The sequence below is a fragment of the Streptomyces sp. NPDC007189 genome (assembly GCF_040703635.1).
Classification (GTDB): domain Bacteria; phylum Actinomycetota; class Actinomycetes; order Streptomycetales; family Streptomycetaceae; genus Streptomyces.
The window spans coordinates 1-111,446 of the sequence record NZ_JBEYEY010000006.1 but is presented as its reverse complement, the minus strand read 5'-3'; the positions used below and the strand labels follow the sequence as shown (position 1 = coordinate 111,446).

Here is a 111,446-nt window from a genome sequence, read left to right as displayed (position 1 = left end):
GAGTTCCCGGTCTCGACGCTGAGCGAGACCTTCCAGAAGCCGACCCCGATGCTCTACCGCAACCTGCTCGCGATGGAGACCGAGGAACTGCTGCGGTCCTACCCGATCGACGGGGCCGTGCTGATGGGCGGCTGCGACAAGTCCACGCCCGCCCTGCTGATGGGCGCGGCCAGCGCCGATCTGCCCGCCGTCTTCGTGCCCGCCGGACCCATGCTGCCCGGGCACTGGCGCGGCGAGGTGCTCGGCTCCGGCACGGACATGTGGAAGTACTGGGACGACAAGCGGGCTGGCCTCATCGGCGACTGCGAGATGACCGAGCTGGAGAGCGGGCTCGCGCGCTCCCCGGGGCACTGCATGACCATGGGTACGGCGTCCACGCTGACCGCCGCCGCCGAGGCCCTCGGGGTGACCGTGCCGGGCGCGTCCAGCATCCCCGCCGTGGACTCCGGGCACGACCGGATGGCCGCCAAGGCCGGGATGACGGCCGTGGAGCTGGTGCGACGCGACCGCAGGCTGTCGCACATCCTCACCCGCGACGCCTTCGAGGACGCGGTCACCACCGTCCTCGGGCTCGGCGGCTCCACCAACGCCGTGATCCATCTGATCGCCATGGCCGGCCGCGCCGGGGTGCGGCTCACCCTGGACGACTTCGACCGCATCGCCCGGACCGTGCCCGTCCTCGCCAACGTCCGCCCCGGCGGCCGGAAGTACCTGATGGAGGACTTCCACTTCGCGGGCGGCCTGCCCGGCTTCCTGTCCCGGATCACCGACCTGCTCCACCTGGACCGGCCGACGGTGTCGCACGACACCCTGCGCCAGCAGCTGGACGGCGCCCAGGTGCACGACGACGACGTCATCCGCCCGCGTGACAACCCGGTCGCGAGCGAGGGCGGGGTCGCGGTGCTGCGCGGCAACCTCTGCCCGGACGGCGCGGTCATCAAGCACATCGCCGCCGAGCCGCACCTGCTCAAGCACACCGGCCCGGCGGTCGTCTTCGACGACTACAAGACCATGCAGCGCACCATCAACGACCCCGCGCTCGGCATCACCGCCGACAGCGTGCTGGTCCTGCGCAACGCCGGCCCCAAGGGCGGCCCCGGCATGCCCGAGTACGGCATGCTCCCCCTCCCCGACCACCTGCTCAAGCAGGGCGTGCGGGACATGGTCCGGATCTCCGACGCCCGGATGAGCGGCACGAGTTACGGCACCTGCGTGCTGCACGTGGCCCCGGAGTCGTACATCGGCGGCCCGCTGGCGCTCGTGCGCACCGGGGACCTCATCACGCTCGACGTCGAGGCCCGCAGCCTCCATCTCCACGTGGACGACGCGGAGCTGCAGCGCCGGCGCGCCGCGTGGACCCCGCCGCCCGCCCGGTACGAGCGCGGCTACGGCGTCCTCTACAACGGCCAGATCACCCAGGCCGACACCGGCTGCGACTTCGAGTTCCTGGCCCGGCCGGGCCACGTGCCGGACCCGTACGCCGGCTGACCCACGCATCGAGAGAGGGCAAGCGCTTCGCCCATGTGCACATAGCAAGCGCTTCCTGTACCCGCTGTATCTGTCCCACTGCGAACGGAGAACAGTCATGGCCCAAGCCGCAGCCGTGGCGAAACCGCCCGCGCCACCCCGGCGGCGCCGTGGCTCCGCGACCCCGCGCAGGCTGCCGTACCTGCTGATCGCCCCCGCGGCCCTGCTGATGCTGGGCTTCATCGCCTACCCGGTGCTCAGCGTCTTCTACTACAGCCTGCAGAACTACAACCCGACCAAGCCGTGGCGGAACGGCTTCGCGGGCCTGGACAACTTCACGCAGATCTTCGCCCACGACCCCCAGTTCCGGGACACGCTGACCTTCAGCGCCAAGTGGGTCGTGGCCGAGGTCGGGCTGCAGCTGCTGTTCGGCCTGGCGCTGGCGCTCATCGTCAACCAGACCTTCCTCGGGCGGGCGGTGGGCCGCGCGCTGGTCTTCTCGCCCTGGGCCGTCTCCGGCGTGCTGACCTCCGCGATCTGGGTGCTGCTCTACAACTCCCAGACGGGCGTCACCCGTTACCTCGCCGATGCGGGGATCGGGTCGTACGGCACCAGCTGGCTGTCGGACACCTCCACCGTCTTCCCGGCGGCCGTCGTCGCCGACCTGTGGCGGGGTGTGCCCTTCTTCGCGATCCTCATCCTCGCCGACCTGCAGTCCGTCTCCAAGGACCTGTACGAGGCCGCCGAGGTCGACGGGGCGAGCAGGCTCAAGCAGTTCTGGCACATCACCCTGCCCCATCTGAAGGACGCCATCGTGCTCTCCACGCTGCTGCGCGCGGTGTGGGAGTTCAACAACGTCGACCTGCTCTACACGCTCACCGGCGGCGGTCCGGCGGGGGAGACGACGACCCTGCCCCTCTACATCGCCAACACCAGCGTCGACGCCCACAACTTCGGCTACGCCTCCGCCCTGACGACGGTGGCGTTCGTGATCCTGCTCTTCTGCTCGCTCGTCTATCTGCGGCTGAGCAAGTTCGGAGGTGAGACCCGGTGATCACCGAGATCGCCCCCGCACCCGAGCGCGTGGCGGCCGCGCCCGCCCGGACCCGCGGACGGCGCCGCGCCTGGGACGAGGTGCCCCGCTGGCAGATCTATGTCCCCTTGTCGATCTATCTCCTCTTCACCCTGATCCCCTTCTACTGGATCCTGCTCTTCGCCCTGCGCCCGGCCGGCTCGACCTCGCTGGTGCCCTGGCCGATGACCTTCGAGCACTTCCAGAAGGTGTGGACCGACCGGGACTTCGGCACCTACTTCACCAACAGCGTCTACGTCGGCCTCGCCACCCTGGTGCTGACCACGGTCGTCGCCCTGGCCGGCGGCTACGCGCTCGCCCGCTTCGACTTCCGCCTCAAGCGCGGCTTCATGCTGGCGCTGCTGTGCTCCCAGTTCGTGCCGGGCGCGCTGCTGCTGGTCCCGCTGTTCCAGATCTTCGCCAGGCTGTCGATGATCAACTCGCTGGGCAGCGTGATCGTCGCCGAGACCGTCTTCCAGCTCCCGCTGTCGATGATCCTGATCAGCGGGTTCATCCGGAACGTGCCGTACTCCCTGGAGGAGGCCGCCTGGGTGGACGGCTGCAACCGGATGACCGCCTTCCGGATCGTCGTCCTGCCGCTGCTGCGGCCGGGGTTGATCGCCGTCGGCTCCTTCGCCTTCGTGCACGCCTGGAACCACTTCCTGTTCGCCCTGATGTTCCTCTCCGACCAGAGCAAGCAGACGATCCCCGTCGGCCTCAACACCCTGATGAGCGCGGACAGCGTGGACCTGGGCGCGCTGGCGGCCGGCGGGATCATCGCGGCCGTGCCCGTGGTGATCGTGTTCGCCTTCATCCAGAAGTGGCTGATCACCGGATTCAGCGCAGGGGCGGTGAAGGGATGAGCCTGCCCCTCGTCCTCGCCGGCGCGCGCGGCCACGGCCGCTGGCACCTGGAGAACATCCGCCGGCTGCAGCAGCGGGGCCTGGTGCGGCTCGCCGGGATCTGCGAGCTGACCCCGCTGGCCGCCCACGAGATCCCGGACGGCCTCGGCACGCCCGAGCAGTCCGCCGACTTCGGCGCGCTGCTGGAGGCCACCGGCGCCCGGATCGCCGTGATCTGCACCCCGATCCCCACCCACACCGACCTCGCGCTCCAGGCCGCGCGCCGGGGTGTGCACCTGCTGCTGGAGAAGCCGCCCGCGCCGTCGTACGCGGAGTTCCGGCGCATGGCCGAGGGGGTCGCCGAGGCCGGGGTGGTCTGCCAGATCGGGTTCCAGTCGCTGGGCTCGCACGCCGTGCCCGCGATCCGGCGGCTGCTGGCCGAGGGCGCGATCGGCGAGGTCATCGGGGTCGGCGGGGCCGGCGCCTGGGCCAGGGACGAGGCCTACTTCCGGCGGGCACCCTGGGCCGGACGGCGGCGCCTGGGCGGCGTCGACGTGGTCGACGGCGTCCTCACCAACCCGCTCGCGCACGCCGTCGCCACCGGCCTCGCCCTGCTCGGCACCACCCGCGCCGAGGACGTCACCGGCATCGAGACCGAGCTGCTGCGCGCCCACGACATCGAGTCCGACGACACCTCATGCGTCCGCGTGCGCACCCCGCGCGGCCCGGTCACGGTCGCCGCGACCCTGTGCGCCGAGGAGCCGGGGGAGCCGTATGTGCTGGTGCACGGCGGCAGCGGGCGGATCACCTTCTGGTACAAGCAGGACCGGGTGCTGCTGCAGCGTGCCGGGCGCGGCCCTCAGGAGACCGAGTACGGCCGCACCGACCTGCTGGAGAACCTGGTCCGGCACCTGCACGGCGACGCGGAGCTGCTGGTCCCGCCGGAAAGCACCGGTGCCTTCATGCGGGTCGTCGAGGCCGTCCGCACCGCCCCCGACCCGGCCCCGCTCCCCGAGCACGCCTGGCGCGAGCTGCCCGCCGAGGGCCGCCGGGTCGTGCCCGGCGTCGACGGCCTGGTCGCGGCCGCCGCCGACACCCTCGCCCTCTACTCCGAGCTGGGCGCCTCCTGGGCGCTGCCGAGCGAGGTGAGCACCCGATGACCTCCCCCGACACCGTGGTCCTGCGGGTCGCGGGCCGCCCGGTCGCCCGGTACGCCGTCCGGCCCGAGCTGCCCGCCCGGCTCTCCCCGCGCCCCCATCTGCACCCCGTCACCACCCTGGCCGGCACGGCGGTCACCGAGCTGAGCCCCGCCGACCACGCACACCACCTCGGCGTCGGTGTCGCCGTTCCCGACGTCGAGGGGCACAACTTCTGGGGCGGGCGCACGTTCGTGCGCGGCCGTGGCCCGACGGAGCTGGACAACCACGGCACCCAGCGGCACACCGCCTTCCAACTGCGGGACTCCGACGGCTTCGTGGAGGAGCTGCGCTGGATCGCCGCCGGCACCGAGCTGCTGCGCGAACGCCGTACCGTCGCCGCCACCGAACTCACCGACCGGGCCTGGGCGCTGGACTTCACCTTCTCCCTGACCAACGTCACCCGGGATGTGCTGTCGATCGGCAGCCCCGCCACCAACGGACGGCCCGGCGCGGCCTACGGCGGCTTCTTCTGGCGGGCCCGCAAGGAGGACCGGGCGCCGGACGTCTTCACCGCCGAGAGCGAGGGCGAGGCCAAGGTGCACGGCGTGTGCGCCGACTGGCTGGCGCTCGCCGGGTGGGGGTCCCCCCGCTCGAGCGGAGCCGAGAGTGGGGGAGGCTGGACGCTGGTCTTCGCCGGGGCCACCGAGGAGACCCGCCGCGACCCGTGGTTCGTGCGCGCCGCCGAGTACCCCGGTGTCGGCTCGTCGCTGGCGCACACCGAGCGGCCGGCCGTCGCACCCGGCGGCACCGTCGTACGGCGGATCGTCACCGTCGTCGCCGACGGCCGGCTGGACCGGGACGAGGCGGCCGCGCTGGCCCGGAAGGCGGTCACCCGATGACCACCTACGAGAACCCGGTGCTGAACGCCGACTGGTCCGACCCGGACGTGGTCCGCGTCGGCGACGACTTCTACCTCACCGCCTCCAGCTTCGGCCGCGCCCCCGGCCTGCCCCTGCTGCACTCACGGGACCTGGTGAACTGGACGCTGGTGGGCCACGCCCTCGAACGCCTCGAACCCGAGGAGGAGTTCGCCGCTCCCCGGCACGACGGCGGGGTCTGGGCGCCGTCGATCCGGCACCACGACGACCGCTTCTGGATCTTCTGGGGCGACCCCGACCAGGGGATCTTCCAGGTCAACGCACCCGAGATCAGGGGGCCTTGGACCCGGCCGCACCTGCTGAAGGCGGGCAAGGGGCTGATCGACCCCTGTCCGCTGTGGGACGACGAGACCGGTGACGCCTACCTCGTGCACGCCTGGGCGAAGTCCCGCTCCGGCGTCAAGAACCGGTTCACCGGCCACCGGATGCACCCCGGCGGCACCTCCCTCCTCGACGAGGGCAAGGTGATCGTCGACGGCGACCGCATCCCCGGCTGGTTCACCCTGGAGGGCCCCAAGCTCTACCGGCACGACGGCTGGTTCTGGATCCTCGCGCCCGCCGGGGGAGTGGAGACCGGCTGGCAGGGCGCCTTCCGCTCCCGCGGGTTCTTCGGGCCGTACGAGGAGCGGATCGTCCTGGAGCAGAAGGACACCGACGTCAACGGGCCGCACCAGGGCGGCTGGGTGCGCACGCCGGCCGGCGAGGACTGGTTCCTGCACTTCCAGCAGCGCGGCGCGTACGGCCGGGTCGTCCACCTCCAGCCGATGCGCTGGGCGGACGACCGCTGGCCGGTCCTCGGGGACGAGGGCGCCCCCGTGGCCGTACACCGGCGCCCCGCCCTGCCCGCGCAGCCGCCCGCCGCGCCCGCCACCGACGACGACTTCCCCGGCGGGCGGTACGGCCGCCAGTGGCAGTGGACCGCCAACCCGGGCGCCGGCTGGGCCACCCAGCACTCCGGCGACGGGCTGCGGCTGACCTGCGTCCGCTCGGCCGACACCGCGGACCTGCGGAAACTCGCGAGCGTCCTCACCCAGCGGCTGCCCGGCACACCGTCAGAGGCCGAGGTCGACCTGTGCCTGGACAGCACCGAACCGGGGGCGCGGGCCGGGCTCGCGGTGCTCGGGGACGCGTTCTGCTGGATCGGGCTCGAGCGGGCCGCCGACGGGACGGTCCGGCTCGTGCACCGTTTCGCGGAGGCGGCCGCCGACCGTGAGCGGGACGCCGGTGCGCCCCGCCTCGCGCCCGAGGGGCGGGCCCGGCTGCGGATCGAGGCCGGCGCGGGGGCGCGCTGCCGGTTCTCGTACGACACCGGGGACGGTCCGCACCCGTCGGGGCCGGTGTTCGCGGCCACCCCGTGGCGCTGGGTGGGCGCCCTGCTCGGCCTGTTCGCCGTCGCACCCGAGGGACCGGGGCACGCGGGGGCGGCCACGTTCACCCGGTTCCGGATCACGCCTCTGCAGTCCCTGCGCAGTCCTTCCGAGAAGAAGAGAGCCGACGTATGAAGAGCAGCAGCATCCACAGAAGCCGGCGGGCCGCCACGGCCCTCGCCCTGGGTTCCGTCCTCGCGCTGACCGCCACCGCCTGCGGCGACGACGGCAGCGGCAGCGCGGGCGCCAAGGGCGGCGAGGGCTCCGGCAAGGGCACGATCACCTTCTGGGACAACAACGGCGGCGTCCGCACGGACATCTGGAAGCAGATCATCGCCGACTTCGAGAAGAAGTACCCGGACATCAAGGTGAACTACGTCGGCATCCCGGCGGCCAGTGCCCAGTCCAAGTACGACACCGCGATCCAGGGCGGCGGCCTGCCCGACGTCGGCGGCGTGGGCACCGCGATGCTCGCCGAGGTCGCCGCCCAGGGCGCGCTGGAGCCGCTGGACTCCCGGCTGCACAAGAGCCCCCTCGACGGCAAGCTGAGCGAGAGCCTGATCGACGTCAGCAAGGCGGCCGGCGGCGGGGACACCCTCTACCAGGTGCCGACCTCCGCCAACAACGGCACGCTGTGGTACCGCACGGACCTGTTCAAGAAGGCGGGCCTTGAGGCGCCGACGACCTGGTCGAAGTTCTACACGGCCGCCGACAAGCTGACGAACAGGTCCAAGAACGAGTTCGGGTTCACCATCCGCGGCGGTGAGGGATCGATCGCCCCGGCCCTGGACGCGGTGTACGGGCAGACCGGCATCACCTCCTTCTGGAACGGCGACAAGACCACCGTCAACGATCCGAAGAACGTGGCCGCGCTGGCGAAGTACGTCGCGCTCTACAAGAAGGACACCCCGTCCGCCGACGTCAACAACGACTTCACCAAGATGGTCGCGCAGTGGGACAGCGGCACGATCGGCATGCTGAGCCACAACCTCGGTTCCTACCAGGACCATCTGAAAGCGCTCGGCAAGGACACGTTCCGGGGCATTCCCAACCCCACGCTGGACGACGGCACCCGGGTGCAGGTGTCCAACCCGGTGGACGGGCTGAGCCTGTTCAAGCCGAGCAAGAACAAGGCGGCCGCCTGGAAGTTCATCGAGTTCGCCCTCTCCCACGAGGAGAACTCCAAGTTCAACCAGTCCGCAGGGCAGGTGCCGGCGAACACGGACGCGGCGAAGGACGCGTGGATCCAGGCTGCCGAGCCCACGAAGCTGGCCGCGGAGGCGTTGAACGGGGGCACCACCAAGATTGTTCAGTTGCCGTACTACCTGCCGGACTGGAACACCATTTCCAAGGCCGACAATGAGCCGAACTTCCAGAAGGTGCTGCTCGGGAAGATGAGCGCGAAGGACTTTCTCGACACGCTGGCCGATCAGTTGAACAAGGCTCAGGCGGACTGGAAGAAGAACCACAAATAGCTCGGGCGGCTTTCGGGGGCTACGGTCCGTGGCCCCCTCGTCGGAAAGGCACCCCCGTGTCCCTCACGCGTAGACAAGTCGGCCTTGCCGCGATCGCTTCCGTTCCTCTCGCATTTTCCGTCGGCGGTGTCGCTCAGGCCGCCCGGCGCCCCCGTACCCTCTATATCGCCGGTGATTCGACGGCCGCGCAGAAATATGCCGGCGAAGCTCCGGAGACGGGGTGGGGAATGGCGTTGCCCTTCTTTCTGCACAAGGGATGGGAGGTCGACAACCGGGCGGTGAACGGGCGGAGTTCGAAGAGCTTCGTCGACGAGGGGCGGCTGGACGCCGTCCTCTCCGTGATCCGGCCCGGCGATCTCCTGCTCGTGCAGTTCGCGCACAACGACGAGAAGGCCGACGATCCCACCCGGTACACCGAGCCGTGGACGACGTACCAGCAGTATCTGCGGCTCTACATCGACGGCGCCCGCTCCCGTGGCGCCCGGCCCGTCCTCGCCACCCCCGTGGAGCGCCGCAGGTTCGACGCCGACGGCGACGCCGTGTCCACCCACGGCGACTACCCGGCGGCCATGCGCGCGCTGGCGAGGGAGGAAGGCGTCGCCCTGCTCGACATCGAGGCGCTGTCGCTGGCGCTGTGGCAGCGGCTCGGCGTGGAGGAGACGAAGGTCTACTTCAACTGGACCGCCACCGAGCAGGACAACACGCACTTCAACCCGCCCGGCGCCATCGCCGTGGCCCGGCTCGTGGCGCAGGAGTCGCTGCGCACACGGGTGCTGGCCCGGCCCGACGTCGTACGGCTGCACGAGGACATCCCGGCGTCCTGGATCACCTGGCCGCCGGCCCCGCCATCCTGACCTCTCGGCAAGAGGAGACCCGCACAGTGCGTACACAGAAATGTCATGGACGCGTCATAGCAGCGCTCGTCGGCTGCACGGCCCTGGTCCTCTCCGTCACGGGGACCGCCGCCGCGCAGCCCGCGCACCGGACGGCCACCGACCGGCAGGTGCTGCCCGCGAAGGACGGCTGGGCGGCGTACGGCAGCGGCACGACCGGAGGCGCCGCCGCCGATGCCGCACACGTCTACACCGTCAGCACCTGGGACCAGTTCAAGGCCGCCCTCGCGGACGGCGGGAGCGCGCCCAGGATCATCAGGGTCAAGGGCACCATCGACGCCGACGGGCCCGGCTGCGACTCCTTCGCCGTGCCCGGCTACGACTTCGCCGCCTACCTGAAGACCTACGACCCGGCCGTGTGGGGCCGCGACAAGAACCTCGACGGCGAACCCGACGACAGCCCCGAGGGCCTGCGCCGTGCCTCCGAGGCCCGGCAGGACGCCTCCATCAAGGCCTACGTGCCCGCGAACACCACCATCGTCGGCATCGGCGAGGACGCCGGCTTCAAGGGCGCCAGCCTCCAGATCAAGGGCGTCGACAACGTCATCGTCCGCAACCTGAGTTTCGAGAGCCCCCTCGACTGCTTCCCGCAGTGGGACCCGACCGACACCGCCGACGGCAACTGGAACTCCGAGTACGACAGCGTGGACGTCTACGGCGGCACGCACGTGTGGATGGACCACAACACGTTCACCGACGGCGACCACCCGGACAGCACCCTGCCGTCCTACTACGGCCGCATCTACCAGCAGCACGACGGCGAGATGGACATCGTCAAGGGCTCCGACTACGTCACCGCCTCCTGGAACGTCTTCGAGGACCACGACAAGACCATCCTCATCGGCAACAGCGACAGCGCCGCGACGGCCGCCGTCGACCGGGGCCACCTGAAGGTCACCTTCCACCACAACCTGTTCAGCAACCTGGTCGAACGGGCCCCGCGCGTGCGGTTCGGGCAGGTGGACTCCTACGACAACCACTTCGTCGCCGGGGACGGCTACGGCTACAGCTACGGCATCGGCATGGAGTCCCGGCTCGTCGCCGAGCACAACGCGTTCACCCTGCCGGACGGGGTCGAGGCCGGTCTGATCCTGAAGAAGTGGAAGGAGGCGCCGCTCACCGCCGACGACAACTACGTCAACGGCGCCCTGACCGACCTCATCGCCGTCCACAACGCCCAGGTGCCGGGCGAGATCCTGCAGTCCGGCGCCGGGTGGACGCCTGCCCTGCGCACCCGGACCGACCCGGCGAAGGCCGTGCCGGGCATCGTCGACCACCGCGCGGGCGCCGGTCACCTGCGCTGAACCACCCGCCGCCGGGGCGCCCCCCCCCGCCCCGGCGGCCCCCTGATCCCCCTTCAGCCGCACCGCGAAGGAGCACAGGCATGCCCTCGCCCCATCCCGCCCTGTCCAGACGGGGTTTCCTCACCGCGACCGCCGGCGCCGCGCTCGCCCTCGCCTCCGGTCCCGCGCGGGCCCTCGCCGCGGCGCCGGGCCCGTTCGGCCGGTACGGGTCACCGGAGCGCCGTCTGACCCCGCTGACCCTGTACGTCGACCCGCACGGCCGGGGCGACTTCACCTCCGTCCAGGCCGCCGTGACCGCCGCCACCGGCAGCGGCCGCACCCTCGTGCTCGCCCCCGGCACCTACCGGGAGACGGTCGCCGTCGATCCGAGCCGTACGGAGATGACCTGGATCGGCGCCTCCGAGAACCCCCGCGACGTCGTGATCGTCCACGACAACGCGGCCGGCACCCCCAAGCCCGGCGGCGGCACCTACGGCACCACCGGCTCGGCCACGACGACCCTGCAGGCCGACGGCTTCACCGCCCGCTGGATCACCTTCGCCAACGACTGGCTGCGCGCCGACCACCCGGACATCACCGGCACCCAGGCGGTCGCCGTGAAGGTGCAGGGCGACCGCAGCGCCTTCCTGCACTGCCGCTTCCTCGGCCACCAGGACACCCTGTACGCCGACTCCATGGCCCTGTCCGCCTTCGCCCGGCAGTACTTCCGCAACTGCTACGTGGAGGGCGACGTCGACTTCGTGTTCGGCCGGGCGACGGCGGTGTACGAGCAGTGCCGCTTCCACACCCTGAACCGCACCGACCTCACGGCGGCCCCGTACGGCTTCGTCTTCGCGCCCTCCACCGCCGTCGCCGACCCGCGCGGCTTCCTGGTCGTCCGCGGCCGGGTCACCAGCGCGGCCCCCGACGCGTACTACAAGCTGGCCCGCCCCTGGGTGCCCGGCTCCGACACCACCGCCCGCCCGATGCTCACCGTCCGCGACACCTGGCTCGGCCCCGGCATCGACGCGGTCGCGCCCTACACCAACATGGCGGACGCCTACCCGTGGCAGCGGCAGCGGTTCGCCGAGTACCGGAACACCGGCCCGGGAGCGGCGATCACCGTCCCGGAGAACCGCCCCCAACTGACCGACACGGAAGCGGAGTCCGCGACCCGCGAGGCGTACCTGGGCGACTGGACGCCCTGGAAGGAGTCCTGACGCCCGGCAGCCGCGCCCTGCCCACTGCGCGGCACCCTCGGCGACCGGGACCCCTGCCGGCCCGCTCGCTCTGAGCGGTGAAAGAACCCGCATGTCACGCGTCGAAAGTCCCGGCACCCTGTGTATCGATCGGGTAACAGGGCTCGCAGTGGGAGTTGTTATGCGCGTAGACAGTCCCTGGCCTGGTACATCAACTCTCCTCACCAGATCCGGAGAATCCATGCGGAAGTCCCACAGAGTCGTCGCCGCCGGTGCCGCCTGTGCCCTCGCCGGCGTCGCACTGTACGGCGCGGGTGCGGCCACCGCCGGGCAGTCGACGGCGAACTCCACCCACGAGCCCTACAACATCGGGCAGTTGGTGAAGGACATCGACACCTACTACGGCACGAAGGCGGACAGCAACGGCGTCTACCAGGCGTCCCCGGACAGCCCGTACGCCAAGGACCTGGCGGACATCGACGCGGACGCCCAGCGGTACATCGACAAGGCCGCGCGCCAGGCGCACCGGCACGGCGAGAAGCCGGCCGTCGTGTTCGACATCGACGACACGCTGCTGCTCAGCCTCGACTACGAGAAGCGCTACAACTACACGTACAACTCCACCACGTGGAACGACTACGTGAACCGCGCCGACCGCCCGGCCGTCTTCGGCAGCCCGGAGCTGGTGCGGTACGCGGAGTCCAAGGGCGTCGAGGTCTTCTACAACTCCGGTCTGACCGAGGCCCAGCGCGCCGCCGCCGTCACGAACCTGAAGAAGGTCGGCGCCGATGTGAACCTCGACGCCGCCCACATGTTCCTCAAGGACAAGGACAACCCGCCGGCCTACCTGAGCGGCTGCGCCACCCCGGGCACCTGGACCTGCACCACCGTGCAGTACAAGTCCGGCACGCGCGAGCACATCGAGGACGACCTGGGGTACGACATCATCGCCAACTTCGGCGACCAGTACTCGGACCTCGACGGCGGCCACGCCGACCGCACCTACAAGCTGCCGAACCCGACGTACTTCGTCGGCTGAGCCCCGGCCGCACGGCAGGGTTCCCAGGCGCACCGGGATCGGGGCGCCGGTGCGGGGGCACCTGGAGGGGATGGGTGCTTTCCTCGCGCTGGCCTCCGCGGCCTGTTACGGCCTCGTCGACTTCGCCGGCGGAGTGCTCTCCCGCCGTGCGCACTTCGCCGTGGTCACGTTCCTCGGCCAGCTGGGCGGCCTCCTCTTCGCCGGGGCGGCCGCCCTTGCCGTGCCCGCGCACGCGGTGCGCTCCGCGGACCTGCTGTGGGGCGCCCTGTCCGGCGCCGGCAGCGCCGTGGCCATGCACTTCCTCAACCGCGGCCTGAGCCGGGGCGCCATGAGCGTCGTAGTGCCCGTGAGCGCCGTCACGGGCGTCGCCCTGTCCGTGGTGTGCGGTGTGCTCTTCCTCGGCGACCGGCCCTCCCCCCTGGCCTGGCTGGGCATCTGCGTCACCGTGCCCGCGCTGTGGCTGGTGGCCGGCGGCGGGGCCGCGGGGGGTTCGGGGCGGCTGCCCGCGGACGGTCTGACGGCCAGCGTGGGCGTCGCCGTGCAGTATCTCGGGCTCGCCCAGGCGGATCCGGCGAGCGGTCTGTGGCCGGTGGCGGCGGGCCGGCTCGCCGCGGTCCTCCTGCTGCTGCCGGGCATGCGGCGGCACCCGGCCGGCATCCGGGACGCCGGCCGACCGGCCCTGACGGTCCTGGCGGTCCTGACCGGAGCCGGCGCGGCTCTCGCACTGATCCTCTACCTGTGGGCGACCCGGCAGCAGATCCTGTCCGTCGCCGTCGTCCTCGCCTCCCTGTACCCGGCCGTCCCGACGGTCCTCGGGCTCGCCGTCCTGCACGAGAGGGTGACCCGGGCCCAGGCGGCCGGCCTCGCCGGCGCGGCCGCCGCCGTGGTGCTGCTCAGCCTCGGATGAACCCGTGGTCCACCGAAGCGGATTCCGTAACACGGGGAAAACCTGAAACCGGTTGAGCAGGGGAACAATCCAGCCAGCATCCGCACGCCGATCATCAGGTGACGAGGAGTGGGACCCATGTCAGTGGACCGGTACTTCAGGATCTCCGAGCGGGGATCCACGTTCGGGCGGGAGATACGCGGCGGCTTCGCCACGTTCTTCACCATGGCCTACATCCTCGTCCTGAACCCGGTCATCCTGGGCAGCGCCAAGGACAAGTACGGCCATACCCTGGACACCGGCCAACTGGTCACCGCCACCGCGCTGGTGGCGTGCGTGATGACGATCGTGATGGGCGTCGGCGGCAACCTCCCGCTCGCCATCGCCGCCGGCCTCGGCCTCAACGCCGTCGTCGCCTTCCAGCTGGCGCCGCTGATGAGCTGGGCCGACGCGATGGGCCTGGTGGTCCTGGAGGGCCTGGTCATCTGCCTGCTGGTGCTCACCGGGCTGCGGCAGGCCATCATGAACGCCATCCCGCAGCAGCTGAAGCAGGCCATCGGTGTCGGCATCGGTCTGTTCATCGCCTTCATCGGCTTCGTCGACGCCGGGTTCGTCAGCCGCATCCCGGACGCCGCGCACACCACCGTGCCCGTCCAGCTGGGCGCCGTCGGACGCCTCACCGGCTGGCCGGTGCTCGTGTTCTGCCTCGGTGTGCTGCTGACCATCGCGCTGCTCGCCCGGAAGGTGAAGGGCGCGATCCTCATCAGCATCGTCACCATGACCGTCGTCGCGATCGTCATCGACGCCGTCGCCGACGTCGGAAGCTGGGGCCTGACCACGCCCAAGGTCCCCGACAAGATCGTCGCCGCCCCGGACTTCGGGCTCATCGGTCATTTCAGCCTGTTCGGCGGCTTCGCCAAGGCGGGCGTCCTCACCGCCGTCCTGCTCGTCTTCACCCTCGTGCTGTCCGACTTCTTCGACGCCATGGGCACGATCGTCGGCATCAGCGCGGAGGCCGGGCTGCTCGACGACAAGGGACAGGTGCCCGGCATCGGCCGGGTGCTGTTCATCGACGGCGCCGCGGCCGTCGCCGGCGGTCTCGGCTCCGCCTCCTCCAACACCGCCTACATCGAGTCCGCGGCCGGCGTCGGCGAGGGCGCCCGCACCGGCCTCGCCAACGTCGTCACCGGCGGCCTGTTCGGACTCGCCCTCTTCCTCACCCCGCTGCTCACCATCGTCCCGCTCCAGGCGGCGGCGCCCGCGCTGATCGCCGTGGGCTTCCTGATGATGACCCACGTCAAGCACATCGACTGGGACCGCTACGACATCGCCATCCCGGCGTTCCTCACCATCGCCGCCATGCCGTTCACCTACTCCATCACCGACGGGATCGGCGCGGGCTTCCTGTCCTACGTCGTCATCAAGACGGTGCTGGGCAGGGCACGCGAGGTGAACTGGCTGCTGTGGGGGGTCTCGGCGCTGTTCCTGGTGTACTTCGCCATCGACCCCGTCGAGCAGGTGCTCGGGGTGAAGTGAGGGGGCGAGGGGAAGGGGCGAAGCGAGGGGCGCTACTTGAGCGCCGCCTGCATCATCGCCTTCGCCACCGGCGCCGCCAGGCCGTTGCCGCTGACCTCCGACCGGGCCGCGTCGGACTGCTCCACCATCACGGCGACGGCCACCTCCTTGCCGTTCGTCTCGGACTTGGCGAAGGACGTGAACCAGGCGTACGGCGTCTTGCTGTTGTTCTCGCCGTGCTGCGCGGTGCCGGTCTTGCCGCCGACCGTGGCCCCGTCGATCAGGGCGTTGGTGCCCGTGCCGTCCTTGACCACCGTCTCCATCGCCGACTGGAGCTGCTCGGCGGTGGAGGCGCTGACGATCTGCCGGGTGTCCGTGTCGTCGTCGTAGTTCTGCAGCACATCGCCGCCGCTGTCGGTGATCTGCGACACCATGTGCGGCGAGACCAGCTTGCCGCCGTTGGCTATGGCCGCGGACACCATGGCCATCTGCAGCGGGGTCGCGGTGACGTCGAACTGCCCGATGCCGGACAGCGCGGTCTGCGCCTTGTCCATGCCCGAGGGGTAGACGCTGGCGTAGGCCCGCACCGGCACGTCCTGCCTGTCGTCGTCGAAGCCGAACTTCTCGGCCATCGCCCTCACCTTGTCCTGGCCGAGCTGGACGGCCATGTGCCCGAAGACGTTGTTGCAGGAGTACTGCAGGGCCACGCGGATCGAGGCGCTCCTGCACGGCGCCGACTTGTTCTCGTTCTCCAGCACGTGCGTCGTGCCCGGCGGGGTGTAGGGGTCGGGGCTGTCGGTCGGGTCGTCCACGTTCTTGTACAGCCCGTCCTCCAGCGCGGCCGCCGCGACGACCAGCTTGAAGGTGGAGCCCGGCGGCAGCGGCTGGCGCAGCGCGCGGTTGGTGAGCGGCTTGTCCTTGTCCGCGTTGAGCCGCTTCCACGCGGCTCCGGCGGTGTTCGCGTCGGTGAGCGCGGAGGGGTCGTACGACGGTGTGGACACCACCGCGAGGATCCTTCCGGTCTTCGGGTCGATCGCGACGGCCCCGCCCTTCTTGCCGTCGAGCGCGCGGTAGCCGGCCTTCTGCACGTCCGGGTCGATCGTGGTGAGCACGTCGCCCGGATCGGCGCGCTCGCCGGTGAGCGTGTCCATCACGGTCTTCAGCCGGTTGTCCGTGCCGTTCAGCAGGTCGTGGTAGATGCCCTCCAGCTGCGTGGGGGCGTAGGCCTGCGAGGCGTAGCCCGTCACGGGCGCGTACAGCGCGCCGTCCGTGTACGTCCGCTTGTACGCGAGGTCGCTCCCCTTCGTCCGCGTGGAGCCGGTGATCGCGTTTCCGGCCACGATGATGTTGCCGAGCGGCCGTGAGTACGTCTGGATCGCGTTCCGCCGGTTGTCGTTGTCGTCCGCGAGGGCCTTGCCGTCGTAGAACTGCACCCATGTCGCCCTGGCCAGCAGGGCGAGCACGAGCAGCAGCGCGAAGACGGACGCCCGCCTGATCGTCTTGTTCATCCCGCTCCGAAGACGAGCGGGAGGGGGCCGATCGTTCCCGTACGCCCCGGTTTCTCAGCGTGTGCTCAGGAAACCCGCCCTCGGGGCGTTCACGTCCTGCTGTCCGACGCTCCGGGTCCGCCGTGCGGGCGCGGAGGTCAGGCGTCCAGGACGAGCACGACCTCCTCGATCTCCCGGCCCCGCCCGCTCGCGTACCCACGGGCCCGGGTCGTCTCGCGGAAGCCGCACTTGTGCAGCACCCGCAGCGACGCGGCGTTGTCGGCCGCCGCCCGGGCGTACAGCGGCCGTTCGGGCACCTCGGCGAGCAGCGCCCGCAGCGCCGCCGTGGCGACACCGCGGCCCCAGTAGGAGCGGTCGATCCAGTACGTCACCTCGCGCTCGCCGACCGCTCCGTAGACCGCCGCGGTGCCCGCCACGCATCCGTCGGCCAGGACCGTGCGCAGGACGTCGGAGGTCGTGCGCAGCCGTTCCCAGTGGGCCGCGAAGGACTCCCGGTCGTAGGGCCGTTCCGGGCCGAACGCGGCCATCCGGACGGACTCCGGGTCGGTCATCTGCCGGAAGAACACCGGCAGATCGCTGTCCTGGACGGCACGCAGCGCGATCTTCATGGGGCCCGAGCCTACGACGGCCCGGGCGCCGCGCCCACGACCGTGCGCGCTCAGAGCCGGCGGGTCGCCAGCGTGAGCCGGTCGCGGGCGTCGAACAGCGCGTCCTTGATCATCTGCTCGTGGGCGGGGGTCAGCCGGGCCACCGGCACCGAGCAGCTGATCGCGTCCCGGGCCGGGGTGCGGTACGGGATCGCCACGCCGAAGCAGCGCAGGCCCAGCGTGTTCTCCTCGCGGTCGACCGCGAAGCCCTGCTCGCGCACCTGGTGCAGCTCCTCGATGAGCTTCTCCCGGTCGGTGAGGGTGTTCTCGGTGAGGGCGGGCAGCGTCTCGGGCAGCAGCTTGCGCACCTGCTCGTCGCTGTAGGTGGCGAGGATCGCCTTGCCGAGGGAGGTGGAGTGGGCCGGGAGCCGGCGGCCGACCCGGGTGAAGGGGCGCAGGTAGTGCTGGGACTGGCGGGTGGCCAGGTAAACGACGTTGGTGCCGTCGAGCCGGGCCAGGTGGATGGTCTCCGTGGTGTCGTCGGAGAGCCGGTCCAGGGTCGGCCGGGCGGCGGCCACCACCTCGTCGCCGTCGATGTAGGAGGTGCCGACCAGCAGCGCCCGCACCCCGATGCCGTACCGCGTGCCCGTCGCGTCCGTCTCCACCCAGCCCAGCTCCACCAGCGTGCGCAGCAGCATGTACAGGCTGGACTTGGGATAGCCCACGGCCTCCTGCACGGCCGCCAGGGAGTGCATTCCGGGCTTTCCGGCGAAGTACTCGAGCAGTTCCACCGTCCGCACCGCGGACTTGACCTGCGCCCCGCCGCCTGTCTCGGCCACCGACATCGCCCTTGACCCCTTCGTTGGACGCCACATAGTCTCCGACAGAGTATTCATCATCAGAGACAGCGTTCAGTATATCGAACGCCGCTGATGGATGAGCCAGTACTGCGGCATGACATGTGGAGGGATCCCGCGGTGGCAGCAGCACCAGTCTGGAGTGTCGACCCGCGTACCGGGAAGCAGCGCGAACAGGTTGCGGTGGAGGCCACAGCCCAGGAGGTGGACGCCGCGGTCAGGGCGGCCCACGCCGCGCGCGGCGCCCTCGACGACCGGGCGGTGCGCTCCGCGTTCCTGCGCTCGGCCGCCGCGGGCCTGGACGCGGCCAAGGACGGTCTGGTCGAGACCGCCGACGCCGAGACCGCGCTCGGCCCGGCCCGGCTGACCGGCGAACTCGCCCGCACCGGCTTCCAGCTGCGGGCCTTCGCCGACATCGTCGACGAGGGCGCCTTCCTCGACGTCGTCATCGACCACCCCGACGCGACCGCGACGCCGCCCATCCCGGACCTGCGCCGCTACAAGGTCCCGCTCGGCGTCGTCGCCGTCTACTCCGCCTCCAACTTCCCCTTCGCCTTCTCCGTCGCGGGCGGCGACACCGCGAGCGCGCTGGCCGCGGGCTGCCCGGTCGTCGTCAAGGCCCACCCCGACCACCCGGCCCTGTCCGAGCTGGTCGCCAAGGTGCTGCGCCGGGCCGCCGCCGAGCACGGCATCCCCGACGGCGTCGTCGGACTCGTGCACGGCTTCGAGGCGGGCGTCGAGCTGATCCAGCACCCGCTGGTCGCCGCGGCCGGCTTCACCGGTTCCGTGCGCGGTGGCCGGGCCCTGTTCGACGCGGCCGCCGCGCGGCCCGTGCCGATCCCGTTCCACGGCGAACTCGGCTCGCTGAACCCGGTGCTGGTCACCGAGGCCGCCGCCGCCGAGCGCGCCGAGGAGATCGGGGCCGGTCTCGCCGGGTCCATGACGATGGGCGTCGGGCAGTTCTGCGTCAAGCCGGGCCTGGTGCTCGTGCCGTCCGGCGCGGCGGGCGACGGCCTCGTGAAGTCCCTGACGGACGCGGTGAGCGACACCGAGGCGGGCGTGCTGCTCGACCACCGGATGCGGGACAACTTCCTCGCCGGGGTCGCCGAACGCACACAGCTGCCCGAGGTGGACTCCCCGGTCACCCCGGGCGCGGGCGGCGAGCACTCGGTGAGCGCCGGCTTCCTCACCGCGCCGGCGAGCCGGCTCGTGGACGAGGGCGCGTACGACCTGCTGCTGGAGGAGTGCTTCGGGCCGGTCACCGTGGTGGCCCGCTATGCCGACGAGGAGGAGGCCGCGGCGGTGCTGTCCCGGCTGCCGGGCAACCTCACGGCCACGGTCCAGCTGTCCTCGCAGGAGGCCGCCGGGCACGGGCGGGGGCCGGAACTGCTCGCCCGGCTGACCCCGTTGGCGGGGCGCGTGGTGGTCAACGCCTGGCCGACCGGGGTCGCGGTCGCGCCGGCCCAGCACCACGGGGGCCCGTACCCCGCGACGACCTCCACGTCCACCTCGGTGGGCGGTACGGCCATCGAGCGGTGGCTGCGGCCGGTGGTGTACCAGAACGCCCCCACCGCGCTGCTGCCGGCCGAGCTGAGGGACGAGAACCCGCTGGGGCTTCCCCGGCGGTTCAACGGCCGCCTCGAACGCTGAACACCGGTACCGGTTCGAGGAACCTGAGAAACTCACCCCATGGACGTAGAGCTGCCCGAACTGCCCTTCGCGCTGCGCACCTACGGCCCCGACGGGCACTGGTCGTACGAGGACGGCGTGCTCACCGGGTGGGCCGGGCCCCGGCAGGACCGGTTCGTGCCGCCCACCGGGGACGCGCTGGAGCCCGCCTGCGACGCCCCCAGGCTGCTGGGGGCGCCCGACGGGGACTTCCAGCTGATCGCCCGGGTGACCGTGGGGTTCCGGGCCGCCTTCGACGCCGGCGTGCTGTACGTCCACGTCGGCGACCGGGCCTGGGCCAAGCTCTGCCTGGAGTACTCCCCGGACGTGCCCACCGTCTGCACGGTGGTCACCCGGGGCCACTCCGACGACGCCAACTCCTTCACGGTGGAGGGCAGTTCGGTCTGGCTGCGGGTCAGCCGGACCGGGCGGGCCTTCGCCTTCCACGCCTCCCGGGACGGTGAACGCTGGACCTTCGTCCGGCTGTTCACCCTCGGCGACGAGAAGGAGACCGGCGACGCGCTGGTCGGCTTCATGACCCAGTCCCCCCTGGGCGAGGGCTGCGTGGTGACCTACGACCACATCGAGTTCAGGACCGCCTGGCCGAGCGACCTGAGAGACGGAAGCTGAGGGCGAACGTCACCGTGAGCAGGGCCGCGCTGACGGTCAGGCTCAGCCGCATGCCGGCCTCGAAGCCGTGGCCGAGCAGCGCGCCGAACACCGCGATGCCCAGGCCGCCGGCCACCTGTCGTGCCGCGTTGAGCACCCCGGCCGCGAGGCCCGCCCGCTCGGCGGGGACGGCGTCCATCATCGCGGTGGTGAGCGGCGGCACCGTCAGTGCGCAGCCCAGCGCGAGCGGCACCAGCAGCACGGCCACCAGCACGGACGGCGTGCCCGCGTCGACGTACAGCAGCGCGAGCAGCCCGGCGACGGCCAGCGGTTGCCCCACCAGCATCGGCAGCCGGGGGCCGTAGCGGCCCGCGAGCTTGCCCGCCACCACGTTGGTCACCGCGATCAGGCCCGTCATGGGCAGGAACATCAGCCCGGCGTACAGCGCGGAACGGCCCTGGACCTGCTGGAAGAAGAGGGAGAAGACGAACACCAGGCTGTAGAAGGCCACGCTGACCGCGGATCCGGCCGCGACCGCCGTGGCCACGGTCCGGTTGCGGAACAGGCTGAGGGGCACCACCGGGTGCGGCCGGCGTGCCTCGACGCGAAGGAACGCGGCGCCCGCGACCACGGCCACGACCAGCGCGGCCCCGCCCGCCGTGCCGCCCTCGATCGCGGCGAAGGTCAGGGCCACGAGGGCCACCACCGCGGTGAGCTGGCCGGGCAGGTCCAGCGGTGCCGGGCGGGGGCGCGAGCGCGGGGCGCGGACCAGCAGCGCGAGGATCGCCGCGCCCAGCGGCAGGTTGACGAAGAAGATGCCGCGCCAGTCCCACGCCGTGGTCAGCGCGCCACCCGTCACGGGACCGAGCGCGACCGCCAGCGAACCGCCGGCCGCCCAGGCGGCCACCGCGCGGGCCCGCCGGGCCGGTTCCCGGTACGCCTGCCGCACCAGTGCCAGCGAGGCCGGGAGCACCACGGCCGCCGCGACGCCCTGCACCACCCGGGCACCGATCAGGGCCGGCAGGTTCGGTGCCAGTCCGCAGGCCGCGGAGGCGAGGGTGAACACCGCGGTGCCGAGCGCGAACGCCCGGCTCGCCCCGGCCCGGTCCGAGAACGCCCCGGTGGACAGCATCAGCGCCGCGAAGGCGAGCGTGTAGGCGTCCACCACCCACTGCAGGCCGGACATCCCGCCGCCCAGGGACGTGCCGATCGCGGGCAGGGCCACGTTCACCACGGACGCGTCGAGGCAGATCAGCGCGAAGCCGAGCAGGGAGGCGGTGAGGGTGAGCGCGGCGGATACTTCCTTGGCCGCCAAGTCGCCGCCGACCGGCGCGAGTTGCTCGGACCGGGGGAGCTGATTCGTTGACATGCCTCCATCCTGCGGAACTTCGCCGGCGTACAGTAGTGGCCTGAATGCCACGCCTCCGGAGGTTCTGGCCATGCCGCACCGAGTCGCCGTCATCGCGCCCACACCCGTCTCGATGTTCAACGTCGCGATCCCCGAGATGCTGTTCGGCAAGGTGGAGGTGGACGGCCGGCCGGGCTACGAGGTGCTCGTCTGCAGCGCGGAGCCGGGCCCGGTGCCCACCACCGGCGGTCTCGACCTGTACGTACGCCACGGGTTCGACGCAGTGCGGGAGGCGGACACGGTGGTCGTCGCGGGCACCGGCGCGCCGTTCGAGCCGGAGCCGCGGATCGTGGCCGCCGTGCGCGAGGCGGCCGCCGCCGGCAAGCGGATCGCCTCCATCTGCACCGGAGCCTTCCAACTCGCCGAGGCGGGCCTGCTCCACGGCCGCAGGGCCACCACGTACTGGGCGCACGCCGACGAGATGCGCAGACGGTACCCGCAGGTCGAACTGCAAGGAGACGTCCTGTACGTCCAGGACGGCCCCTACGTCACCTCGTCCGGCTACGCCGCCGGCATCGACCTGTGCCTGCACATCATCCGCACCGACTACGGCGCCGCCGTCGCCAACGAGGTCGCCCGGCTCGCCCTGGTCGCCCCGGTCCGCCCCGGCGGCCAGACCCAGTTCACCCATACCCCGCTGCCGCCCGAGCGCGGCACCGCCTGCGCCGACACCCGCGGCTGGGCCATGCGCAACCTCGACAAGCCGCTCACCCTCAGCGACCTGGCCCGGCACGCCGGCGTGTCCGTCCGCACCCTCACCCGGCGCTTCCACGCCGAGAGCGGTGTCAGCCCGCTGCAGTGGCTGCTGCACCAGCGCATCGAGCGGGCCAAGGAGCTGCTGGAGACCACCACGCTCGCCATGGACCAGGTGGCCGCCGCGTGCGGTCTCGGCACCGCCGACTCCCTGCGCGCCCACATGGTCCGCCGCACCGGGCTCACGCCGAGCGCGTACCGGGCCCAGTTCAGCCGGCACGGAACCGGTGCCGCCGCCGTCACGTCCTCCGTTGCATGATCAGTGACCGGGTGACCGACGCTCTGACGATCCGCACCGCCCTGCCCGCCGAGGCCGACGTCATCGCCGACCTGCACGTCCGGGCCCGCGCGACGTACTACCCGGACGGCCTCCCGCAGGACGACGTCGACTGGAGGGAGGCCTGGCACGGTTCCCTCGGGCGCCCCGACGGCCACGTCCTGTGCGCCGTCCAGCAGGGCCGGATCGTCGGCATCGCCTCCTTCCGCACCCCGGACGGTGCGCCTGCGGACGAGGTCAAGCTGTTCCAGTTCCACGTCGACCCCGGCCACTGGCGCTCCGGCATCGGCACGGCCCTGCACACGGCCTGCGTGGAGGAGTGGCGGGCCGGCGGCAAGCGGACCGCCGTCCTCGACGTGCACACGAACAACCGGCGCGCCCAGGCCTTCTACGCCCGCCAGGGCTGGGCCCCGGACCCCGAGAACCCACCCGCCGAGGGCGACCACCACCTCTGCCTGCGTTTCTCGGTGCCCGGGGAATGAAACCGCGCTGATTGAAGCTTCACGTATCGGCGGCGGAGAGGGTCTCCGTGCCCGTACGACCGGAGAGAGCCGAAGACATGCGCGTCGAGATCTGGAGCGACATCGCCTGCCCCTGGTGCTACGTGGGCAAGGCCCGCTTCGAGAAGGCGCTGGCGGCCTTCCCGCACCGCGACCAGGTCGAGGTCGTGCACCGCTCCTTCGAGCTGGACCCTGACCGCGCCAAGGGCGACGTCCAGCCGGTGATCACCATGCTGACCAGGAAGTACGGCATGAGCCAGGCGCAGGCCGAGGCCGGCGAGGACAACCTCGGCGCCCAGGCCGCCGCCGAGGGCCTGGACTACCGCACCCGGGGCCGCGACCACGGCAGCACCTTCGACATGCACCGCCTGCTGCACCTCGCCAAGGAGCACGGCAGGCAGGACGAGCTGATCCAGATCCTCTACCGGGCGAACTTCGCCGAGGAGCGGTCCGTCTTCACCGAGGGCGACGAGCGGCTCGTCGAGCTGGCCGTGGAGGCCGGGCTGGACGCGGACGCCGCCCGCGCGGTGCTCGCCGACCCCTCCCGCTACGCCGACGAGGTCCGCGCCGACGAGCGTGAGGCCGCTCGGCTCGGTGCGACCGGCGTGCCCTTCTTCGTCCTCGACCGGGCGTACGGCGTCTCCGGCGCCCAGCCCGCCGAGGTGTTCAGCCAGGCACTGACCGAGGCCTGGGGCGAGCGTTCCCCGCTGAAGCGGGTCGGGCAGAGCGGCGCCGACGGCTGTGGGCCGGACGGGTGCGCGGTGCCGCGGCAGGGCTGAAAAGACGCAGGTCGGAGCGGATGTATAAGGACTGCTGAGCGGGTCCACGCAAAAAATCGCAATGGACGGGAGGTTCCGCGACCCGCACAGTGGGGTCATGGAGACCTTCGAGAGCCTCGTCCGCGCCGAGTTCGCCCCGGAGAACACCTACCTGAACACCGCGAGCAGCGGCCTGCTCCCGGCCCGTACGGTCGCCGCGCTGCACGAGGCGGTGGCGATCCGGGCCGCGGGCCGGCCGCTGGATCCGCTGTTCGAGGACGTGGAGGCCGCCCGGGCCGCGTTCGCCCGGCTGGCCGGAGTGCCGGCCGAGCGGGTGGCGGCGGGCCCGTCGGTGTCCGCCCAGACCGGGCTGATCGCCGCCTCGCTGCCCGCCGGCGCCGAAGTGCTCACCGCGGAGGACGACTTCACCTCCGTGCTGAACCCGTTCCATGTGCGCGGCGACCTCAAGGTGCGCGCGGTGCCGCTGGAACGGCTCGCCGAGTCGGTCCGCCCCGGCACCGCCCTGGTCGCGGTCAGCGCCGCCCAGTCCGCCGACGGACGGATCGCCGACCTGCCCGCCCTGCGCGAGGCGGCCCGCACGCACGGTGCGCGCACCTACGTCGACTTCTCCCAGGCCGCCGGCTGGCTCCCGATGGAGGCCGACGCCTACGACTTCACCGTCTCCACCACCTTCAAGTGGCTGCTCGGCCCGCACGGGGCGGCCTTCCTCGTCGTCCCCGAGGACTTCGGCGCGCTGTCCCCGCTGCTGGCGGGCTGGGTCGCGGCCGAGGAGCCGTGGAACAGCTGCTACGGCCCGGTGACCCGACTCGCCCACTCCGCACGGCGGTTCGACGTCAGCCCGGCCCTGTTCACCTACACCGGGGTGGCCCGCTCGCTCGCCCTGATCGAGGAGCTGGGCGTGGCCGCCGTACAGGCGCACGACCTGGCGCTGGCCGACCGGTTCCGCGCCGGGCTCGTCCCGCTCGGCCACGAACCGCTGCCCGCCCCCGGCTCGGCCATCGTCTCCGTGCCCGGACTCGGCGTCCGCCAGCCGGAGTTGAGCCGCGCCGGCATCGAGGTCTCCAACCGGGCCGGGAACCTGCGCGCGTCCTTCCACCTCTACAACACGCCCGCCGACGTCGACCGTCTGCTGGACGTGCTCGCCGGCTGACGGCATGACCGGGCCGGAGCCCCCCGTCCCACACGAGGAGGCTCCGGCCCGGTGCCGGAAGGGGGACTACTTCACCGGGGTGAAGTCCCTCGCGCCGATGAACTCGGGGCGCCGCACGGGCGCCGCGAACGGGTCCACGGCCTTGTTCTCCACGCTGTTGAACACGATGAACACGTTGCTGCGCGGGTACGGCGTGATGTTGTCGCCGGAGCCGTGCATGCAGTTGCAGTCGAACCAGGTCGCCGAGCCGGGCCTGCCGGTGAACAGCCGGATGCCGTACTCGCTCGCCAGCTGCGTCAGCGCCTCGTCCGACGGCGTGCCCGCGTCCTGCATCTGCAGCGACTTCTTGTAGTTGTCCTCGGGCGTGGCGCCCGCGCAGCCCAGGAACGTCCTGTGCGAGCCCGGCATGATCATCAGGCCGCCGTTGGTGTCGTAGTTCTCGGTCAGCGCGATCGAGACGGACACCGTGCGCATGTTCGGCAGGCCGTCCTCGGCGTGCCAGGTCTCGAAGTCCGAGTGCCAGTAGAAGCCGCTCGCGCCGAAGCCGGGCTTGACGTTGATCCGGGACTGGTGGACGTACACGTCGGAGCCGAGGATCTGCCGGGCACGGCCGACCACCCGCGGATCGCGCACCAGGTTCGCGAACACCTCGCTGATCCTGTGCACCTCGAAGACCGAGCGGATCTCCTTCGACTTCGGCTCCACGATGGAGCGCTCGTCGGCGCGGATCGCCGGGTCGGAGACCAGCCGGTCCAGCTCGCGCTTGTAGACCTCGACCTCGTCCGGGGCGATCAGCTGGTCGACGGCGAGGAAGCCGTCACGCTCGTACGCCTGCAGGTCGGCCGTGTCGATCGGGCCCGGCGTGTCCGGGGAGCCCCAGACGACCGGGTCCTGGCGCGGGACGGTCACCTCGGTGGTGCCGCGGGTCGGGTAGAGATCCTTCACGGGAGCAGTGGTCATGGGTTCTCACACCTCCTCGGGCTCGGTGAGCAGCGGGTAGACGCCGTTCTCGTCGTGGTCCTCCCGTCCGGTCACCGGCGGGTTGAACACGCAGATGCAGTGGAAGTCCTCCTTGACGCGCAGCGTGTGCCGCTCGTGCCCGTCGAGGAGGTACATGGTGCCGGGCGTGATGGTGTACGTCGTCCCGGCCTCGTGGTCGGTGAGTTCGGCCTCGCCCTTGGTGCAGACGACGGCCTCGATGTGGTTGGCGTACCACATCGACGTCTCGGTGCCGGCGTAGAGGATGGTCTCGTGCAGCGAGAAGCCGACCCGCTCCTTGGCGAGGACGATCCGCTTGCTCTCCCAGGTACCGGACTTGGACTTGACGTGCCGGTCGGTGCCTTCGATGTCCTTGAACGATCGGACGATCACGGTGGTGCTTCCTCCTGGTCGGCTTGCGGTTCAGACGGTTTCCCGGACGGCGCGGGCGAGGACGCTCAGGCCCTCGTCCAGCTCGTCGGGGGTGACGGTGAGTGCGGGCAGCAGCTTGACGACCTCGCCCTCGGGGCCGGACGTCTCGATCAGCAGCCCGAGTTCGAAGGCCCGCCGGGCGATCTTCGAGGCCCGGCTCTTGTCGTGGAACTCCATGCCCCACACCAGGCCCCGGCCGCGGTACTCCTTGACGTCGGCGAGGTTCTCCTCGGTGATGGCGATCAGCGCCTGCTCGACCTGCTCACCCCGGGTGCGGGTCTGCTTCTCCATGGCCGAGCCGTCGGTCCAGTACGTCTCCAGGGCCGCGGCGGCGGTGACGAACGCCGGGTTGTTGCCGCGGAAGGTGCCGTTGTGCTCGCCCGGCTCCCAGACGTCCAGCTCCGGCTTGAACAGGCACAGCGACATCGGCAGCCCGTAGCCGCTGATCGACTTGGACACCGTGACGATGTCGGGCACGATCCCGGCCTCCTCGAAGGAGAAGAAGGCGCCGGTACGGCCGCAGCCCATCTGGATGTCGTCGACGATGAGCAGCATGTCCTGCCGCTCGCACAGCTCCTTCAGGGCGCGCAGCCACTCGGGCCGGGCGACGTTGATGCCGCCCTCGCCCTGCACGGTCTCCACGATCACGGCGGCGGGCTTGTTCAGGCCGGAGCCCTGGTCCTCCAGCAGCCGCTCGAACCACAGGAAGTCGGGGACCTTGCCGTCGAAGTAGTTGTCGAACGGCATCGGCGTGCCGTGCACCAGCGGGATCCCGGCGCCGGCCCGCTTGAAGGCGTTGCCGGTCACGGCGAGCGAGCCCAGCGACATGCCGTGGAAGGCGTTGGTGAACGACACGATCGACTCCCGGCCCTTCACCTTGCGGGCCAGCTTCAGCGCCGACTCCACGGCGTTGGTGCCGGTCGGGCCCGGGAACATGACCTTGTACGGCAGGTCGCGCGGGCGCAGCACCAGATCCTGGAAGGCCTGCAGGAAGGACCGCTTGGCCGTGGTCGACATGTCCAGGCCGTGGGTCACCCCGTCCCGGGACAGGTAGTCGATCAACGCCCGTTTGAGCACGGCGTTGTTGTGGCCGTAGTTGAGTGAGCCGGCCCCGGCGAAGAAGTCGAGGTAGGCATGGCCGTCCTCGTCGAACATCCGGCTGCCCTGTGCGCGGTCGAAGACCGTGGGCCAGCCGCGGCAGTAGCTGCGCACCTCGGACTCGAGGGTCTCGAAAACGCTGAGGTCGGGCTGGGTGATGGTCACGGTGGTCGCTCCTCAGTGGGGGGTGGAGGCGGTCAGCGGGCCGATGCGGTACAGGACTTCGGGGTCGTGCGGGCCGTCCGGGAACAGCTCGGCGGGGAACAGCACCTCACGCTCCAGACGCGCGCCGTGCCGGGCGGCGAACGAGGTGAACAGCCGCTCGGAGGCGGTGTTGCCGGGGGTGATGGTGGTCTCCACGTCGGTGATGCCGCGCTCGGCGGTGAGCCGTGCGGTCAGCCCGTCCAGCAGCGCGGCGGCGATGCCGTGACCCCGCTGGGCGGGGTCGACGGCCACCTGCCAGACGAGCAGCGTGCGGGGGCGCTCCGGCCGTACGTAGCCGGTGACGAATCCGACCGGCTCCCCGTCCGCACCGCGTGCCACCGCGGAGGTGCCGGCGAAGTCCCGGCACCACAGCAGATAGCTGTACGAGGAGTTCAGGTCGAGGGTTTTCGAGTCCCTGGCGAGACGCCAGAGCGCTGCTCCGTCGGTCAGCGACGGCTGGTCGACGATCAGGTCTGCGGGTGCGGCAGTCATGCGGCACGAATTTAGCGAGGCGAATTAGGAAATGCACGGGCGCCGTCGCTGCACCGTACCGAGGGAGTGGCAAAATGCCCCAGTTATCCCGCTACAAATCGGGGCATAGCGACTCTACTGTGGAGTATGTCACACCCCGGAAACCGCTCGAAACCTGCCGGAAAACTTCCCTGTTTAGCCTCGCAAAAAGCGGGCAGAAGAAGACGGGAAGCTATCACCGGGAAAATTGGCGGGAATTGTGAAATCAATCTGAATTTTGAATTGGGAATGCGGTGGCGCCGTCGAATTCAGACGCCGAGTGCCGCCCCGATCGCCGCCAGACACCGCTCCACGGTCTCCCGCGAGGCGTCCGCCCCGTAGTGGTTGACCCGGATCATCTCCTTGGCCAGCGCCCCGCCGCCGGCGGCGACCGGCAGCGCGGGATCGCTCTTCAGGACCCGGGCCACCAGCTCCGACGCCACCACCCCGGAGGGCACCCGCAATGTCGTCGCCACCGGCGCCGCTTCCTTCTCCTCGTACACGTACGGCTCGAGGCCTCCGCCCAGGGCGACAGCGCCCGCCCGCGCGACCCGGGCGGCCTCCCGGTGCCGGGCCATCACCGTCTCAAGACCCACCGACTCGATCCGCTCCAGACACGCTTCGAGCGCCAGCATCTCCAGCTGCGCCGGAGCGTGCGGCAGCGCCCTGCGGCCGGCGTCGATCCAGCGCTCCTTCCAGTCCAGCAGGGACAGATAGGAGCGGCGCGGCGCGTTCGGGTTGGCCGCCATCCGCGCCCAGGCCCGCTCGCTCACCGAGATCGCCGACACCCCCGCGGGGCCGCCCATCGCCTTCTGCGCGCCGATCACGCACAGGTCCACACCCCACGCGTCCGGCAGCACCGGCTCCGCGCCCACGGAGGCGACCGCGTCCAGATAGAACAGCGCGCCGTGCTCCCGCACCGCCTCGCCGATCTCCGCGACCGGGTTGGTGTTGCCGGTCGCCGCCTCCGCGTGGACGAGGGACACGAAGTCGATCTCGGAGTGCTCGGCGAACGCCTCCCGGATCTGCCCGGCGGTCACCGCCGTGTGGAAGGGGACGGCGAGGTCGTACACGGTCGCGCCCGAGTCCCGCAGCCAGTTCCCGAACGTCTGCCCGTACGGGCCGGTGATCACGTTCAGGGCCACCGTGCCCGGACCGGCCGCAGCCCGGATCGCGCCCTCCAGCGGCAGCAGCGCCTCGCCCTGGGTGATCAGCACGTCCTGCCGGGTGTCCAGCAGCCGGGCGACCGCGTCCTCGACGGCGGCGAAGCGCTCGGCGGTCAGCGGGGGCAGGTCCAGAAGCGGGTGGGTCACGGCGGCGCTCTCTTCTTCATCCGGGGGCGATATCGGGGCCAACTCCACCGATCTTAGGTCCGGCGCCCCCGTGACCATGGGTTTGGTTTGAGAGCCCCAAACGCTTCCTTATAATCGGAACCCACAGGTCCCCCACAGAGAAGATCCCCCCCATGAAAACGCTCCTCGGACGCCGGACCCGCCTCCTGGCTGCCACCGCCACGACCGCCGGGCTCGTCCTCGTCGTGGCCGGCTGCTCCTCGTCCAGCGGGGGGAGCGCCGGTGCCACCGTCAAGGGGGTCCACGTCGTCAAGGCCGGTCAGCTGACCACCTGCACCCACCTGCCGTACCCGCCGTTCCAGTCCGAGGTGGGCGGCAAGGTGCAGGGCTTCGACGTCTCCCTCATCGACCTCGTCGCCAAGAACCTCGGCGTCAAGCAGCAGATCGTCGACACGCCGTTCGAGAACTTCAAGACCGGCGCCTTCCTCAACTCCGGCCAGTGCGACCTGGCCGCCGCCGGCATGACGATCACGCCGGAGCGCAAGAAGAACGTCGACTTCTCCGACCCGTACTTCGAGGCCACCCAGGCCGTCCTCGTCGCCAAGAGCAGCGGCCTGACCTCGCTCGCGGACGTCAAGGCCAAGGGCAAAAAGCTGGGCGCCCAGGCGCAGACCACCGGTGAGGACTACGCCAAGAGCAAGGGCTACGACCCGATCTCCTTCGAGTCCTCCGACGCCGTCCTCAACGGCCTGCGCACCGGCCAGGTCCAGGCCGTCGTCATCGACTACCCGGTCGTCCAGGGCTGGCTGAAGGACAAGGCCAACGCCGACAAGTTCAGGATCGTCGACAACCTGAAGACCGGCGAGCAGTACGGCTTCACGGTCAAGAAGGGCAACAAGCCCCTGCTCGACGCCATCAACAAGGCCCTGAAGGACGCCAAGGCCGACGGCACCTACAAGAAGATCTACGAGAAGTGGATCGGCCCGTACGACGCCTCCGTCGCCTCTCCCGCCGCCTCATGACCGACACGGACGTACGACTCCAGCCGAAGAAGAAGGGGCTGACGCGACGTCAGAAGCGCCGGCTGTCGCGGGGCGTCCAGTACGCCGTCTTCGCCGCCGCCGTGATCGCCCTGGCGGTCACGGCGGACTGGGGGCGGCTGCGGAACCAGTTCGCGCAGGGCGGCATCGCCCGGCAGATGTTCCCCGACGTCATCACGCTGGCGCTGAAGAACACCGTGCTCTTCACGGTGTCCGGCTTCGCCGTCGGACTCGGGCTCGGCCTGGTCATCGCGCTGATGCGGCTGTCCTCCGTGGGCCCGTACCGCTGGCTGGCCGGCATCTACATCGAGATCTTCCGCGGCCTGCCCGCCCTGCTGATCTTCGTCTTCATCGCGGTGGCCGTACCGCTGGCCTTCCCGGGCACCGAGATCCCCGGCGGCACCTACGGCAAGGCCGCCCTCGGCCTCGGACTCATCGGCGCCGCCTACATGGCGGAGACGTTCCGCGCCGGCATCCAGGCGGTGCCCAGGGGGCAGACGGAGGCGGCCCGTTCGCTGGGCTTCTCGCCCGCCCGCGCGATGATCTCCATCATCATCCCGCAGGCGGTGCGGATCATCCTCCCGCCGCTCACCAACGAGCTGATCATGCTCTTCAAGGACTCCTCCCTGGTGCTGCTGCTCGGCGTCACCCTGGAGGAGCGCGAACTGTCGAAGTTCGGCCGGGACCTGGCGAGCACGACCGCCAACTCCACGCCGATCCTGGTCGCGGGCCTGTGCTACCTGCTGGTCACCATCCCGCTCGGCTTCGTCGCCCGCCGTCTGGAGGCCAAGGCCCGAAAGGACATCACGTGAGCCGCCCCGAGATCCGTGTCCGGGACCTGCACAAGTCCTTCGGCGACAACCACGTCCTGCGCGGCATCGACCTGGAGATCGGCCAGGGCGAGGTCGTCTGCGTCATCGGCCCCTCCGGCTCCGGCAAGTCCACGCTGCTGCGCTGCGTGAACCTGCTGGAGGAGCCCAGCAAGGGCCAGGTCTTCGTCGGCGGCACCGAGATCACCGACCCGGACGTCGACATCGACGCCGTACGCCGCAGGATCGGCATGGTCTTCCAGCAGTTCAACCTCTTCCCGCACCTCAGCGTCACCGAGAATCTCACGCTGCCGCAGCGCCGGGTGCTCCGCCGGGACAAGGCGACCGCCGCGAAGATCGCCGCGGAGAACCTGGCCCGGGTCGGCCTGGCCGAGAAGGCGGACGCCTACCCGTCCTCCCTCTCCGGTGGCCAGCAGCAGCGCGTGGCCATCGCCCGGGCGCTGGCGATGGGCCCGGAGGTCATGCTCTTCGACGAGCCGACCTCGGCGCTCGACCCCGAACTGGTCGGCGACGTCCTCGCCGTCATGCGGATGCTCGCGCAGGAGGGCATGACGATGATGGTCGTCACCCACGAGATGACCTTCGCCCGCGAGGTCGCCGACCGGGTCGTCTTCATGGACGGCGGCGTGATCGTCGAGGACGGCAGCCCCGACCAGGTCATCGGCAACCCGCAGCACGAACGCACCCGCCACTTCCTCTCCCGCCTGCTCGACCCGGCGATGGCCGAGGTCGAGGAGGAGACCTCCGACCAGGTGGGGAACGAGCAGCCGTAGCTCGTTAAGGTCGGGGGCATGAGCGATGGCGCCGTGCTGCACGTGAAGGGGCGGGTCCTGGCCGGACCCGACGACGTCCGCGACGAACTGTGGGTGGTCGGGGGCCGGGTGTCGTACGACCGCCCCGCCGGCGCCCGTGACATCCGTACCGTCGAGGGCTGGGCGCTGCCCGGCCTGGTCGACGCCCACTGCCATGTCGGCCTCGGCGCCGAGGGCCCGGTGGACGCCGCGACCGCGGAGAAGCAGGCGCTCACCGACCGGGAGGCCGGCACCCTGCTGATCCGGGACGCCGGCTCGCCCTCCGACACCCGCTGGGTCGACGACCGCGAGGACCTCCCGAAGATCATCCGGGCGGGCCGGCACATCGCCCGCACCCGCCGCTACATCCGCAACTTCGCCTGGGAGATCGAGCCCGACGACCTCGTCGCCTACGTCGCCCAGGAGGCCCGGCGCGGCGACGGCTGGGTCAAGCTGGTCGGCGACTGGATCGACCGCGACCTCGGTGACCTCGCCCCCTGCTGGCCGCGCGAGGCGGTCGAGGCAGCCATCGCCGAGGCCCACCGGCTCGGCGCCCGCGTCACCGCCCACTGCTTCGCCGAGAACTCCCTGCGCGACCTGGTCGAGGCGGGCATCGACTGCATCGAGCACGCCACCGGCCTGACCGACGACCTGATCCCGCTGTTCGCCGAGCGGGGCGTCGCGATCGTGCCGACCCTCGTCAACATCGCCACGTTCCCGCAGCTCGCGGCGGGCGGCGAGAGCCGGTACCCGCGCTGGTCCGCACACATGCGCCGGCTGCACGAACGCCGCTACGACACCGTGCGCGGCGCCTACGACGCCGGGATCCCGGTCTACGTCGGCACGGACGCCGGCGGCTCACTGGCCCACGGCCTGGTCGCGGCCGAGGTGGCCGAGCTGGTCGCCGCCGGCATCCCCGCCGTGGACGCCGTCTCCGCGACCAGCTGGGGCGCCCGCGCCTGGCTCGGCCGGCCCGGCCTCGAGGAGGGCGCACCGGCCGACCTGGTGGTGTACGAGGGCGACCCGCGGGCCGACGTACGGGTGCTGGCGGCGCCGCGCCGGGTCGTGCTCAACGGCATCGTCGTCGAGTAGCCGCCAGGAGCGAACGGGAACGCCTGTGCCCGGTGATTCGAATCGGCGTGCGGGAAATCCACGTTTGAGTGAAGTGACCCAGGATCGCTGACCGTTCACCCACAGTGCGTACAAGGTTGACGGGTCCCACACAGGTTTCCACTGGGGGTCCCACGCCTTGAACAGCAACACCTTCCGCATGCCCGCACGCCGTACGGCCGCCCTGGCGACCGCCACCGCGCTCACCCTGGCGCCCGCGGTGCTGGGCGCGAGCGCGGCGCACGCGACCACCGACCACGGTCGCGCCTCCGCCGTCGTGCTCCGCACCGGCCTCGACGTCTCCCTGCTCAACAAGACCGTCGACATCCCGTTCGCGGTCTCCCTCAACGAGGTCCAGGCACCGCGGAGCGCCGACAGGACCGCGCTGTCCGCGCGGCTCGACGGCGTGGCCGGCGGCAAGCCGTTCTCCGTCCTCGCCGCCGACGCCGCCTCCGCGAAGGCCACCGTGACCGCACGGCGCGCCGAGGGCTCGGTCCGGCTCGTCCACGCCCGCCTGCACGTCCCCGGCCTGCCCCTGCTGTCCCTGATCGAGGTCGGCACGGTCACCGCCGACGCGGCCTGCGAGGCCGGCAAGGCGCCGGCCGCCTCGGCGAACGTCCTCGGCGCGGTCACGGTCCTCGGCAAGCGCGTCACGCTCACCGCCGGCGGCCCCACCCAGGTCAAGGTGCCCGGCGTCGGCGAGGTCCGCCTCGACCTCGCCCAGCGCCGCACCACGACCCGCACCGCCGCCGCCACCGCCCTCGAACTCCGGGTCTCCGTCAACCCGTTGAAGCTCAACGTGGCCGACGTCGAGGGCACCGTCACCCTGGCCAAGGCCACCTGCGAGTCCCCGACGGCGCCGCCCACCGGCCACCCCGCACCGAGCCACGACCCGGCCGCCGCCGTGCAGCCGCAGGGCGCCCGCAACGACCTCGCCGAGACCGGCGGCAACTCCGCGACCCCGTACATCGCGGGCGGCGCACTGGCACTGGTGCTGGTCGGCGGGGGAGCAGTGGCACTGACCCGCCGTCGCAAGGGCTGACCCAGGCGGTGCCCGCTGTCGCAAGGGCTGACCCGCCGCCGCAGGGGCTGACCCGGGCTCCGCCCGCCGCCGCAGGGGGCTGACCCGGGCCCCGCCCGCCGCTCCCCGTCCGCCGTCACGCCGGGTAGGGAGCGGCCTCCCGGCCCGCCTTGAGCGTGGCCGCCCACCAGGACAGCTGGTCGAGCAGCGTCTTGGCGTACGCCGGGGCCTGCTCGTCCAGCGGGTGGCCGTCCTGCCACGCGGTGAAGTAGTTCGGGAAGGCCAGACCGTCCCGGATGGTCACCGCGTGCAGTTCGGTCAGCACGTTCTCCAGGTGCAGCACGGCGTGCCGGCCGCCGGCCGCGCCGCCGTAGCTGACGAAGGCCACCGGCTTGGCCGTCCACTGGGTGAAGTGCCAGTCGATGGCCGCCTTCAGGGAGGCGGGGTAACTGTGGTTGTACTCCGGCGTGACCACGATGAACGCGTCCGCCTCCTCCAGCGCCGAGGTCAGCCGGCTCATCCCGGCCGGACGCGGGTAGGCGTCCCCGGCGAACTTCGGCGACTCGGCCGGCAGCGCCAACGGGATGTCCACGTCGGCCAGATCGACGACGCGGACCTCGAAACCCCCGTGCTGCCGGGCCTGTCCGGCCACCCACGACCCGACGACCGGCCCGAACCGGCCTTCCCGCACGCTTCCGACGACGACCAGCAACCTGTGCGTGTTCCTGTTCTCCATGCCCACCACCATCCGGCCCCCGGCACCGCCCAACCAGGCCGTGCCCAGGCTGGCCCCGGCAGGGCCACCCTGAGCCCTCGGCGACCGCTGACCCGGCGGCCTATCCTCGCCCCATGGGGACACCGCTGGGGGACTTCATCCGGGCCAAGCGGGACAGCATCCAGCCGGAGACGCTGGGGCTGCCGGACCGAGGCCGCCGCCGCTCACCGGGCCTGCGCCGGCTGGACCTCGCCGCCCGCGCCGGCATCAGCGTCGAGTACCTGACCCGCATCGAACAGGGCCGGGACCGCAGTCCGTCCGTCGCGGTGGTCAACGCCCTCGCCGACGCGCTCAGCCTCGACGCCGCCGAGCGCAACCATCTGCGCTACCTCGCGAAGATCACCGGCGGCGCCTGCACCGCCCACCGCAGCCCGGCCCCGCCCCGGCGGGACGTCCGCCCGGCCCTGCTCCAGACCCTGCGGCTGCTGGAACCGGGCATCGCCGTCGTGACCAACCGCCTCGGTGACATCCTCGCCCGCACCAGCGGCTACGAACTGCTCACCGCCGGCACCGGGTTGCTCGACGGCGACGCGCCGAACCTCACCCGGTACGTCTTCACCGACCCCAGAGCACGGGCCTTCTTCGCCGACTGGGACCAGGTCGCCGACGAGCAGGCCTTCGACCTGTGGCTCGGCCCGTCGGCCGAGAACTCGGAATGGCTCAGCGCGGAACTGGCGCCTCTGGCGGGCCCCGAGTTCACCCGCCGCCTGAACCGCCACCTGGTGCCCCGACGCGGCGCCCTCCGCCTGACCCACCCCACCGGCCCCCCACTCCGCCTCACCCGCGAAACCCTGGACGCCCCGACGGACGCCCAGCAACTCGTGGTGTTCCTACCGGCGGACGAGCACACGAGGGAGGCCCTGACCGAACTCCGGGCAGGGCAGCGGGGCAGGCTGAGAGCGATCTCGTAGCAGCACCGGCCGGTGGGGGCCCTTTTCAGCCGGCCGAGTCGGGTGGTGGGTGGGCGAGGTGGGGGTCCAGGGGGGGGAGCCCCCTGGTGGGGGTCGGGGCGGAGCCCCGGTTACGTGAGTACGGCCGACAGTGCCTTGAGGAAGCCGCTCACTGTCACCCGGTCCCGCACAGCCACCCGTACCCATTCCTCGCCGAGCCCTGGGAACGTGTCCCCCCGCCGCACCGCGTAACCCAGGTCCCGCAGTCGGTGTCGTACGACAGCAGCCTGCGGCATACGGACCAGTACGAACGGTCCCTGCGCAGGAGACACCACCCGCACACCCCGCGCGGCCAACTCCGCCAGCCCCGCCACCAGATGACCCCGGTCCGCCGCGATGCGGTGCGCCGCGTGTCCCGCCTCCGCCAGCGCCCGAGGCGTGACACACGCCTCCGCCGCGGCCAGCGCCGGCGTGGAGACCGGCCACAACGGCTGCGCCCGCTCCAGCGCCGTGATGATCTCCGCAGGGGCGAGCACGTAGCCGATCCGCAGCCCGGCCAGCCCCCACGTCTTGGTGAGGCTGCGCAGCACGACCAGCCCCGGCACATCGGTCCGCCCGGCCAGCGCCTCCCGCTCACCCGGCACCGCGTCCATGAACGCCTCGTCGACCACCAATATGCGCCCGGAGCGCGCGAGTTGGGCGATGAGCTGCGCCGGATGCAGTACCGACGTCGGATTGGTCGGGTTCCCGATCACCACCAGGTCGGCGTCCTCCGGCACCGCCGCCGGGTCCAGCCGGAACCCGTCCTCCTCCCGCAGCAGCACCCGGTCCACGGTGTGCCCGGCGTCCCTGAGCGCCGCCTCCGGCTCGGTGAACTGCGGATGCACCACGACCGGCCGCCGTACCTTCAGCGCACGCGCGAGCAGCACGAACGCCTCCGCCGCGCCCGCCGTCAGCAGCACCCGCTCCACCGGCAGCCCGTGCCGCGCCGCCACCGCCGCCCGCGCGGCCCGCCCGTCCGGGTAGGCCGCGAGGGACGACAGCGAGGCGGCGATCTCCTCCCGCAGCCACGACGGCGGCGTGTCCGCGCGGACGTTGACGGCGAGGTCGACCAGCGCGGCCCCGTCGTCCCGCACCTCCGCGTCCCCGTGGTGCCGCAGGTCCTCTCCCGTGCCCTCAGTGCGCATGGCTGTGCGAGTGCCCCCCGTGATGGTGATGCCCGTGCCCGTGCCCGTGGTCGTGCCCGTGGCCGTCGTCGTCGGGGTGGTAGTGCGGCTGCTGCGGCAGCCCCACCTTGTCCTCGAAGCCCGGCAGCGCGATCCGGTACACGCACGAGTCGCAGTTCATCCGAAGATCGCCCTTGACGGCCTCCGCGTACCGCTCCAGCACCAGGTCGAGCAGCTCCGGCTCGGGCCCGATGACCTCGGCCGACCGCACCTCGGTCTCCGGGTGCGCGGCGGCCCACTCCTCGGTCTGCCGCCGCACCCGGTCCGGCAGGATCCCGGTGAACAGGAAGTACGGCAGTACGACGATCCGGCGCGCCCCCAGCGCCCGGCACCGGTCCAGGCCGCTCGGCACGTCCGGCGCCGCCAGCGACACGAACGCCGTCTCCACCCCGGCGTACCCGCGGCCCTCCCACAGCAGCCGCGCCGCCTTGAACACCTCGGCGTTGGCGTCGGGGTCGGTCGAGCCGCGCCCGACCAGCAGCACGGTCGCCTCCGAGCGCGGCACGGAGCCCAGCGCCTCGTCCAGCCGCCGCTCCAGCACGCTCAGCAGCGCCGGGTGCGGGCCCAGCGGACGGCCGTAGGTGTACGAGATGCCCGGGTGCCGTGCCTTCTCGCGGGCCAGCGCGGCCGGGATGTCCCCCTTGGCGTGCCCGGCGGACACCAGCATCAGCGGCACGGTGGCGAACCGCCGTACCCCGCGCGCCACCAGATCGGCGACGGCCTCGCCCAGCGGCGGCGCGGACAGCTCGATGAAGCCGCCCGCGACGGGCATGTCGGAGCGCAGCTGCAGCCGGCGTACGAAGTCGCGGAACGCCTCGGCTCCGGCGTCGTCACGGGTGCCGTGTCCGGCGATGAGCAGGGCGGGCGGGGTGGTCACGGGGTCTCCTCGGGCGAAATGGGGTGGTACAGCAGGGCGTTGAGCGCGGCGGCGGCGACCGCCGAGCCGCCCTTCTCGGACACGTTGCTCACGGCGGGCAGCCCGCTCGCGCGCAACGCGGCCTTGGACTCGGCCGCGCCGACGAAGCCGACGGGCAGGCCGATGACGAGTGCGGGGGAGGCGTCCAGGGTGAGCAGCTCCTCCAGGGCGGTCGGCGCACAGCCGATCACCCAGAGCGCGCCCGGCCCGACCTGCTCGTAGGCGAGCCGGACGGCATGGGCCGAACGCGTCAGCCCGGGACCGGACTTCGCGTCCTTGAGCCGGCAGACCGTCTCCCGGCGGGTGATGCCGGCCGCGACCATCTCCACGTCGACCACGACGGGCGCCCCGGCGTGCAGCGCCGCGTGCGCCGTCACCAGGTCGTCCTCGGCCATGACGAGATCGGTCGCGTAGTCCAGGTCGGCGGCGGAGTGGACGACCCGCTCCACCACCGCCCGGGTCAGCGGCGGGAAGTGCGAGGTGTCCAGCCGGGCGCGCAGCCGCCGGAAGGACTCCTGCTCGATGGGGTGGACGATCCGGTTCACTGGTCGCCCTCCTGCCAGCGGTAGCCGCGCGGGGTCACCATGCGCCCGGCGATGATCCGGGTGGCCGTGTTGCCCACGGTGACGACCGTCATCATGTCGACCGTCGCCGGGTCCAGTGCGGCGAGCGTGGTCACCCGGCTCGACTCGTCCGGCCGGGAGGCGTTGCGCACGACCCCGACCGGCGTGCCCGGCTCCCGGTGCCCGGCGAGGATGCCGAGCGCCTTCGGCAGCTGCCAGTCGCGGCCCCGGGAGCGCGGGTTGTAGAAGGTGACGACGAGGTCCGCCTCGGCCGCCGCCCGCACCCGCCGCTCGATGACCTCCCACGGGGTGTGCAGGTCCGACAGGCTGATGGACACGTGGTCGTGGCCCAGCGGCGCGCCCAGGATCGCCCCGGCGGCCAGCGCGGCCGTCACCCCGGGCACCCCGACCACGTCGATGTCGTCCGAGGCCTCGGCGAGCGCCGGGGAGGCCATGGCGTACACCCCCGCGTCGCCGCTGCCGATCAGCGCCACCGCGTGCCCCTTGCGGGCCTGTGCGACCGCCGTGCGCGCCCGCTCCTCCTCCGCGCCGAGCCCCGACTCCAGCACTCGGGTGCCCGGCCGCAGCAGATCGCGGATCTGGTCGACGTACTGGTCGAGCCCGACCAGCACCGACGCCCGGCGCAGCTCGGCCGCCGCGCGCGGGGTGAGCAGGTCCCGGGCGCCGGGCCCGAGCCCGACCACCGCGAGCCGCCCGCGCCCCGGACGCCGTACGACGGCACAGGTCGCCATCGCCGACTTCCGCTTCGGCACGAGGAGTTCGCCACCGCGCAGCAGGGCGGCGGCCTCCGCCACGGACGGCGTGCCGACGGCAGCGAGGGGCGCGGCGGAGGGGTTGGGCACCGCGACCGCCGCCAGCTCGCCGGCGCCGTACGTCACCAGCGGCACCCCCAGCCGCCCGGCGGCGGCCACGATGCCCTCCTCCTCCGCCTTGGCGTCCACGGTGGCGAGTTCGGCCACCGATTTCGGCGAGAGCCCCGCCTGCGCCAGCGACTCCTCGATCAGGCCCAGGATCTCCTCCGCCGGCGCGCCCTTGGACGCGCCGACCCCGACCACCAGGGACGGCGGCCTGAGCAGCACCTCCCGCTCGCCGGGTGCGACGTCCCGGTCGGTGAGCCGGATGGTGTACGCCCCCTGCGGTGCGGTCGGCAGCGGCGGCAGCGGCCACGGCAACTCGGCCTCGAGCGCGACCGGTTCGCCGTCCAGCAGCGCCCGGGAGACCTGGGCGACCGCACCCTCGTACGGCAGGCCCAGCGTGTCCAGGCCCGGCAGTCCGACGGAGTCCGTCGCGGTCGTCACCACCGGCTCTGCGCCCAGCAACGCGCCGACCTCGCGGGCGAGTTCGTTGGCGCCGCCGCCGTGCCCGCCGACCAGCGACACCGCGAACCGGCCGCCCTCGTCCACGCACACCACACCCGGGTCGGCCGTCTTGTCGCCGAGCAGCGGCGCGAGCAGCCGTACCACCGCGCCCGTCGCCAGGAAGCACACCAGCTGCTCGCACTCGGCGAACGCGGCCCGTACCGCCTCCCCGACGGGCCCCTCGTACACCCGCGTCCGGTCCGGCCAGGCCGCGGCCAGCCGGTCGCGTGCCGCCGCGCCCGCCGCGGTGGCGGAAATCAGGCCGATCACTGAGCAACTCCTTCACTAGACGCCGGGGTTCTGTCGCCCCAGAGCAGAAACACGGGATTGGTCGCCGCGAGCCGGGTCACGTCCCCGGGCAGCGGCGCCAGGCGCGAGGACTGCAGCAGCACCCCGTCGCAGGCGAACCCGGCGGCCGTGAGCGCCTCGCGCGCCGCCGGCACCCGGTCGAGCGCGGCCATGGCGACGACCACGGTCCGCCGGGCCCGCCGCGCGCACGCGTGCACGACGGCGGGCAAATCGCGGCCGCCTCCGCCGACGAACACCGCGTCGGGATCGTCGAGCCCGTCCAGGGCCTTTGGCGCCGCACCGTGCACCACCCGTACGTCGACGCCGTGGGCGCGGGCGTTGGCGCGGATCCGCTCCACCCCGTCCGCCGCCTTCTCCACGGCGACGACGGCCGCGCCGAGCCGGGCGCACTCCACCGCCACCGAGCCCGAGCCGGCGCCCACGTCCCACACCAGGTCGCCCAGCCGCGGCCCCAGCCGGGCCAGCGCCAGCGCCCGCACCTCGAACTTGGTGATCATCGAGTCCCGGTGCGCGAACTCGCCCTCGTCCAGCGCCCATCGGCCGGGCCCGGCCGGCACCCCGGCGACCGTCCGCACCCCGCCGAGCGCACGCGTCTCATCGAGGCACAGCACCACGTTGACGTCCGGGCCCCAGTCCCGGACGGCGGCCTCGGCGGGGGTGACCCGTTCGACGCGCTCGTAGGGGGAGCCGAGGGCCGAGGCGACGACGAGGACACGCCCTGGCGCGGCCGGGGCGGCGGGTGCGGCGGACTGGGCCGTGGGTCCGGCTTCCGGTTCGGCGGCTCCGGCCCCCGGTCCAGGCACGCGGCCCGGCTGGGCGGGTCCGGCCCCAGCCTCGGGTTCGGCGGGTCCGGCTCCCGGTCCGGGCACGCGGCCCGGTTCGGTGGGTCCGGCCTCCGGTTCGGCGGGTCCGGGCTCGGGTTTGGTGGGTCCGGCTCCCGGTCCGGGCGCGCGCCCCGGCTCGGCGGGTCCGGCCTCCAGTTCGGGCACGCGCCCCGGCTCGGTGGGTCCGGCATCGGGCTTGCCGGATCGGGCCCCCGGTCCGTGCACGCGCCCCGGCTGGGCGGGTCCGGCCCCGGGCTCGGGTTTGATGGGTCCGGCTCCCGGTCCGGGCACGTGCCCCGGTTCGGCGGGTCCGGCCTCCAGTTCGGGCGCGCGTCCCGGCTCGGTGGGTCTGGCCTCCGGTTCGGCGGGTCCGGCCTCGGGCTTGGCGGGTTCGGTGCCGGGCTCCAGCTCGGTGGGTCCGGCCCCTGGTTCGGCAGGTCTGGCCCCCCGTTCGGGCGTTGCGCCTCCCGGCGTGCTCGCCTCGTGCAGCAGCGCCGCGCCCAGTTCCGCTGGTCCCGCGCCCGGGCCCGTCAGCACTGCCGTCTTCGGATGCGCCCGGCACACGTTGACCGCCGTGCGCAGGTCCCGGCCGTGTGCGCTGACGACCACGGCGTCGTCCCACGGCAGCCCCACCCGCGCGAAGGCGGCGGCGACGGACGAGACCCCGGGGCGCACCCGCAGCCGCCGCGGCCCGAACCGCTCGGCCAGCGCCCGCACGATTCCGAAGAACCCCGGGTCCCCGGAGGCCAGCACCAGCACCGGAAGCTCTTTGCCGACATACTCGGCGATCGTGTCCAGGGCGGGCGCCAGCGGCCCGAGAACGACCCGTTCGACGCCGTCGGGCAGCCGTACCGCCTCCAGGTGCCGGCGCCCGCCGACGACGAGGGCGGCCCCGGCGAGGAGGTCCTCCGGAACCGGCGCCCCCGTCCCCGTGCCGACGACCGTGATCACCTGCTCGCCCCCCGCTCGCGCAGGGCCCGCCGGGCCTCCGGGTCCGCCTTGCGGTACCCGTGGAAGTGACCCGGGTGGTACAGGTGCGAGCGCGTGCCGTGCGCGTCCAGCGCCGGGCCGACCAGGAACAGCGTGTGCTTCCAGAGCTTGTGCTCCTTGACCGTCTCCTCCAGCGTGCCGATCGTGCACTTCACGACCAGCTCCTCCGGCCAGGTCGCCTGGTGGGCGACGATCACCGGGGTGTCCGTGGGGTAGCCGCCCTCCAGCAGCTCGCGCACCAGCTGCCCGCTGCGCGCGGCGGAGAGGAAGACCGCCATCGTCGTCCCGTGCCGGGCGAACTCCCGCACCTCCTCGCCGGGCGGCATCGGCGTCTTGCCGCCGCCCAGCCGGGTGAGCACCACGGACTGCGCGATCTCGGGAATGGTCAGCTCGCGCTGCGCGAGCGCGGCGACCGCGGAGAACGACGAGACCCCGGGTACGACCTCGGTGGCGATCCCGATCTCGGCGCACCGGTCCAGCTGCTCCTGCGTGCCGCCCCACAGCGCGGGGTCGCCGGAGTGGATCCGGGCCACCTTCAGGCCCTCGGCGTGGGCACGGCGGTAGACGGCGACGACCTCCTCCAGGGGCATGGCCGCCGAGTCGAGGATCTCGGCGTCCGCGCGCGCGTGCTCCAGGACATCCGCCTGGACCAGGCTCGCCGCCCAGATCACCACGTCCGCCTCCGCGATGGCGCGGGCGGCGCGGAACGTCAGCAGATCGGCGGCGCCGGGGCCGGCACCGACGAACGTCACCTTGCCGGTGGGGGCAACGGCCATGGGGAGGGTCCTCTCGTACGGAAACACACGTCAAAAGCGGGGCGGTATGTCAGGGTCTGGGGGAGTGCGGCAGGCGCCCGATGTGCGCGAAGGCCCCTCGATCGGATAGCAAGGGCCTATGGCGGTCTTCGTCGCGCTCGGCGCGTTCCTGATGACGCTGGCCGGCGGCTGGACGGCACAGCGCGTGACCGACCGTCGCCATCTCGTCCTGGGCCTGGCCGGCGGCCTGATGCTGGGCGTGGTCGGCCTGGACCTGCTGCCGGAGGCGCTGCACGCCGCCCGCCGCTCGGTCTTCGGCGTTCCCGCCGCCCTGCTGCTGTTCGTGGCCGGCTTCCTGGTGGCCCATCTGGTGGAGCACACGCTCGCCGCCCGCAAGGCCGCGCACGGCGGCGCCGAGGGTCACAACCACCGGGCGCCCGAGGTGGGCCTGGCGGCGGCCGGGGCGATGGTGGGGCACAGCGCCATGGACGGCGTGGCGATCGGCGCGGCCTTCCAGGTGGGCGGCGGCATGGGCGCGGCCGTCGCACTCGCCGTGATCGCGCACGACTTCGCCGACGGCTTCAACACCTTCACCATCACCAGCCTGTACGGCAACGCCCGCCGCCGGGCGGTGGCGATGCTGGTGGCCGACGCCTGCGCACCCCTGCTGGGCGCCCTGTCGACCGCCTTCTTCCACATCCCCGAAGGGCTGCTGGGCGGTTATCTGGGCTTCTTCGGCGGCGTCCTGCTCTATCTCGCCGCCGCCGAGATCCTCCCCGAGGCCCACCACGAACACCCCTCCCGCTCCACCCTGCTGTGCACGGTCGCGGGCGCGGCCTTCATCTGGCTGGTGGTGGGCCTGTCGGGCGGCTGAGCCGGCCGGCCGCTTGGCGCCTGTCACAGCTTCCCGCCCCGGCCGCCTGGTGCCTCTCACAGCTTCCCGCCCCGTCCGCCGTCCCGCCGCGGGGGCGCGATCAGCGTCGACAGGTACGGCAGCGGCGTGCCGTCCAGCTCGGCGGCCGGCCGCACCGACTCCTCCGGCAGACCCAGCGCCGCCCCCCACACCGCGTCGGCCAGCCGCCCGGTCTCCTTCAGCACCTCGGCGACCTCGCCGGCCTGCCGCCCGAACTTGTACGCCACGACGGTCCCCGGCCCGGCCAGCGCCTCCTTGAGCACGGCCGACCCGGCCGTCACCGGCACCAGCGTGAGCGGCTCGGTGCCCTCGGTCAGCACGGCGCCGGAGCGCGCCGCCAGATCCTGCATGGCGGTGATCCCGGGCACGGTCTCCACGGCCGTGCCGGGCACCAGCTCGGCGATCGTCTGCGCGAGGTAGGTGAACGTCGAGTACACGTTGGGGTCGCCGATGGTGGCGAAGGCGACGCACCCGTGCCGTTCCAGCAAAGCGGCGACGGCGGCTCCCGCCGCGTCCCAGGCGGCCTCCCGGCGCGCCCGGTCCGTGCGCTCGTTCAGCGCGAAGACCACCCGGACGACCTTGTCCTCGGGTACGTAGTGCAACACGGTCGCCTCGGCCCGCCCGCGCTCCCCGGTGTCCATCACGGGGACGACGACGACGTCGGCCGCGCGCAGGGCGTTGACCCCCTTGACGGTCACCAGTTCCGGATCGCCCGGACCGACTCCGACCCCGATCAGCCTGCTGCTCATGACGTCCGGCACCTCTCCACGAACCGACGGGCGGCACCGGGCTCGGACGCCCAGTGGGTGTGCAGATAGCTGGCGTGCACGCCGCCCTGTACGAAACCTTCGACCCGCCTGGCAGGGCCGCGGACCCCCCAGGCGGGAGCCGCGCCGGCGCCGGGCTCGACGACCGTGCGGTGGAACTCGTGCCCCCGCATCCGCGTGCCGGCGACGGCCAGCGAACTGTCCGTGACGGCCACGGCGTCCCGGTAGCCGAGCGTGAGCCGCTCGGTCATCCGCGCGGTGGCGTCCAGCACCCCGCACATCGGCTGCCCGTCCAGCTCCCGGCACAGATAGAGCAGCCCGGCGCACTCCGCGGCGACCGGAGCGCCGGACAACGCGAGTTCGGCGACGGCCTTCCGCAGCGGCTCGTTGGCGGACAGCTCGCCGGCGTACACCTCGGGGAACCCGCCGCCGATGACCAACCCGGCGGTCCCCTCGGGCAGTTGCTCGTCACGGAGCGGATCGAAGGCGACGACGTCGGCGCCGGCGGCGGCGAGCAGCTCGGTGTGCTCGGCATAGGAGAAGGTGAAGGCGGGACCACCGGCGACGGCGACGACCTCACGCTTGTCCGTCGTGCTGACGGGCGGTTCCCACGGAGCACCGGGCAACGCCGCCGCGCTGCGGGCCAGTGCGAGCAGAGCCTCGAGATCACACCCCTGCTCGACCTGCGCGGCCATCGCCGCCACCGCGTCCACGGCGTCGGCCCGCCGCTCGGCCACAGGGACGAGTCCGAGGTGCCGCGAGGGCGTGTCCACCGGGGCCGCCCGCCGCAGCACACCCAGCACCGGCACACCCGCCGAGTCCAGCGCCTGCCGCAGCAGTTCCTCGTGCCGGTCGGACGCGACCTTGTTCAGGATCACGCCCCCGACCCGCACCTGCGGATCCCAGGAGGCGAACCCGTGCACCAGTGCCGCCACCGAACGCGACTGCGACGACGCGTCCACGACCAGCACCACCGGCGCCCGCAGCAGCTTGGCCACATGCGCGGTGGAGGCCAGCTCGCCTTCCCCGGCCGCCCCGTCGTACAGCCCCATCACGCCCTCGACCACGGCCAGGTCGCACCCCCGCGCCCCGTGCAGGAACAGCGGAGCGACCAGCTCCGGCCCGCACAGATACGCGTCCAGGTTGCGCCCCGCCCGCCCGGTCGCGAGCGCGTGGTACCCGGGGTCGATGTAGTCCGGCCCGACCTTGTGCGGGGACACGGCGAGTCCCCGCGCGGCGAACGCGGCCATCAGCCCCGTGGCGACGGTGGTCTTGCCGCTGCCGGACGACGGCGCGGCGATGACCAGCCGGGGAACCAAGGTCACCACTCGATGCCCTTCTGGCCCTTCTGCCCCACGTCCATGGGGTGCTTGACCTTGGACATGTCGGTGACGAGATCGGCGAAGTCGACGAGCTTCCCGGGCGCGTTGCGCCCGGTGATGACGACGTGCTGGGTGCCCGGCCGGTCCCGCAGCACGGAGACCACCTCATCGGTGTCCACCCAGCCCCAGTGCATCGGGTAGGCGAACTCGTCCAGCACGTACAGCCGGTACGTCTCGGCGGCCAGGTCCCGCTTGACCTGCTCCCAGCCCTCGCGGGCCTTCTCCTCGTTGTCCATCTGGGCGTCCCGCTGGACCCAGGACCAGCCCTCGCCCATCTTGTGCCAGGCGACGGTGCCGCCCTCGCCGGAGTCGCCGAGCACGCGCAGCGCCCGCTCCTCGCCGACCCGCCACTTCGCCGACTTGACGAACTGGAACACCCCGACCGGCCACCCCTGGTTCCAGGCGCGCAGCGCGAGCCCGAACGCGGCGGTGGACTTGCCCTTGCCCACGCCCGTGTGCACGACGACCAGCGGCCGGTTGCGCCGCTGACGCGTCGTCAGACCGTCGTCGGGTACGACACTCGGCTGTCCCTGAGGCATTACGCGGCCCTCCTGCTCTGCATACCCTTCACCAGCCCGGCGATCGAGTCCGCCCGCAGCTCGTCCAGCGTGACGGCCGTACCGCCCAGCTCACCCGCTAGCTGCCCGGCGAGCCCGAGCCGCACCGGCCCCGACTCGCAGTCCACGACCACCGAGGCGACCGAGCCGGCCGCGAACAGCCGCGCCGCCCGCCCGGCGAGCGCCACCGGCTCGGGGCCACCCGTCGCCCGCCCGTCCGTCACCACCACGACCAGCGCCCGCCGCGCCGGATCCCGCAGCCGCTCCACCCGCAGGACCTCGTGCGCCTTGAGCAGCCCGGCGGCCAGCGGCGTACGACCGCCGGTCGGCAGCGACTCCAGCCGTGCGGCGGCGGCGTCGACGGACGAGGTCGGCGGCAGCGCCACTTCGGCGCCGGAGCCCCGGAAGGTCACCAGCCCCACCTTGTCCCGCCGCTGGTAGGCGTCGAGCAGCAGCGACAGCACGGCGCCCTTCACGGCGCCCATCCGCTGCCGCGCCGCCATCGACCCGGAGGCGTCCACCACGAACAGCACGAGGTTGCCCTCGCGCCCCTCCCGGGTCGCCTGCCGCAGATCGTCCCGGCGGATCACCAGACCCGGCCCGGACCGGCCCCGGGCCCGCTGGTGCGGGGCGGCGGCCTGCACGGTCGCCGCCAGATGCAGCTTGGTCAGCGCGCCCTGCGGCCGGCGCGCCCCGGTGGTGCGCCCGTGCTCGGTGCGCGCCCGCGAGCGCCGGCCGGCCGCACCCTCGCCGATCCCGGGGACGCTCAGCACCTTGGTGCGGAACGGCTCGGCGGCCCGTACGGCGGACTGCTCCCGCGCGCCGGACGCCTGCGGCTGACCTCCCTCACCGGCCTCGGGACGGGCGGAGGCGTCCCCGCCGCTCTGCGGGCCGTCGTCGGGCTGCGGCTGCCCGCCGCCACCCCCCGGCCCGTCGGGGTCGGGATCGTCGTCGCCCTGCGAGTCGTCTCCCGAGAACTGCTCCAGCGTCTCGTCCAGTTTGTCCTCGTCCAGACCCGGCGCGTCGAACGGATTCCGCCGCCTGCGGTGCGGCAGCGCCAGCAGCGCCGCCTGCCGGACGTCCTCGGCGAGCACGTCCGTCCGCCCCGCCCACGCGGCCAGCGCGGTCGCCGTACGGGCCATCACGATGTCGGCGCGCATGCCGTCCACCTCGAAGGCCGCGCAGGTCGCCGCGATCTGCCGCAGCGCGCCGTCGCCGAGGCGCACCCGGGGCAGCAACTCCCGCGCGGCGACGATCCGTTGCCGTACGGCGGCCTCCTCCTCGGCCCACCGGGCGGCGAAACCGGCCGGGTCGTCGTCGTACGCCAGCCGGCGCCGCACCACCTCGACCCGCTGGTCCGGCTCCCGTGAGGCCGCGACCTCCACGGTCAGCCCGAACCGGTCCAGCAACTGCGGCCGCAGCTCGCCCTCTTCGGGGTTCATGGTGCCGACGAGCAGGAACTTCGAGGCATGCCGTACGGAGACGCCCTCGCGCTCGACGTACGAGGCGCCCATCGCCGCCGCGTCCAGCAGCAGGTCGACGAGGTGGTCGTGGAGCAGGTTGACCTCGTCGACGTACAGGATCCCGCGGTGCGCGTCGGCCAGCAGGCCCGGCTCGAACGCCTTCACGCCCTCCGCGAGCGCCCGCTCGATGTCGAGGGCGCCGACCAACCGGTCCTCGGAGGCGCCGACGGGCAGCTCGACCATCCGCGCGGGCCGGTGCGCGCCCGGCCCCGGCTCGTGCGGGCCGTCCGGACACGATGGGTCCGGTGCCGCCGGGTCGCAGGAGAACCGGCACCCGGGCACCACGGCCACCTCCGGCAGCAGCGCCGACAGCGCACGCACGGCCGTGGACTTCGCGGTGCCCTTCTCGCCGCGCACCAGCACACCGCCGACCGCCGGGGACACGGCGTTCAGCAGCAGCGCGAGCCGCAGGTCGTCCTGGCCGACAACGGCCGTAAAGGGGAAGGGGGTGGTCACTGGTCGTCGCCCTCCAAGTCGCCTTCCAGCTCCAGGTAGGTGGCGCGCAGCCGCTCCAGCGTGTCCGCGTCCGGCTCGGCCCACAGGCCCCGGTCCGCCGCCTCCAGCAGCCGCTCGGTGATCCCGCGCAGCGCCCACGGGTTGGACTGCTTCATGAAGTCCCGGTTCTCCGGGTCGAAGACGTACTCCGCGCTGAGCTTCTCGTACATCCAGTCGTCGACCACGCCCGCGGTGGCGTCGTAGCCGAACAGGTAGTCCACGGTCGCCGCCATCTCGAAGGCGCCCTTGTAGCCGTGCCGGCGCATGGCCGCCATCCAGCGCGGGTTGACCACACGCGCCCGGAACACCCGGTGGGTCTCCTCGCCCAGCGTGCGGGTCTTCACCTGGTCCGGCGTCGCCGAATCGCCCACGTACGCCTCGGGGTTGGCGCCGGTCAGGTGGCGGACCATGGCGACCATGCCGCCGTGGTACTGGAAGTAGTCGTCGGCGTCGACCAGGTCGTGCTCGCGCGTGTCGACGTTCTTCGCGGCGACGGCGATCCGCTTGAACGCGGTCTCCATGTCCCCGCGCGCCGCGCGCCCGTCCAGCCCGCGCCCGTAGGCGTAGCCGCCCCACACGGCGTACACCTCGGCGAGGTCGGCGTCGGAGCGCCAGTTGCGGGCGTCGATCAGCGGCAGCAGGCCGGCGCCGTACGCGCCCGGCTTGGAGCCGAAGATCCGGGCCGTCGCGCGCCGCCGGTCGCCGTGCTCGGCGGTGTCCTCATCCGCGTGCGCCCGCACGTAGTTGGACTCCGCCGGCTCGTCCAGCTCGGCCACCGCCCGCACCGCGTCGTCGATCAGGCCGACGACGTGCGGGAACGCGTCCCGGAAGAAGCCGGAGATGCGGACCGTGACGTCGATGCGGGGGCGCCCCAGCTCCTCCAGGGGGACCACCTCGAAGCCCGTGACCCGGCGCGAGGCGTCGTCCCACACCGGGCGGCAGCCCAGCAGCGCCAGGATCTCGGCGATGTCGTCGCCCTGGGTGCGCATCGCGGACGTGCCCCAGACGGTCAGGCCCACGGACTTCGGGTAGGCACCCGTGTCCTGCAGATACCGCTGCACCAGGGAGTCGGCGAGCGACTGGCCGACCTCCCAGCTCAGCCGGGACGGAATGGCCTTGGGGTCGACGGAGTAGAAGTTCCGGCCCGTCGGCAGCACGTTCACCAGGCCACGGGTCGGCGACCCCGACGGACCCGCCGGGACGTAACCGCCGTCCAGGGCCCGCAGGATGTGCCCGATCTCGTCGGTGGTGCGGGCGAGCCGCGGCACGACCTCGTCGCACGCGAACTCCAGCACCGCGACCGCGTCCGGGAGTTCGGCGCCGAGCGCGTCCCGCAGCACCCCCGGTACGTCCGTCCGGTCCCAGGACCGCTCCTCCATGCCCTCCGCGATCCGCCGGCACAGCTGCTCCAGCAGGTCGATCGCGTCGGAGGCGGTCCGCGCGGGACCGTCCACCAGGCCCGTCAGCTCCACCGGCACCTTCACCGGCGCGCCCGGCTCGGCCAGCAACTCCTTCTCGGCCAGGCCGAAATGAGCGGCGAGGCAGGCCCTGAGGCCCGGCAGCGCGTTCGCCCGGCCGCCCCAGACCTGGGACGCGCGCAGCACGGCGAGCACCAGGTTCACCCGCGGCTCGCCGACCGGGCCACCGCCGAGGACGTGCAGACCGTCGCGGATCTGGACGTCCTTGATCTCGCACAGATAACCGTCGATGTGCATGACGAACTCGTCGAACGCCGCGTCGTCCGGCTGCTCGTCCACATGCAGGTCGTGGTGCAGCTCGGCCGCCTTGACCAGCGTCCAGATCTGGGCGCGGACGGCCGGTGCCTTCGCCGGGTCCAGGTCGGAGACGAGCGCGTACTCGTCCAGCAGCTGCTCCAGCTTGGCCAGGTCGCCGTAGGTGTCGGCGCGGGCCATCGGCGGCACCAGGTGGTCGACCACGGTGGCGTGCCCGCGCCGCTTGGCCTGGGTGCCCTCGCCGGGGTCGTTCACGATGAACGGGTAGACCAGCGGCAGGTCGCCGAGCACGGCGTCCGGCGCGCAGCCCTTGCCGAGGCCGAGTCCCTTGCCGGGCAGCCACTCCATCGTGCCGTGCTTGCCCATGTGCACGATCGCGTCGGCGCCGAAGCTGTTTTCCAGCCAGCGGTAGGCCGCCATGTAGTGGTGCGAGGGCGGCATGTCGGGGTCGTGGTAGATAGCGATCGGGTTCTCGCCGAAGCCGCGCGGCGGCTGGATCATCACGACGGCGTTCCCGAACCGCAGACAGGCGAGCACGATGTCGTCGCCGTCGACGTACAGGGAGCCCGGTGGCTCGCCCCATGCCTCCAGCATGGCGTCCCGCAGCTCCGGGTCCAGCTTGCCGAACCACGCCCGGTAGTCCGCGAGCGGCACCCGCGCGGGCGCGGCCGCCAGCTGCTCCTCGGTCAGCCACTCGACGTCGTGGCCGCCGGCCGCGATCAGCCGGTGGATCAGCTCGTCGCCGCCGGAAGGGTAGTCGGTCAGCGAGTAGCCCGCGTCCCGGAGCGCGTCGAGGACCCGGACCGCCGACGCGGGCGTGTCCAGGCCGACCGCGTTGCCGACCCGGGAGTGCTTGGTCGGGTACGCGGTGAAGACCAGCGCGATCTTCTTCTCCGCGTTCGGCTTGTGCTTCAGCCGGGCGTGCCGTACGGCGATCCCGGCCACCCGCGCGGCCCGCTCGGGGTCGGCGACGTACACCGGGACGTCGTCGGGGCCCTGCTCCTTGAAGGAGAACGGCACGGTGACCAGCCGTCCGTCGAACTCCGGGATCGCGACCTGCATCGCCGCGTCCATGGGGGACAGGGCCGCGTCGGACTCCTCCCAGGCCTTCTTGGACGAGGTCAGGCAAAGCCCTTGCAGGACAGGCACGTTCAGGTCGGCGAGCGCGCCGATGTCCCAGGACTCCTCGTCACCGCCCGCCGACGGCTGCGAGGCGTGCGTGCCGCCCGCCGCGAGCACGGTCGCGACCAGCGCGTCGGCCCGCGCGAGGAGTTCGTACAGCCCGGCGTCCGCGCCGCGCAGCGAACCGCAGTACACGGGCAGCGCGTTGGCGCCCTGCGCCTCGATCGCCGCACACAGGGTGTCCACGAAGGCGGTGTTGCCGCTCAGCTCGTGGGCGCGGTAGAAGAGCACGCCCACGGTCGGGCGGCCGTCCTGGACCTCGTACGAGCCGTGGATGCCGTACTCCGGCATCTTCCGCGGCTCCTCGAAGCCCTCGCCGGTCAGCAGCACGGTGTCCGACAGGAACCGGGACAGCTCCAGCAGGTTGGCGGGCCCGCCCTCGACCAGGTACTTCAGCGCCTCCGCGACGACACCGGCCGGCACCGACGACTCGGCCATCAGCTCGGCGTCCGGCACGGCCTCGCCGCCCAGCAGCACGGTCGGGATCCCGGACGCCCTCAGCGCGGCCAGCCCGTCCTCCCAGGCGCGCTTGCCGCCCAGCAGCCGTACGACGGCGAGGTCGGCGCCGTCGAGCAGCCCCGGCAGCTCCTGCTCGACGTCCACCCGGGTCGGGTTGCCGATGCGGTAGTCCGCGCCGGACGCCCGGGCCGCCAGCAGATCCGTGTCGGCGGTCGACAACAACAACACTGTGCTCATGCAGGCGCTCCCGGTGGGATGAAAGGCAGTCCTTGCGGCGCGCCCGACTCGATGAGCCGCCACAGCGCGTCCGTGTCCGCGTGCTGTTCGATCAGGTCGCCGAGCCGGTCGAGCTGCTCCTCGCGCAGCGCGGCGAAGGAGGTGTCCGGCGCGGGCACGAAGCGGCGGCCCGCGGCGGCGGCCACCTCGCGCAGGAAGGCCCGCCGGAAGCCGTCCGACTCCAGCGAGCCGTGCCAGTGGGTGCCCCAGGTCTGGCCGACCCGGCAGCCGTCCAGGAAGGGTTCGCCCGCCTCCACGGCCGCCACCCCGTGGTGGATCTCGTACCCCTCCACCCGCTCGCCCAGGGCCTGACCGGACGGCCGGGTCAGGGTCTTCTCGCGGGCGAAGCGCACCCGCACCGGCAGCAGTCCGAGCCCGTCGACCGCGCCGGCGCGCGACTCGACCTCGTCCTCGATGTGCTCGCCGAGGATCTGGAAGCCGCCGCAGATGCCGAGGACGGGCCGCTGCTCGGCGGCCCTGCGCACCAGGGCGTCGGCGAGCCCCCGCTCGCGCAGCCACTGCAGGGCCCGTACCGTCCCGCGCGTGCCCGGAACGATCACCAGGTCGGCGTCGGCCAGCTCCTCCGGGCGGTCCACGAACCGCACCACTACGCCCGGTTCGGCGGCCAGCGCGTCCACGTCGGTGAAGTTGGACATCAGCGGGATCGCGCACACGGCGACCCGCAGCACGTCGTCGCCGACCGGGGGAGCCACGGTGGACTCGCGGACGGCGCCGCGCAGCGAGACCCGCAGCCCGTCCTCCTCGTCGATGCCGAGCCCGTGCCGGAAGGGCAGCACGCCGTAGGTGCGACGCCCGGTCAGACCCCGGAGCATCTCCAACCCCGGCTCCAGCAGCGAGACATCGCCCCGGAACTTGTTCACCAGGAATCCGGCGACCAGCTCCTGGTCCTCCGGCGAGAGCAGGGCCACGGTCCCGAAGAAGGAGGCGAAGACGCCGCCGCGGTCGATGTCGCCGACCACCAGCACGGGCAGCCGCGCGTTCCGCGCGATCCCCATGTTCACGATGTCGGTCCGGCGCAGGTTGATCTCGGCCGGACTGCCCGCCCCCTCACAGATCACCGCGTCATACGTGCCCCGCAACTCGGCCAGGCAGTCCAGCACCGTGCCGAGCAGCCTCTGCTGGCGCCCACCGTGGTACCCGCGCGCGCTCAGCTCGCCCACCGGCCTGCCCAGCAGCACCACCTGGCTGCTCTGCTCGCCGCCCGGCTTGAGCAGCACCGGGTTCATCAGCGCGGTCGGCTCGATCCGGCAGGCCTGGGCCTGCATGGCCTGCGCCCGGCCGATCTCCGCGCCCTCGCGGGTCACGAAGGAGTTGAGCGACATGTTCTGCGCCTTGAACGGCGCGACCTTCACGCCCTGACGCACCAGCCACCGGCAGATCCCGGCCGTCACGACGCTCTTGCCGGCGTCGGAGGTGGTCCCGGCGACCAGCAGCCCGCCCCCTGTCATGCCGTGTGTCCCTTCACGAGTCGGCGCGCGGCGAGGGTGACGCCGAGCGCGAGCAGGCCGACGCGGCGGGAGAGCCGTACGGCCCGGTCGATGTCGGTGACCCGGACGGCGCGCCCGGTCGCCCCGTTGAGGACCGGCCGGTGCTCGATCCGGCCGCCGTAGGAGAGGGTTCCGCCCAGCCGTACGCCGAGCGCGCCCGCGAACGACGCCTCCACCGGGCCGGCGTTGGGGCTCGGGTGCCGGGCCGCGTCGGCCCTCCAGGCGCGCAGGGCACCGCGCGGGTCGGGGCCGGCGACGGCGGCGAGGACGGCGGTCAGCCTCGCCCCCGGCCAGCCGGCCACGTCGTCCAGCCGGGCGGAGGCCCAGCCGTAGCGCCGGTAGCGGGAGGACTTGTGACCCACCATCGCGTCCAGGGTGTTGACGGCCCGGAAGCCCAGCAGCCCCGGCACCCCGGCCACCGCCCCCCACACCAGGGCCCCCACGACGGCGTCGGAGGTGTTCTCGGCGACGGACTCCACCACGGCCCGGGCGATCCCGTCGGCGTCCAGCGCCTGCGGGTCCCGGCCGCACAGATGCGGCAGCCGCGCCCGCGCCGCCTCGACGTCCCCGGACTCCAGCGCACGGCCGATCGCGCGGGCCTCGCGGGCGAGCGAGGTGCCGCCGACGACCGCCCAGGTGGCGGCGGCGGTCAGCGCGACGGAGGCGGCGGACCAGGGGCGTACGACGCGTGCGGCCAGCGTGCCGAGAGCGACGGCGCCACCGGCGCACACGGTGGTGTGCAGGGCGCCCCAGCCGCGGTGGTCGTGCCACAACGCGCGGTCCACGGCAGCGGCCGCACGCCCGAACACGGCGACCGGATGCCCGCGGCGCGGATCGCCGAGGAGCAGGTCTCCGAGGAGGCCGGCGGCGGCGCCGTACGCGTAAGTGCGATCGGCACCCATCGGCTCAGCCGGCCGTGGAGTGAAGTGCGGGCCTGGTAGCGGTCCTTGTCCTTCGGCAGCCGGGCATGGCGATCGATGTCCTCACTCAGGGTGTCCGCGCCCTGGTTCGACGAGATTCGGCGGTGAGAGTTCCTGGCTCCCGGGTTCTTCCCCGGTGACAGTGGCGGGACCGCGCCGGATTCGCACCGGCTTCCTCTCCTTGCCGCCGTACATGGCCTGGGCAGTCCACCACGCGCCCGGAACGGCCGTCAACTTGCCGTTGACCTGCGCGGGGAGAGTGTGCCGATCCCCACACTGCGGGACGCCCGTGACCGCTGGGCATGGCGAAGGCTCCCCTCCGTCAGGGACGGAAAGGAGCCTTCGTGATGCCCGATGCGTGCGGCTCGGTCAGGACTTGGAGACGATGAGGACGATGCCGTACGCCACCGCGGCCGCGCAGGCGGCGAAGCAGACGTACGCGCCGGTGACCGCGAGGGGGGCGGAGCCGCCCTGCGCCGCGGCCTTCTCGCGCCGCGCCAGACCGTTGATGCCGAGAGTGAACAGGGCCACCAGGCCCACCGTGAACACGAGGCTGACGCCGAAGACGGAGCCGAGGGCCGACCAGTCGATCTTCATGGGGTTGCTTCCTTGGGTACCGGTGTGGCCGGGGTCAGACGGTCGCGGCCGGCGGGACGGCCTCGGGCGTGGGCTCGGCGGTGGCCGGGGCGGGGATGGTGGCCGTCAGGTTCTCGCCGATCGTGCCCGCCGGGGGCGGGGTCACGGCGGCGATGGCGGTGGTCACCACACCGGCCGGCTCCACGGACTCGTCCACGACGTTGGTGTGGTCGACGACCTCGCGGCGGGAGAGCTTCCAGATCCCGGCGCTCGCGGCGACGAGGAAGACGGCGACCACCGCGGTGCCCCAGTCACCGAGATCCGTGACGGACTCGGCGCCCGCGCCGACCAGCGCGGCGGCCGGGAGGGTGAGCACCCAGGCGACGGCCATGCGGGTCGCGGTGGACCAGCGGACCACCCCGCCCTTGCGGCCGAGGCCCGCGCCCATCACCGAGCCGGAGACGACGTGCGTGGTGGACAGCGAGAAGCCCAGGTGGGAGGAGGCCAGGATGGCTGTGGCGGCGCTGGTCTGGGCGGCGAAGCCCTGGCGCGGCTCCAGCTCGGTCAGGCCCGTGCCCATGGTGCGGATGATCCGCCAGCCGCCGATGTAGGTGCCGAGCGCGATGGCCAGGCCGGCGGAGAGGATGACCCAGGTGGGAGGGTTCGAGCCCGGGGCGATGGTGCCGCCCGCGATCAGCGCGAGCGTGATGACGCCCATCGTCTTCTGGGCGTCGTTGGTGCCGTGGGCGAGGGAGACCAGGCCGGCGGAGGCGATCTGGCCGGCGCGGTAGCCCTTGCGGGTGGCCTCGCCCTCGGCCTTGCCGCCGATGCCGTAGGAGAACCGGGTGGCCACCATCGAGGCGATGCCCGCCACGACCGGCGCGGCGACCGCGGGCAGCAGCACCTTGGTGACCAGGACGTCGCCGTGCACGGCGCCGAAGCCGGCGGAGGCGACGGCGGCGCCGATCAGACCGCCCATCAGGGCGTGCGAGGAACTGGAGGGCAGACCCACCAGCCAGGTCACGAGGTTCCAGAGGATCGCGCCGACCAGGGCGGCGAAGATGACCTCGGGACGGATGCCGGTCTCGTCGACGAGACCCTTGGAGATCGTGTTGGCGACCTCCACGGAGAGGAAGGCGCCCACCAGATTGAGGACGGCGGACATGGCCACCGCGATCTTGGGCTTCAGAGCGCCTGTGGAGATGGTCGTGGCCATCGCGTTCGCGGTGTCGTGGAAACCGTTCGTGAAATCGAACGCGAGAGCGGTCACCACCACTATCGCGAGGATCAGCGAGAAGCTTTCCATTTGCCCAGGCAATCGTTCGAGGTCATTGGCTGGACGAACGTAGGCAACCTGGGTGAACGGAAGATGAACTGAGGCGGGCGCCAGGGTGTCAAAAGGGGAGGGTCGGGGTTCCGTTTCCCCCGGCCCGGCCTCAGCGGCCCAGGCGCCCCTTGGCTACCAGCCCCGGGCGAGGATGGTCAGCCGGCTCGCGGGCCCGTTGAAGAGATTCTGGTCACCCGGCAGCCGGCCCTTGGTCGCGCACTGCCAGAAGGTCCAGTACCGCCACCCGCCCGGCAGCTTCCCCGGCCCCGAGGCGCTGTGCCGGGCGATCCACAGGGCGTGGTTCTTGGAGAACGCGTGGCTGTCGCCGGTGCACTGCCGCCACCACTGGGCGGTCGTGTAGATCACCGGGCGGCGGCCGGTCTCCCGCTTGACCTCGTCGCTGAACGACCGGATCCAGCGGGCCATCCGCTTCCAGCCCAGCCCGTAGCACCGGTGCTTCTTGCTGTAGGGGTTGTACTCGATGTCCAGCGCGGGCGGCAGGGTGCGGCCGTCCGCCGCCCAGTCACCGCCGTGCCGCACGAAGTAGGCGGCCTGCCGGGCGCCGGAGGACCTGTCCGGCAGCGCGAAGTGGTACGCGCCCCGGTACAGGCCCGCGTCGCCCGCGCCGTCGTACTGCCCGGAGAAGTAGGGGTTGGTGTAGTCCGTGGACTCGGTCGCCTTGACGTAGACGAACCGCGCGCCCGCCGACCGGGCGCCCTGCCAGTCGACTTCCTTCTGGTGCGACGAGACGTCGTGCCCCCGCGGCAGTCCCGAGACCAGTGCCGGAGGTCCGGCGGCGGCGGACGCGGTGCCCGCGAGAGCGAGCGCCGCCATCGCCGCCGCGAGGACACCGGCGCGGCGACGGAGCAGGGTGCGTTCACGGGCCATGTGTCTCCCCGGGTCTGCGGACGGACGAGCCGTCCGGCGGGCAAGAGGGACCATTGAAGGCCTGCCGATCATCCGAAACGGCGGCCATTCACGGCGATTCCGGCCGTTTTCGCCCGATCGGGGGTGCAGGCTCGCGGCTGGAAGCGGGGGGCTTCTTACGGGGGGGAGTTGGCGGGCGGGGTCGCTGTGCGTGGCCGAGGTGGGGCCGCGCTTGTGCCGTGGGTGCGGTCGGGGTGGCGGGATCGTGCCCACGGTCGGCAAGCGACGCTTCTCTGGTGGGTGCGGTTGGCGGGAGCGCGGTCGTGGCCGACAGGCGAGGGTCTGCCCTGGCTGCAGCCCGCCGGATCGCTGCTCACGGCCGGAAAGAGACCGTCCGCGCTCCTCCCGTGGACGCGGTCGGTGAGGAGCGCCGCGAAACCACCGGCGGTATCGCCGCTCGCGGCCGGAAACCCGCGGTCCGTCCCCCTCCCGCGGCCCTGCCTGGCAAGATCGCGGTATGGGTGAGCAGCGGTGGGACGCGGAGCAGGAGCGGATCTGGGCGGAGTTGGTGGCGACGGCGCGGCGGAGCGTGGCCGACGGGCTGGTGGTCGGCACCTCCGGGAACGTCTCCGCGCGCGTGGGCGACCTGGTGCTGGTCACCCCCTCCGGAGTGCCGTACGACCGGCTGACCCCGGACGACATCACCGGCGTCGACCTCACCGGACGCCAGGTGCTCGGCGCCCTGGTGCCGACCAGCGAGCTGCCCATGCACCTCGCCGTCTACCGCACCACCGACGCCCGCGCGGTCGTCCACACCCACGCCGTGCACGCCACGGCGGTCTCCACGCTCGTGCCCGAGCTGCCCCTGGTCCACTACATGGCCGCGGCCCTCGGCGGCCCCGTCCGCGTCGCCCCCTACGCCACGTACGGCACCGACGAACTGGCCGAGAACATGCTGCGCGCCCTGGCCGGCCGCTCCGGCTGCCTGCTGCAGAACCACGGCACGATCGCCTACGGCGCCTCCCTCGACCAGGCCTACGACCGCACCGCCCAGCTGGAGTGGATGTGCCGCCTGTGGCTGACGGCGTCCTCGGTGCCCGGCCTGACCCCGTCCCTGCTGACGGAGGCACAACTCGCCGAGACCGGGGAACGGTTGAGGGGGTACGGCCAACGGAGGTGACACCTTGCCGCACAGCGCCCCGCTCCGACGCCTCGTCGAACGCCTCTCCCGTCGCCGGCGCCCTCTCACGCCGGTCCGCCGGATCCGCCGCGACGGCGCTCCGCCACGACGGACCACCTGGGTGGTGCCGAAATCACCCGCGTCCCGACGCTCCTCACCCGGCCCCGCCCTTCCGCTGGCCGGTGACGGCAACCCCCGGGACACTGGACCCGTGCGCCCCGTCAAAGCGACCGCCCTCACCACGGCCATAGCCGCCGGCATGGCCCTGGCGTCCGTCGCCGCGGGCCGCCTCGCCAGCGACGCCGCGCTGAAGGCGCCCGCCGGACGCCCGCTGCCCACCGAACCCCGCCTCACCGTGCACGGCACCGCCGCCGGCCAGATCACCCTCACCCGCGACCTGGCCTCGCTGCGGCCCGGCACCTACGGCCTCGCCGGCGACGGCTCCCACGCGGTCGTCGGCCCCGTCGTGGAGAGCGTCCGGCACACCGCCGACACCGTCGTACGCCGCCTGGAGCGCGTCACGCACGGCACCCTCTCCTCCGGCGACGCGGTGTGGCTGACCCCGAACCTGTACGTCGGCGATCCGTCCGCCGCCCTCGGTCTCGACCACGCCGACGTCGAGGTGCCCGGCGAACTCGGCTGCCTGCCCGCCTGGTTCGTGCCCGGCGCCCGGGACACCTGGGTGATCGCCGTGCACGGCCTCGGCGCCACCCGGGAACAGGCCATGAACCTCATGCCCGCCCTGCACGCCCGCCGGATGCCGGTCCTCGCGCTCGCCTACCGCGGCGACCCCGGCGCCCCGCGCCCGCGGGACGGCCTGAACCACCTCGGCGAGACCGAGTGGCGCGACCTGGACGCGGCGATCCGCCACGCCGTCCGCAACGGCGCCCGCCGGGTCGTCCTGCTCGGCTGGTCCACCGGCGCCACGATGGCCCTGCGCGCCGCCGAGCACTCCGCGCTGCGCGAGCACATCTCCGGACTGGTCCTCGACTCGCCGGTGCTCAGCTGGGAGGCCACGCTGCGCGCCCTCGCCCGCGCCCGCCACACCCCGCCGCCGCTGCTGCCGCTCGCCGTGCGCGCCGCCCAGGGCCGGACCGGCCTGTACGCCGACCGGGTCCCCGAGATCACCGACCCCGGCCGGCTCACCGTGCCGACCCTGATCTTCCACGGCCCCGACGACCGGGTGGCCCCCTGGGAGTTCTCCCGCCGGCTCGCCCACCGCCGCCCCGACCTGGTCGCCCTGCACACCGTGCCGCAGGCCCCGCACGCGGCGATGTGGAACGCCGGTCCCGAGGAGTACCAGGAGCGGCTGCGCCGCTTCCTGACCCCGCTCGTGTGACGGCGCCCGGCCCCGGGCCCCGCGCTCGCGGCGAGGATTCCGTTTACGGCCGTACGACTGGCCTGATCACCCCTCCTCACCGCGCCCCGGACCCCGTGCTCTGGCCTGCCCCGTCGCCCGCCGTGACATTCCGTTTGGGTTTTCGGACCGTCAACCGGAAGACTGCACCCGTGACGTCCCGTATCCCGCGCGACTCCAGGCTCCGACTCGTCCGACCGCGACCCCTGGCCGCCGCCCCCAGAGCTGTGAACCAGCGGCGCCCACGCCGCCCCGCACCCCGGCCGCCGGAGGGCACCCCGGCCCCCGCGGAACTGGCCGGAATGGCCCGTGCCGGACTGGCCGGCCCGGTCCGGGTCGCCCGCTGGGCCGACGCCGCACTCGGCCCCGGCAGCGACGGCGCCACCGCCGACGGCAAGGCCACCCTCTCCGACGCCACCGCCCGGCGCGCCGCCGCCGACCTCGGCCTGACCGTCGCCCAGGTCCGGGCCGACTGGGACACCGCACGCCTCTCCGGACTCGTCGAGGTGCACGGCGACCGCGCGCGCCCCGGCTGGCGGCTGCGCGCCTGGGACCGCGACGACAGCGCCGTCCTGCGCGGCTGGGTCGCCCTCTTCGACGCCTGGTCGCTCGCCTCCCCGGAACCCGAGGAGTTCGAGCCGGCAGCCGTCGCCGAGGTCGTCTCGGCCATGCCCCAGGTGCTCTCCTTCCTCCAGCTGTCCGCCGGGCCCGTCCCGGTCGAGCAGCTGCTCGACCTGCTCCAGCAGCGGGTCACCGAACTGCGCACCGAGCGCTGCGAGGTCCCCCTCGACCCCGGCACCGGCCGGCCCACCGACCCCGGCCCCGCCCGGCCTGCGGTGCCGGGAGCCCGGCAGCCCGCCGAACCGGGCGCCGCACAGCCCGCCGGCTCCGTAGCCACCCGCCCGGCCGTCCCGGCGGGCGGTGACCTCGCCGTGGCCGCACCGGAAGCCCCCGCCTCCACCGGCGACGCCGCTCTCGCGCCCCTGCTCGACTGGGCGCTGCGGGCCCTCGCCTCCGTCGGCGCGCTGACCTACGGCGACGGCCAGGCCACCCTCACCCCGCTGGGCAGCTGGGCGGTGTGGGTCAAGCTGGAGCAGATCTGCGTGGCCGCGCAGAGCCCGGCCGGCAACATCGAGCAGTCCGCCGAGGACATGCTCCGCGGCTGCGCCCAGCTCCGCCCCAACGCCGCCCGCGCCGAATACCGCGCCTGGCTCGCCGCCCGCACCGTCGGCGACGCCGTCACCGAACTCATCAACGCCGCACGCGGCGAGGACGCCCTGCTGCGCGGCCTGGCCTTCGAGGCGCTGCGCGTCGTGGGCGCCCCCGCCGAGCCCGACGTACGCGCCGTCGTGGACGAACCGGCCCTCAGGCCCTACGCCCTGCTGTGGCTCGCCGAGCACGACGGGATCGACCCGGAGGACGCCCACGAGGTCCTCACCCGGGAGGAGGCGACCTGGCTGTGGGTGGACACCGCCGCCGCCGTCGCCGACCACGGAGAGGCCTCGATGCTGGTCAGGCATCTTGAGGCCGCGGTGCAGCCCACCGTCCCGCAGCTGCTCGACGAGGTCCGCGCCGTCGGGCACCCGCGCACCGTGCAGGTCCTGGTCGCGCTCGCCGCCGCGCATCCCGACCCGGCCCTGGCCAAGGCCGTGCGCCGGGCCGCCTTCCAGGTGCACACCGGAGGCTGAGCCGGCCCGGAGGTCAGCCGGCGATCTCCGGGGCGTACGTCCCGAAGCTCCACACGTTGCCCTCGACGTCCCGGGCCAGGTAGTCCCGCGAGCCGTAGTCCTGGTCGGTCGGGGGCATCAGGATCTCCACGCCGTGCTCAACGGCCCGCTGGTGGTGGGCGTCCACGTCGTCCACGACGACGTACACCCCCGCGGGCCCCGCGTCCTTCATCACCGTGTCGAACAGGCCGCCGCGGCCCTTGGAGCCGATCATCACCGCGCCGTTGCCCTGGACCAGCTCGGCGTGCATCACCGTGCCGTCCTCCGTCTCGTACAGCGACAGCTCGGTGAAGCCGAGGGCCTCCGTCAGCTGCTTGATCGCCGCCTTCGCGTCCGCGTACAGCAGCGTGGGGTAGAGGCTCGGCCGTCCGCCGCTCGTGCCTGCCATGCCGATCACTCCTTCGTGCGTCGGATGTGTGGCGTCCCGTTCAGTGTTGCAGCGACCACTGACAACGCCCGGTGCGCAAAGGCCGCCCCGCCGTATGTCGTACGGCCCCACCGCGCGCGCCCGCGACGATCTCTTAGGCCCTCACCGAACGCACGGACGTAGAAAAACCGCTTGCACGGCCCCGTTAGACTTCTTCCCATGGCCATTCTCCTCGCGCATTAGACGGCGGGAACGTCCTCAGCCGCCCACCCGCCAATCCCTGTACGCCCTGGAGTCTGTCCGTGATCTCCGCCTCCGGTATCGAGCTGCGCGCCGGTGCGCGCGTCCTCATCGAGAACGCCACCTTCCGTGTCGCCAAGGGCGACCGCATCGGCCTCGTCGGCCGCAACGGCGCCGGAAAGACCACCCTCACCAAGTGCCTGGCCGGCCAGGGCATCCCCGCCGCCGGCACCATCACCCGCTCCGGCGAGGTCGGCTACCTCCCGCAGGACCCCCGCACCGGCGACCTGGACGTGCTCGCCCGGGACCGGATCCTGTCCGCGCGCGGCCTCGACGTCCTGATCCGCAAGATGCGCGAGAACGAACAGCGCATCGCCAACGGCCAGGGCGCCACCCGCGAGAAGGCCCTCAGGCAGTACGAGCGCCAGGAGACGGAGTTCCTCACCAAGGGCGGGTACGCCGCCGAGGCCGAGGCCGCCACCATCGCCGCCGCGCTCAACCTGCCCGACCGCGTGCTCGGCCAGCCGCTGCACACCCTCTCCGGCGGTCAGCGGCGCCGTATCGAGCTGGCCCGGATCCTGTTCTCCGACGCGGACACCCTGCTGCTGGACGAGCCGACCAACCACCTCGACGCGGACTCGATCATCTGGCTGCGGGACTACCTGAAGACCTACCGCGGCGGCTTCATCGTCATCTCCCACGACGTCGACCTGGTCGAGACGGTCGTCAACAAGGTGTTCTACCTGGACGCCAACCGCTCCACGATCGACGTCTACAACATGGGCTGGAAGCTCTACCAGCAGCAGCGCGAGGCCGACGAGAAGCGCCGCAAGCGCGAGCGGGCCAACGCCGAGAAGAAGGCCGCCGCGCTGCACTCGCAGGCCGACAAGATGCGCGCCAAGGCCACCAAGACGGTCGCCGCGCAGAACATGGCCCGCCGGGCCGACAAGCTGCTCGCCGGGCTCGAGGCCGTCCGGCAGTCCGACAAGGTCGCCAAGCTCCGCTTCCCGGAGCCCGCGCCCTGCGGCAAGACCCCGCTGATGGCCGAGGGCCTGTCGAAGTCGTACGGCTCGCTGGAGATCTTCACCGACGTCGACCTGGCCATCGACAAGGGCTCGCGGGTCGTCATCCTCGGCCTCAACGGCGCGGGCAAGACCACCCTGCTGCGGCTCCTCGCGGGCGTCGAGCAGCCGGACACCGGCGCGGTCGTCCCCGGCCACGGCCTCAAGCTCGGCTACTACGCCCAGGAGCACGAGACCCTGGACCCCGACCGCACGGTCCTGGAGAACATGCGCTCCGCCGCCCCGGACATGGACCTGGTCGAGGTGCGCAAGGTGCTCGGCTCGTTCCTGTTCTCCGGCGACGACGTCGACAAGCCCGCCGGGGTGCTCTCGGGCGGCGAGAAGACCCGCCTCGCGCTCGCGACCCTGGTCGTCTCCTCGGCGAACGTGCTCCTGCTCGACGAGCCGACCAACAACCTCGACCCCGCCAGCCGTGAGGAGATCCTCGGCGCCCTGCGCACCTACAAGGGCGCGGTCGTCCTCGTCACCCACGACGAGGGCGCCGTCGAGGCGCTGCAGCCGGAGCGGATCATTCTGCTGCCGGACGGCGTCGAGGACCTGTGGGGCTCCGACTACGCGGACCTCGTCGCCCTGGCGTGATCCACTGCGTATGGATCATTCGGCTCATCCGTGATCCATCATCTGTGTGAGATCTCCTCGTATCGGGGTGTGTCGTACACGCATTTTCCGGCCGATCCCTTGCGTGCCAAGGGATCGGCCGTTTCGCGTTCCTGACCTGGCACTTCGCGAATCCACCCGTTCGGCCCCACCGACACCACCCTTTGGAATCCTTGATTCCGCTTGTGGGGATCCACTCCTGTCGTCACAACGATGTCTCACGGACCTTGCCGAATGGGTGGCCATCACGCCCGGGAGGGGTGATCATGAGGAGACCAGAGCGCACTTCCCATGAGGAGGCACGGGTGGCCGAGACTCTGAAGAAGGGCAGCCGGGTGACCGGCGCCGCGCGCGACAAGCTCGCGGCAGACCTGAAGAAGAAGTACGACTCCGGTGCGAGCATCCGAGCACTGGCCGAGGAGACCGGCCGCTCGTATGGCTTCGTGCACCGGATGCTCAGTGAGTCGGGCGTCACGCTTCGTGGGCGTGGCGGAGCGACCCGGGGCAAGAAGGCCGCATCGTCCTGACCCCCCGGGCGGCCCACCGGCTTCGATGGTGGCCATCCGGTCGGCCTTCCCCCGGGCCTTGAGGGGCCCGGGGGCACTCCGGACCGGCCGGGTGGTTACTGTGCAGTCACTTAGCATGCCGTAACGGCACTGCGTGATGACCGCACCCATCGGAGGCGCCCCATGGCTTCGCCCGACCAGGACCTCGCTCCTGTACTCGACAAGGACGGCGTACGGCTCACCGTCGACGACGCGCTCGCCACGGTGACGCTGACCAACCCGGCCAAGCGCAACGCGCAGAGCCCCGCTCTGTGGCGGGCGCTGACCGAGGCCGGCCGGCTGCTGCCGGGCTCCGTCCGCGTCGTCGTGCTGCGCGGCGAGGGCACGTCCTTCTCCGCCGGGCTGGACCGGCAGATGTTCACCCCGGAGGGGATTCCGGGCGAGCCGACCTTCATCGAGCTCGCGCGCCGTGACGACGCCGGGCTCGACGCGACCATCGCCGAATACCAGGAGGCGTTCACCTGGTGGCGGCGCAGCGACATCGTGTCCATCGCCGCCGTCCAGGGGCACGCCATCGGGGCCGGCTTCCAGCTCGCGCTCGCCTGCGATCTTCGCGTCGTCGCGGACGACGTGCAGTTCGCCATGCGCGAGACCAGCCTCGGCCTCGTGCCCGACCTGACCGGCACGCACCCGCTGGTCGGTCTCGTCGGGTATGCCCGCGCGCTGGAGATCTGCGCGACCGGACGGTTCGTCGGCGCCGAGGAGTCCGTGGCGTCCGGGCTGGCCAACGTCGCCGTGCCCGCCGATCAACTCGACGACGCCGTACACGACTTGGCGGCCGCGCTGCTGGCCGCACCGCGCGACGCCGTGGTGGAGACCAAGGCACTCCTGCGCGGCGCCCAGGACCGGGACTACGACACCCAGCGCGCGGCCGAACGCGCCGCCCAGTCCCGCCGCCTCAGGGACCTGGCCGGCCTCGGCGAATGAGCCCGGCGACGCCGGGACGTTCCCACGACAGGGCCTAGCCCACCGCCGTCACCAGGACCGCCACCGTCGGTCTGTCCTCCAGTGCGTCCCGTACGGTCGAGCGGACCTGGCGGGTCACGTCCAGGGTCCGGTGGTCCGCGCTCGTCGTCAGTTCCACGCGCGCGTGCCGGTGCGGCAGTTCGGGCGGTGCCGTGCCGGTCGTGCGCTCCTCCAGGTGCACCGCACGGCCGAGCCCGCCCAGGGAGCCCGTCAGACCGGTCACCCCGGGCACGGACAGCACGGCGGCGGCCACCCGGACCTCGTCCGGGTGCGTCGGCTCCCGTGCCGGCGCCGGCTGCGGCGGGCGCGCGTCCGCGGCCGGCGTCCCCGCCTCCAGAAGGTCGGTGACCCGCAGGTCCACCTCCGTCACCGCGAGCCCGAGCCGCTCCAGCGCGGCCGTCGCCAGCGCCCGCCGCAGCCGGGACGCCACGGCCGGCAGCGGCTCGGCGGCCGTCGCGGCGAAGTCCGCCGTCAGCCGCAGCGCGCCCGGCGGCAGCGCGCTCGGCGGCGCCGGTACGACGGACTCGGGCGCCTCCTCCGGATCGGCGAGTCCCAGCCGCAGCCCGCCCAGCCGCACCCCGGGCATCCCGTCCGCCGCCCGCCGCAGCACCGCCGCGGCCGCGGCCTCCGCGATCCACGCGCCGTCACGCGGCCCGCCGAGCGGCAGCAGCCTGCCCAGCCCCACGTGGTGCCGCACCGCCTGTACCCACTCCTGCGCCGTCATTCCTCCAGCCTGCCGTATCGCGGGCGCGCGGTCGGGGAAGCCTGCATACGGTGGACGGAGGACATCGAAGGGGACGACCACCGAAGGGACGTACGGCGATGACCGACATGACGACCACCCCCGAGGACGAGCCCGAGACGCAGGTGTCGACCCGCAAGACCACCCGGCGCGGCGGCGGCGATCCGGCCGCCCGCGGGCGGACGACCATCGCCGACGGCGTCGTGGAGAAGATCGCCGGTCTCGCGGCCCGGGACGTCGTCGGCGTGCACGCCATGGGCGGCGGCCTGGCCCGCACCTTCGGCGCCGTGCGCGACCGGGTGCCGGGCAGTTCCAAGTCGGTGGCCCGGGGCGTGAAGGCCGAGGTCGGCGAGGTGCAGACCGCGCTCGACCTGGAGATCGTCGTGGACTACGGCGTCGCGATCGCCGACGTCGCCCGCGCCGTACGGGAGAACGTGATCGCGGCGGTGGAACGCATGACCGGACTGGAGGTGGTCGAGGTCAACATCGCCGTCAGCGACGTCAAACTGCCCGAGGAGGAGGACGAGGAGCCCGAACCGCCCCGGATCCAGTGATCCCGCCCCGCACACCACCCGATGAGCTGAGGAGCGCTGCATGAGCATGGCCGTGGTCGGCATGATCGCCGGAATGGCGCTGGGCTTCGCCGGATATTTCGGCGGCTTCGGCGCGTTTCTGCTGGTGGCAGCGCTGGGCGCGGTCGGCTTCGTCGTCGGCCGGTTCGCGGAGGGCGACCTGGAACTGGGCGACTTGTTCCGCACCCGCGACACCCGGCGCGACCGGCGGTGAGACGACGATGACCGCCGAGACCGGCGGGGTGCGCCCGCCGGCGGACCTCGTGCCGCCGGGCGAGCGCGGCTCCCTGCGGATCGCCGACCGGGTGGTGGCGAAGATCGCCGCGCAGGCCGCCCGCGAGGCGCTGCCCCCGCCGCCGGCCGACGCGGCCGCCCCGCACGCCACGGTCGTCGTCCACCGCGAGTCGGCCCGCGTCCGCATCCATCTGGAACTCGGCTACCCGTGCGACGTCGGCGCCCGCTGTGCCGCAGTGCGTCGCCAAGTCACCGAGCGGGTGGGCGTGTTGGCGGACCTGGAGGTGCCCGAGGTCGCCGTCCGGGTCGAACGGCTCCACCTGGCACCGCACGGGAGGGCGTGATGAGTGAGCCACAGCCGACCGCACCGACCCTCGAGAAGGACCCCCGCGGCGCTCCGCCCGCCCCCGCCGAGGGCAGCGGCCGCTTCTGGTCGCCGCGCCGCGTCCCGGTCGCCGTCGTCGCGGTCCTGCTGCTGGGCGGCGCCGGCCTGCTGCTGTACGACATCGTCGCCGTACGCGCCCACCACCCCGCGATGCACTGGCGCCGCGCACTGGCCCGGCAGCTGGCCGAACGGCCACTGGACGACGGGTGGGTGCTGGCCGGGGCGGCCGTCGCCGCCGTGCTCGGCCTCTGGCTGATCGTCCTCGCGGTCACGCCCGGCCTGCGCGGCCTGCTGTCCATGCGGCGCCCGCACCCCCACGTCCGGGCCGCCCTCCGGCGGGACGCGGCGGCGCTCGTGCTGCGCGACCGGGCCTTGGACGTGTCCGGCGTCCGGTCGGTCCGGGTGCGGATGGGCCGCAAGAAGGCCGACGTCCGTGCCGTCGCGCACTTCCGCGACCTGGACGAGGTGGGCGCCGACCTGCACACCGTGCTCTCGGAAGCCCTCCAGGGCCTCGGCCTGCCCCGGCCGCCCACGCTGTCCGTGCAGGTGGCCCGGCCCGGACGCAGGGGGTGACGGCGATGCGCAGGGGCATGGTGAACCGCGTGCTGCTGGCCCTCGTCGGCCTGGTGCTGCTCGCGGTCGGCGGTGCGGTCCTGGCTGTCGGCCTGGGCGCGCCGTCGCCGTCCTGGTGGATCCACACCGGCCCGCACGACGTGCTGCTCAGCAGGTCGGAACGCACTCACTGGCGGGGCGCGGGCTGGTGGTGGCCGGCCGTCATCGCCGTACTGGCCCTGGTGTTCCTGCACGCCCTGTGGTGGCTCGCGACGGCCCTGCGCCGCCGCCGGCTGACCGAGGTCGTGGTCGACACCGGCGACGGCGCGTCCGCCCTGCTGCGCGGCCGGGCCCTGGAGTCGGCGCTGGCCGAGGACGCTGTACGGCAGGAAGGGGTGGCCCACGCCGAGATCATCCTGCACGGCAGCCGTACGGCGCCCAGGGCACAGGTGTGGCTCCATCTGGAGCCGTACGTGGACCCGGCGAAGGTCCTGCACGAGTTCGCCACCCAGACCCTGGCGCACGCACGCGAGTCGGCGGGCCTGGCCGCGCTTCCGGCGCACGTGCACCTGCGGGCGGTCCGGCACCGCGCGGAGCGGGTCACGTGACGCGCTGCTGCGCGGGCCCGGCGCTCAGAACCCGTGCCGCATGCCCCCGTCCACCGGCACCATGATCCCGCTCAGGTAGGAGGCGGCCGGCGACAGCAGGAACGCCGCGACGCGGCCGAACTCCTGCGGCGTGCCGTACCTCCGCAGCGGGATCCGGGACTCGTTGGCGGCGCGGGTGGCCTCGGGGTCGGCGGACAGCGCGTCCAGCTCGCGCACGCGGTCGGTGTCGATCCGCGCCGGCAGCAGGCCCACCACCCGGATGCCGCGCGGCCCGAGTTCGTCGGCGAGCGACTTGGCGAAGCCGGCGAGCCCCGGCCGCAGCCCGTTGGAGATGGTCAGCCCCGGGATCGGCTCGTGCACCGACCCGGACAGCACGAAGCCGATGACCCCGCCCTCCTCCAGCTCGGCCGCCGCCGCACGGGCGAGCCGTACCGCACCGAGGAACACCGACTCGAACGCGTCCCGCCACTGCTCGTCGGTGTTGTCGGCCACGAACCCCGGCGCCGGCCCGCCCACGCTCACCAGCACACCGTGGAACGCGCCGAAGGCGTCACGGGCGGCCGCGATCAGCCGCTCCGGCGCCTCGGGGTCGGCGTTGCCCACGGCCACGCCGGCCGCGTTCGGTCCCAGCTCCGCGGCGGCCTCGGCCACCCGCTTCTCGTCCCGGCCGCTGATCACGACCTTCGCCCCGTCGGCGACGAGTTCCCGCGCGGCGGCGTTGCCCAGCCCGCGGGTCGCCCCGGTGACGACGTACACCCGGTCCTTCAGTCCAAGATCCATGGCCCCTATCCTGCCTGCTCGTCCCCGTAGAGCGTGAGGGCGGTGTTCACCAGGCCGATGTGGCTGAAGGCCTGCGGGACGTTGCCCAGCTGACAGCCGTCGACCGGGTCGTACTCCTCGGCCAGCAGGCCCACGTCGTTGCACAGGTCCACCAGCCGGTCGAACAGGTCCCTCGCCTCCTTGGTCCGGCCGGTCATGTGCAGGGCGTCGGCCAGCCAGAACGAGCAGGCCAGGAAGGCGCCCTCGCCGCTCGGCAGCCCGTCGATCACGGAGTCCTCGGTGTCGTAGCGGCGCAGGAAGCCGCCGTGTCCGAGGTCCTGGCGGATCGCGTCGACCGTGCCGACGACCCGCGGGTCGTCGGGCGGCAGGAAGCCGACACGCGGGATGAGCAGCAGCGACGCGTCGAGTTCCCGGGAGCCGTAGTACTGGGTGAAGGTGTTGCGCCCGGGATCGAACCCCTTCTCGCACACCTCCTGGTGGACCTCGTCGCGCAGCCTGCGCCAGCCCTCCAGGTCGCCGTCGAGGTCCTGGTACCGCTCCAGCGTCTTCACCGCCCGGTCGGCGGCCACCCACACCATCACCTTGGAGTGCACGAACTGCTGCCGGCCGCCGCGCACCTCCCACAGTCCCTCGTCCGGCTGCCGCCACGCGGTCTCGAGGAACCCCATCAGGGAGCGCTGCATGGCCCACATGTGCGGGCGCGGGGACAGCCCTGAGCTGCGGGCCAGCGCGAGCGAGTCCATGACCTCGCCGTACACGTCGAGCTGGAGCTGGTCGACGGCGCCGTTGCCGATGCGCACGGGGGCCGAGCCGGCGAAGCCGGGCAGCCAGTCCACTTCCGTCTCCGGCAGCCGCCGCTCGCCCGCGACGCCGTACATGATCTGCAGGTCGGCCGGGTTGCCCGCGACCGCGCGCAGCAGCCAGTCGCGCCAGGCGGACGCCTCCTCGTGGTAGCCGGCGCTGAGCAGCGCGCCGAGGGTGAGGGTGGAGTCGCGCAGCCAGCAGTACCGGTAGTCCCAGTTGCGCACGCCGCCCGGGTTCTCCGGCAGGGAGGTGGTCGCGGCGGCGACGATCCCGCCGGTCGGGGCGTAGGTGAGGGCCTTGAGGGTGATCAGGGAGCGGACGACCGCGTCCCGGTGGGGGCCGTCGTAGCGGCACTGCCGGGCCCAGCGCCGCCAGTCGGTGACGCTGCTCTCCAGGGCCTCGTAGGGGTCGATGAGCGGCGGGCGGCGCTCGTGCGAGGGGTGCCAGGTGAGCACGAACGCCACCCGATCGCCCTCGGCCACGGTGAACTCGGAGTGGGTGCCGAAGTCCTCGCCCCAGGTGTGCACGGCCGGCTCGGAGCGCAGCCACGCCGAGTCGGGTCCCGCGACGGCCACCCGGTGCCCGTCCGAGCGGCGCACCCACGGCGTGATCGAGCCGTAGTCGAAGCGCAGCCGCAGGGTGCTGCGGACGGTGACCCGGCCGCCGGTCCCCTCGACGATGCGTACGACGTCGGGGGCGCGGTCGCGCTGCGGCATCAGGTCGGTGACGCGGACCGTGCCGTCAAGGGTCTCCCACTCGGTGTCGAGGACGAGGGTGTCGGGCCGGTAGGCGCGCCGGGTGCAGGTGTCGGCCCCCTCGGGGGCGATCCGCCAGCAGCCGTGGTCCTCGTCGCCCAGCAGCCGGGCGAAGCAGGCGCCGGAGTCGAAGCGGGGCAGGCAGAGCCAGTCGATCGAGCCGTCCCTGCCGACCAGCGCGGCGGTCTGCTCGTCACCGATGAGGGCGTAGTCCTCGATGCGCGCGTTCACGGGATGCGGTTTCCCGGCGGACCAGGGGACCAATCAGTGGTGCGGCGGGGGAGTGAGGGGCCTCTGGTGGCGCCGGGTCATACGGCGGCCGGTGCGCTCTCCTTTGGCTTCGCCTCCGCCGCGGCCTCCTCGCGCTCGCGGATCTCCCGGCGGACCAGGAACCACCAGCCGACCGGGACGCCCGCGGCGAACAGCCACCACTGGATCATGTACGCGTAGTTCAGCGGGGCGTCCTCGCTGCCGGGATCGGAGATCTGCTCCGGGCCGCCCTTGGGCGTGGGCGCGGTCTGCTCGACATAGCCGCCGAGCACCTGCGCGCCGAGCCGGTGCGCCTCCTGCTCGCTGTTGATCAGCATGATCTGCCGGTCGGGCAGGCCCTTGACGTTCTTGATGCCGCTCGCCGCGGTCGTCTCGTCGGCCATCAGCCGCCCGGTGATGGTGGTCCGGCCGGACGGCGGGGCGGGGATCTTCGGGAACGCGGTCTGCGCGCCGTCCGCGGGGATCCAGCCGCGGTTGACGAGCAGCACCTTGCCGTCGGTGAGGACGAACGGGGTGAGCACGTGGAAGCCGACCTCGCCGTCGGAGTTGGTCCGGCGCCGGACCACTTCCTGCCGGGCGGTGTCGAAGGTGCCGGTCGCGGTGACCGTGCGGTACCGCTCGGTGCGGGTCACGGCGTGCCCGGGGGAGGACAGCCGCTCGACCGGGACCGGCTCGGCGCGCAGCGCGGCGGAGACCAGGTCGTTGCGGGCGGTGCGTTCTTCGTACCGGTGCTTCTGCCAGAAACCCAGCCTGATCATCGTCGGGATCAGCGCGATCGCGACGAGCGTGAGGATCACCCACTGGCGGGACAACAGGAAGCGGTAGCGGTGCACCCCACGACGGTACCTCCGAGCCGTGGGGTGCATTCAGGCGGGTACCGGGTCACACCCGGTCGACGATCCCCACCTTTCCCTCGGCGCGGGCGCAGTGCGCCCCGCAGTAGAACTTGCCGTCGGCCTCCACGCCCTGCCCGATGATCTGCACCCGGCAGTGCTCGCAGATCGGGGCCATCCGGTGGATCGCGCAGGAGAAGCAGTCGAAGACGTGCACCGCGCCCTGTGCGTGGACCTCGAAGGCCATGCCGTAGTCATTGCCGCAAACTTCACATTTCGCCATGCGCCACAGGGTGGGCCGTCCCCGGCGCACGGGCGAGCGGGCGCCGGGTGAGTCGTCCGGCAACCACCCGTTCGTACGATTACCATCGCGTCGGCGGTGAGAGGCGCCGTCACCCGTCGTCACCCGTCGGCCGGCTCGACGTCCCGCAGCAGCTGCCCGAACGCCGCCTCGTCCACGATCGGGGTGCCGAACTGCCGGGCCTTGACCACCTTGGACGTGCCCGAGTCCGGATCGTTGGTCACCAGCAGACTGGTCAGCCGGGAGATGCTGGACGCCACATGCAGACCCGCCTCGGTCGCCCGGTCCTCCAGCAGTTCGCGCTCGACGGAGGTGTCCCCGGAGAACGCCACCCGCATGCCCTGTTTGAGGGGTTTGCCGTCCTCATAGCGGCCCGGGTTGGGATAGGGGCACGCCGGCCTCCTGCGGGAGGGGCGCCAACTGCCCGCCCGGTAGCCGCCGTAGCCACCGGACGCCTGCCGGGGCACCGAGCGGTCCGACCACTCCGTCAGCGGCCGGCATTCCAGCAGCGGCAGCCGTACGTTCCCCGCCGCCGCGGCCCGCAGACTGGGCCGGAACGCCTCCGCGAGCACGCGCGCGTCGTCCAGCGCGTGGTGCGCCCGCTGCTGGACGACGCCGAAGTGCGCCGCCAGGGACTCCAGCTTGAAGTTGGGCAGCGGCAGCCCCAGCTCCTTCGACAGCGCGATGGTGCACAGCCGCTGACGCACCGGCGCCTCGCGCTCCGCGCGCGCGTACTCCCGGGCGATCATCTGCCAGTCGAAGACCGCGTTGTGCGCGACCAGCACCCGGCCGTCCAGCCGGGCCGCGAACTCCTCGGCGATGTCCGCGAAGAGCGGCGCCCCTTCGAGCACCTCGCTCGTCAGACCGTGTATCCACACCGGTCCCGGATCGCGCTCCGGGTTGACCAGCGTGTACCAGTGGTCCTCGACCTCGCCGCGCTCGTCCAGCCGGTACACGGCCGCCGAGATGATCCGGTCGTCCCGGGCCAGGCCGGTGGTCTCCACGTCAACGACCGCGTATCCCTTCGGATACACGGCCGGCCACTGGGTGGGGGAGGACACTGCGGTCGCACGGTCTTCGAGCATGGTCACTGAGGATACGGGCCACGACTGACAGTGCGGTCCCGGAGGTACCGGTGGCGCCGATCGCTCCGCATGTGCGTTCGCCCGCCGCAACCGTGACGCCCCTTCACCGGGCCCCGGCCGTCCGCGGACACGACCGCCACCGGCCCACGGCGCCTCGGACAGGCCCCGGTGGGGAGCGTCGGTGCGGCGTGGGTGGCCGGGGAGTGGGATCCTCGCTGGTGTGACCGAACCCACCCACGAAGAGGCCCACGGGGGCGCGCTCGGCTCGCGACTGAACTGGCTGCGGGCCGCCGTGCTCGGCGCGAACGACGGCATCGTCTCCACCGCGGGCATCGTCGTCGGCGTGGCCGGCGCGACACCGAGCCGGTCCGCGCTGCTCACCGCCGGACTGGCCGGCCTGCTCGCCGGCTCGATGTCCATGGCGGCCGGCGAGTACGTCTCCGTCTCCACCCAGCGCGACTCCGAGATGGCCGCGCTGGCCCTGGAGAGACGTGAACTGCGCGAGCAGCCGGAGGCCGAGCTGCTGGAGCTGACGACGCTGCTGGAACAGCGCGGACTGTCCCACGAGGTGGCCCGGGAAGCCGCCGTACAGCTCACCGCGCGGGACCCGCTCAGGGCGCACGCGCGCGTGGAGCTCGGCATCGACCCGGAGGAGCTGACCAACCCCTGGCACGCGGCCTGCGCGAGCTTCCTCGCCTTCACGGTGGGCGCGCTGCTGCCGCTGCTGGCCATCGTCCTGCCCCCGGCCGGCTGGCGGTTGGGCATCACCGTCGGCTCCGTGCTGGCCGCGCTCGTCCTCACCGGCTGGGCCAGCGCCCGGCTCGGCGCGGCGAACCCGAAACGGGCGGTGCTGCGCAACGTCATCGGCGGCGCACTGGCGATGGGGGTCACCTACGCGGCGGGCCGCCTGCTGGGCGCGGTCGGCGTCTGACCCGCCGCTCCCCGGCGTCTTGGACGGCAGGATCGCCCCGCGGTCTTCGCGAGGCGCCGCAGAACCGGACAAGTCCCGGAAAACAACTGGCAGTATGGCATTCCGCCCCCTCCGCACGTTTCCGGCCGCCCGACCGCTCACCGCCAGCGGGCGCCATCCGATCCCCACGGCGCGGGGGGCCGGGCCCAGTTCGCGGGGCCGCCGGTGAAGGACACCGGTGGCAGCGCGTGCCGCAGCCGGCCCAGCGGGCCGTCCGTCTCGGTCAGCCAGGGACCCGGCTCCCGGTACGGCGCACCCGTGGCCGCGCCCGGCCGGATCCCGTCCGTCAGCCAGTGCGCGGTCCGGGCCAGCGCCAGCCGCACGAACCGGCCGCCCCCGTCGTACGACTGCTCGGTCAGCGCCCGCAGGACGGCCGCCGCCAGCAGATATCCGGTGCCGTGGTCCAGCGCCTGCGCGGGCAGCGCGCCGGGCTCCGCCGCCGAGCCCTCGGTGGCGGCGATGCCGGTCGCGGCCTGCACCAGGCTGTCGAAGCCGCGCCGGGAGCCCCACGGGCCGTACGCGCCCCATGCCGAGATCTGCGCCACCACCAGGCCGGGGCGGCGCGCGGCCAGCGCCTGCGGCGAGAGCCCGAACCGGTCCAGGGCGCCCGGACGGTAGCCGGTGACGACGACGTCGGCCGAGGCCAGCAGCGCTTCAAAGGTGTCGCGGTCGGCGGTGAGGTCGCCGGCCGCCGAGCGCTTCCCGAAGCCCGTGTCGGCGTGCAGTTCGGGGAGTTCGGGCAGCCACGGCGCGTCCACGCGCAGCACGTCCGCGCCGAGCAGGGCGAGGGTGCGGGTGGCGACGGGACCGGCGAGGACCCGTGTCAGGTCCAGCACGCGCAGCCCGGCGGCGGGCAGCAGAGGGGAGCCGGCGGGGTCGAGCGGGGTGAGCGCGCGCGGCGGCGCGGAGCCGAGGCGCTCCCGCTCGACGAGCGGCCGTGCGGCCACCTCGGCGGCCTGCCCGGTGACCGCCCACTCCTCGGGCGTGCGCAGGGCCACGGCGAGGCCGCCGGCGTCGAAGACCGCCTTCTCGACGTCCAGGGCGGGCCGTTCGGCGAGCCGGGCGGCCACCGCGTCCACGGAGGCGTCCGTGGGCAGTCCCAGCCCGGTCAGCAACCGGGCCCGGTGGTGCGGGTAGTTGGCGTGGGTGCGCACCCAGCCGTCCGCCGTCCGCCAGAACCGCGACAGCGGCGCGAAGACGACCGGGGCGAGCCCGTCGACCTGCAGCAGCCGCTCGCTGTGGAAGGCGGCGGCCACGGCCCCGTCGTCCACCCGCACCTCGGGCACCTCGCCGAGTCCCGCGCGCCGCGCCCCCAGCTCCGCGGCGGCCAGCGCGCAGGCCCCGACGCACGCGCGCGCCAGCTCGCGCACCGGCAGCCGCGCGGGGAGAGCATCCGGTCGCTCGACCGTGGTCACCCGGGAGAGGAGGGCGGGGGCGCCGCCCAGTGAAGACCATGCCACCTCGATGTCAGCAGTCATGGCTTCACTATGCATGATTGATCAATCAATATTGATTGGATCAATCTTGAGGGCGTGGGCGGGACCTCCTACCTCGTCACCGCGGCGAGCGCGTCCGCCGTGCCGAAGCCGTAGAAGCCGTTGTGGTTCTTCGACCCCTCGCACACCGCGTCGACCTTGCCGTCACCGTTGATGTCGTACGGGTCCGTGCACGGCGTGGCGTCGGCCTCCGCGCACAGCAGCGCCTTGACGGCAGCGGCCGGGGCGTGCGGATGCGTTGACTTGATCAATGCGGCAACACCCACGACATGCGGCGTCGCCATCGACGTACCGGCCATGTAGCCCCACTTCCCGCCCGGCAGCGGGCCCAGGATGAGACCGCTGGTCGCCGGGGGCTCCGGCTTCTGGTAGGCGGTCGAGTCGCCGCCGGGAGCGGCGATGTCGATCACGCCGAGGCCGTAGTTGGAGAAGGACGACTTCAGGCCCTTCGCGCCGGTCGCCGCCACCGTCACCACACCCGGCAGCTGCGTCGGTATGTCGTAGCAGGTGTGCGGATCGATCACGCGGTCCGACGGAGTGCCGTCGTTGGGGGAGACCGGGTCGGTGATCGAGTCGGACGCGAGGTCGTAGTTCTCGTTGCCGGCCGCCGCGACGTTGACCGTGCCCTTTCGCTCCGCGTACCGCGAGGCCCGGGTGATGGCGTCCACCAGGGCCCTCTGGTCCGGGTCGGTGGTGCAGTTGAAGTACCACGGGTCGGTGTAATAGCTGTTGTTGGTCACGTCGACGTGGTGCTCGGCCGCCCACATGAAGCCGCAGACCACGGCCTCGGTGTAGAAGTACCCGTCCGGGTTGGCGACCTTGATGCCGGCCACCTTCACGCCCGGCGCCACACCCGTGATGCCGACGCCGTTCTTCGCACCCGCGATCTCACCCGCCACGTGCGTGCCGTGCGGGCTCTCCGACGCGCTCGGCCGCCAGGCGCCGTCCGTCGTGTCGGCCTTGCCCGAGACGCAGTTGGCGGAGGCCGCGCGGTCGAAGTTGGGCGCGATGTCCGGGTGGGTGTCGTCCACGCCGGTGTCGATGACCGCGACCGTGACGTCCGGGCTGCCCAGGGTCTTCTCGTGCGCCTTGTCCGCCTTGATGGCCGGCAGGTCCCACTGCAGCGGCTCCAGCGGGTCCTGCCCCGCGGTCGCCTGCGCCCCGGCCTCCGCGGCCTGCTCGGCGCCGAGCACCTTCGGCGTGCCCATGTCGGTGGTGGACTGGGCGGGCAGCGGCGCGTTGCGCGTGGCCCCGGCCGAGTCCACCCCGCGCACCGCCCGCATCCGCGCGGCGAAGTCCGGGGCGGCGGAGTGGGCGACGATCACGCCGATCGTGTCGTAACTGGTCACGACCGAGCCGCCGTTGCGGGAGATCTCCCGCCGCACGGACTCGATCGTGCGGCGGTCCGTACGCGTGTTGACCACGTACGACAGGTTCGGACCGGCGTCCGCCGCCCGCACCGCGTCGGCCGTGGCGGGCGCCGCCGAGGCCGCCGCCGGCAGGAAGCCGAGCGAGGCGGTCAGCGACAGCACGACGGGCACGGCGAGCGCGAGCCGGCGTCTGGAGCGCAGATGAGCCATGGGATCTCCACATCATCCGGGTACAGAACAGCCCGAGACACGGTGCGCTCGGGCAGGTACATGACGGTGGTGCAGGCCGAAGCTATCCCCGCGGCCCACCGAACGGCAATGACTTGGCAATGGCTCGACAAGTCCGCCGGCGAAACAACTCATAGGACTTGAACCGGCCCTCGCGTGGCGCCGTGGACCTTGGACGGGGACCGCCAGCACCATCGAGCCCCCGTCCGAGATCGCTTCCGCAACGCGAGGAGACTCCGTGGCCACCGAGACACCGCCCCCCGCCACACCGGGGGCCCCACTTCCCTCCACCGAGGAGTTCACCGAGGTGCAGCAGAGCGCGGAGTTCGGTGAACTGCGCCGCGCCCACCGCTCGTTCGCCTTCCCGCTCGCCCTCGCCTTCACCGCCTGGTACCTGCTGTACGTGCTGCTCTCCAACTACGCGGGCGGCTTCATGGGCACCAAGGTGGCCGGCAACGTCAACGTGGCCCTCGTCCTGGGCCTCGCCCAGTTCCTCACCACCTTCCTCATCGCCTGGTGGTACGCCCGGCACGCCGCCGCCAAGCTCGACCCCAAGGCGGAGGCCATCAAGTCCCGGATGGAGGGCGGCGCATGAGCCCCGCGATCACCCTGGCCGCCGGTGAGGCGAGCCAGCACCGGCCGCTGATCATCACCCTGTTCGCGGTGTTCGTCGCCGCGACCCTCGTCATCACGGTCTGGGCGGGCCGCCAGACCAAGGACGCCGCCGACTTCTACGCCGGCGGCCGGCAGTTCACCGGCTTCCAGAACGGCCTCGCCGTCTCCGGCGACTACATGTCCGCCGCGTCCTTCCTCGGCATCGCGGGCGCCATCGCCCTGTTCGGCTACGACGGCTTCCTGTACTCCATCGGCTTCCTCGTCGCCTGGCTCGTCGCCCTCCTCCTGGTCGCCGAGCCCCTGCGCAACTCCGGCCGCTACACCATGGGCGACGTACTGGCCTACCGGATGCGCCAGCGCCCGGTCCGCACCGCCGCCGGCGCCTCCACGATCGTGGTCTCGATCTTCTACCTGCTCGCCCAGATGGCCGGCGCCGGCGTCCTCGTCTCGCTGCTGCTCGGCATCACCAGCGGCGCGGGCAAGATCGGCATCGTCGCCCTGGTCGGCGTCCTGATGATCGTGTACGTCACCATCGGCGGCATGAAGGGCACCACCTGGGTTCAGATGGTCAAGGCGGTGCTGCTGATCGCGGGCGCCGTGCTGCTGACCTTCCTGGTCCTGCTGAAGTTCCACTTCAACGTCTCCGACCTGCTCGGCAAGGCCGCCGACAACAGCGGCAAGGGCGCGGCGTTCCTGGAGCCCGGCCTGAAGTACGGCGCCACCGGCACCACCAAGCTGGACTTCATCTCGCTCGGCATCGCCCTGGTCCTCGGCACCGCGGGCCTGCCGCACATCCTGATCCGCTTCTACACCGTGCCCTCGGCCAAGGCCGCCCGTAAGTCCGTGATCTGGGCGATCGGCCTGATCGGCGTCTTCTACCTGATGACCCTCGCCCTCGGCTTCGGCGCCGCCGCGCTGATCAAACCGGACGAGATCATCACCTCCAACAAGGCGGGCAACACCGCCGCCCCCCTGCTCGCCCTCCACCTCGGCGGGGTGGACTCCAGCTGGGGCGCGATCCTGCTCGCCACCATCTCGGCGGTCGCCTTCGCCACGATCCTCGCCGTCGTCGCCGGCCTCACCCTGGCCTCCTCCTCGTCCTTCGCGCACGACATCTACGCGAACGTCATCAAGAAGGGGCAGGCCACCGACAAACAGGAGATCGGCGCGGCCCGCTGGGCGACCGTCGGCATCGGCGCCGTCTCGATCGTCCTCGGCGCCCTGGCCCGCGACCTGAACGTGGCCGGCCTGGTCGCCCTCGCCTTCGCCGTCGCCGCCTCCGCCAACCTGCCGACCATCCTCTACAGCCTGTTCTGGAAGCGGTTCACCACCGCGGGCGCCCTGTGGTCGATCTACGGCGGCCTGGTCACCGCGGTCGGCCTGGTGCTGTTCTCCCCGGTGGTCTCCGGCAGCCCGGCCTCGATGTTCCCCGACGTCGACTTCCACTGGTTCCCGCTGGAGAACCCCGGCATCATCTCCATCCCGGTCGGCTTCCTGCTCGGCGTCCTGGGCACCCTGCTCTCCAAGGAGGTCCCGGACACCGGCAAGTACGCCGAACTGGAGGTCCGGTCCCTGACCGGCACCGGGGCACACTGACGTTCCCACGGCGGCCGCGTCGGCAAGGGGCTGTAGGGTCCTACGACGCGGCCGCGCCGCACCTCGTCGGATCGGGCCGCTGTCGTTGTCGGTGGCGTCACGTAGGCTCGCAGGTGACGGAACACGATGGCCGGGACTTCAGGGAGGGGGCCCACGTGCTCATCGACACCTACGGCCGAGTGGCCACCGATCTGAGGGTCTCGCTGACCGACCGGTGCAACCTGCGGTGCACGTACTGCATGCCCGAGGAGGGCCTGCAGTGGCTCGCCAAGCCGGACCTGCTCACCGACGACGAGATCGTCCGCCTCATCGACATCGCCGTGCGCACGCTCGGCATCGAGGAGGTCCGCTTCACCGGCGGTGAGCCCCTGCTGCGGCCGGGCCTGGTCGGCATCGTCGAGCGCGTGGCGGCGCTGAGCCCCCGCCCCCAGATGTCCCTCACCACCAACGGCATCGGCCTCAGGCGCACCGCGCCCGCCCTGAAGGCCGCGGGCCTGGACCGGGTCAACGTCTCCCTGGACACCCTGCGCCCGGACGTCTTCAAGACCCTGACCCGCCGCGACCGCCACAAGGACGTCCTCGAAGGACTCGAGGCCGCCCGCGACGCCGGCCTGACCCCCGTCAAGGTCAACTCGGTCCTGATGCCGGGCCTGAACGAGGACGAGGCCCCCGACCTGCTCGCCTGGGCCGTCGAGCACGACTACGAACTGCGGTTCATCGAGCAGATGCCGCTCGACGCCCAGCACGGCTGGAAACGCGAGGGCATGGTCACCGCCGGGGACATCCTCGCCTCTCTGCGCACCCGCTTCGACCTCACCCCCGAGGGCGCCGAGGCACGTGGCTCGGCCCCGGCGGAGCGGTGGGTGGTGAACGGCGGCCCGCACCGGGTCGGCGTCATCGCCTCGGTCACCCGCCCCTTCTGCGCGGCCTGCGACCGCACCCGGCTCACGGCCGACGGCCAGATACGGACCTGCCTGTTCGCCACCGAGGAGACCGACCTGCGCGCGGCCCTGCGCTCCGGCGCCCCGGACGAGGAGATCGCCCGCATCTGGAAGCTGGCCATGTGGGGCAAGAAGGCGGGGGCGGGCCTGGACGACCCGTCGTTCGTGCAGCCGGACCGGCCGATGTCGGCGATCGGCGGCTAGGCCCCTTCGGGCTCCTGCCAGTCCGCGAACTTCACCACGTCCTTGAGAAAGCCCCTGACCCCGAGGAACTGCGAGAGATGCTCGCGGTGCTCCTCGCACGCGAGCCACGTCTTGCGCCGCTCCGGCGTATGGATCTTCGGGTTGTTCCACGCCAGCACCCACACGGCGTCGGCACGGCAGCCCTTGGCGGAGCAGATCGGGGTCTCGTCACTCACGGTTCGTCTCGGTTTTGTCGTCTCGGTGGTCGAACGGGTCTCGGTCTGTCGCACGGAAAAAGAGCCCGAACAAGGCGACGCCGAGCAGCCACGGGGGGAGCTGCCCGGCGTCGGTCCGTCGCTCCGACGGGGGATGCGGAGCGCGTATGCAGTATGTCACGGCAACCCCGTCGCCCGGCACTGGAACTGCACATCGATCTGAGCATTTCTTGAGCTTGCCGGGCGATGACGTTCCGCTTCCGGCGCATCCGCCGTGGTCACCCGGGGTCGCCCCGCTCACCCGCCCCCGTGGGGTGAGCCGCCGTGTCCCCGGGGACGGACTCCGCCCGCGCCTCCTCCGCCCGGGGCGGCGTGATCATCGGCCGCATCGGCGCGGTGACGAACGTCGAGGGAAGGGACGGCGGCCGCTCCCGGCCGGCGTTCGCGATCACCACGGCGATATAGGGCAGCAGCGCCCCGGCGACGAGCGCCACGATGGCGACGTACCGCTCGACATTCCACAAGGAGACCGCGAGGATCACCGACGCCGTACGGATGGTCATCGAGATGACGTACCGCCGCTGCCGGCCCCGCACGTCCTCGGCGAGACCCGTCCGGGCTCCGGTGATCCGGAACACCTGGACGCCGCCGTGCTGTTTCCGCATCACAGTCCACCATCCGCCCGCATCGGAATCTCCCCGACCCTCCCACGTTACGCCGCGCCCGCCCCGCCCACGAGACCGGGTCACCCGCTGCCTGCGGCGATGCACACGGCCGGCGCCCGTACGGGGGACCACGACATGCGCCGTACGGGCGGCCGACCCACACTGGCCGTAATGCTCACGTCGAGCCGTACGAGGAGGCAGCCATGGGCTGGTTGTGGGCGATCATCGTGGGATTCGTGCTGGGCGTCATCGCCAAGGCCGTCATCCCGGGGAAGCAGCACAGCCCCCTGTGGCTGACCACCATCTGCGGCATGCTCGGCGCCATCGTCGGCAACGCGGTCGCCCGCGCCGTGGGCGTCGCCTCCACCCGCGGCATCGACTGGAGCCGGCACATCTTCCAGCTGGTGGCCGCGATCATCATCGTCGCGGCCGTGGACGCGCTCTACATGGCGACGCTCGGCAAGCGGAAGCAGGAGCGGGTCCGAGCCTGAGCGCCCCGTCAGGGGCGCGGGGAACTGCGCGATCCACCACGGACAAGCGGCAGTCGCCAGTCCACCCACACCCCTACGGGGCTCAGGCGCCCCCATGGCTCAGGGGGCGCCCATGGCTCAGGCGCCCACGACCTCCACCGCGGCGAGGTTCTTCTTGCCGCGGCGCAGCACCAGCCACCGCCCGTCCAGCAGGTCCCCGGACGAGGGCACCGCGTCCTCGGAGGCGACCTTCACGTTGTTCACGTAGGCCCCGCCCTCCTTGACGGTCCGCCGCGCGGCGGACTTGCTGGCGACGAGCCCGACCTCGGCGAACAGGTCGACGACCGCACCCAGCTCGGCGACCTGGATGTGCGGCACCTCCGACAGCGCCGCCGCCAGCGTCCGCCCGTCCAGCTCCGCCAGCTCGCCCTGCCCGAACAGGGCGCGCGAGGCGGCGATCACTGCGGCCGTCTGGTCGGCGCCGTGCACCAGCGTCGTCAGCTCCTCGGCGAGCGCCCGCTGCGCGGCCCGCGCCTGCGGCCGCTCCTCGGTCTGCCGCTCCAGCTCCTCGATCTCCTCACGGGACTTGAAGCTGAAGATGCGCAGGAACTTCGACACGTCCCGGTCGTCCGCGTTGACCCAGAACTGGTAGAACGCGTACGGCGTCGTCATCTCGGGGTCGAGCCAGACCGTGCCGGACTCGGTCTTGCCGAACTTGGTGCCGTCCGCCTTGGTGATCAGCGGGGTGCCCAGCGCGTGCACCACGGCGTGCGGCTCGACCCGGTGGATCAGGTCGGTGCCCGACGTGAGGTTGCCCCACTGGTCGCTGCCGCCGGTCTGCAGCGTGCAGCCGTACCGCCGGTACAGCTCCAGGAAGTCCATGCCCTGCAGGATCTGGTAGCTGAACTCGGTGTAGCTGATGCCCGCGTCCGAGTTCAGCCGCCGGGACACGGCCTCCTTCGCGATCATCTTGTTGACCCGGAAGTGCTTGCCGATGTCCCGCAGGAACTCGATGGCCGACAGGCCCTGGGTCCAGTCCAGGTTGTTGACCATGACGGCGGCGTTCGGCCCGTCGAAGTGCAGCAGCGGCTCGATCTGGGCGCGCAGCCGCTCGACCCAGCCGGCCACCACCTCCGGCGCGTTCAGCGTGCGCTCGGCGGTGGGCTTCGGGTCGCCGATGAGACCCGTGGCACCGCCGACCAGCGCCAGCGGCCGGTTCCCGGCCTCCTGGATGCGGCGCATCGTGAGGATCTGCACCAGGTTGCCCAGGTGCAGGCTGGGCGCGGTCGGGTCGAAGCCGCAATAGAACGTGACGGGGCCGTCCGCGAACGCCTTGCGCAGTGCGTCCTCGTCCGTGGAGAGGGCGATGAGCCCACGCCACTTCAGCTCGTCGACGATGTCCGTCACGGTTCTCGTGTCTCCTCGATGATCTTCGGGCGGCCGGGTGACACCCGACCACGAACGCCTACGAGGTTATACGCCCTGACTGACAGAGCTCATGTTGAAATCCGGGATGCGCAGCGCGGGCATCGCGGCCCGCGTGAACCAGTCGCTCCACTCGCGCGGCAGGGTCCTCTCGGTGCGGCCCGCCTGCGCGGTCCGGCGCAGCAGGTCCACCGGCGACTCGTTGAACCGGAAGTTGTTCACCTGCCCGGTCACCTCGCCGTTCTCCACCAGGTACACACCGTCCCGGGTCAGGCCGGTGAGCAGCAGCGTCGCCGGGTCGACCTCGCGGATGTACCACAGGCAGGTCAGCAGCAGCCCGCGCTCGGTGGCCGCGACCATCTCCTCCAGCGAACGGTCCTCCCCGCCGTCCAGGACGAGGTTCCCGAGCGCCGGGGCCACCGGCAGCCCGGTCAGGCCCGCGCTGTGCCGGGTGGTCGTCAGATGCGTGAGGACCCCCTCGGAGATCCACTCCGTCGCACGGGTCGGCAGTCCGTTGTCGAACACGGACTGGTCACCGCCGGAGGAGTGCGCGACCACGAAGGGCGGGCATTCCAGGCCCGGCTCGTTCGGGTCGCTGCGCAGGGTCAGCGGCAGCTCGCTCAGCTTCTCGCCCACGCGCGTGCCGCCGCCCGGCCTGGAGAACACCGTCCGGCCCTCGGCCGCGTCCCGGCCCGACGCCGACCACAGCTGGTAGATGAGCAGGTCCGCGACGGCCGTGGGCGGCAGCAGCGTCTCGTAGCGGCCGGCGGGCAGCTCCACGCGCCGCTCGGCCCAGCCGAGCCGCACCGCCAGCTCGGCGTCGAGCGCTCCCGGGTCGATGTCCTTGAAGTCCCGGGTGGAGCGGCCCGCCCAGGCCGAGCGCGTACGGTCGGGCGACTTGGCGTTCAGCTCCAGCGTGCCGGTGGGCTGGTCGTGGCGCAGCCGCAGCCCGGTGGACGTGCCCAGGTACGTCGACACCAGCTCGTGGTTGGCGAAGCCGTACAGCTCCCGGCCGCCGGCACGCGCGCGTGCGAACGCCTCGCCCAGCGCCGGCGCGAAGTCGGCGAAGACGGCGGAGGAGGTCTCGGCCGGCGCGTCCGTGAAGTCCGGCGACGCGGGCACGCCGGCCACCAGCGGCTGCGCGTCCTCGGCGGGCCCGGCGCCGCGCGCGGCGGCCTCCGCGGCCCGCACCAGCGGCTCCAGCTCCTCGGCGGTGACCGCGGACCGGGACACCACGCCGGAGGCGGTGCCCTCCGCGCCGTCCACGGTCGCGATCACGGTGAGCGTACGGCCGCGGGTCACGCCGTTCGTGGTCAGCGCGTTGCCCGCCCAGCGCAGGTTGGCGGTGGAGTGCTCGTCGGCGATGACGACGCAGCCGTCGGCCCGGGACAGCGCCAGCGCCTGCTCGACGATCTCGTGCGGCTTGTTCGTACGGGCGCTCATCGGCCGGCCTCCTGCGTGGTGTTCAGAATGGTGACGCCCCTGAAGAGGGCGGACGGGCAGCCGTGCGACACGGCGGCCACCTGCCCCGGCTGGGCCTTGCCGCAGTTGAAGGCGCCGCCGAGGACGTAGGTCTGCGGGCCGCCCACCGCGGTCATCGAGCCCCAGAAGTCCGTCGTGGTCGCCTGGTAGGCCACGTCCTTCAGCTGCCCGGCGATCCGCCCGTTCTCGATCTTGAAGAACCGCTGCCCGGTGAACTGGAAGTTGTACCGCTGCATGTCGATCGACCAGGACCGGTCGCCGACCACGTAGATGCCCCGCTCGACGCCCCCGATCAGGTCCTCGGTGGACATCCCGGCGGGATCGGGCCGCAGCGAGACGTTGGCCATGCGCTGCACCGGCACATGCGCGGGGGAGTCGGCGTACGCGCACCCGTTGGACCGGTCGAACCCGGTCAGCCGGGCGATCCTGCGGTCCAGCTGGTAGCCGACCAGCGTGCCGTCCTTCACCAGGTCCCAGGACTGCGCCTCGACGCCCTCGTCGTCATATCCGATGGTCGCCAGGCCGTGCTCGGCGGTGCGGTCACCGGTGACGTTCATCAGCTCGGAGCCGTACTTCAGCTTGCCCAGCTGGTCGAAGGTGGCGAAGGAGGTGCCGGCGTAGGCGGCCTCGTAGCCGAGGGCGCGGTCCAGCTCGGTGGCGTGGCCGATCGACTCGTGGATGGTCAGCCACAGGTTGGACGGATCGACCACCAGGTCGTACAGGCCCGGCTCCACGCTCGGCGCGCGCATCTTCTCGGCGAGCAGCTCCGGGATCCGCTCCAGCTCCTCGTCCCAGTCCCAGCCCGTGCCGGTCAGATACTCCCAGCCCCGCCCGACCGGCGGCGCGAGGGTCCGCATCGAGTCGAACTCGCCGCTGGACTCGTCCACCGACACCGCCGTCAGCTGCGGATGCAGCCGCACCCGCTGCTGGGTCGTCACGGTGCCCGCGGTGTCGGCGTAGAACTTGTTCTCGTGCACGGTGAGCAGCGAGGCGTCCACGTGGTTGACGCCCTTAGCGGCCAGCAGCCGCGCGCTCCACTCCGTGAGCAGCGCCACCTTCTCCTCGTCGGGCACGGAGAACGGATCGATCTCGTACGACGACACCCACGTGCGGTCCGCGTGCACCGGCTCGTCCGCCAGCTCCACCCGCTCGTCCGCCCCGGCGGCCCTGATGACCTGGGCGGACAGCTTGGCCATGGCCACCGCCTGCGCGGCCACCCTGGCGGCGGCGTCCATGGTCAGGTCCACCCCGGACGCGAAGCCCCACGTACCGCCGTGCACGACCCGCACCGCGTACCCGAGGTCGGTGGTGTCCGACGACCCGGACGGCCTGGCGTCCCGCAGCCGCCAGGCCGCGCTGCGCACCCGCTCGAACCGGAAGTCCGCATGCTCGGCACCCAGCGCACGCGCGCGTGCCAGCGCCGCGTCGGCGAGGGACCTGAGCGGAAGCGCCGTGAAGGCTTCGTCGATGGAATGAGGCACGGAGGTCTCCCTGCTGTCGTGGCCTGTCGGCTCCGATCATGTCGCGGCAGGGGCCGGCGGGACCACACGTTTCACGTCCTGACCGGGAGCATTCTGTAGGGATCCGACAGCGACTGTCCTCCGCCACTGTCGGTGCCCGATTGCCCACGGGCCCGGCCGTACCGATAGGTTTTCGATGAAGCCGCCTGTCATCCAGGTGTCCGGGCGGGTTGTCCGGTATCTGCAGACCGCTATCGAAAGGGTGATCCGTTGAGCCGCTCGGTTCTCGTCACCGGAGGAAACCGGGGCATCGGCCTCGCCATCGCCCGCGCGTTCGCCGACGCAGGCGACAAGGTCGCGATCACATACCGCTCGGGTGAGCCGCCGGCCGGCTTCCTGGCCGTCAAGTGCGACATCACCGACCCGGAGCAGGTGGAGCAGGCCTACAAGGAGATCGAGGACCAGCACGGTCCGGTCGAGGTCCTGATCGCCAACGCCGGTGTGACCAAGGACCAGCTCCTGATGCGCATGTCCGAGGAGGACTTCACCTCGGTCATCGACACCAACCTCACCGGCACCTTCCGTGTCGTCAAGCGCGCCAACCGCGGCATGCTGCGCGCCAAGAAGGGCCGCGTCGTCCTGATCTCCTCCGTGGTGGGCCTGCTCGGCTCCGCCGGCCAGGCGAACTACGCCGCCTCCAAGGCCGCCCTCGTCGGCTTCGCGCGCTCCCTCGCCCGTGAGCTGGGCTCGCGCAACATCACCTTCAACGTCGTCGCGCCCGGTTTCGTCGACACCGACATGACCAAGGTGCTCAGCGACGAGCAGCGCCAGAACATCGTCTCGCAGGTGCCGCTCGGCCGTTACGCGCGGCCGGAGGAGATCGCCGCGACGGTGCGGTTCCTCGCCTCGGACGACGCCTCGTACATCACTGGAGCCGTCATCCCCGTTGACGGCGGACTGGGAATGGGTCACTGATCACCATGAGCGGAATCCTCGAGGGCAAGCGCGTCCTGATCACCGGCGTGCTGATGGAGTCCTCCATCGCCTTCCACGCGGCCAAGCTGGCGCAGGAGCAGGGCGCGGAGATCATCCTGACCGCGTTCCCGCGGCCCACGCTGACCGAGCGCATCGCCAGGAAGCTGCCCAAGCCCACCAAGGTCATCGAGCTGGACGTCACCAACGACGAGCACCTCGGCCGGCTGGCCGACATCGTCGGCGAGGAGCTGGGCGGCCTCGACGGCGTCGTGCACTCCATCGGCTTCGCGCCGCAGGACGCGCTCGGCGGCAACTTCCTCAACACGCCGTTCGAGTCCGTGGCCACCGCCATGCACGTCTCGGCGTTCTCCCTGAAGTCGCTGACCATGGCCTGCCTGCCGCTGATGCAGAACGGCGGCTCGGTCGTCGGCCTCACCTTCGACGCCCAGTACGCCTGGCCGCAGTACGACTGGATGGGCCCGGCCAAGGCCGCCCTCGAGGCCACCAACCGCTACATGGCGCGCGACCTGGGCAAGCAGAACATCCGCTGCAACCTGATCTCCGCGGGCCCGATCGGCTCCATGGCCGCCAAGTCCATCCCGGGCTTCAGCGACCTGGCCGCCGTCTGGGACACCCGTTCCCCGCTCGAGTGGGACCTGAAGGACCCGGAGCCGGCAGGCCGCGGCATCGTGGCCCTGCTCAGCGACTGGTTCCCGAAGACCACCGGCGAGATCATCCACGTCGACGGCGGTCTGCACGCGATCGGCGCCTGACCGCCGCCGGGACCGGAACGACGGCCGAGGCCCGCACTCCTTCGGGGGTGCGGGCCTCCGCCGTGCGAGGGCGGCCGGGGCCGGGCGGCGTCACCCGTTCGGCCCACCCGCCGGGCGCCCACCGGCCCGCGCGGCACACCCTGGATTACGCGTCCACCCACGCGTCCCTCCCCAGCCCGGCCGAGGAGGTCCCCTTGTGCGCCTGTCCCGCAGCCTCGCCCCGGTGACCGCGGCCCTCGCCCTCACGCTGTCGCTGCCGTACGACGCGATGCCCCACGCACGCGTGCGGGACGCGAAGCACTCCGCGCCGGCCCTCTTCGGTGCCGCCTGCCGTACGACCGTCCGCGGCTCGCATGTGCTGGTCTACTGCCACAACCCCTATGTGGACACCGATCGCGTGCGTCTGCACATCGAGTGCGCCCGCTGGTGGGACATCGACACGGACAGCGCACCGGTGGACGCCGCGCCGGCCATGACCGTACGGCTCGCCGGCCGGTGCTGGAAGGAAGTCCGCTCGGTCTGGATCAGCCACCAGAAGGTGCGCTGAACCGCCCCGGGCGGCACAGGAACGGATAGCTCGCCGCCTCGGCCCCCGCCGCCTCGGCGTCCTGGGCGCGGATGGCGTCCAGCAGGCGCGTGTGGTCCATGTGGGTCTCCGGGGTCAGCTCCGCGCCCACGTCCGCGCGCAGCCAGTCCCGCAGCACCTCGCCCAGATCGGCGTACATCGCCGTCATCACGTCGTTGTGCGAGGCGGCCACGACGGCCAGGTGGAAGGTGGCGTCGGCGGTCACGAAGGCCTCCGTCTCGCCCGTCTCCCAGGCCCGTTCGCGCCGCTCCAGCAGCGCGTCCAGCTGCTTGAGGTCCTTCTCGGTGCGCCGCTCGGCGGCCAGCTTCGCCGCGGCCGACTCCAGCGCGGCCCGCAGCTCCGCGATGTGCCGGGGGTCGGCCCCGGCGAACCGGCGGTGCATCACACCGGCCAGCTCGCTCGTCGCCACCACATAGGTGCCGGAGCCCTGCCGGATGTCCAGCAGACCGTTGTGGGCCAGCGCGCGGACGGCCTCACGGACGGTGTTGCGGGCGACGCCGAGCTGTTCGACGAGTTCCGGCTCCGTCGGGATACGGGAGCCGACCGGCCACTCGCCGGACGTGATCTGGTTGCGCAGTTCGGCGATGACCTGCTCGGACAAGGCCGAACGGCGCGGGTGGCTCAGGGGCATGGCACACCTTCGCACGCGAGGCCCGGGCGGAGACGCCACGGGGATGGACAACCAATCATCCCATGATTCTATGATGGATCCTATGGCACGTGAGGAAACCCGGACAGTGGAGACCCGTACGGCGATGACATCGACCGAACGCGGTACGGCCGCCGCGACGAACACCCCCGAGACGACCGCCGGCGCCGGGCGCACGCGCGCGTGGGCGACGCGGCTGGTCGTCGTCGGCATCGTGTTGTCCGCGCTGAACCTCCGCCCGGCCATCACAAGCCTCGGCGCGCTCCTGGAGGAGGTGCGTGACGGCCTCGGCATGAGCGGCAGCGTGGCCGGCCTGCTCACGTCGGTACCGCCGCTGTGCTTCGCGGTCTTCGGCGTCACCGCGCCCCGGCTGGCCCGCCGCTTCGGCCCGGCCGCTGTGGTGTGCGCCGGCATGGCCGCCATCACCGCGGGCCTGCTGATACGGCCGTACGTCGGCGGCACGGCCGGCTTCCTGGCAGCCAGCGCGCTCGCCCTGATGGGCATCGCCGTCAGCAATGTGCTCATGCCGGTCATCGTCAAGCGCTGGTTCCCCGACCGGGTCGGCTCCATGACCGGCCTGTACTCCATGGCCCTCGCCCTCGGCACCTCCGCGGCCGCCGCGGTGACCGTCCCCGTGGCGCACGCCCTGGGCGGCTGGCGGCCCGGTCTGACCGTGTGGGCCGCCCTCGCGGCCGCCGCCGTCCTGCCCTGGCTGCCGCTCGTCCGCGACCACGACCGCGGTACTACGCCCGCGCCGTCGCGGGCGGGGGAGCGTACGGCGGAGCCGAAGCGAGAAGCCTTGATTGAGCGAGAAGCAGGGGCGGAGCGGCAAGTGGGGGCGGAGCGAGGAGCGGGGAGGGAGCCAGGAGCTGGGGCGGAGCGGCATGTGCCGCTGCGCATCGCCCGCAGCCGCACCGCCTGGGCCCTCGCTGTCTTCTTCGGCCTCCAGGCCACCGCCGCCTACATCACCATGGGCTGGATGCCGCAGATCTTCCGCGACGCCGGCGTGCCGGCCGGCACCGCGGGCGTGCTGCTCGCCGTCACCATGGTGATGGGCGTGCCGCTGGCCTTCGTCATCCCCAGGGTCGCCGCCCGGCTGCCCCACCAGGGCCCGATCGTGCTGGTACTCGGCGCGTGCGGCCTCGCCGGATACGCCGGCCTGTACCTCGCCCCGGCAGCCGGCGCCTGGGCCTGGGCGCTGCTGCTCGGCGTCTCCAACTGCGCCTTCCCGCTGGCCCTGACAATGGTCGGCATGCGGGCCCGGAGCGGTCCGGGCGTGGCCCAGCTGTCCGCGTTCGCGCAGAGCACCGGGTACCTGATCTCCATCCCCGGCCCGCTCCTGGTCGGCGTCCTCTACCAGCACAGCGGCGGCTGGGGCCTGCCGATCGCCCTGATGACGGGCCTGATGCTGCCGCAGATGGCAGTGGGCTTCCTTGCAGGCCGCGACCGCACGGTGGAGGACGAGGCGAACGGCTGACGGGGGGGAGGCGGGGCGCCGACGGGCTGGGGGTGGGGTGACCCCAGCTCGGGGCGGCCTGGCTCGGGGCCGGGCCCGCTCGCGGTGGTCCGGCTTGGGCTGGGCCCGGGGACGGCCGGGCTTGTGGTCGGTCTGGCTTGGGACCGACCGCATTTGAGGTGGCCCGGCTCGTGGGCGGCCTGGCTTGGAGTAGGCCCAGCTTGACGTGGGCCGAAGATGGTCGGCTTGGGGTGGTCCCGGGGACGGCCAGGCTCGAGGCGCGCTCGGGGACGGCCATGCTTGAGGTGGGCCCGGCTCTCGGCCCCCTGCCGGGGCGTAGCTGGCGGCGCGCAGGGCCGGAAGGCTGCTCGGCGCGCCGTTCCCGGTCCTGCCTCCGTGACACGCGCCCCGGGCGAACCCCGCGGAGCGGAGGGTGCGAGACTGGGCGCATGCAGCCTGTCCTCGACCCGAATCCGCAGAACGGCCAGAAGAAGATGCTGCTCGTCTTCGGCGCGTTCTTCGCCATCTTCGCCGTCATCGCCGTCATCGCCACCCTCGCCTCCCCGTGACGGCCGCCTTCCGGCCGTCGGCTCCCGGTAGATGGTGGGGCTAGCTCCACCATCCCCTAGGGGGTAAGGGTCAGGGTCAACTGGGTGGAACTCCGGATGGGTTGCCGACCCCGGATTCCGTAGCTTCGAGATGTGACCGCGCCACACGGTCACGGACCCGCTCGAGGACCCACGGAGGAGCTCATGTCGGCCCGCACCCACTCCCGGCCCCACCCGGCGACCACGGGCGGCGTGGACATCCGGCTGCCCTGGTGGGCCCTCGCCCTGCCCGCGCTCGCCTTCGTCGCCCTGCTGATGCTGATACTCAACCCGTCGGACGCCCACGCGGCGAGCGGCGACCCGGCGATCACCCACCTCCTCACCCGCGCCCAGCAGCTCCTCATACGCTGATCCGGAGCCCGCGCAGGGGTGAAACCGGAGCCTGGCCAGAGGGCGAATCCGGAGCCTGCGCAGGGGGTGAATCCCCATGTCAACTCCCCGCGCCCGCATGGCCTGTTTCGTGCGAAGCTGGGACGCATGAGCGCCGCAGACCCTCGCAGCATCGTCCTCCTCCGGCATGCGAAAGCCGACTGGCCACAGGTGTCCGACCATGAGCGCCCGCTCGCCGAGCGGGGCCGCATGGACGCCGCGGTCGCCGGACGCAAGCTGGCCGACACCGACATCACCTTCGACCTGGCCCTGTGCTCCACCGCCGTCCGGACCCGCGAGACCTGGAAGCTCGCCGTCCACGAACTGGCGCACCGGCCGAAGACCGTCTACGAGGAGCGGGTCTACGAGGCATCGCCCGGCGAGCTGATCGCCATGCTGAACGAGATCCCGGACGACGTGCGGAACGTGATCCTGATCGGCCACAACCCGGGCGTCCACGGCCTCGCCGACATCCTGTCGGGCAGCGCCGAGGGGGACGCCCGCGCGCGGATGAACGGCCGCGGCTTCCCGGCCGCCGCCTTCGCGCTGCTGTCCTTCGAGGGCCCCTGGAAGAGCCTGGAGCCTGGCGTGGCCACGCTCGCGGACTACTGGGCGCCCGCCGAGTGACCTCACCCAGCCGCGAGGGCCCGGCACCGCTCAGGCGCCGGGCCCTCGCATCCGGGCCTGCTCAGCCCTCGTCGTGCGTGTCGGCCGCCTCGACCTCTTCCCGGGTGACGCCCAGAAGATACAGGACCGTGTCGAGGAAGGGGAAGTTCACCGCCGTGTGCGCCGCCTCGCGGACCACCGGCTTGGCGTTGAAGGCGACGCCCAGACCGGCCGCGTTCAGCATGTCCAGGTCGTTGGCGCCGTCGCCGATCGCCACCGTCTGGGACAGCGGCACCCCGGCCTCCGCGGCGAACCGGCGCAGCAGCCGCGCCTTGCCCGCGCGGTCCACGATCTCGCCGGTGACCCGGCCGGTGAGCTTGCCGTCGACGATCTCCAGCGTGTTGGCCTGCGCGAAGTCCAGGCCCAACCGTTCCTTCAGATCGTCGGTGACCTGGGTGAAGCCACCGGAGACGACGCCGACCTGGTAGCCGAGCCGCTTCAGCGTACGGATCAGGGTGCGGGCGCCCGGCGTCAGCCGGACCTCGTCGCGGACCTTCTCCACCACGGAGGCGTCCAGCCCCTTCAGCAGCGCCACGCGCGCGTGCAGCGACTGCTCGAAGTCCAGCTCCCCGCGCATCGCCGCCGCCGTCACCTCGGCGACCTTGTCCTCGCAGCCCGCGTGCGCCGCGAACAGCTCGATGACCTCGTCCTGGATCAGCGTGGAGTCCACGTCCATGACCACCAGACGCTGAGCACGCCGGTGCAGGCCCGCCGCCACGACCGCGACATCGACACCCAGTGCCGCCGCGTCCGTGGCCAGGGCCGTGCGCAGCGGCTCGGTCTCGACACCGGAGACCGCGAACTCCACCGCCGTCACCGGATACTTGGCGAGCCGGAAGATACGGTCGATGTTGCCGCCGGCCTTCGCGATCCGGTCGGCGATGGCGGCCGTCGACTCGGCGGTCAGCGGATGACCGAGGACGGTCACCAGCGAGCGCCCGAGGCCGCGCGGCCGGTTGTCGCCGTGCCCGGAGATGATCTCCGCCTGCATCTTCATCGACTCGGCCCAGCTGTGCACGGTGGCCCTCAGGTCGCCCTCCAGGCCGGCCGGCGGCTGCGTCACCAGTGCGCACAGCACCAGGCGGCCCCGGGTGACGACCTGCTCGATGTCGACCACGTCGACGCAGTAGGCGGCGAGGGTGTCGAAGAGGCCCGCCGTGATGCCCGGCCTGTCCTTGCCGAAGATCTTGACGAGGAGAGTGGGAGCCTCGGGGTTCTGTGCGGCGGAGGTCTGCGAAGCGCTCATGGTGTCACCACCGTATCCGGCACCCAGTGCCGTCCGCCGCCGAGGTCCGACTGACGGACACCGAACAATGGATGGCGCGTCGGTGTCAGGGATCTTGCCACCGGGAGACACCGGCCCACCGGCACCCGGCGGCCCGCGGCCCCACCACGACTGTCCCACGAGATGCCCTGACGGGCAGGGCCGTGGCGAGGAGCGGTCCTGGGACGGGCGGCGCTGCCAGGACCGGTACGGCGTACGGCGGGTTCGCCCGTGTCCCGACCGGCTCGGCGCGGCGCCCCGGCCGGGACTGGGTGGGTACGTGCTGGTGACCTGCTGATGGACAGCCAAACGCCCTGGTGAGCTGCCGGGTCTCAGCCGCGGGGCTTCCGCTTCCCCGGTGGTGCTGCGGGCGGCGGGGGCGGGGGCGGGGGTGGCCATTCGGTGCCGTCGGCGCCCCGGGAGCGGTCACCGCGCCGTGCCGTGCCGCGGCGCCGCGGCGGGGGAGCGGCGTCGAGCGGCCCCGCGATGGTCGGCGCGCCGTAGACGTCGTCCGGGACGCCCGTAGGCCCGGCTTCCGGCGGCTCCTCGCGCACGTCCTCCGGCGCCTGGGGATCCTCGCGCACCCGGAGATAGGGGTTCGTGTCCGGGTTCGGCGGCCGGTACGGCGTATCCGGCGTGTAGGGCCCGACGCCGTCGCCACCCCCGTACGCCGAGTCCCCACCGTCCCCACCCAGGGCACCCTCGTCCCCCACGCCCCGATCGCCGCCCGCCCCGGTGCCCGGCGCCTCGCCGCGCTCTTCCCGGCCCGCCCCCGCCGCCAACCGGGCCACCGGCACCGCTCGTGCCCCCGCCGCGCCCGTTGCCCGAGCCGCGAGGGCGCCGAGGGCCCCGGCGGCCGCGCCCCAGGCCGCGCCCAGAAGGAGGGCCGGACCGAGGCGGCCGTGCAGGTCGATGCCCGCGTCGAAGGCGTCGAAGCCGAGGACGGACAGGGAGGAGGACACGGACACGTCCGTCAGCCAGGCGAGCACGGGCAGGGCGAGCGCGGTGGTGAGACCGAGCCGCAGGCCGCAGCGGGCGGCGAAGCCCAAGACACCGTCGGCCTGCCGCCCCACCGACCCTCGCCCTACCGACGACCGCCCCACCGGTGTCCGCGCAGCCGTCAGGATGCCCGCCAGCAGCATGGCCAGGCCCGCGGCCACGGCCAGCAGCCATACCCGGCTGTCCAGGTCGGCCAGCCGGGCGAGTGTCACGGGGCGGTCGGCGTGCGCGGTGAGGAGTTGGTCCAGCGGGTGGGGGAGGAAACCGCCGAGGGCGCCGGTGGCGTGGCCGTCCCAGGGGACGAGGAGACCGAGGGGGAGGCCGAGCCAGACCCCGTTCGGGGCGCCGAGCAGGGCCGCGCCGGCGATCCGCGCCGGGTGGTCGTCGCCGGCGGCCGCGTACGCCGCCGCCGCGAGCCCCGCCGCGACGGTCACCAGCAGCACGGTGACGAGCGCCGACACCGCCGGCCGTACCGCCCGGTGCACGACGGACCAGCCCGGCGGCAGGGGAGCGCGCCGGGAGGCGAGCAGGGCGATCAGCAGGACACCGGCGCACCACAGCGCGCCGCCGAGCAGTGTGGCCGTCGTGTCCACGGTGAAGCCGACCGCGGCCTTGGCGTGGACGAGGTCGCCGAGCCGGTCCGGCAGCAGTCCGCCGACGTCGCCGATGCCGGGGATGCTCAGTCCGCCGCCCCTGCCGCCCGTGCCGGGCAGCCTGTCCAGGCCGAGCGAGCCGCCGTCGACGGTGACGACGTCATGGCCGGCCCAGGCCAGACCGCCCAGCACCGCCACGAAGAGGGCGACCACCGTGCCCGCGCGGGCGAGGAGTTCGGCGGGCGCGACGACAACTCCCGCCGTGCGCAGGGATCGTAGGAAGAACCAGGAGAGCAGCAGGGCGCCCGCCAGGCTCACCCCGAGTGGCGTGATATCGACGGCGGTGTGGGCCTCGGCGCCTTTCAGTCCGAAGGCGGACACGTCGCCCGACGGCGAGACCGAACCACCCGCCGCGAGGGCCACAACTGCCGCTGTCATGGGGCCCAATGAGGCGGTGGAGTCCGCCTGGAGCAGATGCAGGCCGAGCGCGGCCGTGCCCGCCATCCCGATCAGCGCCCAGCTCACCGTGGCGATCGCGGACAGCAGGACGTCCTTCCAGGGCACCGCCGCGGGGCGTCGCGCGGTTCCGGCGGCGGACCCGGCGGCGAACCCGCTGTTCGTGGCTGACCTCATGGCAGACCCCCCGATCAGACCCCCGATTGGCAGACCCGATGTGGCAGCCCCCCGATAGGGCAGCCCCCCGATCCGCGCTACGGCACCAAAGCCGCGTCTGTCCCCCTCGTCGGGATTACCACTCTCCGGCCCGGTTTCAACCCCGTCAACGGGGCGAGTTGAAGCGCGCGCGGGCGCCCGTGACAAGGCCCGGGTTTCGGTCAGAGGGCCGAGCCTGAAATAGTTCCCCCCGATGTTCGACATCCCTAGACTCCCTGTGATGGGGGAACTTCGGGGGACAACTCAGTGGGGCATGGAGTGCCGGAACTCGTACTGGAATCAAACGGACGGACCTGGACGCTGGACCCGTCCAGGCCCTACACCCTCGGGCGCGATCCGCAGGGTGACATCGTCTTCGACGACGCCAGGGTGTCCTGGCGGCACGCCACGGTCAGCTTCAACGGCCGCAGTTGGGTCATCGAGGACCATGGCAGCACCAACGGCACGTTCGTGCAGGGCCGGCGGATCCAGCAGATGGAGATCGGGCCGGGCGCCTCGCTGCACCTCGGCAACGCGACCGACGGACCGCGGCTGAATCTGACCGGGGCCGCGGCCGGCCACCAGCAGCCGGCGCCGTACGCCGCGCAGGGCGCCGCAGGCCAGGCGGCCGGCGCACCGGGCTGGGCCCAGCAGGCCGCCGCACCGCAGCAGGCGGCCGCGCAGCCGCAGGCACCGGTCCCGCAGCAGGCCGTACCGCACCAGGCGCCCGCGCAGCCGCAGGCCCAGCAGCCGGGCTGGCAGCAGCAGGCGCCCGCGTTCCCGCAGCAGGCGGGGCCCGGTGAGCAGTACGCGCAGAAGGCACCCGGTGGTGGCGCGGGGGCGCCGCCGGTCTACGGCGACCGCAGCCCGACCACCTTCCACCAGTTCGCCATCGGCCGGGTGATGCGCATCGGCCGCGCCCTGGAGAACGACCTGGTCGTCTCCGACCTGCAGGTCTCGCGGAATCACGCCGAGTTCCACGCCACGCCCGACGGCCGGCTGGAGATCCGCGACCTCGGCTCGCACAACGGCACCTATGTCAACGGCCAGCCGATCCCCAAGGGCGGCTCGGCGCAGCTCGGCCCGGCCGACATCGTCGGCGTCGGCCACTCCACCTTCCGGATCGTCGGCGACCGGCTCGAGGAGTTCGTCGACACCGGTGAGGTCTCCTTCTCCGCGCGCCATCTGACCGTCACGGTCGACGGCGGCAAGCAGATCCTGAAGGACGTGTCCTTCGGCGTCCCGGAGAAGTCCCTGATCGCGGTCATCGGCCCGTCCGGTTCCGGCAAGTCCACCTTGCTGAAGGCGCTCACCGGCTACCGGCCGGCCAACCAGGGCGAGGTGCTGTACGACAACCGCAACCTGTACAAGCAGTTCGCCGAGCTGCGCCAGCGCATCGGACTGGTCCCGCAGGACGACATCCTGCACAAGGAGCTGACCGTCAAGAAGGCCCTGAAGTACGCGGCCAAGCTGCGCTTCCCGGCCGACACCACCGCCGCCGAGCGCGACGCCCGCATCGACGAGGTGCTGCGCGAGCTCAAGCTCGACATCCACAAGGACAAGAAGGTCACCTCCCTGTCCGGCGGCCAGCGCAAGCGCGTGTCGGTGGCCCTGGAGCTGCTCACGAAGCCGTCGCTGATCTTCCTGGACGAGCCGACCTCGGGTCTCGACCCGGGCATGGACCGCGACGTCATGCAGCTGCTGCGCGGCCTCGCCGACGACGGCCGTACGGTGCTCGTGGTGACCCACTCGGTGGCCGAGCTGGCGCTGTGCGACAAGCTGCTGGTGATGGCGCCGGGCGGGGCCGTCGCCTACTTCGGCCCGCCGGAGGAGGCGCTGAACTTCTTCGGCTACGACAGCTGGGCCGATGTCTTCTCCGCCTTCGAGAACTACCGCGACTACGACTGGGCGGGCCGCTGGAAGGGCTCGCAGCACTACCAGATGTACGCCGCGGACGTGGACTCGGTGGCCCCGCAGTCCGTACCCATGCCTCCGCCGCAGGCCATGAAGCCGCCCAAGCCGCAGGCCTGGGGTTCGCAGCTGATGACCCTGATCCGGCGGTATGTGTCGGTCATCGTCTCCGACAAGGGCTTCCTGGCGCTGACGGTGATCCTCCCGGCGGTGCTCGGCTCGGTCAGCCTGCTGATCGACCACAACCGCGGCCTGCTGGTCAACGAGGCGATCAACCCCCGGACGGGCCAGCACATCCCCAATGGCACGGCCACCACCGTGCTGCTGATCCTCGCCGTCGGCGCGTGCTTCGCGGGCGCCGCGAACTCGGTCCGTGAGCTGATCAAGGAACGGGTGATCTACGAGCGGGAGCGCGCGACCGGTCTGTCCCGGTCGGCGTATCTGATGTCCAAGGTGGTCGTGCTCGGCGTCGTCACGGTGCTGCAGGGCCTGATGGTCGGCGTGATCGGCTTCTCGCCCCGCGAGATCCCGGACCAGGGGCTCGTCCTCGGCGGCAACACCCTGCTCGAGCTGTGCCTGCCGATCATGGCGCTCGGCTTCACTTCGATGATGGTCGGCCTGGTGATCTCCTCGCTGGTGAAGACGGCCGAGAAGACCATGCCGCTGCTGGTGATGTTCGCGATCATCCAGGTCGTCTTCACCGGCTGCCTGTTCACCCTGCACGGCACGCTCGGGGTCAACGAGTTCTCGTACCTGATGCCGTCGCGCTGGGCGGTGGCCGCCGCCGGCGCCACGCTGGACTTCAACAACATCGCCCCGAACACCGACGACCCGGGCAGCACCGACCCGCTGTGGAACCACACCGCCGGGGCCTGGGGCCTGGACATGGTCGCGCTGATCGCGCTCGGCGTGGTCTGCGGCTTCCTCGTGGCCCGCTTCCTGCGCCGCCACGAGCCGGAGGTCATGCGCAAGTAGCCGCGTGTACGACGAGAAGGGCGGCACCCCGTGCTGGGGTGCCGCCCTTCGGCGTCACGTGTCAGAGGTCCGCGCCAGGCCTCAGTACGCGCTGTTGACGTTGTCCATGGAGCCGTACCGGTGCGCCGCGTAGTTGCAGGCGGCCGTGATGTTGGCGACCGGGTCGTAGATGTTCCAGGACGTGCCGGCCACGTGGTAGGAACGGAAGGTCGGGTCGATGACCTGCAGCAGACCCTTGGACGGAATGCCGTTCTGGGCGTTGATGTCCCAGTTGTTGATGGCGCTGGGGTTGCCCGAGGACTCGCGCATCACGTTGCGGTAGATGCCGTTGTAGCTGCCGGGGATGCCCTGGGCGCGCATGATGTCCAGCGAGTGCCGGATCCAGCCGTCGAGGTTGTTCGCGTACGTCTTGGCGGAGACCAGCTCCATCTGCGGGCGCTCGGCGGAGCGGCTCGCGGCCTCCTTGGCGGCGCGGTCCTGCGCGGCCTTCTTGGCGGCGGCGTCGGCGGCGGCCTTCTTCGCGGCGGCCTCGGCGCGCTGCTTGGCGGCGGCGGCGTCGGCGGCCTTCTTCTGCGCGGCGAACGCGTCGAGCTTGACCGTCTGGGGAGCGAGCTGGTCGGTGACCGTGCCCTTGACGTTCTTCAGCTGGGCGTCGGCGGCGACCTGGGCGGTGTCGGCGGCGGAGGCGCCGGTGGTGACGGTGCCGGAGTTGCCGGGGACGGCCGCGAGGGCGATGGCGGCGGTGCCGAGCGCGGCGACGCCGGCGACGGCGATCTGGCGCTGCTTGGTCAGGACCAGACTATGAGCACGGTTGAGGATGTTCTTGGGCATGGCTGATGTGACCTCTTCGTTGGCGCGGAGGTCGCTCCTGCGTCCGCCGGGGGAATCGGCTCCTCCCACACGAACGCCGCGGGCCGGTGACCCACGGCGTTGAGCGACGGGAGCAATTCTTAGCTGGCGCAAAAAGTCCAGGCAAAGGGGTGACGTACGATCCGGCATAGTGGACCCGGGAAGGGCAAAACGGGACAGACCTGACCGTCTGTCCCGTTCATCTGGGGCTGGTTTATCTCCTATGCCGCTTCGTACGTGATGTGGACCCTATGCGCGGGCTCACATCGGAGACGTAACGAACTCACCAAGTGTTGCCATCGCAATGCTCAGGGTGAGGGCTCTCCTCCGGCAGGATGAGATGCACGTCGCCGAACTCGTGCCACAGATATCGCCCCCGAACGGCCTCCTCGTACGCGCGGTCGACCGCGGCCCGCCCCGCGACCGCCTCCAGCATCAGCAGATGCGAGGCCTGCGGCTCGTGCAGTCCGGTCAGCAGCCCGTCCACCACCCGCACCCCGCGCTCCGGCGTCACGACCAGATCCGTCCACCCCGCGGCCGCCCGCACCACCCCGTCCGGCCCGGCCGCCGACTCCACCGCCCGCACGGCCGTCGTACCGACCGCGATCACCCGGCCGCCCGCCCGCTGCCCAGGACCCGCCGCGCGCCCCGGCTGCTCCGCCTTCACCGCGTTGATCAGCCGCGCGGACGCCTCCGGCACCGCGAACCGCTCCGGATACGGCGGCTCGTGCGCCTCCGCCGACGCCACGCCCGTGTGCAGCGTGACCGGCGCGAACCGCACCCCCCGGCTCACCAGTTCCGTCACCAGACGCGCGGTGAAGGGCCGCGCCGCGCTCGGCATCTCCGCACTGCCCGACCCGTCCGCCGACGGCAGCGCGAACACCGTCTGGTACACCGACAGCGGCTGGTCCCGTTCCGTGTACGCGTAGCGGATGGGCCGCCCGTGCGCGCGCAGCAGCTCAAGGACGTCGCCATCCGGCCGGGCCCACCACAGCCGCTCCCCGCGCGGGCTCACGGGCTCCTCCAGCACCAGCCGGCCGGCCCCGGGCAGCATCACCTCCGTACCCGTACGCGCGCCCGTACGCGCGCGCGTGGTACCGCGTCCGTCCGGTTCCCGCAGCTCGACCGCCCACCGGCCGTCGTCACCGCGCGTGGAGAAGTGCACCACCACGCGCGCGTGCCCGATCCGCCCGTCCACCGCCGCGGCCAGCGTGGGCGAGGTGTTCACCACCAGCAGGTCCCCGGCCCGCAGCAGCTCCGGCAGCTCACCGAACGCGTGATGCGTCACCTCCTCACCGTGCGACACCAGCAGCCGTACGGCGTCCCGGTCCAGCCCCGGGCCCCGCTGCTCGGCGGGCACGCGCGCGGACAGCCCCTCCGGCGCCTTCCCCCACGTCCGGCTCCGCGCGAGCGGAGGGACCCCGGTGCCCCTGCTCACCGCCGCTCCAGCAGCGCCGGCGCCGTGTACCGCCCGCTGGCCGGCCGCTCGTCCAGCAGCCGCAGGAAGGCCGGTACGACCGTGGCGGGCGCCGGACGCGGATCGTCGTCGCCGGGTACGGCCGCCGCGTACAGCTCCGTCGCCATGTCCCCGGGATCCACCGCCCACACCCGCAGGCCGGGCTCCTCCACGCCCAGCACCGCCGCGAGCTGGTCCAGGGCCGCCTTCGAGGCGCCGTAGCCGCCCCACGTCCCGTACGCCTCGGCCGCCGCGTCCGAGCTGACGGCGATCACCGTCCCGGCCGGCGACTCCCGCAGCAGCGGCAGCGCCGCACGGACCAGGCCCAGCGCGGCCACCACGTTCACCTCCAGCGCCCGCCGCAGCCCCTCCACCGGCAGCTCCGCCAGCCGCACCAGCGGCTCGGCGCCCAGTGCGCTCGCGTTGCTGACCAGCAGATCGACACCGCCCAGCTCGCGCGCGGCCGCCACCAGCGCGGCCCGGTGCCCGGCGTCCGTCACATCCCCCACCAGCGCCTCCACGCGCGTGCCGTGCCCCGCCACGCCCTGCGCCGCCTCCTTGAGGGCCTCCGCGCCCCGCGCGTCCAGCACCAGATCCCAGCCCCGCGCGGCCAGCGCCTCGGCGAGCGCCCGCCCCAGGCCCTTCGAAGCCCCCGTGATGATCCCTACCGGCATGACCCCGTCCCCTCGTCGCTCACCGCCCCACCGGGCGATGGGCACAACCTAGGAACGGCACCGCACCCGCCGCCTCGGACGCGGGCCGCAAACCGCAGGGGTCCTTCGGCGTACACCGCACGCCCGGGGCCCCAGGCCCTAGACCCGCCGCCCTAGGACCAGCGGCCCTGGTCCCGCGGCCACTGGTCCGATCCGCGGTGTCACACCCCGCCGGTACCGTGAGGACATGAGTCAAGGCCCCCGGTCCGGCCTCGCAGCGGTCAGTGCCGCGCTGCTGGCCATGAGCAGGCATCTGGAGGTGCGCGACGTCCTGAAGACGATCGTCGCCTCCGCCCGCGAGCTGCTCGACGCCCAGTACGCCGCCCTGGGCGTCCCCGACGACCACGGCGGCTTCGCGCAGTTCGTCGTCGACGGCGTCAGCGAGGAGCAGTGGCGCGCCATCGGCCCGCTCCCGCGCCAGCACGGCATCCTCGCCGCGATGCTGCGCGAGGCGAAGGTCGAGCGCCTCGCCGACGTGCGCAAGGACCCCCGCTTCGAGGGCTGGCCGGGCGCCCATCCCGAGCTGGCCGACTTCCTGGGCCTGCCGATCAAGGACGGCGAGGAGGTCATCGGGGCGCTCTTCCTCGCGAACAAGCGCTGCGCCAAGCCGGAGGGCAGCTGCGGCTTCACCGAGGAGGACGAGGAACTGCTCGCCATCCTCGCCCAGCACGCCGCCATCGCCCTGACCAACGCCCGGCTCTACGAACGCAGCCGCGAACTGACCATCGCCGAGGAACGCTCCCGCCTCGCCCACGAACTGCACGACGCCGTCAGCCAGAAACTGTTCTCTCTGCGCCTGACCGCCCAGGCCGCCGCGGCCCTCGTCGACCGCGACCCCGCCCGCGCCAAGGGCGAGCTGCACCAGGTCGCCGCGCTCGCCGCCGAGGCCGCCGACGAACTGCGCGCCGCCGTCGTGGAGTTGCGCCCCGCCGCACTGGACGAGGACGGCCTGATCGCCACCCTGCGCACCCAGACCCAGGTCCTCGACCGCGCCCACAGCGCGCGCGTGACCTTCACCAGCAGCGGCTTCCGTGCCCTGCCCGCCGCACAGGAGGAGGCCCTGCTCAGGGTCGCCCAGGAGGCCCTGCACAACGCACTGCGCCACTCCGGCGCCGAACACGTCGACGTGAGCGTCGGGCGGCGCGGCTGCGGAGCCGTGCTGCGCGTCACTGACGACGGCAGCGGCTTCGACCCGAGCGCGGTCCGCCGCGCCGGACGGCATCTGGGCCTGGTCTCGATGCGGGACCGCGCGAGCGGGGTCGGCGGCACGCTGACCGTGGAATCGGCGCCCGGCAAGGGCACCACGATCGAGATGGAGGTGCCCGGTGGCTGACGCGATCAGAGTGCTGCTCGTCGACGACCACCAGGTCGTCCGGCGGGGCCTGCGCACCTTTCTGGAGGTGCAGGACGACATAGAGGTCGTCGGTGAGGCCGCCGACGGCGCCGAGGGAGTCGACCGCGCCGAGGAACTGCGGCCGGACGTCGTCCTGATGGACGTCAAGATGCCCGGCATGGACGGCATCGAGGCCCTGCGCCGGCTGCGCGAACTCGACCACCCCGCGCGCGTGCTCATCGTCACCAGCTTCACCGAGCAGCGCACCGTCGTACCGGCCCTGCGCGCGGGCGCCGCCGGATACGTCTACAAGGACGTGGACCCCGACGCCCTCGCCGGAGCCATCCGCTCCGTGCACGCCGGGCACATCCTGCTCCAGCCGGAGGTCGCCGGCGCCCTGCTCTCCCAGGAAGAGGCCAACTCCGGCCAGAGCAGAGCCGGTTCGCTCACCGACCGGGAGCGCGAGGTGCTCGGCCTGATAGCGGACGGCCGCTCCAACCGCGAGATCGCCCGCGCCCTCGTGCTGTCCGAGAAGACCGTCAAGACGCACGTCTCCAACATCCTCATGAAACTCGACCTCGCCGACCGCACCCAGGCCGCCCTGTGGGCCGTACGCCACGGCGTGACCGGCTGAAAGGCGCCGTGCGCGCCGGTGCGACCGGCAATACGGAGGGTTCCGCTCCGGGCTGAGATTCATACCGTCGTGGGAATGTCACCCGGATGGCGCATCCTCCGGCGATCTCCGCCGTTCTCCAGTGCGTGCCGCGGCGAACCGCCGCGGTGACCGCCTAGGAGGGGTTGGAAAGTGAAGAACCTGAAGAAGGCAGCCGCCGTGACGATGGTGGCCGGTGGCCTCGTGGCCGCCGGAGCGGGCCTGGCCTCCGCCACGACCGGCAGCTGGGCCGGCGGCGAGGCCCACGGCTCCCCGGGCGTCGGCTCGGGCAACGTCGTCCAGGTCCCGGTGCACGTCCCGGTGAACGCGGTCGGCAACAGCGTGAGCGTCATCGGCGTGCTGAACCCGGCCTTCGGCAACCTCGGCCTCAACCACTGAGTCCCGGCCGACACCGACCACAGGCCTCCCGGCACCGCCCGGGAGGCCTGCCGCCGTGACGACGTCGGTGCGGCCCCGCTCCCCGCAGGCCGCACGGCCCGGTCAGCACCCCTGTGGTGCGCCGGGCGTACGGGCGCCGCGGCTGACCGCCCGCCCGCACGCAGGCACGCACCACGGGACCGCCGGTACCGGCGTCGACACAGGCACCCCCGGCAGCTCAGCGCACCCCGCGCTCCCGCTCCTCCACGATCGAGTTGTACGCCGCCACCTGCGCCCGGCGGGCCGTCCGCTCCACGGGCCGCAAGGCTTCCGCCCGGGCGGCCATCTCCGAGGAGCTGACCGCACCCCCGTGCCCGTGGTCGTACGCCAGCGAGATCAGCAGCGCCACCCGCTGCGCCAGCTCCAGCACCCGCACCGCACGCGGCGGGTATCCCGGCGCCAGCACCTCACGCCCCCGCTCGGCCCGCGCCCGGTACGCGTCGATCGCCGCCTCCGCCACCGGACCGGACCCGGCGACGTCCAGCTTCGCCAGCATGTCGGTCGCGTCGCGCAGCGCCTCCGCCAGCTCCCGCTCGGCCTCGCCCAGCGACGGCACATCGGCGGGCGGCGCCTCCCGGACCGGCAGCACGCGCCAGACGACCTCGGCATGCACATCGCCCTCCGGCCCGGCCTCGTACACCTCCGGCACCAGCCCGAACGCGGCGCCGAAGCAGACCACCGCCTCCTCGGCCTCCAGCGCCCGCGCATTGAACTCGGGCGGACCGCTCAGCCCCAGCGGATGCCCCGGCGCCGGCAGCGCCACCCGCAGCCCGGTCGCCCCCAGCGCCCGCAGCCGCCCCAGCGCCAGCGTGAGCCCGACCTGCGCGGACTCCCCGGGCAGCCCCTCCACCCGGTGCACCGTGTCCTCGCCCACAATGGCGAGCGCGGCGTCATCCGGGGAGACGAGTCCGGCCAAAAGGGCATTTCCCCACGCGGCAAGGCGTCCAGAACGCGGTTCCGAGAGCATGCCCCCACCCTAAGGACCGGGCCGAAGGAATGGAGCGGCGCGCGCGTGGCGTAGATTTCATAAGGGCTGCGCCCACAGGCGCGGCGGACCGAGCCACAGGCGTACGCGACAGCCGAGACCGGCCACACTGCAAGGGGAGACAACGCGCTCATGAGCGATGTTCTGGAGCTTCAGGACGTATCCGTGGTCCGCGAGGGCCGGGCTCTCGTGGACCAGGTCTCCTGGTCGGTGAAGGAGGGCGAGCGCTGGGTCATCCTCGGACCCAACGGCGCCGGCAAGACCACCCTTCTGAACGTCGCCTCCAGCTACCTCTTCCCCAGCAAGGGCACCGCCACCATCCTCGGCGACACCCTCGGCAAGGTCGACGTCTTCGACCTGCGTCCCCGCATCGGCATGGCCGGCATCGCCCTGGCCGAGAAGCTCCCCAAGCGCCAGACGGTCCTGGAGACGGTCCTCACGGCCGCGTACGGCATGACGGCCCACTGGCAGGAGGAGTACGACGAGGTCGACGAGCGGCGCGCCCGCGCCTTCCTCGACCGCCTCGGTATGAGCGACTTCCTCGACCGCCGCTTCGGCACCCTCTCCGAGGGCGAGCGCAAGCGCACCCTGATCGCCCGCGCCCTGATGACCGACCCCGAGCTGCTGCTGCTCGACGAGCCCGCCGCCGGCCTCGACCTCGGCGGCCGCGAGGACCTCGTCCGCCGCCTCGGCCGGCTCGCCCGCGACCCCATCGCCCCCTCGATGATCATGGTCACGCACCACGTCGAGGAGATCGCCCCCGGCTTCACCCACGTCCTGATGATCCGCCAGGGCAAGGTCCTCGCCGCCGGCCCCATCGAGCTGGAACTGACCTCCCGCAACCTCTCCCGCTGCTTCGGCCTGCCGCTCGTCGTCGAGCAGGTCGGCGACCGCTGGACCGCCCAGGGCCTGCCCCTGTCCTGACGCCCCGTCCTGACCCCCTGTGCGCTTCCCCTTCGCGCCCTGTCCGCCGCCCGGCCCCGGCCCTACCATGACCATGTGAACGACATCGACGCATGGGTGTGGTGGCTCGTCGGCGCGGCGGCACTCGGAATCCCGCTCGTCGTCACCGCCATGCCGGAGTTCGGCATGTTCGCGGTCGGTGCCGTCGCGGCCGCCGTCGCCGCCGCACTCGGCTTCGACGCCGTGCTCCAGGTCCTCGTGTTCGTCGTCGTCTCGGTCGCACTCATCGCCGTGGTCCGCCCCATCGCGGCCCGGCACAGCAGACAGCACCCCCAACTCGCCACCGGTATCGACGCCCTGAAGGGCAGGCAGGCCGTCGTCCTGGAACGCGTCGACGGCTCCGGCGGCCGTATCAAGCTCGCCGGAGAGGTCTGGTCGGCCCGCGCGCTCGACACCGGCCGCGCCTACGAAGTGGGCCAGGAGGTGGACGTCGTGGACATCGAAGGGGCCACCGCCATCGTCATCTGAGGCATCCGGCCCACGAGTTGGGCGAAGTCTGACAGACTCGACCAGCAAGATCTTCTGCAAGCACGGGATCTGCCGAAGGCGCCGAGGCGGAGAGGGGTACGGGGAACACGATGGAACCGGTCATCATCGTCCTGGTCATTCTGGTGGTGTTGGTCTTCATCGCCCTGATCAAGACCATCCAGGTCATCCCACAGGCCAGCGCGGCCATCGTCGAGCGCTTCGGCCGCTACACACGCACCCTGAACGCGGGCCTGAACATCGTGGTCCCGTTCATCGACACCATCCGCAACCGCATCGACCTGCGCGAACAGGTCGTACCCTTCCCGCCGCAGCCGGTCATCACCCAGGACAACCTGGTCGTCAACATCGACACCGTCATCTACTACCAGGTGACCGACGCCCGCGCGGCCACCTACGAGGTCGCCAGCTACATCCAGGCCATCGAGCAGCTGACGGTCACCACGCTCCGCAACATCATCGGCGGCATGGACCTCGAACGCACCCTGACCTCCCGCGAGGAGATCAACGCCGCCCTGCGCGGCGTCCTCGACGAGGCCACGGGCAAGTGGGGCATCCGCGTCAACCGCGTGGAGCTGAAGGCCATCGAACCGCCCACCTCCATCCAGGACTCGATGGAGAAGCAGATGCGCGCCGACCGTGACAAGCGCGCCGCCATCCTCACCGCCGAAGGTACGCGCCAGGCCGCCATCCTCACCGCCGAGGGCGAGAAGCAGTCCCAGATCCTGCGCGCCGAGGGTGAGGCCAAGGCCGCCGCCCTGCGCGCCGAGGGCGAGGCCCAGGCGGTCCGTACGGTCTTCGAGGCCATCCACGCCGGCGACCCGGACCAGAAGCTCCTGTCCTACCAGTACCTCCAGATGCTCCCGAAGATCGCCGAGGGCGACGCCAACAAGCTCTGGATCGTCCCCAGCGAAATCGGCGACGCCCTCAAGGGCCTCTCCGGCGCGATGGGCAACTTCGGCCCCCTGGGCGGCGGCAACCAGGGCAACGGCGGAGCCAACGTACCCGCCCAGAACAATGGCCCCAGCACAGAACGCCGCGAGAAGCCGAGCATCGACTAGGGGTCACTGAAGAACGCCGGGTTCCTGCCGCGCCCCTTCAGGGGCGCGGGGAACTGCGCGATCAACCACAACGAACCCGCAGCCGACGTACGTCAGGAGCCCACGGCGTCTGGTCAGGCAGCATCCCGAGCCAACCAGCCCGGCAGCGCCTCGAACTCCTCGGCACCCAGCGCGAGCAACATCGCATCCGCCGGCGTGGGCTCGAACGGCTCCCTCAGCAGCTTCATCCCGGCCTGCTCCGGAGTCCGGTCGGCCTTCCTGTGATTGTCCTCCGCACACGCCGCCACCGTGTTCAGCCACGTGTCCTGCCCGCCCTGTGCCCGCGGCACGACATGGTCCACGGTCGTGGCCCTGCGCCCGCAGTACGCGCACCGGTGCCGGTCCCGGACCAGCACACCCCGCCTCGACCAAGGGGCTTGTCTTCGGAACGGCACCCGTACGTACCTGCACAACCGGATCACCCGGGGCGCGGGTATGTCCACATCGGCGCCACGCATGCGCAGTTCGGGGTGGGCCTGCTCGACGACGGCCTTGTCCTGCAGCACCAGAACGACGGCTCGATTCAACGTCACCGTCGACAGCGGCTCGAAGCTCGCGTTCAGCACCAGCGTGTCCCGCATCCAGCCCACCTCCCGTGTGCACCTGCCCACCCCCCGGCGGGCTTGGATCAACTCTGGACGGGCGCGCCGAGATGGACAACGCAATAAAAAATGCCCGCCTCCGATCACTTCCAAGACCGGAGGCGGGCAAACGTTCCGTGAACGCTCGGCTGAATCGCGGCGCCGCGCTCAGCCCTGCGCGGGGTTCTCGTACTCCCCGATGAGCTGCGCGCGTGCGAGGGTGTGGAACCGCAGATTGAAGCCGACGACGGCCGGCGACGCGTCCGCGTCCGGACCGAGCTTCTCCTGGTCGACCGCGTACACCGTGAAGACGTACCGGTGCGGCCCGTCCCCGGGCGGCGGCGCGGCGCCGCCGAAGTCCTTCGTCCCGTAGTCGTTGCGCGCGTGTACGGCGCCCTCGGGCAACCCCTCGAACTTGCCGCTGCCCGCACCGGCCGGCAGCTCCGTCACGGAGGCCGGGATGTCGAACAGCACCCAGTGCCAGAACCCGCTGCCGGTCGGCGCGTCGGGGTCGTAGCAGGTCACGGCGAAGCTCTTGGTCTGAGGCGGGAAGCCCTCCCAGCGCAGGTGCGGCGAGGTGTTGCCCTCGGCGTGGACCTGGGCGCTCTTTAGCGTCGCACCCTCCTGGACGTCGTCGCTCGTCACCGTGAACGACGGCACGGGCGGATGGAAGTCGTGGGGGAGCGGCCGCCGCTTGAGCTCGGTCACCTCGGTACCTCCTGATCGATGATCTGGAACCAGCAGTTCCCGAGCCTAGAACCAGTTGCGCTTGCTGCCGACCTCGGACAGCCACTGGTTCAGATAAGCCGCCCAGTCGGTCCCCATCCAGTCGTTCAGCCCCACCTGGAACGACCGGTAGGTGTCCGACCCCTCGCTGAACAGACCCGGCTTCTTGTCCATCTCCAGCACGACGTCCATCGCGTGCTCGTCGGCCACGAAGCTCAGCTCCACCTGGTTCAGCCCCCGGTACTGCGACGGCGGGTGGAACTCGATCTCCTGGTAGAACGGCAGCGTCTGCCGCGTCCCGCGGATGTGCCCCCGCTCCATGTCCGCGTTCTTGAAGCGGAAGCCCAGCTGGATGAAGGCGTCCAGGATCGCCTTCTGCGCCGGCAGCGGATGCACGTTGATCGGGTCGAGATCGGTGGAGTCGACGGCCCGCGCGATCGCCAGCTCGGTCGTCACCCCGATGTGCATCCCGCGCAGCGACTGCCCGTCGATCATCGTGACCGGCGTCTCCCAGGGCACCTCCAGGCCGAACGGCACCGCGTGCACCGCACCCGCCTGCAGCTCGAAGGCCCCGCCGAGCCGCACCTTGGTGAACTCGATGTCCTGCTTGTACTCCTGGTCGCCGCTCTCCACCTCGACCTTGGCCTGCAGACCGACGGACAGCCCCTCGACGTCCTGGTTCACGGACCCGCCCTGGATCCGCACCTCGCCCTGGACGACCCCGCCCGGCACGACATTGACCTCGGTCAGCACCGTCTCCACGGACGCCCCACCGGCACCGAGGCTCGCGAGCAGCTTCTTGAACGCCATTGACTCTCCCTTTACGAAGGCCCTCGACCCCTACAAACGCGATCCACCCCCCGACCGGTTCCGCCGGAGCGGTGCCGCGTCTGCACTACCCTCGGAGGGCATGATCGCGCCCCCGGACCGTACGCCACTGCCCCGAGAGTTCTTCGACCGCCCGGTCCTGGAGGTCGCCCCGGACCTGCTCGGTCGCATCCTGGTGCGTACGACACCGGACGGCCCGATCGCCGTACGCCTCACCGAGGTCGAGGCGTACGACGGCCCGAACGACCCCGGCTCCCATGCCTACCGCGGCCCCACCGCCCGCAACGCAGTGATGTTCGGCGAGCCCGGACACGTGTACGTCTACTTCACCTATGGCATGTGGCACTGCATGAACCTCGTCTGCGGTCCCGAGGGCCGGGCGAGCGCCGTCCTGCTGCGCGCCGGCGAGGTCGTCGAGGGCGTGGAACTGGCCCGCAAGCGGCGAGTTTCGGCCCGCAATGACAAGGAACTGGCCAAGGGCCCCGCCCGCCTGGCGACGGCCCTGGAGGTGGACCGCGCCCTGGACGGCACGGACGCGTGCGCCTCCGGCGAGACCCCGCTGCGCATGCTGACGGGTACGCCGGTAGCCCCTGACCAGGTACGCAACGGCCCTCGCACCGGAGTCGCCGGCGAGGGCGGGAACGGCGACGTCCATCCCTGGCGTTACTGGGTGGCGGGGGACCCTACGGTGAGCCCGTATCGGGCCCACGTGCCGAGGCACCGCCGAAGTTGACTCGCCCTACGAAGATGCGTAATGTATCCCGAGCCGCTGAACCGGGTACGGCGATCGCCTGCAGCCGGAGCGGCCACCCCACTACCTAGCTAGCACCCCTCGACGGGGTCGATTTTGGCGCGCTCGCGTGCCCGAATTCGACTCGCCGGACTCGATTATGAGTCGCCCGGGGAATGAGCTAACGTAGTGAATGTCGAAAGGGCGGACGGCGAAAGCCGAAAACCCCGCAGACGGCCCGCCGACCGGGAATCAGACGCCGAAAGGATCTGATAGAGTCGGAAACGCCGAAGGGAAGCGCCCGGAGGAAAGCCCGAGAGGGTGAGTACGAAGGAAGCGACCGTTCCTTGAGAACTCAACAGCGTGCCAAAAGTCAACGCCAG

At 72.4% G+C, this 111,446-nt stretch carries 106 protein-coding genes, 2 pseudogenes and 1 riboswitch (1 of these 109 running past the window's edge); of the genes and pseudogenes, 57 read left to right on the top strand and 51 right to left on the bottom strand.

The genetic code is table 11. From position 1 onward, the window contains the following. The 13 genes from araD to AB0950_RS14625 all read left to right on the top strand — a co-directional run. Positions 1–1,488, top strand: the 3' portion of a protein-coding gene (araD, locus tag AB0950_RS14685; protein WP_360150650.1) for an L-arabinonate dehydratase. The gene continues 225 nt to the left of window position 1, outside the view; 1,488 of the gene's 1,713 nt are visible here — the last part of the coding sequence; its start codon lies beyond the left edge, outside the window; the stop codon is at positions 1,486–1,488. 97 nt (positions 1,489–1,585) lie between these two features. After that, on the top strand, positions 1,586–2,521 hold the full coding sequence (locus AB0950_RS14680; protein ID WP_366778643.1) for a sugar ABC transporter permease: 936 nt from the start codon (positions 1,586–1,588) through the stop codon (positions 2,519–2,521). 8 nt (positions 2,522–2,529) lie between these two features. Then, a complete protein-coding gene (locus AB0950_RS14675; RefSeq protein WP_360150997.1) occupies positions 2,530–3,402 on the top strand; it encodes a carbohydrate ABC transporter permease in 873 nt (290 codons plus the stop codon). Beyond that, entirely contained in the window at positions 3,399–4,541 is a 1,143-nt protein-coding gene (locus tag AB0950_RS14670; protein WP_366778642.1) for a Gfo/Idh/MocA family oxidoreductase, read from the top strand. Before AB0950_RS14675 ends, AB0950_RS14670 begins: the two co-directional genes overlap by 4 nt. Continuing rightward, positions 4,538–5,419: a PmoA family protein gene (locus tag AB0950_RS14665; protein WP_360150659.1), complete on the top strand. Its 882-nt coding sequence runs from the start codon at positions 4,538–4,540 to the stop codon at positions 5,417–5,419. Before AB0950_RS14670 ends, AB0950_RS14665 begins: the two co-directional genes overlap by 4 nt. Beyond that, positions 5,416–6,960, top strand: coding sequence for a family 43 glycosylhydrolase (locus tag AB0950_RS14660; protein ID WP_360150663.1), 1,545 nt, complete (start codon positions 5,416–5,418; stop codon positions 6,958–6,960). Before AB0950_RS14665 ends, AB0950_RS14660 begins: the two co-directional genes overlap by 4 nt. Then, positions 6,957–8,300: a sugar ABC transporter substrate-binding protein gene (locus tag AB0950_RS14655; RefSeq protein WP_366778641.1), complete on the top strand. Its 1,344-nt coding sequence runs from the start codon at positions 6,957–6,959 to the stop codon at positions 8,298–8,300. Before AB0950_RS14660 ends, AB0950_RS14655 begins: the two co-directional genes overlap by 4 nt. A 56-nt stretch (positions 8,301–8,356) precedes the next feature. After that, positions 8,357–9,154: a rhamnogalacturonan acetylesterase gene (locus AB0950_RS14650; protein ID WP_366778640.1), complete on the top strand. Its 798-nt coding sequence runs from the start codon at positions 8,357–8,359 to the stop codon at positions 9,152–9,154. 26 nt (positions 9,155–9,180) lie between these two features. Continuing rightward, positions 9,181–10,497 carry a pectate lyase gene (locus AB0950_RS14645; protein WP_360571281.1) on the top strand — a complete coding sequence of 439 codons (1,317 nt, stop codon included), beginning with the start codon at positions 9,181–9,183 and terminating at the stop codon, positions 10,495–10,497. Positions 10,498–10,577: 80 nt separating this feature from the next. After that, on the top strand, positions 10,578–11,696 hold the full coding sequence (locus AB0950_RS14640; protein ID WP_366778639.1) for a pectinesterase family protein: 1,119 nt from the start codon (positions 10,578–10,580) through the stop codon (positions 11,694–11,696). Positions 11,697–11,916: 220 nt separating this feature from the next. Continuing rightward, entirely contained in the window at positions 11,917–12,714 is a 798-nt protein-coding gene (locus AB0950_RS14635) for an HAD family acid phosphatase (RefSeq protein ID WP_360150678.1), read from the top strand. Positions 12,715–12,784: 70 nt separating this feature from the next. Continuing rightward, entirely contained in the window at positions 12,785–13,621 is an 837-nt protein-coding gene (locus AB0950_RS14630; protein ID WP_366778638.1) for an EamA family transporter, read from the top strand. 117 nt (positions 13,622–13,738) lie between these two features. Beyond that, positions 13,739–15,136, top strand: coding sequence for an NCS2 family permease (locus AB0950_RS14625; RefSeq protein WP_360150684.1), 1,398 nt, complete (start codon positions 13,739–13,741; stop codon positions 15,134–15,136). 32 nt (positions 15,137–15,168) lie between these two features. On the opposite strand, the gene AB0950_RS14620 is transcribed toward AB0950_RS14625, so the two are convergent. The 3 genes from AB0950_RS14620 to AB0950_RS14610 all read right to left on the bottom strand — a co-directional run bounded on the left by AB0950_RS14620 (position 15,169) and on the right by AB0950_RS14610 (position 18,055). Then, positions 15,169–16,623 carry a penicillin-binding transpeptidase domain-containing protein gene (locus AB0950_RS14620; RefSeq protein ID WP_366778637.1) on the bottom strand — a complete coding sequence of 485 codons (1,455 nt, stop codon included), beginning with the start codon at positions 16,621–16,623 and terminating at the stop codon, positions 15,169–15,171. Positions 16,624–16,760: 137 nt separating this feature from the next. Then, a complete protein-coding gene (locus AB0950_RS14615; RefSeq protein WP_360150690.1) occupies positions 16,761–17,231 on the bottom strand; it encodes a GNAT family N-acetyltransferase in 471 nt (156 codons plus the stop codon). Between the two features lie 50 nt (positions 17,232–17,281). Continuing rightward, positions 17,282–18,055 (bottom strand): IclR family transcriptional regulator, encoded by a 774-nt coding sequence (locus AB0950_RS14610; protein WP_360150693.1) that lies wholly within the window; start codon positions 18,053–18,055, stop codon positions 17,282–17,284. Between the two features lie 132 nt (positions 18,056–18,187). On the opposite strand from AB0950_RS14610, the gene AB0950_RS14605 reads away from it, so the two are divergent. Next, positions 18,188–19,717, top strand: a complete 1,530-nt coding sequence (locus AB0950_RS14605; RefSeq protein ID WP_366778636.1) for an aldehyde dehydrogenase (NADP(+)) — start codon at positions 18,188–18,190, stop codon at positions 19,715–19,717. 39 nt (positions 19,718–19,756) lie between these two features. Then, complete coding sequence (locus AB0950_RS14600) at positions 19,757–20,365, top strand: DUF1349 domain-containing protein (RefSeq protein WP_360150699.1); 609 nt, start codon at positions 19,757–19,759, stop codon at positions 20,363–20,365. On the opposite strand, the gene AB0950_RS14595 is transcribed toward AB0950_RS14600, so the two are convergent. After that, positions 20,325–21,713, bottom strand: a complete 1,389-nt coding sequence (locus AB0950_RS14595; protein ID WP_366778635.1) for an MFS transporter — start codon at positions 21,711–21,713, stop codon at positions 20,325–20,327. The genes AB0950_RS14600 and AB0950_RS14595 overlap by 41 nt on opposite strands. Before the next feature lie 70 nt (positions 21,714–21,783). Between AB0950_RS14595 and AB0950_RS14590 the strand changes: the two genes are divergently transcribed. The 4 genes from AB0950_RS14590 to AB0950_RS14575 all read left to right on the top strand — a co-directional run bounded on the left by AB0950_RS14590 (position 21,784) and on the right by AB0950_RS14575 (position 25,211). Then, complete coding sequence (locus tag AB0950_RS14590) at positions 21,784–22,764, top strand: helix-turn-helix domain-containing protein (RefSeq protein WP_360150705.1); 981 nt, start codon at positions 21,784–21,786, stop codon at positions 22,762–22,764. After that, on the top strand, positions 22,761–23,264 hold the full coding sequence (locus AB0950_RS14585) for a GNAT family N-acetyltransferase (protein ID WP_366778634.1): 504 nt from the start codon (positions 22,761–22,763) through the stop codon (positions 23,262–23,264). The genes AB0950_RS14590 and AB0950_RS14585 overlap by 4 nt, the downstream gene beginning before the upstream one ends. A gap of 77 nt (positions 23,265–23,341) precedes the next feature. Then, on the top strand, positions 23,342–24,061 hold the full coding sequence (locus AB0950_RS14580; protein WP_366778633.1) for a DsbA family oxidoreductase: 720 nt from the start codon (positions 23,342–23,344) through the stop codon (positions 24,059–24,061). A 97-nt stretch (positions 24,062–24,158) separates the two neighbouring features. Continuing rightward, positions 24,159–25,211: an aminotransferase class V-fold PLP-dependent enzyme gene (locus AB0950_RS14575; RefSeq protein ID WP_360150714.1), complete on the top strand. Its 1,053-nt coding sequence runs from the start codon at positions 24,159–24,161 to the stop codon at positions 25,209–25,211. A gap of 66 nt (positions 25,212–25,277) precedes the next feature. On the opposite strand, the gene thpD is transcribed toward AB0950_RS14575, so the two are convergent. From thpD to AB0950_RS14550, 5 genes are all read right to left on the bottom strand, one after another. Further along, complete coding sequence (thpD, locus tag AB0950_RS14570; RefSeq protein ID WP_366778632.1) at positions 25,278–26,171, bottom strand: ectoine hydroxylase; 894 nt, start codon at positions 26,169–26,171, stop codon at positions 25,278–25,280. 6 nt (positions 26,172–26,177) lie between these two features. Continuing rightward, positions 26,178–26,582, bottom strand: a complete 405-nt coding sequence (locus AB0950_RS14565; RefSeq protein WP_360150720.1) for an ectoine synthase — start codon at positions 26,580–26,582, stop codon at positions 26,178–26,180. Positions 26,583–26,612: 30 nt separating this feature from the next. Next, positions 26,613–27,884: a diaminobutyrate--2-oxoglutarate transaminase gene (gene ectB, locus AB0950_RS14560; protein WP_366778631.1), complete on the bottom strand. Its 1,272-nt coding sequence runs from the start codon at positions 27,882–27,884 to the stop codon at positions 26,613–26,615. Between the two features lie 12 nt (positions 27,885–27,896). Continuing rightward, entirely contained in the window at positions 27,897–28,415 is a 519-nt protein-coding gene (ectA, locus tag AB0950_RS14555; RefSeq protein ID WP_360150726.1) for a diaminobutyrate acetyltransferase, read from the bottom strand. Positions 28,416–28,702: 287 nt separating this feature from the next. After that, positions 28,703–29,746 carry an aminotransferase class V-fold PLP-dependent enzyme gene (locus AB0950_RS14550; protein WP_366778630.1) on the bottom strand — a complete coding sequence of 348 codons (1,044 nt, stop codon included), beginning with the start codon at positions 29,744–29,746 and terminating at the stop codon, positions 28,703–28,705. A 152-nt stretch (positions 29,747–29,898) separates the two neighbouring features. Between AB0950_RS14550 and AB0950_RS14545 the strand changes: the two genes are divergently transcribed. The 5 genes from AB0950_RS14545 to AB0950_RS14525 all read left to right on the top strand — a co-directional run bounded on the left by AB0950_RS14545 (position 29,899) and on the right by AB0950_RS14525 (position 34,538). Continuing rightward, positions 29,899–30,747: a basic amino acid ABC transporter substrate-binding protein gene (locus tag AB0950_RS14545; RefSeq protein WP_360150732.1), complete on the top strand. Its 849-nt coding sequence runs from the start codon at positions 29,899–29,901 to the stop codon at positions 30,745–30,747. After that, complete coding sequence (locus AB0950_RS14540; protein ID WP_360571255.1) at positions 30,744–31,577, top strand: amino acid ABC transporter permease; 834 nt, start codon at positions 30,744–30,746, stop codon at positions 31,575–31,577. The genes AB0950_RS14545 and AB0950_RS14540 overlap by 4 nt, the downstream gene beginning before the upstream one ends. Then, positions 31,574–32,368 (top strand): amino acid ABC transporter ATP-binding protein, encoded by a 795-nt coding sequence (locus AB0950_RS14535; protein ID WP_366778629.1) that lies wholly within the window; start codon positions 31,574–31,576, stop codon positions 32,366–32,368. Before AB0950_RS14540 ends, AB0950_RS14535 begins: the two co-directional genes overlap by 4 nt. An 18-nt stretch (positions 32,369–32,386) precedes the next feature. Beyond that, a complete protein-coding gene (locus AB0950_RS14530) occupies positions 32,387–33,478 on the top strand; it encodes an amidohydrolase family protein (protein WP_360150741.1) in 1,092 nt (363 codons plus the stop codon). Between the two features lie 157 nt (positions 33,479–33,635). Then, positions 33,636–34,538: an SCO1860 family LAETG-anchored protein gene (locus AB0950_RS14525; RefSeq protein ID WP_360571249.1), complete on the top strand. Its 903-nt coding sequence runs from the start codon at positions 33,636–33,638 to the stop codon at positions 34,536–34,538. 115 nt (positions 34,539–34,653) lie between these two features. On the opposite strand, the gene AB0950_RS14520 is transcribed toward AB0950_RS14525, so the two are convergent. Then, a complete protein-coding gene (locus tag AB0950_RS14520) occupies positions 34,654–35,253 on the bottom strand; it encodes an NAD(P)H-dependent oxidoreductase (RefSeq protein ID WP_360571247.1) in 600 nt (199 codons plus the stop codon). A gap of 113 nt (positions 35,254–35,366) precedes the next feature. Here AB0950_RS14520 and AB0950_RS14515 point away from each other — a divergent pair, with 113 nt between their 5' ends. Continuing rightward, positions 35,367–36,203, top strand: a complete 837-nt coding sequence (locus tag AB0950_RS14515) for a helix-turn-helix transcriptional regulator (protein WP_360150750.1) — start codon at positions 35,367–35,369, stop codon at positions 36,201–36,203. Between the two features lie 110 nt (positions 36,204–36,313). Here AB0950_RS14515 and cobC read toward each other — a convergent pair whose 3' ends face one another. The 7 genes and pseudogenes from cobC to cobM all read right to left on the bottom strand — a co-directional run bounded on the left by cobC (position 36,314) and on the right by cobM (position 43,165). Continuing rightward, the gene (cobC, locus tag AB0950_RS14510; protein WP_366778628.1) at positions 36,314–37,369 is read right to left on the bottom strand and encodes an Rv2231c family pyridoxal phosphate-dependent protein CobC; all 1,056 of its coding nucleotides are present in this window, start codon (positions 37,367–37,369) and stop codon (positions 36,314–36,316) included. Then, complete coding sequence (locus tag AB0950_RS14505; RefSeq protein WP_366778627.1) at positions 37,359–38,285, bottom strand: sirohydrochlorin chelatase; 927 nt, start codon at positions 38,283–38,285, stop codon at positions 37,359–37,361. Before AB0950_RS14505 ends, cobC begins: the two co-directional genes overlap by 11 nt. Beyond that, entirely contained in the window at positions 38,282–38,869 is a 588-nt protein-coding gene (locus tag AB0950_RS14500; protein ID WP_366778626.1) for a precorrin-8X methylmutase, read from the bottom strand. Before AB0950_RS14500 ends, AB0950_RS14505 begins: the two co-directional genes overlap by 4 nt. After that, the gene (gene cobJ, locus AB0950_RS14495; RefSeq protein WP_366778625.1) at positions 38,866–40,536 is read right to left on the bottom strand and encodes a precorrin-3B C(17)-methyltransferase; all 1,671 of its coding nucleotides are present in this window, start codon (positions 40,534–40,536) and stop codon (positions 38,866–38,868) included. The genes AB0950_RS14500 and cobJ overlap by 4 nt, the downstream gene beginning before the upstream one ends. Beyond that, positions 40,533–41,291, bottom strand: a pseudogene (gene cbiT, locus AB0950_RS14490) (precorrin-6Y C5,15-methyltransferase (decarboxylating) subunit CbiT); the annotation flags it as partial. The pseudogene cbiT and the gene cobJ, both read right to left, overlap by 4 nt. Positions 41,292–41,888: 597 nt before the next feature. Then, positions 41,889–42,350, bottom strand: a pseudogene (gene cbiE, locus AB0950_RS14485) (precorrin-6y C5,15-methyltransferase (decarboxylating) subunit CbiE); the annotation flags it as partial. Then, complete coding sequence (gene cobM, locus AB0950_RS14480) at positions 42,347–43,165, bottom strand: precorrin-4 C(11)-methyltransferase (protein ID WP_360150765.1); 819 nt, start codon at positions 43,163–43,165, stop codon at positions 42,347–42,349. The pseudogene cbiE and the gene cobM, both read right to left, overlap by 4 nt. 118 nt (positions 43,166–43,283) lie before the next feature. Between cobM and AB0950_RS14475 the strand changes: the two genes are divergently transcribed. Beyond that, the gene (locus tag AB0950_RS14475) at positions 43,284–44,018 is read left to right on the top strand and encodes a ZIP family metal transporter (RefSeq protein ID WP_360150768.1); all 735 of its coding nucleotides are present in this window, start codon (positions 43,284–43,286) and stop codon (positions 44,016–44,018) included. A gap of 56 nt (positions 44,019–44,074) precedes the next feature. Here the strand turns inward: AB0950_RS14475 and cobI are convergent, their stop codons facing one another. The 10 genes from cobI to AB0950_RS14425 form a co-directional block, all read right to left on the bottom strand. Further along, positions 44,075–44,806 (bottom strand): precorrin-2 C(20)-methyltransferase, encoded by a 732-nt coding sequence (gene cobI, locus AB0950_RS14470; RefSeq protein ID WP_366778623.1) that lies wholly within the window; start codon positions 44,804–44,806, stop codon positions 44,075–44,077. Further along, on the bottom strand, positions 44,803–46,152 hold the full coding sequence (locus tag AB0950_RS14465; protein ID WP_360150774.1) for a cobyrinate a,c-diamide synthase: 1,350 nt from the start codon (positions 46,150–46,152) through the stop codon (positions 44,803–44,805). Before AB0950_RS14465 ends, cobI begins: the two co-directional genes overlap by 4 nt. After that, the gene (gene cobO / locus AB0950_RS14460) at positions 46,146–46,745 is read right to left on the bottom strand and encodes a cob(I)yrinic acid a,c-diamide adenosyltransferase (protein WP_360571233.1); all 600 of its coding nucleotides are present in this window, start codon (positions 46,743–46,745) and stop codon (positions 46,146–46,148) included. Before cobO ends, AB0950_RS14465 begins: the two co-directional genes overlap by 7 nt. Next, positions 46,745–48,742, bottom strand: a complete 1,998-nt coding sequence (locus AB0950_RS14455; protein WP_366778621.1) for a putative cobaltochelatase — start codon at positions 48,740–48,742, stop codon at positions 46,745–46,747. Before AB0950_RS14455 ends, cobO begins: the two co-directional genes overlap by 1 nt. Next, on the bottom strand, positions 48,739–52,392 hold the full coding sequence (gene cobN / locus AB0950_RS14450; protein ID WP_366778620.1) for a cobaltochelatase subunit CobN: 3,654 nt from the start codon (positions 52,390–52,392) through the stop codon (positions 48,739–48,741). Before cobN ends, AB0950_RS14455 begins: the two co-directional genes overlap by 4 nt. Then, positions 52,389–53,900: a cobyric acid synthase gene (locus AB0950_RS14445; RefSeq protein WP_360150786.1), complete on the bottom strand. Its 1,512-nt coding sequence runs from the start codon at positions 53,898–53,900 to the stop codon at positions 52,389–52,391. The genes cobN and AB0950_RS14445 overlap by 4 nt, the downstream gene beginning before the upstream one ends. Then, on the bottom strand, positions 53,897–54,841 hold the full coding sequence (locus tag AB0950_RS14440) for a cobalamin biosynthesis protein (protein ID WP_366778619.1): 945 nt from the start codon (positions 54,839–54,841) through the stop codon (positions 53,897–53,899). The genes AB0950_RS14445 and AB0950_RS14440 overlap by 4 nt, the downstream gene beginning before the upstream one ends. Before the next feature lie 103 nt (positions 54,842–54,944). Then, a riboswitch (cobalamin riboswitch) is annotated at positions 54,945–55,086 on the bottom strand. Positions 55,087–55,228: 142 nt separating this feature from the next. Continuing rightward, positions 55,229–55,456 carry a hypothetical protein gene (locus tag AB0950_RS14435; protein ID WP_360150792.1) on the bottom strand — a complete coding sequence of 76 codons (228 nt, stop codon included), beginning with the start codon at positions 55,454–55,456 and terminating at the stop codon, positions 55,229–55,231. Positions 55,457–55,490: 34 nt separating this feature from the next. Next, positions 55,491–56,741 carry an inorganic phosphate transporter gene (locus tag AB0950_RS14430; RefSeq protein ID WP_360150795.1) on the bottom strand — a complete coding sequence of 417 codons (1,251 nt, stop codon included), beginning with the start codon at positions 56,739–56,741 and terminating at the stop codon, positions 55,491–55,493. Positions 56,742–56,894: 153 nt separating this feature from the next. Next, on the bottom strand, positions 56,895–57,650 hold the full coding sequence (locus tag AB0950_RS14425; protein WP_366778618.1) for a lysozyme: 756 nt from the start codon (positions 57,648–57,650) through the stop codon (positions 56,895–56,897). A gap of 496 nt (positions 57,651–58,146) precedes the next feature. On the opposite strand from AB0950_RS14425, the gene AB0950_RS14420 reads away from it, so the two are divergent. The 3 genes from AB0950_RS14420 (at position 58,147) to AB0950_RS14410 (ending at position 61,854) form a co-directional block, all read left to right on the top strand. After that, positions 58,147–58,809: a class II aldolase/adducin family protein gene (locus AB0950_RS14420; RefSeq protein WP_366778617.1), complete on the top strand. Its 663-nt coding sequence runs from the start codon at positions 58,147–58,149 to the stop codon at positions 58,807–58,809. Between the two features lie 211 nt (positions 58,810–59,020). After that, positions 59,021–60,148, top strand: coding sequence for an alpha/beta fold hydrolase (locus AB0950_RS14415; protein WP_360150804.1), 1,128 nt, complete (start codon positions 59,021–59,023; stop codon positions 60,146–60,148). A gap of 320 nt (positions 60,149–60,468) precedes the next feature. Continuing rightward, a complete protein-coding gene (locus AB0950_RS14410; protein ID WP_360150807.1) occupies positions 60,469–61,854 on the top strand; it encodes a hypothetical protein in 1,386 nt (461 codons plus the stop codon). A gap of 13 nt (positions 61,855–61,867) precedes the next feature. On the opposite strand, the gene AB0950_RS14405 is transcribed toward AB0950_RS14410, so the two are convergent. Continuing rightward, positions 61,868–62,281: a VOC family protein gene (locus AB0950_RS14405; protein ID WP_360150810.1), complete on the bottom strand. Its 414-nt coding sequence runs from the start codon at positions 62,279–62,281 to the stop codon at positions 61,868–61,870. A gap of 281 nt (positions 62,282–62,562) precedes the next feature. Here AB0950_RS14405 and abc-f point away from each other — a divergent pair, with 281 nt between their 5' ends. The 3 genes from abc-f (at position 62,563) to AB0950_RS14390 (ending at position 65,672) form a co-directional block, all read left to right on the top strand. Continuing rightward, positions 62,563–64,161, top strand: coding sequence for a ribosomal protection-like ABC-F family protein (gene abc-f, locus AB0950_RS14400; protein ID WP_360150813.1), 1,599 nt, complete (start codon positions 62,563–62,565; stop codon positions 64,159–64,161). Between the two features lie 323 nt (positions 64,162–64,484). Then, positions 64,485–64,706, top strand: a complete 222-nt coding sequence (locus tag AB0950_RS14395) for a helix-turn-helix domain-containing protein (RefSeq protein WP_004002281.1) — start codon at positions 64,485–64,487, stop codon at positions 64,704–64,706. A 162-nt stretch (positions 64,707–64,868) separates the two neighbouring features. Further along, a complete protein-coding gene (locus AB0950_RS14390) occupies positions 64,869–65,672 on the top strand; it encodes an enoyl-CoA hydratase/isomerase family protein (protein WP_366778616.1) in 804 nt (267 codons plus the stop codon). Between the two features lie 34 nt (positions 65,673–65,706). Here AB0950_RS14390 and AB0950_RS14385 read toward each other — a convergent pair whose 3' ends face one another. Beyond that, positions 65,707–66,435, bottom strand: coding sequence for a nucleopolyhedrovirus P10 family protein (locus AB0950_RS14385; RefSeq protein ID WP_360150819.1), 729 nt, complete (start codon positions 66,433–66,435; stop codon positions 65,707–65,709). 98 nt (positions 66,436–66,533) lie between these two features. Between AB0950_RS14385 and AB0950_RS14380 the strand changes: the two genes are divergently transcribed. From AB0950_RS14380 to amaP, 5 genes are read left to right on the top strand one after another with little or no spacing between them, the layout of a single operon-like run. After that, positions 66,534–67,007, top strand: coding sequence for an Asp23/Gls24 family envelope stress response protein (locus tag AB0950_RS14380; RefSeq protein ID WP_360150822.1), 474 nt, complete (start codon positions 66,534–66,536; stop codon positions 67,005–67,007). A 40-nt stretch (positions 67,008–67,047) separates the two neighbouring features. Then, on the top strand, positions 67,048–67,239 hold the full coding sequence (locus AB0950_RS14375) for a hypothetical protein (RefSeq protein WP_360571217.1): 192 nt from the start codon (positions 67,048–67,050) through the stop codon (positions 67,237–67,239). A 7-nt stretch (positions 67,240–67,246) separates the two neighbouring features. Further along, complete coding sequence (locus AB0950_RS14370) at positions 67,247–67,603, top strand: hypothetical protein (RefSeq protein WP_366778615.1); 357 nt, start codon at positions 67,247–67,249, stop codon at positions 67,601–67,603. Further along, positions 67,603–68,217 (top strand): DUF6286 domain-containing protein, encoded by a 615-nt coding sequence (locus tag AB0950_RS14365; RefSeq protein ID WP_366778614.1) that lies wholly within the window; start codon positions 67,603–67,605, stop codon positions 68,215–68,217. The genes AB0950_RS14370 and AB0950_RS14365 overlap by 1 nt, the downstream gene beginning before the upstream one ends. 5 nt (positions 68,218–68,222) lie before the next feature. Then, positions 68,223–68,804, top strand: coding sequence for an alkaline shock response membrane anchor protein AmaP (gene amaP / locus AB0950_RS14360; protein ID WP_366778613.1), 582 nt, complete (start codon positions 68,223–68,225; stop codon positions 68,802–68,804). Positions 68,805–68,828: 24 nt separating this feature from the next. Here the strand turns inward: amaP and AB0950_RS14355 are convergent, their stop codons facing one another. The 5 genes from AB0950_RS14355 to AB0950_RS14335 form a co-directional block, all read right to left on the bottom strand. Next, positions 68,829–69,584 (bottom strand): SDR family oxidoreductase, encoded by a 756-nt coding sequence (locus AB0950_RS14355; RefSeq protein ID WP_360150837.1) that lies wholly within the window; start codon positions 69,582–69,584, stop codon positions 68,829–68,831. A 5-nt stretch (positions 69,585–69,589) separates the two neighbouring features. Next, positions 69,590–71,374, bottom strand: a complete 1,785-nt coding sequence (locus AB0950_RS14350) for a glycoside hydrolase family 15 protein (RefSeq protein ID WP_366778612.1) — start codon at positions 71,372–71,374, stop codon at positions 69,590–69,592. A 77-nt stretch (positions 71,375–71,451) separates the two neighbouring features. Continuing rightward, complete coding sequence (locus AB0950_RS14345; RefSeq protein WP_360150843.1) at positions 71,452–72,279, bottom strand: SURF1 family protein; 828 nt, start codon at positions 72,277–72,279, stop codon at positions 71,452–71,454. Positions 72,280–72,295: 16 nt separating this feature from the next. Next, the gene (locus tag AB0950_RS14340; RefSeq protein WP_330340843.1) at positions 72,296–72,529 is read right to left on the bottom strand and encodes a hypothetical protein; all 234 of its coding nucleotides are present in this window, start codon (positions 72,527–72,529) and stop codon (positions 72,296–72,298) included. Between the two features lie 119 nt (positions 72,530–72,648). After that, positions 72,649–73,632, bottom strand: coding sequence for a DEDDh family exonuclease (locus AB0950_RS14335; protein WP_360150847.1), 984 nt, complete (start codon positions 73,630–73,632; stop codon positions 72,649–72,651). A gap of 220 nt (positions 73,633–73,852) precedes the next feature. Here AB0950_RS14335 and AB0950_RS14330 point away from each other — a divergent pair, with 220 nt between their 5' ends. Continuing rightward, the gene (locus AB0950_RS14330) at positions 73,853–74,563 is read left to right on the top strand and encodes a VIT family protein (protein ID WP_366778611.1); all 711 of its coding nucleotides are present in this window, start codon (positions 73,853–73,855) and stop codon (positions 74,561–74,563) included. A gap of 137 nt (positions 74,564–74,700) precedes the next feature. Here the strand turns inward: AB0950_RS14330 and AB0950_RS14325 are convergent, their stop codons facing one another. Continuing rightward, positions 74,701–76,080, bottom strand: coding sequence for a CoA transferase (locus tag AB0950_RS14325; RefSeq protein WP_366778610.1), 1,380 nt, complete (start codon positions 76,078–76,080; stop codon positions 74,701–74,703). Between the two features lie 68 nt (positions 76,081–76,148). Then, on the bottom strand, positions 76,149–77,678 hold the full coding sequence (locus AB0950_RS14320; RefSeq protein WP_366778609.1) for a S8 family serine peptidase: 1,530 nt from the start codon (positions 77,676–77,678) through the stop codon (positions 76,149–76,151). Positions 77,679–77,934: 256 nt separating this feature from the next. Between AB0950_RS14320 and AB0950_RS14315 the strand changes: the two genes are divergently transcribed. The 3 genes from AB0950_RS14315 (at position 77,935) to moaA (ending at position 81,052) form a co-directional block, all read left to right on the top strand. Beyond that, a complete protein-coding gene (locus AB0950_RS14315; RefSeq protein ID WP_360150859.1) occupies positions 77,935–78,291 on the top strand; it encodes a DUF485 domain-containing protein in 357 nt (118 codons plus the stop codon). Then, entirely contained in the window at positions 78,288–79,907 is a 1,620-nt protein-coding gene (locus AB0950_RS14310; RefSeq protein ID WP_360571207.1) for a cation acetate symporter, read from the top strand. Before AB0950_RS14315 ends, AB0950_RS14310 begins: the two co-directional genes overlap by 4 nt. A 155-nt stretch (positions 79,908–80,062) precedes the next feature. After that, positions 80,063–81,052, top strand: coding sequence for a GTP 3',8-cyclase MoaA (moaA, locus tag AB0950_RS14305; RefSeq protein ID WP_360150865.1), 990 nt, complete (start codon positions 80,063–80,065; stop codon positions 81,050–81,052). Here the strand turns inward: moaA and AB0950_RS14300 are convergent. Next, positions 81,049–81,267 carry a hypothetical protein gene (locus tag AB0950_RS14300; RefSeq protein WP_360150868.1) on the bottom strand — a complete coding sequence of 73 codons (219 nt, stop codon included), beginning with the start codon at positions 81,265–81,267 and terminating at the stop codon, positions 81,049–81,051. The two genes, moaA and AB0950_RS14300, sit on opposite strands and share 4 nt — an antisense overlap. Before the next feature lie 257 nt (positions 81,268–81,524). Further along, positions 81,525–81,911 (bottom strand): DUF3099 domain-containing protein, encoded by a 387-nt coding sequence (locus AB0950_RS14295; protein ID WP_360150871.1) that lies wholly within the window; start codon positions 81,909–81,911, stop codon positions 81,525–81,527. A 203-nt stretch (positions 81,912–82,114) separates the two neighbouring features. Here AB0950_RS14295 and AB0950_RS14290 point away from each other — a divergent pair, with 203 nt between their 5' ends. Continuing rightward, the gene (locus AB0950_RS14290) at positions 82,115–82,402 is read left to right on the top strand and encodes a GlsB/YeaQ/YmgE family stress response membrane protein (protein WP_360150874.1); all 288 of its coding nucleotides are present in this window, start codon (positions 82,115–82,117) and stop codon (positions 82,400–82,402) included. Between the two features lie 117 nt (positions 82,403–82,519). On the opposite strand, the gene tyrS is transcribed toward AB0950_RS14290, so the two are convergent. From tyrS to AB0950_RS14275, 3 genes are all read right to left on the bottom strand, one after another. Further along, positions 82,520–83,788: a tyrosine--tRNA ligase gene (gene tyrS, locus AB0950_RS14285; protein WP_360150877.1), complete on the bottom strand. Its 1,269-nt coding sequence runs from the start codon at positions 83,786–83,788 to the stop codon at positions 82,520–82,522. A gap of 66 nt (positions 83,789–83,854) precedes the next feature. Then, the gene (locus tag AB0950_RS14280; protein WP_366778608.1) at positions 83,855–85,249 is read right to left on the bottom strand and encodes a metallopeptidase TldD-related protein; all 1,395 of its coding nucleotides are present in this window, start codon (positions 85,247–85,249) and stop codon (positions 83,855–83,857) included. Next, positions 85,246–86,769, bottom strand: a complete 1,524-nt coding sequence (locus AB0950_RS14275; protein WP_360150883.1) for a TldD/PmbA family protein — start codon at positions 86,767–86,769, stop codon at positions 85,246–85,248. Before AB0950_RS14275 ends, AB0950_RS14280 begins: the two co-directional genes overlap by 4 nt. 249 nt (positions 86,770–87,018) lie before the next feature. Here AB0950_RS14275 and fabG point away from each other — a divergent pair, with 249 nt between their 5' ends. The 3 genes from fabG (at position 87,019) to AB0950_RS14260 (ending at position 89,043) form a co-directional block, all read left to right on the top strand. Then, positions 87,019–87,723 (top strand): 3-oxoacyl-[acyl-carrier-protein] reductase, encoded by a 705-nt coding sequence (gene fabG, locus AB0950_RS14270; RefSeq protein WP_360150886.1) that lies wholly within the window; start codon positions 87,019–87,021, stop codon positions 87,721–87,723. 5 nt (positions 87,724–87,728) lie between these two features. Next, on the top strand, positions 87,729–88,496 hold the full coding sequence (gene fabI / locus AB0950_RS14265) for an enoyl-ACP reductase FabI (RefSeq protein ID WP_360150889.1): 768 nt from the start codon (positions 87,729–87,731) through the stop codon (positions 88,494–88,496). 196 nt (positions 88,497–88,692) lie between these two features. Continuing rightward, positions 88,693–89,043 carry a hypothetical protein gene (locus AB0950_RS14260; protein ID WP_360150892.1) on the top strand — a complete coding sequence of 117 codons (351 nt, stop codon included), beginning with the start codon at positions 88,693–88,695 and terminating at the stop codon, positions 89,041–89,043. Here the strand turns inward: AB0950_RS14260 and AB0950_RS14255 are convergent. Beyond that, positions 89,021–89,713, bottom strand: a complete 693-nt coding sequence (locus tag AB0950_RS14255) for a FadR/GntR family transcriptional regulator (RefSeq protein ID WP_360150895.1) — start codon at positions 89,711–89,713, stop codon at positions 89,021–89,023. The genes AB0950_RS14260 and AB0950_RS14255 overlap by 23 nt on opposite strands. Positions 89,714–89,786: 73 nt before the next feature. Between AB0950_RS14255 and AB0950_RS14250 the strand changes: the two genes are divergently transcribed. The 4 genes from AB0950_RS14250 (at position 89,787) to AB0950_RS14235 (ending at position 92,791) form a co-directional block, all read left to right on the top strand. Continuing rightward, the gene (locus AB0950_RS14250; RefSeq protein ID WP_360571508.1) at positions 89,787–91,208 is read left to right on the top strand and encodes a CynX/NimT family MFS transporter; all 1,422 of its coding nucleotides are present in this window, start codon (positions 89,787–89,789) and stop codon (positions 91,206–91,208) included. A gap of 428 nt (positions 91,209–91,636) precedes the next feature. Next, the gene (locus AB0950_RS14245) at positions 91,637–91,756 is read left to right on the top strand and encodes an SGM_5486 family transporter-associated protein (RefSeq protein WP_330340862.1); all 120 of its coding nucleotides are present in this window, start codon (positions 91,637–91,639) and stop codon (positions 91,754–91,756) included. 183 nt (positions 91,757–91,939) lie between these two features. Next, a complete protein-coding gene (locus tag AB0950_RS14240) occupies positions 91,940–92,146 on the top strand; it encodes a hypothetical protein (RefSeq protein ID WP_330340863.1) in 207 nt (68 codons plus the stop codon). Positions 92,147–92,272: 126 nt separating this feature from the next. Continuing rightward, entirely contained in the window at positions 92,273–92,791 is a 519-nt protein-coding gene (locus AB0950_RS14235) for a histidine phosphatase family protein (protein ID WP_366778605.1), read from the top strand. A gap of 61 nt (positions 92,792–92,852) precedes the next feature. On the opposite strand, the gene serB is transcribed toward AB0950_RS14235, so the two are convergent. Continuing rightward, positions 92,853–94,076 carry a phosphoserine phosphatase SerB gene (serB, locus tag AB0950_RS14230; protein ID WP_360150902.1) on the bottom strand — a complete coding sequence of 408 codons (1,224 nt, stop codon included), beginning with the start codon at positions 94,074–94,076 and terminating at the stop codon, positions 92,853–92,855. Positions 94,077–94,426: 350 nt separating this feature from the next. Further along, positions 94,427–96,319 carry a streptophobe family protein gene (locus AB0950_RS14225; protein ID WP_366778603.1) on the bottom strand — a complete coding sequence of 631 codons (1,893 nt, stop codon included), beginning with the start codon at positions 96,317–96,319 and terminating at the stop codon, positions 94,427–94,429. A gap of 297 nt (positions 96,320–96,616) precedes the next feature. Between AB0950_RS14225 and AB0950_RS14220 the strand changes: the two genes are divergently transcribed. Continuing rightward, the gene (locus tag AB0950_RS14220) at positions 96,617–99,223 is read left to right on the top strand and encodes an FHA domain-containing protein (protein ID WP_360150908.1); all 2,607 of its coding nucleotides are present in this window, start codon (positions 96,617–96,619) and stop codon (positions 99,221–99,223) included. An 81-nt stretch (positions 99,224–99,304) separates the two neighbouring features. Here AB0950_RS14220 and AB0950_RS14215 read toward each other — a convergent pair whose 3' ends face one another. The 3 genes from AB0950_RS14215 to AB0950_RS14205 form a co-directional block, all read right to left on the bottom strand. Beyond that, entirely contained in the window at positions 99,305–100,054 is a 750-nt protein-coding gene (locus AB0950_RS14215) for a transglycosylase SLT domain-containing protein (RefSeq protein WP_366778602.1), read from the bottom strand. Positions 100,055–100,355: 301 nt separating this feature from the next. Beyond that, a complete protein-coding gene (locus AB0950_RS14210; protein WP_366778601.1) occupies positions 100,356–101,510 on the bottom strand; it encodes an S-adenosylmethionine:tRNA ribosyltransferase-isomerase in 1,155 nt (384 codons plus the stop codon). Further along, positions 101,507–102,202, bottom strand: coding sequence for an SDR family oxidoreductase (locus tag AB0950_RS14205; protein ID WP_360150917.1), 696 nt, complete (start codon positions 102,200–102,202; stop codon positions 101,507–101,509). Before AB0950_RS14205 ends, AB0950_RS14210 begins: the two co-directional genes overlap by 4 nt. Positions 102,203–102,428: 226 nt before the next feature. Between AB0950_RS14205 and AB0950_RS14200 the strand changes: the two genes are divergently transcribed. The 3 genes from AB0950_RS14200 (at position 102,429) to AB0950_RS14190 (ending at position 104,625) form a co-directional block, all read left to right on the top strand. Continuing rightward, complete coding sequence (locus AB0950_RS14200) at positions 102,429–103,574, top strand: GAF domain-containing sensor histidine kinase (protein ID WP_360150920.1); 1,146 nt, start codon at positions 102,429–102,431, stop codon at positions 103,572–103,574. After that, positions 103,567–104,208 (top strand): response regulator transcription factor, encoded by a 642-nt coding sequence (locus AB0950_RS14195; RefSeq protein WP_360150923.1) that lies wholly within the window; start codon positions 103,567–103,569, stop codon positions 104,206–104,208. Before AB0950_RS14200 ends, AB0950_RS14195 begins: the two co-directional genes overlap by 8 nt. 171 nt (positions 104,209–104,379) lie before the next feature. Continuing rightward, complete coding sequence (locus AB0950_RS14190) at positions 104,380–104,625, top strand: chaplin (protein WP_360150926.1); 246 nt, start codon at positions 104,380–104,382, stop codon at positions 104,623–104,625. Positions 104,626–104,842: 217 nt separating this feature from the next. On the opposite strand, the gene AB0950_RS14185 is transcribed toward AB0950_RS14190, so the two are convergent. Further along, on the bottom strand, positions 104,843–105,631 hold the full coding sequence (locus AB0950_RS14185) for a hypothetical protein (protein WP_360150929.1): 789 nt from the start codon (positions 105,629–105,631) through the stop codon (positions 104,843–104,845). Between the two features lie 150 nt (positions 105,632–105,781). Between AB0950_RS14185 and AB0950_RS14180 the strand changes: the two genes are divergently transcribed. The 3 genes from AB0950_RS14180 (at position 105,782) to AB0950_RS14170 (ending at position 108,159) form a co-directional block, all read left to right on the top strand. Further along, positions 105,782–106,573, top strand: coding sequence for an ABC transporter ATP-binding protein (locus AB0950_RS14180; protein WP_360150932.1), 792 nt, complete (start codon positions 105,782–105,784; stop codon positions 106,571–106,573). A gap of 75 nt (positions 106,574–106,648) precedes the next feature. Beyond that, positions 106,649–107,080 carry an NfeD family protein gene (locus tag AB0950_RS14175; RefSeq protein ID WP_360150935.1) on the top strand — a complete coding sequence of 144 codons (432 nt, stop codon included), beginning with the start codon at positions 106,649–106,651 and terminating at the stop codon, positions 107,078–107,080. A gap of 110 nt (positions 107,081–107,190) precedes the next feature. Next, positions 107,191–108,159 (top strand): SPFH domain-containing protein, encoded by a 969-nt coding sequence (locus tag AB0950_RS14170; RefSeq protein WP_330340876.1) that lies wholly within the window; start codon positions 107,191–107,193, stop codon positions 108,157–108,159. A 113-nt stretch (positions 108,160–108,272) separates the two neighbouring features. Here the strand turns inward: AB0950_RS14170 and AB0950_RS14165 are convergent, their stop codons facing one another. From AB0950_RS14165 to AB0950_RS14155, 3 genes are all read right to left on the bottom strand, one after another. Then, complete coding sequence (locus AB0950_RS14165) at positions 108,273–108,779, bottom strand: HNH endonuclease (protein ID WP_360150940.1); 507 nt, start codon at positions 108,777–108,779, stop codon at positions 108,273–108,275. Between the two features lie 168 nt (positions 108,780–108,947). Continuing rightward, a complete protein-coding gene (locus AB0950_RS14160; protein ID WP_360571196.1) occupies positions 108,948–109,487 on the bottom strand; it encodes a YbhB/YbcL family Raf kinase inhibitor-like protein in 540 nt (179 codons plus the stop codon). A 45-nt stretch (positions 109,488–109,532) separates the two neighbouring features. After that, positions 109,533–110,315: a sporulation protein gene (locus AB0950_RS14155; protein ID WP_360150946.1), complete on the bottom strand. Its 783-nt coding sequence runs from the start codon at positions 110,313–110,315 to the stop codon at positions 109,533–109,535. A gap of 100 nt (positions 110,316–110,415) precedes the next feature. Between AB0950_RS14155 and AB0950_RS14150 the strand changes: the two genes are divergently transcribed. Next, positions 110,416–111,066 carry a DNA-3-methyladenine glycosylase gene (locus AB0950_RS14150; RefSeq protein ID WP_360571192.1) on the top strand — a complete coding sequence of 217 codons (651 nt, stop codon included), beginning with the start codon at positions 110,416–110,418 and terminating at the stop codon, positions 111,064–111,066. Positions 111,067–111,446: the final 380 nt, after the last annotated feature.

What these genes read in the sequence shown, in the direction of transcription:
- AB0950_RS14680 (WP_366778643.1), top strand. Translation starts at nt 1,586, where the DNA reads ATGGCCCAAGCCGCAGCCGTGGCGAAACCGCCCGCGCCACCCCGGCGG.
- AB0950_RS14670 (WP_366778642.1), top strand. Translation starts at nt 3,399, where the DNA reads ATGAGCCTGCCCCTCGTCCTCGCCGGCGCGCGCGGCCACGGCCGCTGG.
- AB0950_RS14665 (WP_360150659.1), top strand. Translation starts at nt 4,538, where the DNA reads ATGACCTCCCCCGACACCGTGGTCCTGCGGGTCGCGGGCCGCCCGGTC.
- AB0950_RS14660 (WP_360150663.1), top strand. Translation starts at nt 5,416, where the DNA reads ATGACCACCTACGAGAACCCGGTGCTGAACGCCGACTGGTCCGACCCG.
- AB0950_RS14655 (WP_366778641.1), top strand. Translation starts at nt 6,957, where the DNA reads ATGAAGAGCAGCAGCATCCACAGAAGCCGGCGGGCCGCCACGGCCCTC.
- AB0950_RS14640 (WP_366778639.1), top strand. Translation starts at nt 10,578, where the DNA reads ATGCCCTCGCCCCATCCCGCCCTGTCCAGACGGGGTTTCCTCACCGCG.
- AB0950_RS14635 (WP_360150678.1), top strand. Translation starts at nt 11,917, where the DNA reads ATGCGGAAGTCCCACAGAGTCGTCGCCGCCGGTGCCGCCTGTGCCCTC.
- AB0950_RS14630 (WP_366778638.1), top strand. Translation starts at nt 12,785, where the DNA reads ATGGGTGCTTTCCTCGCGCTGGCCTCCGCGGCCTGTTACGGCCTCGTC.
- AB0950_RS14625 (WP_360150684.1), top strand. Translation starts at nt 13,739, where the DNA reads ATGTCAGTGGACCGGTACTTCAGGATCTCCGAGCGGGGATCCACGTTC.
- AB0950_RS14620 (WP_366778637.1), bottom strand. Translation starts at nt 16,623, where the DNA reads ATGAACAAGACGATCAGGCGGGCGTCCGTCTTCGCGCTGCTGCTCGTG.
- AB0950_RS14615 (WP_360150690.1), bottom strand. Translation starts at nt 17,231, where the DNA reads ATGAAGATCGCGCTGCGTGCCGTCCAGGACAGCGATCTGCCGGTGTTC.
- AB0950_RS14610 (WP_360150693.1), bottom strand. Translation starts at nt 18,055, where the DNA reads ATGTCGGTGGCCGAGACAGGCGGCGGGGCGCAGGTCAAGTCCGCGGTG.
- AB0950_RS14600 (WP_360150699.1), top strand. Translation starts at nt 19,757, where the DNA reads ATGGACGTAGAGCTGCCCGAACTGCCCTTCGCGCTGCGCACCTACGGC.
- AB0950_RS14595 (WP_366778635.1), bottom strand. Translation starts at nt 21,713, where the DNA reads ATGTCAACGAATCAGCTCCCCCGGTCCGAGCAACTCGCGCCGGTCGGC.
- AB0950_RS14590 (WP_360150705.1), top strand. Translation starts at nt 21,784, where the DNA reads ATGCCGCACCGAGTCGCCGTCATCGCGCCCACACCCGTCTCGATGTTC.
- AB0950_RS14585 (WP_366778634.1), top strand. Translation starts at nt 22,761, where the DNA reads ATGATCAGTGACCGGGTGACCGACGCTCTGACGATCCGCACCGCCCTG.
- AB0950_RS14580 (WP_366778633.1), top strand. Translation starts at nt 23,342, where the DNA reads ATGCGCGTCGAGATCTGGAGCGACATCGCCTGCCCCTGGTGCTACGTG.
- AB0950_RS14575 (WP_360150714.1), top strand. Translation starts at nt 24,159, where the DNA reads ATGGAGACCTTCGAGAGCCTCGTCCGCGCCGAGTTCGCCCCGGAGAAC.
- thpD (WP_366778632.1), bottom strand. Translation starts at nt 26,171, where the DNA reads ATGACCACTGCTCCCGTGAAGGATCTCTACCCGACCCGCGGCACCACC.
- ectA (WP_360150726.1), bottom strand. Translation starts at nt 28,415, where the DNA reads ATGACTGCCGCACCCGCAGACCTGATCGTCGACCAGCCGTCGCTGACC.
- AB0950_RS14545 (WP_360150732.1), top strand. Translation starts at nt 29,899, where the DNA reads ATGAAAACGCTCCTCGGACGCCGGACCCGCCTCCTGGCTGCCACCGCC.
- AB0950_RS14540 (WP_360571255.1), top strand. Translation starts at nt 30,744, where the DNA reads ATGACCGACACGGACGTACGACTCCAGCCGAAGAAGAAGGGGCTGACG.
- AB0950_RS14530 (WP_360150741.1), top strand. Translation starts at nt 32,387, where the DNA reads ATGAGCGATGGCGCCGTGCTGCACGTGAAGGGGCGGGTCCTGGCCGGA.
- AB0950_RS14520 (WP_360571247.1), bottom strand. Translation starts at nt 35,253, where the DNA reads ATGGAGAACAGGAACACGCACAGGTTGCTGGTCGTCGTCGGAAGCGTG.
- AB0950_RS14515 (WP_360150750.1), top strand. Translation starts at nt 35,367, where the DNA reads ATGGGGACACCGCTGGGGGACTTCATCCGGGCCAAGCGGGACAGCATC.
- cobC (WP_366778628.1), bottom strand. Translation starts at nt 37,369, where the DNA reads ATGCGCACTGAGGGCACGGGAGAGGACCTGCGGCACCACGGGGACGCG.
- cobM (WP_360150765.1), bottom strand. Translation starts at nt 43,165, where the DNA reads ATGGCCGTTGCCCCCACCGGCAAGGTGACGTTCGTCGGTGCCGGCCCC.
- AB0950_RS14475 (WP_360150768.1), top strand. Translation starts at nt 43,284, where the DNA reads ATGGCGGTCTTCGTCGCGCTCGGCGCGTTCCTGATGACGCTGGCCGGC.
- cobI (WP_366778623.1), bottom strand. Translation starts at nt 44,806, where the DNA reads ATGAGCAGCAGGCTGATCGGGGTCGGAGTCGGTCCGGGCGATCCGGAA.
- cobO (WP_360571233.1), bottom strand. Translation starts at nt 46,745, where the DNA reads ATGCCTCAGGGACAGCCGAGTGTCGTACCCGACGACGGTCTGACGACG.
- cobN (WP_366778620.1), bottom strand. Translation starts at nt 52,392, where the DNA reads ATGAGCACAGTGTTGTTGTTGTCGACCGCCGACACGGATCTGCTGGCG.
- AB0950_RS14445 (WP_360150786.1), bottom strand. Translation starts at nt 53,900, where the DNA reads ATGACAGGGGGCGGGCTGCTGGTCGCCGGGACCACCTCCGACGCCGGC.
- AB0950_RS14440 (WP_366778619.1), bottom strand. Translation starts at nt 54,841, where the DNA reads ATGGGTGCCGATCGCACTTACGCGTACGGCGCCGCCGCCGGCCTCCTC.
- AB0950_RS14435 (WP_360150792.1), bottom strand. Translation starts at nt 55,456, where the DNA reads ATGAAGATCGACTGGTCGGCCCTCGGCTCCGTCTTCGGCGTCAGCCTC.
- AB0950_RS14430 (WP_360150795.1), bottom strand. Translation starts at nt 56,741, where the DNA reads ATGGAAAGCTTCTCGCTGATCCTCGCGATAGTGGTGGTGACCGCTCTC.
- AB0950_RS14425 (WP_366778618.1), bottom strand. Translation starts at nt 57,650, where the DNA reads ATGGCCCGTGAACGCACCCTGCTCCGTCGCCGCGCCGGTGTCCTCGCG.
- AB0950_RS14420 (WP_366778617.1), top strand. Translation starts at nt 58,147, where the DNA reads ATGGGTGAGCAGCGGTGGGACGCGGAGCAGGAGCGGATCTGGGCGGAG.
- AB0950_RS14410 (WP_360150807.1), top strand. Translation starts at nt 60,469, where the DNA reads ATGGCCCGTGCCGGACTGGCCGGCCCGGTCCGGGTCGCCCGCTGGGCC.
- AB0950_RS14405 (WP_360150810.1), bottom strand. Translation starts at nt 62,281, where the DNA reads ATGGCAGGCACGAGCGGCGGACGGCCGAGCCTCTACCCCACGCTGCTG.
- AB0950_RS14390 (WP_366778616.1), top strand. Translation starts at nt 64,869, where the DNA reads ATGGCTTCGCCCGACCAGGACCTCGCTCCTGTACTCGACAAGGACGGC.
- AB0950_RS14385 (WP_360150819.1), bottom strand. Translation starts at nt 66,435, where the DNA reads ATGACGGCGCAGGAGTGGGTACAGGCGGTGCGGCACCACGTGGGGCTG.
- AB0950_RS14380 (WP_360150822.1), top strand. Translation starts at nt 66,534, where the DNA reads ATGACCGACATGACGACCACCCCCGAGGACGAGCCCGAGACGCAGGTG.
- AB0950_RS14375 (WP_360571217.1), top strand. Translation starts at nt 67,048, where the DNA reads ATGAGCATGGCCGTGGTCGGCATGATCGCCGGAATGGCGCTGGGCTTC.
- AB0950_RS14370 (WP_366778615.1), top strand. Translation starts at nt 67,247, where the DNA reads ATGACCGCCGAGACCGGCGGGGTGCGCCCGCCGGCGGACCTCGTGCCG.
- AB0950_RS14365 (WP_366778614.1), top strand. Translation starts at nt 67,603, where the DNA reads ATGAGTGAGCCACAGCCGACCGCACCGACCCTCGAGAAGGACCCCCGC.
- amaP (WP_366778613.1), top strand. Translation starts at nt 68,223, where the DNA reads ATGCGCAGGGGCATGGTGAACCGCGTGCTGCTGGCCCTCGTCGGCCTG.
- AB0950_RS14355 (WP_360150837.1), bottom strand. Translation starts at nt 69,584, where the DNA reads ATGGATCTTGGACTGAAGGACCGGGTGTACGTCGTCACCGGGGCGACC.
- AB0950_RS14345 (WP_360150843.1), bottom strand. Translation starts at nt 72,279, where the DNA reads ATGCACCCCACGGCTCGGAGGTACCGTCGTGGGGTGCACCGCTACCGC.
- AB0950_RS14340 (WP_330340843.1), bottom strand. Translation starts at nt 72,529, where the DNA reads ATGGCGAAATGTGAAGTTTGCGGCAATGACTACGGCATGGCCTTCGAG.
- AB0950_RS14335 (WP_360150847.1), bottom strand. Translation starts at nt 73,632, where the DNA reads ATGCTCGAAGACCGTGCGACCGCAGTGTCCTCCCCCACCCAGTGGCCG.
- AB0950_RS14325 (WP_366778610.1), bottom strand. Translation starts at nt 76,080, where the DNA reads ATGACTGCTGACATCGAGGTGGCATGGTCTTCACTGGGCGGCGCCCCC.
- AB0950_RS14320 (WP_366778609.1), bottom strand. Translation starts at nt 77,678, where the DNA reads ATGGCTCATCTGCGCTCCAGACGCCGGCTCGCGCTCGCCGTGCCCGTC.
- AB0950_RS14310 (WP_360571207.1), top strand. Translation starts at nt 78,288, where the DNA reads ATGAGCCCCGCGATCACCCTGGCCGCCGGTGAGGCGAGCCAGCACCGG.
- AB0950_RS14295 (WP_360150871.1), bottom strand. Translation starts at nt 81,911, where the DNA reads ATGCGGAAACAGCACGGCGGCGTCCAGGTGTTCCGGATCACCGGAGCC.
- AB0950_RS14290 (WP_360150874.1), top strand. Translation starts at nt 82,115, where the DNA reads ATGGGCTGGTTGTGGGCGATCATCGTGGGATTCGTGCTGGGCGTCATC.
- AB0950_RS14280 (WP_366778608.1), bottom strand. Translation starts at nt 85,249, where the DNA reads ATGAGCGCCCGTACGAACAAGCCGCACGAGATCGTCGAGCAGGCGCTG.
- fabI (WP_360150889.1), top strand. Translation starts at nt 87,729, where the DNA reads ATGAGCGGAATCCTCGAGGGCAAGCGCGTCCTGATCACCGGCGTGCTG.
- AB0950_RS14255 (WP_360150895.1), bottom strand. Translation starts at nt 89,713, where the DNA reads ATGCCCCTGAGCCACCCGCGCCGTTCGGCCTTGTCCGAGCAGGTCATC.
- AB0950_RS14250 (WP_360571508.1), top strand. Translation starts at nt 89,787, where the DNA reads ATGGATCCTATGGCACGTGAGGAAACCCGGACAGTGGAGACCCGTACG.
- AB0950_RS14245 (WP_330340862.1), top strand. Translation starts at nt 91,637, where the DNA reads ATGCAGCCTGTCCTCGACCCGAATCCGCAGAACGGCCAGAAGAAGATG.
- AB0950_RS14240 (WP_330340863.1), top strand. Translation starts at nt 91,940, where the DNA reads ATGTCGGCCCGCACCCACTCCCGGCCCCACCCGGCGACCACGGGCGGC.
- AB0950_RS14235 (WP_366778605.1), top strand. Translation starts at nt 92,273, where the DNA reads ATGAGCGCCGCAGACCCTCGCAGCATCGTCCTCCTCCGGCATGCGAAA.
- serB (WP_360150902.1), bottom strand. Translation starts at nt 94,076, where the DNA reads ATGAGCGCTTCGCAGACCTCCGCCGCACAGAACCCCGAGGCTCCCACT.
- AB0950_RS14225 (WP_366778603.1), bottom strand. Translation starts at nt 96,319, where the DNA reads ATGAGGTCAGCCACGAACAGCGGGTTCGCCGCCGGGTCCGCCGCCGGA.
- AB0950_RS14215 (WP_366778602.1), bottom strand. Translation starts at nt 100,054, where the DNA reads ATGCCCAAGAACATCCTCAACCGTGCTCATAGTCTGGTCCTGACCAAG.
- AB0950_RS14205 (WP_360150917.1), bottom strand. Translation starts at nt 102,202, where the DNA reads ATGCCGGTAGGGATCATCACGGGGGCTTCGAAGGGCCTGGGGCGGGCG.
- AB0950_RS14200 (WP_360150920.1), top strand. Translation starts at nt 102,429, where the DNA reads ATGAGTCAAGGCCCCCGGTCCGGCCTCGCAGCGGTCAGTGCCGCGCTG.
- AB0950_RS14185 (WP_360150929.1), bottom strand. Translation starts at nt 105,631, where the DNA reads ATGCTCTCGGAACCGCGTTCTGGACGCCTTGCCGCGTGGGGAAATGCC.
- AB0950_RS14180 (WP_360150932.1), top strand. Translation starts at nt 105,782, where the DNA reads ATGAGCGATGTTCTGGAGCTTCAGGACGTATCCGTGGTCCGCGAGGGC.
- AB0950_RS14170 (WP_330340876.1), top strand. Translation starts at nt 107,191, where the DNA reads ATGGAACCGGTCATCATCGTCCTGGTCATTCTGGTGGTGTTGGTCTTC.
- AB0950_RS14165 (WP_360150940.1), bottom strand. Translation starts at nt 108,779, where the DNA reads ATGCGGGACACGCTGGTGCTGAACGCGAGCTTCGAGCCGCTGTCGACG.
- AB0950_RS14155 (WP_360150946.1), bottom strand. Translation starts at nt 110,315, where the DNA reads ATGGCGTTCAAGAAGCTGCTCGCGAGCCTCGGTGCCGGTGGGGCGTCC.
- AB0950_RS14150 (WP_360571192.1), top strand. Translation starts at nt 110,416, where the DNA reads ATGATCGCGCCCCCGGACCGTACGCCACTGCCCCGAGAGTTCTTCGAC.